The sequence below is a fragment of the Natronospirillum operosum genome (genome assembly GCF_004768465.1).
In the GTDB taxonomy this organism is placed as follows: Bacteria; Pseudomonadota; Gammaproteobacteria; order Pseudomonadales; family Natronospirillaceae; genus Natronospirillum; species Natronospirillum operosum.
The window spans coordinates 497,693-613,035 of the sequence record NZ_SRMF01000001.1; the positions used below are offsets into that span (position 1 = coordinate 497,693).

Sequence of the window (115,343 nt, forward strand, 5' to 3'; positions counted from 1 at the left end):
CGTAGGAGCTCGCCCAACCACCACATGCCGTAGGAGCTCGCCCCGCGAGCGATGATCAGCCAGAGGCTTATCGGCCAGGGGCTGGCCTCCTACGGCCTTGCGGGAATACCGTAGGAGCTCGCCCAACCACCACATGCCGTAGGAGCTCGCCCCGCGAGCGATGATCAGCCAGAGGCTTATCGGCCAGAGGCTGGCCTCCTACAGCCACCATACCGTGGGAGCTCGCCCAACCACCACATGCCGTAGGAGCTCGCCCCGCGAGCGATATCAAGCAAAAATGTGACTGAACTGCACTCAGGGTTATTTTTTCCTCCCCCTGATTGCCACACCCTTGGTGGTAAACCCGCAACTCGCCGCCCAAAATGCCCCACAGCAACCGACTAAGGCAATACAGAACTTCACTGCACGGCCACTTCTACCATGTGGTGACCTCCACGCGTAACCGAGAGCCGGTGTTCAGCAATCTGGCAGCGGCCCGCCAATGCATACAAACAATGCAGGACGAAGATCAGTCCGGCTCAACCAGAACCTACGCCTACTGTCTGATGCCCGACCATCTTCATTGGTTGTTTCAGTTGCAGGGAGAGTCGTTGTCCAAGGTGGTGCGTCGAGTGAAAGCCAAGACGTCTTTGAAGGTAGGACAACCCCTGTGGCAGTCGGGTTACTACGACCATGTCATACGGGCGGAGGAATCGATGATTGAGATAGCGCGTTACATCATTGCCAACCCCAAACGAGCAGGTTTGACTCGCAGTGTCAGAGATTTCTCCCACTGGGACTGTATCTGGATCTGAAGCAGCCTCCTACGGCCACCTCACCATACCGTAGGAGCTCGCCCCGCGAGCGATCAATCGGCCAGAGGCTTATCGGCCAGGGGCTGGCCTCCTACGGCCTGGTTTGGGGGCTGGTCTCCCACCGGCTTTCAGCCTCGATCAAAAAAACCGCTGCTGCCGCGGGCGAGGTTCAGGAACTCCGCGCGGGTGGCCTGGTTTTCCCGGAAGCTGCCCAGCATCACCGAGGTCATCATGCTGCTGTTCTGCTTCTGCACACCGCGCATCATCATGCACATGTGCTTGGCTTCCATGATCACCCCCACGCCTGTGGCCTGGGTGACTTCCTCCACGGCCAGGGCGACCTGACGGGTCAGGCTTTCCTGGATCTGCAGGCGACGGGCGAACATGTCCACGATGCGCGCGAACTTGGACAGCCCCAGAACCCGACCGGTAGGCAGGTAGGCAATATGAGCCTTGCCGATAAAGGGCAGCATGTGGTGCTCGCACAGGGAATAGAACTCGATGTTCTGCACCACCACCATCTCGTCATTGTCTGACTCGAAAACGGCCCCGTTGACGATGGTCTGCAAATCCTGCTGATAGCCCTCGGTCAGAAACTGCATCGCCTTGGCGGCGCGATCGGGTGTTCCCACCAGTCCACCACGTTCCGGGTCCTCACCCAGACCGCGCAGAATAGCCTCGTAATGCTCACTCAGGGGCTTTGTCATTTTTTGGGTCTCTGTCAGATTCCGTAGTGAAGGACGCAAGTCCCGATAATGTAGCGAGGGACGCAATAAAAGGCACCATACCCTGTAGTGAGGGACGCAAGTCCCGACAGGGGCCGACAGGCCCCTTTTATCATTTGGCGGCTGACGCCGCCATCGGCACTCGCGTGCCTCGCTACATTGCTATTTTCAGGACTCGCGTGCCTCGCTACAAATCGGGACTCGCGTCCCTCCATCCCTACAGGGCGTCGATGGCGGCCAGCACATCTTCGTGGTGTGTTTTTGTTTTTACTTTGCCCATCACGTGTCGGATCACACCTTGCTCATCAATAATATAGGTGACCCGGTGCACGCCGTCATATTCCCGCCCCATGAACTTCTTCAGACCCCAGACGCCATAGGCGTTGCAGAGGGTGAGGTCTTCGTCGCTGAGCAGATCGAAGTTGAGGTTTTCCTTGTCGATGAACTTGACCAGGCGCTTGGGTGCATCCGGGCTGACGCCGAGCACCACTGTGTTGCGCTGGTCGAAATCGGCTTTGGTATCACGAATGCTGCAGGCCTGGGTGGTGCAGCCCGGGGTCATGGCCTTGGGGTAGAAGTACAGCACGACCTTCTTGCCTTTCAGGTCGCTCAGCGACACCTTGTGCTCGTTCTGATTGAGAGCAGAGAAGTCCGGGGCCGGGGTGCCCGGTTCCAGCAGTTGTGTTCCCATTCTTGATCTCCTTCTGAGGCCTGTGTTCTGTAATGGCGCCTATTGTAGGCGTTGAATTCGGATGACGCACGTGTGGCGGTGTTGTAGCGAGGGACGCAAGTCCCGACAAACATGGCACAGCACCATACCCTGTAGCGAGGCACGCAAGTGCCGATGGCGGCGCACGCCGCCCCTTTCATGTTCATGGGGTCTGCCGGCCCAATCGGCACTTGCGTGCCTCGCTACATGTCCCTCGCTACATTATCCAATACGCAAAAGCTGCTGCGGAGGTTCAGTTCTGTTCAGAGCCCCTCGAGCCTGTGATAACATTGCCGGCTCGCTGAAGGAGTGCCCTTACCACCATGTTTTTTGACCACCACAGTCAGTTTTTCCGCCCCCTGGTGAGCAAGTACCGCGCGCAGGTGGTGGAGTGCCTGACGGCGCTGTATCAGCGGCTGTACGGGGCCGAGGCGGATTACGGCCAGGCGGTGACCCGGCAGCAGGTGATCGAGACTTTTCAGGAGGCCCTGGTGCGGGCGCCGGAGATGACCGACAGCCCGCAGGAAGACAGCGCCGAAGCCGACGCCGAGCGCAGCCGTTTTCGGGACACGCGCGAGCAGGCTGGCTGGTTGCTGAACCAGATGCTGGATGCCGGCTGGCTGGACCGCCAGGTAGACGACGCCACCCTGGAAGTGACGCTGAGCTTCACCCGTACCGGCCGCCGCTTCACCGAGGCCTTTGTGGATGACGAGCGCAAGGCCGGCAGCACCCACCGCTCGCGCCACCGCAATACGCGCAATGTGCGCAATGCGCTGGGCAGCTTTCTCAACCATGGCGAAGTCTATGACCTGCTGGATGCCTGGGACTATTCCGAGCGCATTCTGGCCGACTTCACCGATGTGATCGAAGAGCTGAACGAGCGCCGCCGTGCCCTGGTGCGCGAGATGGAAGGCGCCTTCAATGTCGACCGCGCCAGTGCCGAGTTCTTCGATTTCATGGAGCAGCGCTTCCAGCCGGATATTGCCATCCGCCTGTCGGCCGACAGTGTGGAAAAATACCGCGAGCAGATCAGCGATGTGATCGGCCGTATCCGCCGTCAGCCCAAGGCTTTCAAGGGCGACGCCGAACAGCGTCTGCGGGAACTGCTGCCGGACCAGGTCGAGCCCGGGCAGTCCCTGCTGTGGAGCTTTCTGGACGGCATCGACCGCCGGGTGCGCAATGCCGCCGAGGTCATGCTGCCGGCGCTGCGCCGCTCCCTGCAGCACTTCACCAAGCGGGCGGACATCATCATCCGGCAGATGAACTACCTGTCGAGCCGCAAGCATGCGGATGTGGCGGCCGTGGCGCGCCGGTTGTCCGGGCACCCGCAGGCCGAGCAGAGCCGCCGCCTGGAGCTGGCCGCCGGCGCCATGGCCGGGCTCAGCATGAGCCTGCCCGACCCGGAGCAGATTCGCCTGCATGAACGCCGGGTGGCGGAAGTCACCGACTACAGCCTGATGGATGACTTTGCCGATGACATGGAATCGCGCAAGGCGGTGCATATTGACCAGGCCGAGGCGCAGGCGTTCTATATCAGCCAGCAGAAGCTGCAGCAGTATATTGCCGACCGCCTGGCCGACCACCAGGAGCTGTCTTCGGCCGAGCTGCCGATTGAGACAGCTGAAGACTTCATGGCCGTGGCGCATCTGATCAGCGCCGGCCAACTGGAAGAGTGGACGGTGGAACCCACCGGCCGCGTGCTCAGTGATACCTATTTCAGTCAGCGCGACGAATTTGTGTTGTCCCGCCGCCGCGCTGATACCGCTTTAGCAGGAGACGTTTGATGTTGCACGAGCTTGAGCAGCAACTGGCCGACAAGGACCTGACGCTGGCCGAATTTTCCGAACTCTGTGTGCGCCTGCTGGACTACAGCGTGCTCAGCCGCGAAGACAGCCAGGTGGAACAACAACTGTACGACCGCTTTGTGCGCTGCGAGAACCTGGTGGCGGACTACCTCTCGGTGCTGCACATCCGCTTTCTGCATGACCGCCAGTTCCAGTTTGTGCGCGTCTACCCGCCCGGGGCCGAAGTGCCGGGGCTGGACAGCCAGCCGGATGTGGCCATCGGCGCCCCGCTGCGCCAGCGCCTGAGCCAGCAGGAGGTGGCCGTGGTGCTGGTGCTGCGCACCCTCTATGACCAGGGCGTGCGCGAAGCGCGGGTGGACGAACAGGGCGCCGTCAGCACCACGGTGGAGGATGTCGGCATCTCGCTGCGCAACCTGCTGGGCCGCAGCCTGCCCGAAAATCTGACCGAACGCCGCGCTCTGTGGCGGCGCCTGCGCCAGTGGCGGCTGGTGCGCTTCGCCGACAGCGAAGGCACGGACGGCAAGGGCGAAGACAGCGCCGCCGACCGCCTGCTGCAGATCCGCCCCAGCATTGTCAGCCTGGTCAGTGATCATGTGCTGCAGCAACTGGAGCAGCCCGACAGCCCGCCGGCTGCAACAGCTACGGACCCTGATACAGACACCGACACCGATGCCAGCACCGATACCAGTTCCGATACACAGGCCGCGACGGAGACGCACTGACGCATGTTTCTGAAAAAATTCATCTTCATCAACTGGGGCAATGTACCGCCCCAGGAATTCGAGTTCGGCCCCATCAACCTGTTCAGCGGTGGCAACGGCAGTGGCAAGACCACCGCCGCCGATGCCATCCAGACCATCATGACCGCCGCCCACGATACCCTGTTCCAGTTCAACCCGGGGCAGGAGGAAGCCACCCAGCGCGGCCGGGGCAAGCAGGTGCGTACCCTGGCGTCCTATGTGCTGGGCTGTGACGATGGCAGCTATGCGCGTCTGGAGCCCTCGGTGGGCTATCTGGCGGCGGTGTTTCATCCCACCGAAGGGGAGGGCGGCGAGCCTTTCACCGCCGTGATCGGCCTTTCGGCCCGTATTGACCGTAACGGCAATCAGCAGACTGCCCGCCTGCATGATCAGCAGTACTGGATTGTGCCCGGCCATACCCTGGCACTGAAGGACTTCCTGCAGGCCGGCAAGGGCGACAGTGCGGAAGAGATCATCCCGCTCAAGGCGCTGGCCAAGCAGTTCCAGAAGAACCTGGGCCACAACATTGCCGAGAAGTACGACACCAAGAAACAGTACCTGCGGCGCCTCTATGCCGCCCTGCGCGGGCGTGACGATGCCGTCTCCGAGCGCGAGGCACTGAACGCCGCGCGGGCTTTCTCGCGCTTCATGGCCTACAAGCCAGTGCGCAGCATTCATGACTTTGTGGCCGGCGAGATTCTGGAACCGCGGGACCTGGGCGAAGCCATCCGCAGCGTGTCCGATCTGATGAAGACCATCCACGCGATGGAAGGCGAAGCCAAGCGCCTGCAGGGCGGCATTCAGCGGCTGCGTCATGGCCAGACCCTGGCCGATGGCTATGTGCAGCAGTGGATCGAACGCCATGTGATCGCCTATACCCTGGCTCAGGCGCGTTATCAGCGTGATCAGCAGTCCTATCTCACCGCCAAGCAGGCCCAGACCGACCTGCGCGACCAACTGGATGAACGCACCCGCAGCCGTGAACTGGCCGAATCACAGCGCCAGCAGGTGCGCCAGGACCAGGTGCGGCTGGAAGCCAAGCGCATGGGTATCCATGAACTGAAGGACAAGGCCGAACTGGACCGCCAGCACGGGCTGGCCAGCGAACAGCTGCAGCAGCAGACCCAGACTCTGCTCACCACGGACCAGACCCGGGTGCGGCTGGAACAGGCCCTGCAGATGATCAGCGACCGCTGGACCGACGCCGAAGCTCTGCTGGTGGAAGATGATACCGATGCCCGTCGCCTGCATCAGGCCGTGGACGAACTGCCGGATGCCCGCGAGGCGCTGAGCGGCCTGGGTGATGAACTCGGCCGCCTGCTGAACCGGGACTGGGTCGATCTGGAAGCCATGGAAAACAGCGTGCAGCAGACGCTGGCACTGGAGAACCGCGTCAACCAGTGGGTGCGCCACTGGCAGGAACCGGGCCGCTATGTGCCCGAGCTGAGCCTGCGCGACTGGCTGGCCCGCGTGCTGGACCGCCGGCAGCAGAAAGCCCAGCAACTGGACCGCCAGATCAGCCAGCAACAGCAGGAAGTGCAGGCGCTGGCGCAGTCTCAGGTGTCCTACCCGGCCTTTGTGCGCAATGCGCTGGCGGCCATTGCCGAAGCCTTCCCCGAGTCCGACCCGCAGGTGCTGTGCGAACATGTCACGGTGGCCGAGCCGGAGTGGCAGAACGCCATCGAGGCCTATATGGGCATGACCCGCTTCGGCATCATCGTGGCACCGGAGTACGAGGCCGATGCGGCTCGCCTGGTGCGGCGTCTGCCCGGTGCGGATTCGCGGGCCAGAGTCATTCAGGGCGCGCGTGCGCGCGAAGATGCCGAGCGCCAGTCGCTCAAGAGCAGCTCCATTGCGCAGGTGCTTAAGTTCAGCCATGCCACCGCCGAGGCCTATGTGAAAGCCAGCTTCGGTGCCGTGGAGCGGGTGGACTCGGTAGACGAACTGCGCCGCACGCGCCGGGGCGTCTGCCTCGAGGGCGTCGGCAGCGGCGGCTATGCGCTGTTCCGCTGTGAGCTGAACGAGTCCGACCTGGTATTCGGCCAGGGCGCCCGCGAACGGGCAGCGACGGCGCGGCAGGCCGCATTGCAGGAGCAGAGGCAGTTGCTGGTGCAGCAGGAGCAGGCCTGCCAGACCCTGAGCCAGCTGTATCAGGCGGTCGACAGCCTGGCCAGTCTGCAGGTGACCGAGCCCTACCAGGCGCTGCTGCAGGCGCAGCGTACACTGCAGGAGGCCGAGCGGGCACTGGCCGATCTGGATATCGAGCAGTACCGCTCACTGGACGAAGAATACGAACGGCTGAAGGACAAGGCGACCGAGCTGGACAACCAGATCCGTCAACTGGACGCCGAACTGGGCCGCATCGAGGAACAGCTGACGCAGTGCGACGAGCTGTGCCAGCGCCTCAGCGATGCGCAGGAGAAAACCCAGGCCGCCGTGGAAGACCACGAAAACCGGCTGGAAGACCTGACCCATATCTGGCCCGAGTTCAATCTGGACGAACGGCTGAGCATGGCCGACGAGGAAGCGCGCGACGCCGACCCGGATGCGCTGGAACAGCGTCATGCCAGCGGCCTGAACGATCTGAACCGGCTGGCGCACGACCTCGAGCAGACGGTGCTGGAACACAATCAGCACAGCCAGCCGGGCGATGCCATGGTGTTCGCCGCCGACTTCGGTGATGCCCACAGCCTGGACTTCTTCAGCCAGATTGCCGGCCTGTCACACGAGATCGGCCGCATCCATAACCGTCTGAAGAACAACGTGCTGGTGGAAAAAACCGAACAGCTCGGGCGCCTGCGCGACAGCTTCAATGACACCTTTGTGACCAACCTCTGCCACGCCATCTACCATGCCATCAATGACGGCAAGCGGGTGCTGGAAGAGCTGAACCAGGAACTGGCGCATCACCGTTTCGGCGCCGACCGCGAACGCTACTGGTTCGACTGGGCCTGGGTGCCGGAATTCCAGGAATACTGGCACTTCTTCGAGGAAGTCACTCGGGCGCCGGGGCTGGGCGAGAAGCAGACCCTGTTCACGCTCGAGCTCAGTGCGCGCTCGGCCAGGGTGCGCGACCGCATTCTGTCCATGCTGCTGGATGAAGACGAACAGAAAGCCATGCGCGAGCTGGAGCGCATCTCGGACTACCGCAACTACCGCAGCTACGAGATCTACAAGCAGCCCGACGGCAAGGAACCCATTGCCCTGAGCCAGTACGGCACCGGTTCGGGCGGGCAGCTGGAAACCCCGGCCTACATCATCCGCTCGGCGGCGATCACCAGCGCCTTCCATTTCAACGAGGGCGATACCCACCTGCGCATGGTGTTGGTGGACGAAGCCTTCTCCAAGATGGACGAAGCGCGCTCACGCGAGGTGATCCAGTACCTGACCGAGAGCCTGGGCCTGCAGTTGCTGTTCATCATGCCAACCAGCAAGTCCGGGCCCTTCATGGACCTGATCTCGAACCAGTTCGTGTTCTCCAAGATCCCGCTTGGCAACGGCCAGCGTATCGGCGAACTGAACTCGCGCGTGCTCGTCGACCGCCAGGCCTGCAACCAGGAGCAGATACAGGCCCTGTGGGCCAACCACCGGCGCATCATCCGCCACCAGGCCGAACTCGACTTCATGGACGCCTTCGCCTGAGTCCGCAACTAGGAACGTGTAGCAAAGGACGTGTAGCGAGGGACGCAAGTCCCGACAAAAGAGGCACTCAAACCTGTAGCGAGGGACGCAAGTCCCGATGGGCCCGTAGGCCCCTTCACAACGGACGGCTGGCGCCGTCATCGCGACTCGCGTCGCTCGCTACAAATAAGGCGCAGGCTCCCTCCGGGGCTGAAAGAAAATTACACTTGAGCTAGACTCTGTACCTACCAAGCGTATCGCTTCACTGCCGAGGAGGGCACCATGACCACACTGACCTGTTTCAAGGCCTACGACATTCGCGGCAAGCTGGGTACCGAGCTCAATGAAGAGATTGTATACCGCATCGGCCGGGCCTATGCGCAGTTCCTGCAGCCGGCGAAAGTCTGTGTGGGCGGTGACGTGCGCGAAACCTCGGAAGAGCTCAAGCAGGCCCTGGCCAGAGGCCTGATGGATTCCGGTGTGGATGTGGTCGATCTGGGCCTGATCGGTACCGAGGAGATCTATTTCGCCACCAAGTTCCACAACCTCGACGGCGGCATCATGATCACCGCCAGCCACAACCCCATCGACTACAACGGCCTGAAAATGGTTCGTGAGCAGAGCCGGCCGATCAGCAACGACACCGGCCTGCAGGATATCCGCAAGCTGGCCGAACAGGCCGAGTTCCCGCAGCCTGTGGCGCAGGGTGTGATGACCCAGATGGACAACTCCCCGGCCTATATCGACCATCTGCTGAGCTATCTGGATACCGAAGACCTGCAGCCGATGAAGCTGGTGGTCAATGCCGGCAACGGTGCGGCCTGCGATACCGTCAACCGCATCGAGACCGCGATGCAGGAGCGGGGCATCCCCATCGAGTTTGTGAAAATGCACAACACGCCGGATGGCACCTTCCCCAATGGTATTCCCAACCCCATTCTGTCCGAACAGCAGCCGGTGACCGGCAATGCCGTGCGCGAGCACAAGGCGGACATGGGCATAGCCTGGGATGGCGACTTTGACCGCTGCTTTCTGTGGGATCACACCGGCCGCTTTATCGAAGGCTATTATGTGGTCGGCCTGCTGGCCGAGGCCTTCCTGGTCAAGAACCCGGGGTCGCGCATCATTCACGACCCGCGCCTGATCTGGAACACGCAGGATGTCTGCGCTCAGCATGATGGCACGGCCATCCAGTCGCGCACCGGCCATGCCTATATCAAGGAAGTGATGTACAACGAGGATGCGGTCTACGGCGGAGAGATGAGTGCTCACCACTATTTCCGTGATTTCGCCTACTGCGACAGCGGCATGATCCCCTGGTTGCTGGTGTGTGATCTGCTGTCGAAGAAGAAGCAGAGCCTGTCCGAACTGGTCAGCGAGCGCATGACCCGCTTCCCGTCACCGGGCGAGATCAACAGCAAGGTGGATGATGCCGATGTTGCCATTCAGCGCGTGTTCGACACCTTCCGGGCCGAGGCCATCAGCATTGACGAAACCGATGGAGTATCGCTGGAATTCCCGCAGTGGCGCTTCAATCTGCGCAAATCCAACACCGAACCCGTGGTGCGCCTGAACCTCGAAACCCGCGGCGACGAAGCCCTGATGAAAGAAAAAACAGACGCCATCCTGCAAGTGCTGCGCGGCTGACGCCGCCCCCTGTAGTGAGGGACGCGAGTCCCGATGAGGCCGCCAGGCCCCTTCCCCTGTAGCGAGGGACGCGAGTCCCGATGAGGCCGCCAGGCCCCTTCCCCTGTAGCGAGGGACGCGAGTCCCGACTCATCGCGACTCGCGTCGCTCGCTACAAATGAGGCACAACACGGCCCGAGGTACCTGTAGTGAGGGACGCAAGTCCCGATAGGGCCGCCAGGCCCCTTAAATATGGGGCGGCTAACGCCGCCATCGCGACTCGCGTCGCTCGCTACAAATGAGGCACAACACCGCCCGAGGTACCTGTAGTGAGGCCGGTCCGACGTTTCGGCGCAAGCCTCGACAGGGCCCAGCACAATTCACCGCAAGGCATCTGTCAGGTTGTCGGCCTCCAGAGCCTGGTCAACCCAACGCTCAAGCGTGCTTTCGTCAGCTTCTTTCAAGCGCGCAAGCGTGCTGTCATCCAGCTCGCCAAACCGACGAGTCAGCAACCGCTGCAGCAGCTTTTGTTCTCCTTCCAGTCGACCCTCCAGTCGGCCCTCCAAGCGACCCTCCAGTCGACCCTCCAGTCGGCCTTCGTTGAGCCCCTGTTGCTTCCACTCTTCCGTCCAGCGTTTAACCCTTTCTTCAAGCATGTTCCTGACCTCATCCAGGTCATTCATTTCTTTCAATTGTACGCCCGGCAATCGCGCTGGCAACAATACGTGCTGCATCCAGGTAGCAAAGGCCTGCTTCACCTCCCGCTGTTCCGGGTGGCTGACCCACTCCACGAGCGAATTCAGAACACCTCTGATATCAGATGCGGTGCGGCTGTGTTCAAGACCGAACAGTGCTGAAACCAGATTTCGGGTTTCCGGCAAAGGCGCTTCCCTGAAGTCGCTTTCATCAATCAGCAAGTAGCTCAGTTGTGGGATATATGGCTCGAGCTCTGGCGGTGCTTGACTGACGAGACTCTCCATATTGCGACTGGCACGCCATCTGCGCTCGCCGTTGTACAGCACAATGGGCAATACCGGTGGCAGTGATTGCTCAACGGATACAGCCCCGCTGCGGATCAACTTTTGATAAAGCAGACTGATGTAAGTCATCATCCGCAGCGCCATCCAGCGGTCTGGAGAAGACTGGAACTCCAACAGCAAATAGATGTACAGCCATTGATCTGATCGACCCAGCCAACGGACCCTCCAGATACAGTCACTGCGTTTTTCTGCCAGGTCGTGCGTAATGAAATCCGCTTTCACCGGTTCGAGCGACTGAAAGTCGAGGCTGCTGACCCAGGCCTGATCGACATACCCGCGCAGCAGGTCTGCGACCATTTCCGGTTGGCTGAACAGCAGGCGGTAGCTGTGATCGTGGCGGTTCCCTGCCATGGAGTCTTCCTGTATCAGACGGACGCCTGGTGAGGATACAGATAAAGGGCAGGGCTGAAACTGCCCCTGGGTTTAGAAATGAAGTAGCGGGGGTGGTCCGGCGTTTCGGCGCGAATCCCGAAAATTTCAGGCACCTTCCCTGTAGCGAGGGACGCAAGTCCCGATAGGGCCGCCAGGCCCCTCAACAAGGGCGGCTAACGCCGCCATCGCGACTCGCGTCGCTCGCTACAAATGAGGCACAACTCGGCCCGAGGTACCTGTAGCGAGGGACGCAAGTCCCGATAGGGCCGCCAGGCCCCTCAACAAGGGCGGCTAACGCCGCCATCGCGACTCGCGTCGCTCGCTACAAATGAGGCACAACTCGGCCCGAGGTACCTGTAGCGAGGGACGCAAGTCCCGATAGGGCCGCCAGGCCCCTCAACAAGGGCGGCTAACGCCGCCATCGCGACTCGCGTCGCTCGCTACAAATGAGGCACAACACCGCCCGAGGTACCTGTAGTGAGGGACGCAAGTCCCGATAGGGCCGCCAGGCCCCTCAACAAGGGCGGCTGGCGCCGCCATCGCGACTCGCGTCGCTCGCTACAAATGAGGCACAACTCGGCCCGAGGTACCTGTAGCGAGGGACGCAAGTCCCGATGGGGCCGCTAGGCCCCCTTAAATATGGGGCGGCTAACGCCGCCATCGCGACTCGCGTCGCTCGCTACAAATGAGGCACAACACGGCCCGAGGTACCTGTAGCGAGGGACGCAAGTCCCGATAGGGCCGCCAGGCCCCTTAAATATGGGGCGGCTAACGCCGCCATCGCGACTCGCGTCGCTCGCTACAAATGGCGCTCAGCCTTCCTTCTCAATCACATCCACCATCTGGCTGACGATGGTCTCGCGGTCGGGCCAGGCGCGCAGGCGTTCCTGCAGATGGGTGGCGGCCTTGCGGTAGCGGTCTTCCCAGTAGAGGTTGTCGATGGCCTGTTGCAGGCGTTCGGGTGGCCAGCGGGGGTCGATCAGTGCGCCGGCGCCGTGGTGCTCTATGCGTTTGGCCTGCATCAGATGCAGTTCCAGTGGCGGCATCATCAGCAGGGGTTTGCCGGCCCACATCATCTGCGCGACAAAGGCATTGCTGGCGTAGTTCAGGCCGAGGTCACATTCGAGCGAGCCGATGGCCAGGTCAAGTGGCTTGTCGCTGATGTGCAGGCGTTCGGTCTGCCAGCGGCGGCGCTGTTCAGCAGTGGCGCCGCCGCCGATGTAGAACACGGCTCGCACATTCAGTCGGCCCAGGGTGGTCAGCACTTCATTGACGCCCGGGTAGGAGGCCTGCAGGTAGCCGAGAATGCGCGGCCCGGTGCCTTTGGGCCAGCCGGGCCAGTGGCCATTGCCGCGCCCGAGCGGGAAACCGAAAAAGCGCTCGTCATTCGGGCGCTCGTTGTAATCGTCCAGCTCAGGAATGGTGCGCAGCAGCCGGGTCTGGCCACGCAACAGGGCCGATAGTTGTTCGAAGGGGGCGGCTCCGTGACGGGCGGCTACGGCATTGACGGAATCCAGCACGCAGCGTTCGGCCTCGCGCAGGCGCACCCGGGGCGGAGAGGGCATCCACCAGCGGAAAGCCGGCATGGGGCGGGTATCCGGCGGGTTGTGAAAACCGACACCCAGCGGAAAGGCGGGCAGCCCGGCAATGTGGCTGGCCAGCAGGGCAGTGGGCGCATGGTCGGCGACCACCCGGTCCGCCCCGGTTTCACGATACAGCTCCAGCCAGCGGCCGATCATGCGGCCCAGCAGATCGGTATTCTCATAGCCTCGATACTTCAGCATGCCACCGAAATTCAGCATGGGGGTGTCCATGACAGGCAGCTCAGACTGATCGGGCAACGGAGTCTGATATACCGGCCAGGGCAGGTTGGCCAGATCGTCCGGGCGCTCTTTCAGGCAGAGCGCCACTCGATGCCCGCGATCCGTCAGTTGACGGGCGAGTTCCAGCAACTGGTTGATATGGCCTCGGTTGAGGCCGAGTTCCCAGGCCAGTAATACATTAGCCATGAAGCTGCAAAGGCCTCTGATCAATCAAGGTACAGTGAGAGTCTCATCAGCCAATAATCCGGCTCCAATCAGCTCGTCTATGGTGTTGCCGTCGAGCAACTGCTCCATGGTAAATGAGAACAGCACGCCATCTGCTGTTTCACCGACAAACTGGCCATTGAAAGTTCCTTCCAATGCGCCGCTCGGCCCTTCGATGACCTGCCAATCCCCAGTGAAATCCATTTCCAACAGAAACAGAGAGTCGACTGATTGCATACCTGTATCAACAGAGTAGAAGGTCGATTCAAGGGTATCGTGGAAGCTCATGCTTAAGGCCGCCTCGATACTGGCAAAGTCGACTTCCAAGACCAATCCGTCTCCCATGTAAAAGAAGCTGTCGCCGCTTTGCAGGCTGAAAAAGTCATTAGGCCCAGCCAGTGAGCTATAAGTAATCCGCCCCAGAGAAGACATTTGGGTGACTGATGTCAGGTCATCAGAGAACCAATAGCGAAAATTGGGATCTGTGCCATCGCTATCTGGGAATGTGATTTCTTCACCATCCAGTATGTACGTCGCTTCTCTTGGGTTATTAGGGCCGCTACCTCCCCATTCCCCCCAATATACATTTGCATCGCCAGCCCAAGTAACCGCGTCACCATACTCTTTCCCATCGCTGACTGATGTACCGTCTCCAAACTGTGCTTCAATTATGTATTTCCCATCCTCGTTCAGAGTCAGGACACTGGAACCTTCTAGCTGACGGATCATGCCCCCGAAATAGGCTGAATCGAATTCCTTCCCGTAGCCCTCAAAGCCTCTATAGCTGAATATCCCAACCATCGTCCGAGTTATATTGATATCGGATTCATCCACCGACACCGTAGAACTTGCTGACACCGGATCAACCGACTGGCTGACCAGATCGGGCGCGTCGTCTTCATCCCCATCCTCGTCGTCATCCGGCTCATCAAGCCCGATTTCTTCGATATCATTGTCTTCGTCTTCATCATCATCGCCGTTTTCACCGCCTTCATTGCCATCCAGAATGCCGGCGGGTGGGCGGGGCACTGACGTGGGCAGGGTGTTCTGGTCGACCACGTTGAAGAACTGGCCGCTGTCGAAGTCCTGAGTACCGGCCAGGTTGCTGACGGTAATACCGCCGTCATTGATGCGGCCATAGAGGCCGCCGGCGCCACCGGCATCCACGCAGGCGGCATCACAGTATTGCAGGGCATAGTCGGTGCCGCGAATGCCGATGCTGGCGGGGGCGGTTTCCATGCGGTATTCGTCATCCGGGTTCTGGCCGACAAGGCCGGTGGCGGTGCGCAGGGCGCCGCGGGAGAACTCGAGCACGGCGCTGCCGCCTTCCTCTTCGGTGGGTTCGGCGTAGTTCTCGACCAGCAGTTCGGAGTTGGGCCGCAGGTCGACCAGGCCGTCATCGACAAAGCGGATCTGGGCGCGGCCGTTCTCACCGGTCACCAGGGTGTCACCGATATAGATCTCACTGCGTCGCTGCAGGGCGAGCTCGCCTTCATCCGGGCGTATGGCAATGACTTCGCCGACGGCGGATACCACGCGGCCCACCAGTTCATCGGCGGCAGCGGCTGTGGGCAGGGCAATCAGCAACCAGCAGACAAGCAGCCAGTGGCGCAGTGTTTTCAGGGTATTGGAGGTGGTCTGGGTGATCATCTGTGGCACCTCGGGTTAAAAGCGGTAGCGGGTTTGCAGCTCAGCCACAAACCGGTCATAGGAGTAGGGATCGATGTTGCTGCTGTTGTGCCGGTATTCCATGCGCGGCGTTACCTGCAGCGCAGCCAGTGGTTGCCAGTCGGCAGACAGTGCGACCTGACTGAAATGATCGCGGCGCCGGTCGTTGCCGAACACTATTTGCTGACCACTGTACTGGCTCAGCCGATACTGGCCACGCGTGGACAGCCGCCAGTCCGGTGCCAACTGGACCTGGGCCAGCAGGTTGAACCCGGTCTGAAAGCGCTGGGTGTTGTTCTTTGCCTGAGCCGAATCTTCACGGGCTATCACAGGCCCGGCGAAAGCAGAGACATTGGTCGTGGGGGTCAGCGGCAACTGCGGCCACATGCGAACCTCCCCCACGGAGACAATCATCAGATGGGCATTGCTGTCGTCGTTGTCGTCGTGGTCCAGCAGGGCATAATCGAAGCCGTATGTGGCCAGACGGGTCTCGGACAGGACCTCCTGGGTATTCAGGGAGGCGCCATACAGGGTCTGAAAGCCATCTCCATCAATAAAGAAGCGTTGTGTCCGCAAGGAGAGCGTGCGCGCCAGCGGACCATCGCGCCAGCGAGCTCCGGCTCTGACGCCGACCCGTAGGGTATTGAAGTCGGACTCGTCGAGGTGCAAACGGGCTTCGCCATCGGCCACGGCAAAAGCGGTCCATTGATCGTTGAGCGGGCGCTCCACCCGAGTATCACCAAAGATGCGGGTAAAGACGTCGTCCCTGGGCTTTGATTCGTCCGGTACGGGAGAAGTGCCGGTCAGGCCGAGGAAGTTGATACTGATTTCATCGGCCGAGGTGCCGCTGTTCACGTTGGTGTCGTAGCCCAGACTGGACCCGATCGAGCCACTGAACCGGAATTCCTGCTCTTCAGCGCGCTGATCAATGCGCTGCAGGTAGCGGTCGATGGTGGCGACCACGGTCGGCGGTGGGTCCTGGTTTCGGGCCCGCTCAAAATGATGGCGGGCGCGCTCGTCATCATCGGTCAGGTAATAGCCCCGGGCCAGCTCCAGTCGAGCCCGGGTGTGGCCGGGTCGCTGCATGATGACCCGTTCCAGCGCGAACAGGCCTTCGCTGAAATTGCCGGTTTCGAGTGCGGCCAGGCCATAGGGGAAGTCGAAGCTGACTTCGCCTTCCAGCTCGAAGCGGTGCTCTTGTGCGAGAGCCCAGGCTTCGTCGTACTGCTGCTGGCGTACCAGTTGGTCGAGGTCGCCGGTAACCGCTGTGGCGAAGTGGCTCAGCCCGACCACAAGGCCGACTGTGAGTATTATTCTTTGTAACATCAACATCGTTCTGCGGCCCCTTCCTGGGCTTACTGCCTGGTGATATGACTGTTTTTTGAACACGATTCAGTCTAGAACAATTATTCACCAACGACCTTACAGATCACTTACAAACAGCCTAATAGCAACAAAAAATTACAATATATGTAGCGTTTAGTGCAAGTGGATGTCCCGGGTCGGGCGTTGGACTCCAGGTTCTGCTAGGCTGGAGACATCTGTTCATTATTCCGAGAAGTTGATATGCAGGTCATTGAACATCTTAGCCGTGAACAACAGCACGAGATCCTTTCCAAGGTGGGGTTTTTCCGGCGCTTTTCTGATGACGAGAAGAAAATCATGCTGATGCATGGGCCTGAGCTGCTGGCGTTCAAGGAGGGCGAGTGGGTCATTCGCGAAGGGGATGACGAGGACAACTCACTCTATGTGGTGCTCAATGGCATGCTGAGTGTGTGGCACGGCGAAGACATGGTGGCAGACATCGGCCGGGGGCATTGCTTTGGCGAGGTGGCTTTCTTGCGCCCCATGCCGCGCACGGGCTCGGTGCGCTGCGAGTCCAAGAGTGTCATCTTCCGATTGAAGCGCGATCACATGAACCGGCTGCCGGTTACCGCCCGCGAGAAGATCAAGGACAACCTGATTGCCATCCTGCTCAATCGGGTGACGCAGAGCGTGCAGGCTGGCCGCCCGGCAGAAGTGCCGGACGGCGAGGATTTGTGGCAGTAGTCTAGTAGTCGCCGGAGAAATAGAGGTTGCCAGAGCAGGTACTGATGCCGCTCGAGCCCTCTCTCTGTTCCTCAATGGAGCCTTCGACATTGAAGCTGGTTCTGGAGCTGTTCAGGCCACCGCTGACGTCAGTGGTGCCTGTTATGACCGTGCCGGAACCGTCCAGCATGCGAATCTCGCGACCTGTCATCTGGGAATCGTCTATACGGAAATATGGGGTCCATTCCCAGTTATTATCGCCATAGTTTATGAAAAAGCCTTCGCCGACCGCACGGTAAGTGGTCTGGCTTGTCTGATCCATCGCACAGTCCGGATTGGATGAGGTCAGTCGCATGGTTGCATACCAGGTCTTGTCCCAGGGCGAGTCCCCGAATTCAGCCAGCGCTTTGGTTTCGATCAGCAGGTCATACTGGGCGGAGGTCTGCCCGTTGAAGTTTTCCGGAAATATTTCAATGCGGATGTCCTCGTCGTCGGTCAGCAGATTCCGCGAGAGGATGTGCCCCTTTCTGAATTCATCCGGCAACAGGGTCAGGGTGAAGGCTTCCTGATAGTCGGGCGACCCCTCGGTGCCTTCGTTGACTTCCACGACCACTTTCAGAGTGCTGTCGCTTTCCGGGTTGTCGAAGCTGACATCGACCAGATAGAAGGTGTATTTGCCTTCTGGTGCGTCGAGATAGTAGATGTCGTCTTCTTCGCCGAAGGCATGATACACCCGCCCGATTTCGAGTTGTTCATTGCTGGTTGGGTCTGTGGAGGTACCGAGCGTGTCCGTCGCATCGGGCAGGCTTTCGGCCTCCAGGTTACCCGAGCTGCTGCTCGATGAGTTGTTGCAGCCCGTCAGGGCCAGCAGGGAGATGGCCACGGGGGCCAGTACACGGAAATGAGTACGCATAGTTGTCTCCTTGTCCAATCACGCGTTGCGCAATGGCAAAGCGCTTTCTTGTCCGTAGTAAAGACAGGACTACTGGCCTTTCCGGGCCCTCTGTCTGGGTGGTCAGCCGTATTGACTGTTACAGCTTGTTGCAGAACTGCCGTGCCTGCGGGTGCCATGGAAGCACAGCCGGTCTTACAAATGGCTTACAGCTGATTTGCAGATGGAGGATTGGGGGAGGGAGGTGAGCTCAGGTGTAGGCTGTGAGCTTGCTCACGCATGCGTGGCCGAGGGCCACAGCCTACAGGTTTTGCGTGGCCGAGGGCCACAGCCTACAGCAAACCCTCGCTACGGGGTGTAGCGAGGGGCGCGGTGGGGATCAGGGGAGCCAGAGGGTGAAGCGGGCGCCGCCTTCGGGTTTGTTGACCAGCTCGATGCGGCCGTCCTTGCCGGTTTCCGGGTTGTGGTGCAGGTGCGCTATGCCGCTGGCGAAGTAGATGCCCAGGCCGGAGCTGCTGGTTTTCATGCGCAGGCTGGCTTCGGGGTCCATGCAGTTGATCAGGGCATCCGGGTAGCCGTCGCCGTTGTCGTCAATGGTGATGCGCAGTTCGTTGTCGATGACCTGTGAGGTCAAGCCAATCCAGTCCCGGGTATAGCGGATGGCGTTGGTCATGATATTGGCCAGCACGTGATCCACCAGGTTGGAGTCCATCACCCAGGTTTCGTCTTCGTCCTCGCATTTGATCTCGACGCGAATCTTCTGATGTTCCAGGGTACTGGCATAGCGCATGGCGGCGTCTTCGAGGACATCAAGCACCAGCACTTCATCCAGGGTGGGATGCAGCAGCTTGTTGTCGATCCGGTAGACCCCCAGCATATGGCTGAGGCCGACATTGATGCGGCTGCTCTCCATCTGGATGCGGCTGAGCTTGTCGGCCAGTTCCGGGTTGGTGTCCCGCAGATCAAGCGTGACCTCTTCGATCTGGGTGCTGATCATGCCAAGAGAATTCTTGACGTCATGCACGGTAGAGGCCAATACATCCTTCATATCAATGCCTTCGAGGGCTGACTTGAAGTCCGACATCTCAGATTTCCTCCTTTAGCATCAGCAGGCGCTGCAGCAGTGCCTGGAAACGACCATATTGATAGTGACTGGATGGCAGGTGTTTCAGGCGTTTCAGATAGAGTTCCATGCTGAACACATACTCCGATTTGGGTTCGGCCTGATACAACTTGAAATAGGACTGCACCATGTTGAGGATCAGCCCCGGGTGCCGCGGGGAGAATTCCAGGGCTCGCGAGAAGGCTTTCAGCGCGGCTTCATAGTCGCCATCACGGTAGGCGTCGTTGCCGGCCTTGTTGAATTCGGCCGCACGCAGGCGTGATTCTTCCGATACCGGCTCGCTCTGCACCATCATCAGCTTCTGCTGGAAGGTTTCGTCCTTGGCGTACACTTTGCGCAGGGCGTCGACCCATTGGTCGCCCTGCTGCTGCTTGTCAAAACGGTAGAGCCCGGTGGCGATGTCGGTAGCCAGTGTCTGCGGCACTGATTCGATATGCTGCATGGCCTGGTTGTAGACCTTGTCCAGTTCCTCGTCGCGCGAGGAACTCAGGCCCTGATAGTCCAGTGCATCTGACTGCAGCAGCCGACTTTTCATCTGCACGGACATGTCGTCGGGGAAGCGCACCATCATGCGCTGCGCCACTTCCATGGCCTGGCGGGAGGCCTTGCGATGCTGGCGCTCGGTACCCATGCGAGCACTCAGGTTGAGGGACTCGATCAGGTTGATGTAGTTGGCCGGCTGGTCATGGCGTGTGTTGACGGCCAGGGCCAGGGCCTCGCGGTAGGCCTTGGTGGCCTGCATATGGTCCTGCTGGCGGCGACTGAGCTCGGCCAGCATGCGCTGGCGCTCCAGCTTGCGCGGTGAAATGCGTACCGCCTGCTGCAGGGTCTGCTGCGCCAGATCATACTGTTTGTGGCTCAGATAGCATTTGGCCAGGCTGTCGTAGGCGGGAATATTGTTGGGGTTGGTGCTGATAACTTCTCGCAGCAGGGTGATGGCCGGGTCAATCTGCTTGTTCAGCATCTGGATGCGGGCCTTGTAGAACAGTGCCCAGTCCTGCTGGCGCTTGTTCAGCACCTCGTCCAGGTGCTTGTCGGCGCGCTCCAGGTCACCCATGTCGATCAGGGTGCTGATCATCACCTTGCGCGCCCAGCCGCGGTGCCGCGGTTTGTTGAGAATGGTCTCTTCACAGGCCTTGATGATGGCTTCATTGTCATCGGAATCCATGGCCTTGAGCAGGTCTTCCAGCTCGTAGCGACGCTTGACGAGCTTTTCCACGCGCAGTTTGAAGGCATCGTAGGCGAAGGGCTTGGCCAGATAGTCGTCCGGCTCGTTCTCTACGGCACCCATCACCATGTCGCGCGAGGTTTCAGCGGTGATGATGATCCATTGGGTCAGGCGCGTGGCATTACCGGAATTGCGCAGCTCTTCCAGCATCTGCTGGCCGTCCTGGCCGTCGCCCAGGTTGTAGTCACAGACAACGAGATCGAATTTCTGTTCCTGCAGCAGTTTCTTGGCCTGACCAGCATGGGCGGCTTCAAAGTAATTGGTAACGCCCATCTGTACCAGCATGCTGCGCACCTGCTTGCGGGCGCTGGGAAAGTCGTCCACCACCAGAAAGCTCATCTGGCTGAGCTGTTTATGGGCACCCGCGTTGGAGTTGGGTGATAGTAGTTGTTGAGTCAATGCAAGATTCCCGTAAGTCGAATACAACGCCTGCTTGACGTTCAGTTTACAGGGTCAGTGTAGTGGTTCCGAGTGCCCTGTGCTGTTATTTTTTTAAACCGATCTCCTGATCATGCGAGTTCAGCATGTCATCAAGAGTCAGCGTATAGGATTCCACAAAACGGCTCATGAAGAAATCCACTTCCGGTGCACCGGTGTTGCGAATGCGTCTTTCAATCTGTTCATGGGCGCTGCTGAATTCCCTGTTGCCGGCCCGCAGCTCGGATTCACACTTCAGGTAGGCGCTGATCATGTCGGCATACTTTACAATGCGCTGCTGGTCTTCAGGTATGCTTTCATGCAACAGCAGGCCGGAGAAGTCGGGCTGCAGTGATTCCGGCAGCATACCCAGAATTTCGCGTTCGGCTTCGTCTTCTATGGCCTTGTAGGCCTTGGTAATGGTGGGCGAGTGGTATTTGATCGGGGTCGGCATGTCACCGGTGATGACTTCGCTGACATCGTGGTAGAGCCCGAGCACGGCGATGCGTTCGGCATTCAGGTTGCCGCCAAAGTGCCGGTTGCTGATCAGCGCCAGTACATGGGCAATGGTGGCCACCTGCCAGCTGTGCTCCATGACATTTTCTTCCACGACGTTGCGCTTCAGACCCCAGCGTTTGATCCAGCGCAAGCGGCTGAGATAGGCAAAAAAGTGACTCAGTTTCATGACGTGTCAGCGTACCAGAGCAAGGCTGAACCAGGGAATATAGGTGACCAACAATACCACACCAAGCAGTACGATGAGGAATGGCCAGGTGGCCCGGTACAGTTCCATGATCGGTTTCTTGAAGCGGTAGCTGGCGATGAACAGGTTCATGCCCACCGGCGGTGTGAAGTAGCCGATCTGCATGTTGGCGACAAAGATGATGGCCAGATGGACCGGGTCGATGCCGAACTGCATGGCCAGTGGCAGTACCAGTGGCGCCATGATGACAATGGCGGCAAAGATATCCAGAAAGGCGCCGAGTATCAGCAACAGGATATTCAGCAGCAGCAGAAAGAGCAGCGGGTTCTCGATGCGGTCGCCGATCAGGTTAAACAGCAGGGTGGGGATACCGGCGTCGATCAGCAGGTTGGTGAACGCCAGGGCTGCGCCCAGAATCAGCAGGATGCCGCCGACCATGATCATGCTCTCGCGCATGGCCCGTACCAGGGCCTTGAAGCCCACCTCGCGGTAGACCAGTGTTTCGATGATCAGCACATAGAGGGCGGTTATGGCGGCGGCTTCCGAGATGACCAGCAGGCCGCTGAAGATGCCGCCCAGAATGATGACGGGGATCAGCAGTTCCCAGAACGACTCCTTCAGGGCACTCAGGGCTTCGCGCAGTTCAAACGGTGTCAGCTCAATGGGCTGGCGGCGGTTGGCCCAGAGACCATAGCCATAGAGAGCCAGAATCATCAGCAGGGCGGGCATCAGGCCGGCCAGGAAGAGGTCGATGATATCGATGGCGATGTCCATCTGCTGGGCCACGATACCGAACAGGATCAGTGGTATGGCCGGCGGCAGCAGTATGCCCAGGCTGCCCGAGGTGGTGACCAGACCGAGGCTGAACCGATCATCGTACTGGCTGCTGGTCAGGGCCGGGTAGAGCAGCGCGCCAAGCGCGATGATGGTGACCCCGGAACCGCCGGTGAGCATGGTAAAGAAGGCGCAGGCGAGCAGGGCGATCAGCATCATGCCGCCGGGCAACCAGCCCATGATGGCGCGCGAAACTCGGACCACGCGCTGTCCGGTGTTGGCTTCACTGAGCAGGTAGCCGGCAAAGGCAAACAGCGGCAGGGCGACCAGCACGGTGGAATCGGTCAGTCGATACAGCTCGATGCCGATGATGATGAGGTCCAGATCGGCCAGCGAGAACCCGACGCCGGCAATGGACAGCAGCACCAGAAACAGGGGCATGCCCAGCAGGGCCAGTACGGCAATGCCAAAATAGAGGGTGAGGTTCATGAAGCGGCGTCCTTGTCACGAGGTGCAGCGGTATTCCTGTCTGCACCGGGGCCGATCTCGCGGGCCAGATCCTCGGTGGGCAGGGCGGTCGGGGTCAGCACCGGGAAGAACACCATCCAGGCGTAGCGCAGGGCCATGATGCCAAACGCGATCGGCATGATCAGTTGCAGCTGCCAGACCGGAATGCCGGCTACGGACGCCATGCCCCAGGCCCGCTCATCCTCGACCAGGCGCCAGGTGTGCCAGCTCAGGAGGGCCAGTGCCAGCGCGGCTACCAGAGCCACCAGGCGCTTGATCCAGCGGCCGAGCCAGACCGGCAGCAGTTGGCTGGCCAGGTCGATCTTGATGTGGTTGTCGAGCCGGGTGCCCACCATGGCCCCCAGCAGGGCGATCCAGAGTACTCCGACCCGGTTGAGCGGGTCGATCCAGCTCAGTGAATAGCCGAAAAAATTGCGCAGCACGATCTGGTAGACGGCGAGCCCCAGCATGCCGAGCAATACCATTACGAGCGCTGTGTCTTCCAGGCGCTGAAAGCCCGTGCGCAGAGACTGAATGATGGTGCCGAGTGCCCCGAGAAAGCCGCCTGTGTGGGTGTCCTTGCCCGTTTTCATGATTACCGACCGTTCTGACGATAGTCTTCCAGCGTGCTCATCAGGCGTTCATGCCAGTCGCGGCTGAACTCGCCTTCCCGAATCAATACCTCGTGGGCCAGTCCGGCCTTGTCACGCACGGCTGCGATTTCGGTATCGGTCAGTTGCACGTGCTCCAGACCCTGGTTGAGCAGGGCTTCGAAAGCGGCCCGGTTGTTCTCGCGGGCGTTGGCGTCGATCTGCTCGGTGGTTTCACGCAGAATTCGATCTACCGCCGCGCGATCATCCTCACTGAGACGGGACATGTGCCGATCATGTACATACAGCGTGGCATAGGTATAGATCAGCGGCATGTCGGTGATGTAGTCGACCCGGGTGAACCATTGCAGGGTCAGGGCGGCTGTGGGCGGTGCCATGATGGTATCCACAATGCCGGTCTGCAGCGAGGTCAGCACCTCGGAAATGTTCAGCGTGATGGGAGAGACACCGAAAGCGCGGGCAACCTGCAGTGAAAAGGTGTCATTGGCCGGCAGCCAGACGCGGGCACGCTGCAGGTCTTCCACCGAGCGGGTCGGCTGATGGCCCATGACATAGGCAAAGCCGCCATCAATAAAGCCGAAGGTATGGATGCCGCGTTCGGCCAGTTCGCGGGCGATGTCATCGTCGAACTCGGCGCGCAGACGGTCCGTTTCATCATAGCTGTCGAAGATGAATGGCGCGTTGAGGATCTGTACATTGGGGTAGACTCTGGCCAGGGCACCGGATTGCACCAGAGAGCCGTGCAGCTGACCGGCTCGAATACGGCGTTCTACCGCCTGGTCGTCACCCATGACGCCACCGGGGAAAATGCGCAGGGTTACCCGACCGTCGGTTTCGGCGCTGAGGCGCTCGCTGGCCTGGCGCAGTGCCCTGACTTCGCCGGTGCCATCCGGTAGCAGGGTGGCGATGCGCAGCTCCATGGCCACCGTGCCGGCGGCAGCAAACAGGGTCAGGGACAGCAATAGCAGGGCCAGAGCAGGGCTTCGGGTTCTGTGCAGTCTCATGGTGGCCTCCTTTTGTCAGGCAACAGCATTCGTATCAGAAGAAATAGTCTTCACCGGATGCAAGCAGTTCCCGAGCCAGTTGTTGGGCCCAGGTATTCTGGAGCGTCAGTTGGCCTTCACGTGGATCGGCGGCCAGCACTTCTTGCAGCAGTTGATCATGCAGCTCACGATCAAAGGTTATACGGGCATACGCCTGCGCGTAGTATACTTTTACGATCAGGTTGCGGCCTTCGGATCGTTCTATGGCCTGCTCGAAGTACTGCCGGGCCACCTCCGGCTGGCCACCCAGAGAGGGCGGCAGAATGCTGGCGATTACCGCCAGATACAGCTCTCCCATGGCATGGTTGTAGCCGGGCTTGATGCGCACCTGCTGTTCCAGCAGGCGCTGGGCCTTGGGCAACTGGGCCACGATATTCCAGTCATCACTGTGGGCCTGAATATAGCCGGCCCAGATGGAGCCCAGCAAATAGAGCGTCGGGGCATGGCTGTCTCTGTCCAGGCCATCTATGGTTCGCTCGGCGGCGGTTACCCGCTGTTCGCGAATATCACAGAGCTCGCTGATGTCGCGGCAGGCGGCCTGGCTGGCCAGATCCATGGCCTTGCTGCTGTAGCGCTTCTGGCGCTCCTCGGTGTCCACGAAGACGCCGGCATAGGCGCTGTTCAGTTCGGCCGCAGTGCTGAGCACGCGGACATTGCGCGGATAGGTGCGAACCAGACCGTCCATGGTCAGCAGATAGGTTGGCAGGGCCTGCCCGACCAGTTCCAGATCGTCACTGCTGAGAATCTCTGCCGCCAGGTTGGACGGGATGCGAAAGGTGGCGCACCCCGTCAGCAGCAGGCTGACAGCGGTTATTAACAGGAGTTGTCTGACCATCCGGTGTCCTTGTGTTGTTATCGGGACTTGCGTCCCTCGCTACGGCTCTGTCGGGACTTGCGTCCCTCGCTACGGCTCTGTCGGGACTTGCGTCCCTCGCTACACGTCCCTTGCCTCATTTGTAGCGAGTGACGCGAGTCGCGATGGAGCCGGCAGGCTCCGCAAAAAGGGCGGTGCCCGCCGCCTTTTTACAGCTTTTTCTTCAGCATGTCGTTGACGACTCCGGGGTTGGCCTGCCCTTTGGAGGCTTTCATGACCTGACCCACGAAGAAGCCGAACAACTTGTCCTTGCCGCCCCGATACTGCTCTACCTGATCGGGATTGCTGGCAATGATGTCGTCGATCATGGCTTCGATGGCACCGGTGTCGCTGACCTGCTTGAGCCCCTTGGCCTCGATGATGCTGTCCGGGTCGCCCTGACCTTCCACCATGGCTTCGAACACTGTCTTGGCCATCTTGGATGAGATCGTATTGTCGGTAATACGTTCAATCAGTTGGGCCAGATTGGTCGCCGATACCGGACTTTCGGTAATCGGGGTGTTGGTCTTGTTCAGCACGGCGGCCAGTTCGACCATGACCCAGTTGGCAGAGAGCTTGGGCTCCCCGGTCTGACGGGCCACAACTTCGAAGAAGTGGGCCATGTCCTGGGAGCTGGACAGCACCGCTGCGTCATATTCACTGAGCCCGTATTCGGAATGGAAGCGCTCGCGCTTCGCATCTGGCAGCTCGGGCAGTTCGGAGCGCACCTGTTCGATATAGCTTTCGTCAATTTCCACCGGCAGCAGGTCCGGCTCCGGGAAGTAGCGGTAGTCATTGGCCACTTCCTTGGAGCGCATGCTGCGGGTTTCATCCAGCTCGGAGTCGTAGAGGCGGGTTTCCTGCACCACGGTGCCGCCGTCTTCGATCAGTGCGATCTGACGCTCGACTTCGTGGTTGATCGCCTTTTCGACAAAGCGGAACGAATTGACGTTCTTGATTTCACAGCGCATGCCGTATTCCTGCTGCCCCTTGGGACGCACGGACACATTGGCGTCACAGCGCATCGAGCCTTCAGCCATATTACCGTCTGAAACGCCAATGTAGGTGACAATACTGTGAATTTTTTTCAGGTACGCCACTGCCTCTTTGGCGCTGCGGATATCCGGCTCGGAGACGATCTCGAGCAGCGGCGTGCCGGCCCGGTTGAGGTCGATGCCGGTCATGCCGTGGAAATCTTCGTGCAGTGACTTGCCCGCGTCTTCTTCCAGGTGGGCCCGGGTGACGCCGACGGTCTTGGTGGTGCCGTCGTCCATCATGATTTCAACCTGGCCCTTGCCCACGATGGGGTGATCCATCTGGGTGATCTGGTAGCCCTTGGGCAGATCGGGGTAGAAGTAGTTCTTGCGGTCAAAGGCCGAGTGGCGGCCGATTTCCGCGTCAATGGCCAGGCCAAACGAGACAGCCTTGCGCAGCGCATTCTCGTTGAACACCGGCAGTGTGCCGGGCATGCCCAGATCAATGCCGCAGGCCTGTGTATTGGGTGCTGCCCCAAAGCGGGTGCTGGCACCAGAAAAAATCTTGGTGTTGGTCGAGAGCTGGACGTGTACCTCCAGCCCGATCACGGTTTCCCATTCCATGTTCGTTGCTACCTCTTAACCGAATGCCGGAGTCTGTTGATGCCAGTCAGTGACCTGCTGGTACTGATGGGCCACGTTGAGCAGTTGCGCTTCGGCAAAGTAGTTGCCGATCAACTGCAGGCCGACGGGGAGCCCGTCGACCTGACCACAGGGCACTGACATGCCCGGCAGGCCGGCCAGATTGACCGACAGGGTATAGATGTCTTCCAGATACATGGCGACCGGGTCGTTGCTCTTGGCGCCCAGTTTCCAGGCCGGTGAGGGCGTGGTGGGGCCGGCAATGACATCGACTTCGGCGAAGGCATTCTGGAAGTCGTCCTTGATCAGGCGCCGCAGTTGCTGCGCCTTGTTGTAGTAGGCGTCATAGTAGCCGGCGCTCAGCGCATAGGTGCCGACCATGATGCGGCGCTTGACCTCTTCACCGAAGCCTTCGGCGCGGGTGCGGGTGTACATGTCCAGCAGGTCCGTCGGGTTTTCGCAGCGGTAGCCGAAGCGCACGCCATCAAAGCGTGACAGGTTGGTGGAGGCCTCTGCCGGCGCAATGATGTAGTAGGCCGGAATGGACAGGCGGGTGCGCGGCAGGCTGATTTCCTTCACCGTGGCGCCCAGCTTTTCCAGTTCCTGCACGCCGGCCTGTACGCGGGCGGCGATGTCGCTGTTCAGGCCTTCGCCAAAGTACTCCTTCGGCAGGCCAATACGCAGGCCGTCCAGTGGTTTGTCGAGATCAGCCGTGTAGTCCGGTACGGCGATGTCCTTGCTGGTGGAGTCCTTGTGGTCGAAACCGGCCATGCTGTTGAGCAGCAGGGCTGCATCTTCGGCGGTGCGCGCAATGGGGCCGCCCTGGTCCAGCGACGAGCCGTAGGCAATCATGCCCCAGCGCGACACCCGGCCGTAGGTGGGCTTGAGCCCGGTCAGGTTGCACAGCGCTGCGGGTTGGCGAATGGAGCCGCCGGTATCGGTGCCGGTGGCCACAGGCGCCTGCCCGGAGGCAACCGCCGCCGCCGAACCGCCGGAGGAACCGCCGGGAATCACTTCGGTGTTCCAGGGGTTGCGGGTTGGCCCGTAGAAGGAGCTCTCGGTGGAGGAGCCCATGGCGAATTCGTCCAGGTTGGTCTTGCCCAGCATGACCATGCCGGCATCCTGCAGCTTGTGGGTAACCGTGGATTCATAGGGCGCTGTAAAGTTGTCCAGAATCTTCGAGCCGCAGGAGGTGCGTACACCCTGGGTGCAGAAAATATCCTTGTGGGCGATCGGCACCCCGGTCAGCGGGCCGGCCTGGCCGCTGGCCCGGCGCTCGTCGGCGGCTGCAGCCTGGGTGCGGGCCTGGTCGGCGGTAACGGTGATAAAGGCATTCAGGTCCCCATCGGTGGAATCGATGCGCTTGAGGTAGGCTTCGGTCAGCTCGACGCTGCTGTATTCGCCCCGGGCCAGTCCCTCGGAAAGCTGCTTCAGTGTACTGTTGTTCATCAGGGTGTCCGTGCTCATTCAATGACTTTGGGAACCAGATACAAACCGGCGTCGGTGGCCGGGGCAATGCTCTGAAAGTGTTCCCTCTGGTTGTCCTCGGTGACTTCGTCGGCACGCAGCCGCTGGACGGAATCCAGCGGGTTGGCCAGCGGCGTCACACCCTGGGTGTCGATGGCTTGCATTTCATCGACCAGGTCCAGAATACTGGACAGGGCATCTACGTAGTGGGGCACGTCCTGCTCTTCGATCTTCAGGCGTGCCAGCATGGCAATATTCTCCACTTCCGAGCGGTCAAGGCTCATGCTTATCTCCGATTGTGGCTGTTGGGTGGCCCATGTCCCGGATGGGCGGACACGGGCGGAGGTTCAAAGACCCGCTAAGGTACCATATTTGTGCCTTGCTCAAAATCCCCGCCGCTGATACATTGCAGCCTGATCAAGGCGCGTGGGCAGCGGCGTTCATGCCGCCTGGGGATTTTCAGAAACGGACGGAATACATGTTTAAGAAACTCAGAGGTCTCTTCTCCAGCGATCTTTCCATTGACCTGGGTACAGCCAATACCCTCATCTATGTGCGTGATCGCGATATTGTGTTGAATGAACCCTCGGTTGTGGCCGTGCGTGTCCGGGGCAACCAGAAGGAAGTGGCGGCGGTAGGTACCGAAGCCAAGCGCATGCTGGGCCGGACACCGGGCTCGATTACTGCCATTCGTCCGCTGAAGGATGGCGTCATTGCCGACTTCCAGGTGACGGAAAAGATGCTGCAGCACTTCATTGCCAAGGTGCATGAAGGCTCCTGGTTTACCCCGAGTCCGCGCGTGCTGATTTGTGTGCCCTGCAAATCCACTCAGGTGGAGCGCAAGGCCATTCGGGAATCGGCCTATGGCGCCGGCGCGCGCCAGGTCATCCTGATCGAGGAGCCCATGGCGGCCGCCATTGGCGCCGGCCTGCCGGTGGAAGAAGCCCGCGGCTCCATGGTGGTGGATATAGGTGGTGGTACCACTGAAATCGCCATCATTTCGCTGAATGGTGTGGTCTATTCCGAATCGGTACGGGTCGGTGGTGACCGCTTTGATGAAGCCATTGTATCCTATATCCGCCGCCACTACGGCAGCCTGATCGGTGAAGCCACGGCGGAGCGGATCAAGATGGAAATCGGCTGTGCCTTTCCCGGTGACGAGCGTCGTGAGTTCGAGGTGCGGGGCCGCAACCTGGCCGAGGGCATTCCGCGGACCTTCACTCTGAACAGTGATGAAGTCATCGATGCGCTGCAGGAATCACTGTCGGCCATCGTGCAGGCGGTCAAGAGCGCGCTCGAGCAGACGCCGCCGGAACTGGCCGCAGATATCGCCGAACGCGGCATGGTACTCACCGGTGGTGGGGCGCTGTTGCGTGATCTCGACAAGCTGCTGAGCGAAGAAACCGGCCTGCCGGTGCTGGTGGCCGAAGATCCGCTGACCTGTGTGGCCCGAGGCGGTGGTCGTGCACTCGAAATGATGGACGACAAGATTTTCGAACTGGCACACGACGGCTGATGTGAAAGTTCGCTGGTGCCTGCTCAACAGTATCGTCGACTGCTGCCGGGTTGACGCCGATTCCCGCGGTAGTCAGGTAGTGAACACTCATGAGTAGTTCCCTGTTTCAGGAACGCCGTGTGTACAGCAAACGCCTCGTGTGGGCTTTGCTGCTCGCCGGTTTGATACTGCTGGCAGACTGGCGCTTCACACAGTTGAGTTATGCCCGCCAGGCCGTATCGGCAACGCTGGCCCCGGTGCGCTGGGTGGCCAGTGTGCCGGGCTCTGTCAGCGACTGGGCCTCCCGTTCCATGGTCAGCCGTTCGGCGCTGATCGAGGAAAACGCTCAGCTGCGGGCGCAGCTGTTTGTGCTGGAGCGTCGCTCGCAGCAGATGATCTCGCTGGAAATCGAAAACCGCCGGCTGCGTCAGTTGCTCAATGCCACTGAGGTGCTGGACGACCGCTTTATTTCCGCCGAGCTCATCGGTGTTGATCCTGACCCCTTTACTCATCACGTCATCCTCAATCGGGGTACCCGGGACAATGTGTATGTCGGGCAGCCGGTGATTGATGCGCATGGTCTGATCGGGCAGGTTATCGAGGTGGACCCGTTCACCTCACGGGTATTGCTGATTGGCGATGCCAACCATGCGGTGCCGGTGCAGGTCAATCGCAACGGGGTGCGCACCACGGTCAGCGGTACCGGGGATCTCAGTGAGCTGAGCCTGATGTTCGTGCCGGAAACAGCCGATATTGAGGAAGGCGATCTGCTGGTCACCAGTGGTCTGGGCGGGCGCTTCCCCATGGGCTACCCGGTGGCCGAGGTGACCCGGGTGGAGCGGCAGCCGGGGGCGCAGTTCTCGGAAGTCAGGGCACGGCCGCTCGCCGAGCTCGATCGGACTCGGCATGTGCTGTTGGTAGATACCCAGAATAACGACAGGGGTCGGCGTGGAGATACCCAAGGCGAATAATCTCTGGGTGCCTTATGCAACCCTGATTTTTGCATTTCTGCTCGGTACCTTTGTGTTGCCGGGCTGGATGGTATATGTGGCCCCGGAGTGGGTGCTGCTGGTGCTGATTTACTGGGTGCTGGCCATTCCCTACCGCTTCGGTATCTTCTCTGCGTTATTCATCGGTCTGGTGGTGGACGTTCATCGGGGCCTGCCATTGGGTCTCAATGGTCTGGCCTTCGCCGTTGTAGCTTTCTCGGCGCTGGCGCTGCATCAGCGCATCCGCATCTATCCGCCGGTTCAGCAGGCGGGCATGGTGTTGCTGCTGGTCGGCATCTATCTGCTGCTCAAGCAGACCCTGCGCAGCATGATGGGCATCGGGGTGGGGCCGGGCGTGCTGTACCTGGCGCCGGCGCTGAGCAGCGCCCTGCTGTGGCCGGTCATTTACCTGACCTTGCGTAGTCTGCGTATCCGATACCGGGTAAGATAATCGGATGAAACTCATTCTCGCCTCTGCGTCACCTCGTCGCCAAGAGTTGCTGCACCTGCTGACCGTTCCTTTCGCCGTTGTTCCGGTCGATATCGACGAAACCCCCGAGGCGGATGAACCTGCCGTCGCCTATGTCGAGCGGCTGGCCATCGAGAAAGCCAGAGCGGCTCAGCAACAGGTGGGTGCGCCGCCGGCTACCTGGGTACTGGGTTCGGATACCACCGTGGTGGCGGACGCCGACATTCTGGGCAAGCCGACCGATCAGGCCGATGCCGCACGTATGCTGCGCCGGCTGTCGGGTCGAGCCCATGAGGTGATGACGGCGGTCGCATTGTGTGGCCCGGATGGCCTGGTGCAGCATTGCCGAGTCGATACCCGGGTCTGGTTTCGAACCCTCGCCGATCAGGACATCGCCGCCTACTGGGCCACCGGGGAACCGGCAGACAAGGCCGGGGCCTATGGCATCCAGGGTCTGGGCGGTCGATTCGTGGAAAGGCTGGATGGCAGCTATCATGCTGTTATGGGATTGCCGCTGGAGCAGACAGGGGAACTGCTGCGCCGGGCGGGTTTTGATCTCTGGTCCGGAGCAGTGCGGGTCTCCAGTGACAGCAAGACAGGAAACAGGACAGCATGAATTCCGAGATACTGGTCAACGTAACTCCCATGGAAACCCGGGTGGCGCTGGTTGAGAACGGCGTGGCGCAGGAAATGTTCATCGAGCGCAGCCAGGCGCGCGGCATTGTCGGCAATATCTATCAGGGCAAGGTGGTGCGCGTGTTGCCCGGCATGCAGGCGGCCTTCGTGAATATAGGCCTGGAGCGGGCGGCGTTCATCCATGCGTCGGATATTTCCGGCACCACAGAGAACGTGCCCGGCATTGCCGAGCTGGTTCGCGAGGGCCAGACCCTGCTGGTACAGGTGGTCAAGGACCCGATCGGCAACAAGGGGGCCCGTCTGACCACCCAGTTTTCCGTGCCGTCGCGCTACCTGGTCTATATGCCGGGTACCGAACATGTGGGGGTCAGTCAGCGCATTGATGGCGATGAAGAGCGTGAGCGGCTGAAAGAGACCGTGAGCCGATTGCATCAGGAGCTGGAAATCCCGCAGGGTGGCTTTATTCTGCGTACCGCAGCAGAGGGCATTGGCGAGGCCGAGCTGCGGTCGGACATGGCCTACCTCAAGCGGCTGTGGGCGGCTTTGCAGGAAAAGACCCGCGGGCAGAAACCGCCGTATATCGTCTATGAGGACCTGCCCCTGTTCCTGCGCGTGGCGCGCGACATGGTGCGGGCTGATGTCGACAAGATTCGGATTGATTCGCGTGAGACTCATGCACGCACGCTGGAGTTCGTTCGCAAGTACAATCCCGAAGTTGAACCTGTTTTCGAGTACTACCCCGGCGAGCGGCCAATTTTTGACCTGTTCGGGGTGGAAGAGGAACTGGAGCGCGCACTGTCGCGCAAGGTGGACCTGAAAAGCGGCGGTTATCTGATCTTTGATCAGACCGAGGCCATGTCCACCATCGATGTGAATACCGGCGGCTATGTCGGTCACCGCAATCTTGAAGAGACCATCTTCAAGACCAATCTGGAGGCGGTGGCGACCATAGTGCGGCAGCTCAGGCTGCGTAATCTCGGTGGTATCATCATCATTGATTTCATAGATATGGCAGATGCGGAACACAGACGTCAGGTGCTCCGCATGCTTGAGAAGACCCTCGAGCGGGATCATGCCAAGACCAAGGTCACCGGAGTCTCCGAGCTGGGGCTGGTGGAAATGACCCGCAAGCGCACCCGTGAGAGCCTGGAACAGGTGCTGACCGAGACCTGCCCGGCCTGTGGCGGGCGCGGCCGGATGAAAACGGCACAGACGGTCTGTTATGAGATTTTTCGCGAAATCATGCGTGAGGAGCGCGCATATGATAACCGCAGCTATATGGTACTGGCGTCTCAGGCTGTGGTGGATCGGCTGCTGGATGAGGAATCTGCCGCCGTGGCTGATCTGGAGGAGTTCATTGGGAAACCGCTTAAATTTCAGGTGGAATCCATGTATCAGACTGACCAGTTTGACGTCGTGCTGCTCTGAACGCAGACACTGGAGTTCGGTCTGCTCATGACCATCCACGTCAGCTTTTTCAATCTGCGGCGGGCGATATGGCGTTCCATTGCCCTGCTGGCACTGTTGCTGGTGGCCTACGTACTGGTGGGCCGTCAACTGACCCCTATGGTCGAGCGAACGGTGCCGACAGTGGAAAGCTATCTGTCGGATGTGCTGGAACAACCGGTCAGCATTGACCGCATCCAGGGTGACTGGCGCGGGTTCGGACCAGTGTTCACGGTGCGCGGACTGCGCATCGGCGACAGCTTCGGGCTCGACAACGTGCTGCTGGAACCGGCCCTGCTGATGTCGCTGGTGAACCAGAGCGCCATCTTCAACCGCTTCCAGATCAACGGTGGTCAGATCCGCGTCGAGCATGACGGGGAGCGCTGGCAGGTGCCCGCCTTTGCCATTCTGGAGCGTGATGTCCAACTGCGTGATGTCTTCGTGGGTCTCTACAACCAGTTGCTGGAGCAGGATGCCATTCAGCTGCATGACCTGTCGCTGACGCTGGAGAGCGAAGATCTGGCACTGGAACTGCTGCTGGCCGATGCGCTGATTATCGGCACGCACGAGTACCATGAACTGAGCGGTGAACTGGTGCTGGATCCGACCGGCCAGGCCGTGTCTGCCGGCCTGCAGATCGAAGCCCGCAATACCCGTGATGCCCCCGACATTCATGCCTATCTGCGCCATGATGTATTGGACTTTTCGCGACTTATCGGCGCGCTGCCGGACACGGTGGATGCCCGCCTGAGCAGTCTGGAAGTGGCCGCGCACTGGTGGCTGCAGTGGCGTGACGGCGGCATAGCCTCGCTGCAGGCCGATGTGCAGCGGGCCGACCTTGATTTCCAGGCTGGCCCCGACGCCACGCCGCAGGTACTGGAAGGCTTCTCCGGCGCCGTGCTTTGGGAGCCCGAGGACGATCGTCATCATCTGAAACTGCGTGATATCAGCTTCCGCTACAACGACCTCAACTGGATGCCCTCGAGTCATGATATCTGGTACGGCCCGGATGGCCTGACCGTGGACACCAGTCAGCTGTCCATCGCCACCCTGGGCGCCATGGCCGGCCCCTGGCTGCCGCGTGACATCTTCGCGCAGCATGACATCCGAGGCCAGGTGCACAATCTGTCACTGGATCTGCCGCGCGCCAATAACGGAGACTGGGATTTCGAGCGCGTGCAGCTGAGCGGTGAGATTCGTGACGGTGAATTCGGCACGCTGGGCTTTATCCCCGGGTTTGATCGGGCCGATCTGCGCTTCACCGCCGGCCTGCGCAAGGGCGTGTTGGAACTGGAACCGGGTCCATTGACGGTGGATCTGTCATCCCTGCTGCCCGAGCCCATTGAAATGGATGTGCACTCCGGGACTGTGGTGTGGAATCTGTCCACAGACATGAAGCTGCAGATCGCCAGTTCGGAGATCGATTTCGACTGGCGTGACAGCGGTCGCGCACAGGGGCGGTTTGCTTTCTCGGGCAGCATGGACGGCACCGGTGAGGCCGTGGCCGAACCCATCTTCTCGCTGGCGCTGGCCGGCGATGAACTGCATACCGACAGCCTGCTGGGTGCCCTGCCCATAGCGCTGGCCCCGGCGATTCTCGACTGGATGCAGACCCATCTGCATGATGTGGCAGCCCGTGACTGGGCCCTGATCTTGCCCAATGTGATGGCGCCGGATGTGCGCACCCGTATTGGCATGATGGGCGCGCGGGTCGACAACACCCGGATCACGCTGGACGGTGAATGGCCCGCTTTCGAACAGCTGGGTGGCGACTTCTATCTGGACCATGAGGGCATCTCGGCCAGTCTGGAATCCGGCCGTTATGCCGGGCTGTGGCTGGAAGAGGGGCAACTGAGCCTGCCTTTTGCAGGGCCCGGTCCGCCGGCGGTCAATGTGTCGGCGGCGGCCCGCGGCCTGGGCAGCGACGGCTGGCGCCTGGTGACCCAGACGCCGGTGCGCGACCTGGTGCCCGCAGAGGTGCTGAGCTGGCAGATGGCCGGATCCGTGTCCGGTGATCTCGACCTGCGCATCCCGCTGGCCGAAGAACCTGTGGACCTGGACCTGGCCATGCGTATACAGGACGGTCTGCTGCGCATGCCGGACCTGAACCTGACCTTCAGTGCCATCAACGGGCCGGTCTTTCTGTCGACCCGGAACGGGTTGCGGTCGCCCGGTCTTGAAGGTCAGCTTTTTGATGCCCCGCTGTCGACAGCCATTCAGACCTCGGTCGATCAGGACGACAACTGGCGCCTGGAGTTTCCGGCCCATGGTCGCATGCCACTGGGCCGCCTGGGTGACTGGCTGGATGAGCCCTGGCTGAGCACGCAGTCAACAGAGGTGGATTATTCCGGCCTGGTATCGGTCTCCGGTGGGCGCCTGCAGTTGCAGGCGCAGTCCGATCTGTACGGTCTGGCACTCGACCTGCCGCCGCCGTTCGCCAAGCAGACGGACCAGCGGGCGCCCCTGGCGCTGTCGATGCAACTGGAAGACGATGGGCGGTACTTTGATGTCACGCTGGATGACTGGCTGGATCTGCAACTGGTCACCGACCCCGCCGGCAGTCCGGAACGGGGGGTGTTGAGCCTGGGTGGCGCCACAGGCGCCCGCGCTGCCATGCCGGCGGATCATCTGCGTCTGGATCTGCAAATGGACGACGTGGATCTGACCGAATGGATGGATCTGGCCGCCGAGCTGATGCCGTTGTACCGCCGGGAAGAACAGCTTGATGAGCCCGACTGGGTCGCAGACATGGATCTGGCGGAGGTACCTGTTGCCGAGGATGGACTGGCCCTGCTGGATACGGTGGCGGAAGAAGCCGATTTCGATGCTCATGAGGATGGCGTGCGTCCGCTGCTGGCCGAGCTGCATGGGCTGCGGCTGCATGATATCCGGCTCCGTGCAGAATCCATACGCTTCAATGACACCGCCCTGGATGGGGGCCTGCTGCATTTGCGGCGCGCCGATGCTGGCTGGACAGCCGATGTGGACAGCCGTCGCCTGGCTGGCCGCCTGACACTGCCCGATGATGCCGACGACATAGGCCTGCTGGCGCTGAACTATCTGCATCTGGGTAACCCGGATGCGGTGGAGCTGCCGTCGGAGATAGATGATGCAGTACCGCTCGACGAGGCGGAGATCAGTGTGGCCGAAGCGCGCCGCCCCCGTGAGCCTTACACCTACAATCCGGATACAGACTGGCTGACCGGGTTCGACCCCAGCTGGTTGCCAGAACTCGAGCTGCGTATTGATGATCTGACCCATGATGCCGAGTCCTTTGGCAACTGGTCGTTTGTGCTGCTGCCCAGAGCCACCGGCCTGGCCTTTGAAGACCTGGAAGGCGAGCTGCGAGAGGTGGTACTGACCGGCTCCGTGGACTGGTCCATCCCGGAGGAGGGCTGGCACTCCACCCGCACGAGTCTGCAGGCCAATGCGGGCGATCTGGCCGATGTACTGGTCGCTTCGAGTCTGACTCCTGTCATTACCAGCAACCGGGCGCAGGGGTGGGCGGACCTCGAGTGGTGGGGGTCACCGCTGGCCTTTGATGGCCGGGGCCTGCGCGGGCAGGTAGGCTTCGATCTGCGCGACGGCAGTCTGGTGGAACTGGATGATTTCGATGCTGTACGCGTGATCGGACTGCTCAATGTCACCCGTATTCTGCGCCGCCTGTCACTGGACTTCCGGGATGTGTTTTCGGCCGGTATTTCCTACGATCGCATCCGGGGAGAGCTGGAGGTGGAAGAAGGCCTGATCACCGTGGGTGACCGGCTGTCTCTGGATGGCAGCGGGGCACGGATGTTCTTTGGCGGCGAATACGATATTCTGCGGGATGAACTGGATGCGGAAGGCGTGATTATCGCCCGTGTCAGCAATACTGCCGGCCTGCTGGCTCTCGGGGCCGGCTTTTCACCGCCGGTGGCCCTGATGGTCATCTTTGGCGAGCGTGCTCTGGAGCGCGAACTGGAACGGCTGTTCAGCGTGCGCACTCAGATATCCGGGCCGCTGGCCCGGCCGGACGTGCGTGCCAGTCGGCTGTTTGACAGTGACATCCGGGGTAATGAAGCGACCTTAGAGGAGAGAATGCGTGAGCTCTTCGGACCTGATGCCCGATAAGAATGCCAGTCCCACGGCTGATCAGAACCCGATACTGGGCGTGGCCGGGGTGCAGATGACCTCCGGTGGCACGGTAGAGGACAGCCTGACCCAGGCGGAACAGGCCATAGAACAGGCCGCCTCCGTGGGCGCACGGCTGGTCGTGCTGCCGGAAAATTTCGCCACCCTGGGCACCGGTCAGTCCGGCCCGGTGGCGGTAGAAGAGGCGGCAGACGGGCCCCGGACCCTGACGCGATGGGCCGCAGCGCAGGCCCGCGCCAACGGGGTCTGGCTGGTGGCCGGCACCATACCGGTTCGACAAGCGGGCAGCGGCAAGAGCCGGGCCCGGTCCATGGTGTTCGACCCCGAGGGTGAACTGGTCGCGCAGTATGACAAGATCCACCTCTTTGATGTGGATGTGGGCGATGCCTATGGCAGCTACCGGGAATCCGACTACTACGAACCCGGCACCGATGTGGTGACCTGGGATATTCAGGCCGATGACGGTGAGCCACTGCGGGTGGGGATGTCGGTCTGCTATGACCTGCGCTTCCCGGAACTGTACGCGGCGCTGCGTCGTCAGGGGGCGGATCTGATACTGGTCCCCTCGGCGTTTACTCACCGCACCGGGCAGGCGCACTGGGGCATGCTGCTGCGGGCGCGGGCGGTGGAGCAGGGCTGCTATGTGCTGGGCGTCAATCAGTGCGGCTGGCATGACAGCAAGCGTCGAACCTGGGGCCACAGCCAGTTGGTCGACCCCTGGGGTGATACCCGGGCGGCCCTGGCTTCGGAACCGGATATTCTGGTCGGTCAGATCAGCCGCGAATACCTCAAGCGCATCCGCACCCAGCTCCCCACCCACCAGCACCACCGTTTGTAGCGGGGGACGTGTAGCGAGGGACGCAAGTCCCGACAAACGAGGCACCACAACCTGTAGTGAGGGACGCAAGTCCCGACCGGGCCCGCAGGGCCCCAAACAAGGGGCGGCTGCGCCGCCATCGCGACTCGCGTCGCTCGCTACAACAGAGGTGCAGGGGCGTGTAGCGAGGGACGCAAGTCCCGACAAATGAGGCACAACCCCTGACCCAAAAAAAGGCCCGCATTGCTGCAGGCCCTTGATGTAGAACAGAATTTGGCGGAGGGACAGGGATTCGAACCCTGGGTAGGCTATTAACCTACGCCGGTTTTCAAGACCGGTGCTTTCAACCGCTCAGCCATCCCTCCATACGGGCGGCAGTTTACCGTGCAGTAGATGAAAGTCAATGATAAATGACTGATACTGAAGGTGTTTTCCCATACTTCAGGAGGACACAATATGACTGAAAGTCGACAGTACAAACTGATCTGGTTTGTGCCGGAAACGCACGCCACCGCCACCAGGGACGCCGTGTTCGAGGCCGGTGCGGGGCGTCAGGGCGATTACGAACACTGTGCCTGGCAGTGTCTGGGCCAGGGCCAGTTCAAGCCCAACGCCGATGCCAACCCCTATCTGGGCGAGGCGGACCGACTGGAAGAGGTGGTGGAGTATCGCATCGAAACCCTGGTGCCGGCAGCGGCTCTGAAAGCGGTCATAGCAGCGCTGCGTCGTTCGCACCCCTATGAGGAACCGGCGTTCGAGGTGATCGAGCTGGTCAGTCCCGCAGCCTGGGAATAATGGTGGTGTCCAACAGCGGCAACCGGGCAGGCGCGCGTCCATCCGGACCCAGGTGATCGACATAGTGCCTCAGGGTGGCCAGCACGGTGCGAAAGGCTATGTCGTCCCACGGTATGGCATCGGGTTCGAACAGTGCCACCTCGGAACTTTCTTCCGTGGTGGAAAAGTCCGGTGATACCATGTCGGCCAGATAGAAAATATGCACCTGGTCAAACTGCGGCAGGCTGATCACGGACAGCATCTGGCGCAGTTCGGGCGCATTGCGGGCTTCTTCCCAGGTTTCTCTGGCGGCGCCCTCGGCGACGGTTTCGCCGTTTTCCATAAAGCCCCCGGGCAGCGTCCAGTACCCCCAGCGTGGCTCGATGTTGCGCTTGCAGAGCAGTATGCGGCCATCCAATACTGGCAGGGTGCCGGTGATCACGCGTGGGTTTTGATAGTGAATGGTGCCGCAGGCGGGGCAATGGTAGCGCGGCAGATTATCGCCGGCTGGCACTGAATGCTCGACAGGGGTGGCACAAACACTGCAGTATTTCATGGAGGCTCTTGTCCGCTCTGGTCAGGGCTCCAGTGTAAGCGAAGGCAGGTCTGCCTCCAACCATGCTGCGCCGAACCGGGTCAGCCAGGCCTGTGTTTGCGGGCTGTAAACAGAGGATTGCATGGCCGAACAGCCGTGTATACTGACGCATCGGGAATTTGCAGGAGCACCAAATTGGACAGGGCAGGGGTGATTTCGGAGCAGTGGCAGGAGCGCCTGCAGCGTTATTCTCCGCGTCTGGTCCCGCAGGCGCCCCGGCGGGCATCGGTGATGGTGTTGCTGGCCGAAACAGAGCAGGGTCCGGAGCTGTTGCTGACGCAGCGATCGCTGCACCTGGAAACGCACCCGGGCGAGGTCTCCCTGCCGGGAGGCAGTGTGGAGCTGGCCGATGCCAGCCTGTATCACACGGCACTGCGGGAAACGCAGGAAGAAGCCGGGCTGCGACAGGAGCCCCGCTACCTGGGGCAACTCGACAGTCTCTACGCGCGTTCGGGCATCGAGGTGTCTGCCTTTGTGTCCCTGCTGCCCGAACGACCCGAGCTGGAAGCCTGCCCGGAAGAAGTGGCAGCACTGTTCTGGATGCCGGTGGCAGAATTGCTGGAAAAGCCACCTGAATACAAATGGTTCGAGCGCAATGGCCGCCAGTGGCGGGTGCCCTTCTTCTACTACCAGGGCTGGACAATATGGGGTATGACCGGAATGATTCTGGTCAATTTTGTCAATGTGATTCAGCACAGCCAGTGGCCGGGGTTTCACGAAGAGTGGACCGCGAACCCGATGGACGGCGACTGATCGTCGGGTCGGCGCCAGCGCTGCCGAAGACATGACAAGGAGCCTTTAGCGCCCATGACAAAGCCCTCAGCGTATATGACAAAGCCCCTTGTGGACAATCGACGTTATCTTGCCTGTGTCAGTTCCAATCAATCGGTCGGTGATGCTGTGCGGCGTGATGTGGCGGAGACGCTGGCTGCACTGCAGGTGATTGCAACCGGCTTCAGCTTCCCGGCCGTGACCGATGGCTACCAGTGGAAACTGCAGCAACTGGCGCTGAATGATGCCGACTTCTGTGTAGTGATACTGGGGCGCGACTATGGCCCGGTGTCAGAGTCAGGCGTTGGCCATCTGCACCGGGCTGCAGCCCATGCCATGGCCACCGGCAAGCCGGTGCTGGCCTTGGTCTGTGATGCCCTCAGTGAACCCGCCGACGATACCGACCTGCTGCGCCGCGAAAGCCTGCTGGCGGATCTGCACCGCCAGGCCCAGGTGCTGGTGGTGGATACGCCCGGAGCCATTCGTGATGTGCTCGAACAGGCCGTCGACGACCTGCTGGCGAGCGAGCGCCTGCGCGGCTGGTGCCCGGTTGGCCGCGGCTCTGCCGAGACCGACGTCAAGGCACTGCAGCAGGAAATCCAGCAGTTGCAGACCAGCCTGGACCAGGCCCGGCGCGGAGAGCCCGGCGCTGGGCACAGCCGCCGGGCGCCCCGCCTGAGCTATCGCGTGAAGGTGTTCCGTCACGGCAACCTGACCACGGTCGACCACGAACTGCGCACGGGCTGGAACGAGCTGTTTGCGTGGGCAGCCCCCCTGCTGACCGAGCCCCGGCGCGAAGCGGACTGGAAAAGTGCGCTGGAAGAGCGCCTGCTGGCCCAGGTGCAGCCGGAACTGGAGCAGGCGCATCCGGAGGCGCATGGCTTTGTGTCGCTGCGGCTGGACGGGGTGCACTTCGATGACATCAAGCGCTATTTCCGCAGTCTCGGCTGGCTGTCGCAGACCGAGGGCGTATGGCGCCTGACCACTCTGGGTGAACACGAGTGGCTGCGTTCGGAAGAGCCTTCAGCGCGCAGTTAGAGAAGAGCCTTCAGCGCGCAGTTCGAAAAAGCCATGACAGGGTATTGCGTCAGTTCCAGGAGCATTCACCGCGCGGCGTGACGGGGTCGGGGCCAGCCCGGCCCGAGGCGTTATCCGGGCCCAGTTGCACGCCGCCACTCGCATCGACCACAGCCCAGCAATGATCCGTTACCAGTGCCTGCATCCGCCGCTGCAGCTGCCTTCGGCCGGCGCAATGCGTCCGGCCCTGCGTCCAGCTCAGCTGCCACAGGCCGGGCAGACGACGTTGCCAGTGTCCGGTGCGTGGCGGGTGGCGCTGACTCTGGTCGATGCGGGCATCCAGCGGCAGGCCGGGCGCGGCTGGCCGGCACAGTTGACTGGCGAGCAGACAGGCGGCGCTCGGCGACTCCGCGCTCAGCGTGCGCAATCGGGGCACAGGTCCCGGGTGCCAGCGGTGCAGTTCGGCATGCAACTGGTCGAGTGCCGGCGAGTACCAGGCCGGCGGCCCGCCCTCGGTATGCAGGGTCACAAGGGCCGAGGCCCGGGCAGCCAGATGGGTGGCCATATCCAGCCAGTTGTCCGCTGTCGCCTCCGTGCGCAGCAGTGTCGGCTGCGGTTGATCCGTGTCCGGCCAGCACAGGTTGGGTCCGCTGGCGGCTGTCAGCACTATGACGGCCGGGCTCGGCTCAACTGATCTTGTCCCTGTATTCACACAGATCCTCTATGATGCAGCTGCCGCAGCGGGGCTTCCTGGCCACGCAGGTGTAGCGGCCGTGCAATATCAGCCAGTGGTGGGCATCGAGCAGAAACTCTTTCGGGGTCAGGCGCACCAGCCTGTCTTCCACCTGCCGCACGGTCTTGCCCGGTGCAATGCCGGTACGGTTGGAGACCCGGAAAATATGGGTATCGACAGCCATGGCCGGCTGCCGAAAGGCGGTGTTCAGGACCACATTGGCCGTCTTGCGGCCGACGCCGGGCAGGGCTTCCAGTGCCTCGCGGGTGGCGGGCACTTCGCCATTGTGCTGCTCGACCAGGGCGCGACAGGTTTTCATGATGTTCTCGGCCTTGCTGTTGTACAGGCCGATGGTCCTGATGTACTCCTTCAGCCCGTCCAGCCCCAGATCCAGTATGGCCTGCGGCGTGTTGGCGACCGGAAACAGTCGGCGTGTGGCCTTGTTGACGCCGACATCCGTGGCCTGAGCGGACAGAATCACGGCGATCAGCAGTTCGAAGGTGCTGCTGTACTCCAATTCCGTGGTCGGCTCCGGGTTGGCGGCTCGCAGCCGGGAAAAGATTTCAAAGCGCTTGGCCTTGTTCATGGCCTGTCGGGCCCCCTTGTCGGTCCAGGTCGGTGGTTCAGGTGATCTTGCCGGTGACTCGCACCCGCTTGCTGCCGCGCTCGATAGGCGCCCGGGCACGTCTGGCTTCGGCGCCGCTGTCGATGGCGTTTTTCAGGGCAATCAGCAGCCCGGTCACGACAAAGGCGCCGGGCGGCAGGACGGCAAACAGAAAATTCGGATAGTTGTCGATGGGTGTCCAGACCCAGCCCCGGGCCACATCGCCAAACAGCAGATGCATGTTGGCAAACAGGGTGCCCTGACCGATCAGCTCGCGGATGGCGCCCAGCAGCACCAGCACGGCCCCGAAACCCAGACCCATCATCAGGCCGTCGAGCAGGGCCGGCAGCGGCGGGTTCTTGCGTGCAAAGCCGTCGGCGCGGCCCAGGATGGCGCAGTTGGTGACAATCAGCGGAATGAAGATGCCCAGAATCTGATACAGCTCGTAGGTGAAGGCACGCATCAGCATTTCGGCGCAGGTGACCAGGGCAGCAATGATCATGACAAAGGCCGGCAGGCGCACGGCGTCGGAGACATAGTGGCGCAGCAGCGACACGGCCAGGTTGGAGCCCATCAGCACCGCCAGGGTGGCAACACTCAGCCCCAGTGCATTGACCACGGTGCCGGAAACCGCCAGCAGAGGACACAGGCCCAGCAACTGCACCAGCGCCGGGTTGTTGGTCCACAGCCCGTTGCGTGTGATCGTGCCCGCGTTGTCGGTCATTGTCTGTTCTCCTGACCTGTAGTGAGCGACGCGAGTCGCGATGGCGGCGAATGCCGCCCTGTCTTGCCGGGGCCGTTCGGCCCAATCGGGACTTGCGTCCCTCGCTACAGTGTATGGTGCTGTGCCACGTTTGTCGGGACTTGCGTCACTCGGCCAGCAACCACTCCCGATTGTCGGCAAAGAATTCTAAACCGATGCGCACGGCATTGACCACTGCCCTTGGGGTGATGGTGGCGCCGGTCAACTGGTCGAAGTCGCCGTCATCCTTGCGCACGGCCCATTGCTCGGGCGGCGGCACAGACAGTGAAGTTCCGTCGAACTGCAGTATCCAGTCGCTGCGGTCGGCTTCGATGGCGTCACCCAGGCCGGGCGTTTCCTGATGTGCCACTACCCTGACCCCGAGCAGGGTACCGTCGGGCTCGATGGCCATCAGCAGGTCGATATCACCGGTATAGCCCTGCGGGGCGGTCACCGGCAGCACCACGGCGGTCACGGCATCATTCCGTATGGCTCTGAACGCTGCCCGGTCACGGCGCAGCGACAGTCGCTCCGGCGCTATCGCGCGCGGCGCCTCCAGAATGGAAAAATGGCTGTCTTCAATGGGTGCGGAAAAATAGTCTGCCGGTACCAGTTCATACAGGGTGCGCGCGGCATAGGCCTCGGCATTGGCGGCGGCGCGGTCCCGGGTCTGGGTATGCACCACGGCAATCAGCCCGGCCGTGAACACCGCAAAGAGGCCGAGGCCGATGGCATGGCGCAGCATGGGGCTGGTGATCATGAGCGGCCCTCCCCGTAGACGCGCGGGCGCGTGTAGTGGTCGATCAGCGGGGCGGCGAAGTTCATCAGCAGCACGGCAAAGGCTACGGCATCCGGGTAATTGCCCCAGGTGCGGATGACATAGATCAGAATACCGATGCCGGCGCCGAACACCAGCTTGCCCCGGTTGCTGGTGGCCGCAGAGACCGGATCGGTGGCAATGAAGAAGGCGCCAAGCATGGTGGCCCCGCCCAGCAGGTGCAGATCCACCGGCACCCGCAGGTCCGGATTCCAGGAAAACAGCAGGGCCAGCAGGGTCAGGCTGCCCAGCACGGCCACCGGGATGTGCCAGGTGATGATGCGACGCCAGAGCAGATACAGACCGCCGAGCAGATAGAGGCCGCTGACCCACTCCCAGCCATACACCCGCCAGCCGGCACTGAACAGCGGCTCGGCCCGCAGTTCGGCCGCGTCGAGGGTGGCGATGTCGTTCTTGTACACATCCAGCGGAGTGGCCATGGTCATGCCGTCGACCAGGGCCGGGTCCACACGCAGGCCGGCGAAAATCACCCGGGCACTGTCCAGCAGGCTGTGGGCCTCGGTGGCTAGCGCCGCCGGTATGCCCCAGCGTGTGGTCATTTCCACTGGAAAGGAAATCAGCAGTACGGCATAGCCGACCATGGCCGGATTGAAGGGGTTGTTGCCCAGCCCGCCGTACAGATGCTTGGCAAAGACGATGGCGGCCAGGGTGCCGATGACGGGAATCCACCAGGGAGCCAGCGGAGGCAGGGCCAGGGCCAGCAGCCAGGCGGTCAGCAGGGCACTGCCATCACCCAGAAAGAACCACACCGGGCGTCGGCGCAGGCGCAGTATGATGGCTTCCGCCACCAGCGCCGTGGCCACCGCGAGCACGGCATTGATCAGATAGCCCCAGCCAAAGAACCAGATCAAGGCAGCAAAGCCGGGCAGGGTGGCGGCCCAGACCGAGAACATGACCTGTTGCACGGACTGGTTGCCGACGGCGTGTGGTGAGGACGGAGTCAGCATCTCAGGCCTCTCGCTCCGGTCGGTCAGCCAGTTGCTGTTCGGTCTTGTGAATCTGCTCGCGCAGCTTGCTCACCGTGGTTTCCATGGCCTTTTGATGTTCGGGCGCCGCTGCGGCCAGTTTGGCTTCGGCCTTTTCCAGGCGGCGGCGTTGGCTGTCCAGGCGGGCGCTGAGCTGCTCTCTGGTCAACTCCGGCGCCCCCGGGCTGACGGTTGCCGTGGCCCTGCCCGCAGCTGACTGACTGGCCTGCTTTCTGGCCTTGGAGCGGGCCACGGCGGCGGCTACCGGGTCTGCCGGCGAACTGTCGGCCGTGGGCGTTGTGGCCTGTTCGGCCTGCCGGGCCCGTGCCGCCTCGGCACGCTGGCGTCGCCGGGCTTCCTTCTCTGCTGCTTCGCGTTCCAGGCGCGCCTGGCGGGCTTCGAAGCGCAGGCGCGCCCGTTCCGACTGTCGGTGCTCCGCCTGCTCGCGCCGGATGCTGCCCTTGGCAAAGCGGTAATACTGCACGAGCGGAATATGGCTGGGGCAGACATAGGCGCAGGCACCGCATTCGATGCAGTCGAACAGGTGATGTGACTCGGCCTTGTCCCATTCATGTGACTGGGCAAACCACATCAGTTGCTGCGGCAGCAGACCGGCCGGGCAGACCTGTTCGCACTGGCCACAGCGGATGCAGGGTTTGGCCGGGGGCGGAGTGGGCAGTTCCTGTTCGGTGGGTACCAGCAGGCAGTTGGTGGCCTTGACCAGTGGCAACTGGCGCTGGTCCAGGGCAAAGCCCATCATGGGGCCGCCCATGATGATGCGCTCGGCGCGGTTCGGGTCTGGCTGATAGCCGGCCCAGTCGAGGATGGTGCGGATGTCGGTACCCAGGCGCACTTCGATATTGCCCTGCCAAGGGAGCTGATTGCCGGTCAGGGTGGTGATGCGGCTGATCAGGGGCCGGTCGTCGAATACGGCGTCGGCCAGCGCGGCCAGGGTGCCGACATTGTGGCACAGCATGCCCAGGTCGGTGGGCAGACCGCCGGCGGGCACTTCCTGCCCGGTAAGCAGATAGACCAGCTGCTTTTCACCGCCGGAGGGGTAGCGGGTCGGGAAGACGCGCAGCTCGATGCGTGCTTCGAGCTCGGCCGGTATGGCGGTCAGGGCGCGGCGCAGGGCGCTGACGGCATCCGGCTTGTTGTCTTCCACGCCGATCAGAATGCGCCTGAAATCGTACAGTTCGTGGGCGACTTCAATGCCGCGCAGTATCTGCTGCGGGCGCTCGCGCATCAGGGCATGGTCGGCGGTGATATAGGGCTCGCACTCGGTGCCGTTGACGATCAGGGTGTCGACATGATTGCGGTCCGCCGCCAGCTTGACGGCGGTGGGGAAACTGGCCCCGCCGAGGCCGGTGAGGCCGGCATTCTGGATGCGCGCCAGCAGGTCGGTGTGGTGATGGTCCTGCAGATGGGCCCAGGGGGTGCGGGGGCGCCAGGTATCATGGCCGTCGGCGCGGATGATGATGCAGCCTGTGGTCAGCCCGGAAGGGTGCGGCACCGGCCGGTCTTCAATGGCGGTAACGGTACCGCTGGTGGGCGCATGCGCCGGGGCGCTGATAAAGCCCGCTGCTTCTGCGATGACCTGGCCGGTCAGTACCGACTCACCCACCTCGACCACGGGTACCGAGACGGCGCCGATATGCTGGTTCAGTGGCACCACATATTCTTCCTGCAGCGGGAACTCCGCGATCGGGCCGCGCAGGCTCTGGGTCTTGTTCTCCGGCGGGTGGACACCGCCCGGAAAGTCGTACCATTCGGGGGCGTCGGTATCGCCGCGCAACAGCCGCATCAGGTTCATGCGGCCTCCCCGGAGCGGCCGGCATCGGTGGCGATCAGCTTGTAGTCGGGCTGCGGGGCCTGCCAGTGCCAGGTCTGGATGCTGGTCTCGACCGGCACCATGTCGATGCAGTCGACCGGGCAGGGGTCGACACAGAGGTCGCAGCCGGTGCATTCGCTGGCGATCACGGTGTGCATCTGCTTGGCCGCGCCCAGTATGGCATCCACCGGGCAGGCCTGAATGCACTTGGTGCAGCCGATGCACTCGTCTTCGCGGATGATGGCGACCTGCTTCGGTTTTTCTTCGCCGTGTTCGGCATCCAGCGGCAGCGGCTCGACGTCCAGCAGGTCGGCCAGTTCCTGGATGGTGCTTTCGCCGCCGGGCGGGCACTTGTTGATCGGGTCGCCATTGGCGATGGCTTCGGCATAGGGCCGGCAGCCCGGGTAGCCACACTGACCGCACTGGGTCTGTGGCAGGATGTCGTCGATCTGGTCGATGATGGGGTCGCCTTCCGGCTTGAAGCGCACCGAGGCATAGCCGAGCAGGGCACCGAACAGGGCGGCCAGAAAGAGCAGGGCGAGGATGGACCAGAGAATGATCATAACGTGACCAGCCCCGTGAAGCCCATGAAGCCCAGCGACATCAGCCCGGCGGTGACCATGCCAATGGCCGAACCCTTGAACGGGGCCGGTACGTCAGCCACGTTCAGCCGTTCGCGCATGGCGGCAAACAGCACCAGTACCAGCGAGAAGCCGACAGCGGCACCAAAGCCGTACAGCAGGGATTCGATAAAGGTGTTGCCCTGCTGGATATTGAGCAGCGCCACCCCGAGCACGGCGCAGTTGGTGGTAATCAGGGGCAGAAAGATGCCCAGTACCCGGTACAGCAGCGGGCTGGTCTTGCGCACCACCATCTCGGTGAACTGAACCACGGCGGCGATGACCAGAATAAAGCTGATGGTCTGCAGAAAGACGACGTCGAGCGGCACCAGAATCAGGGTGTAGACCAGGTAGCTGAATACGGAGGCCAGCGTCAGCACAAAGGTGGTGGCGAACGACATGCCCATGGCGGTTTCCAGCTTGTTGGACACGCCCATGAAGGGGCACAGCCCGAGAAACTGGACCAGCACGAAGTTGTTGACGAGCACGGTGCTCAGGAGCAGCAGGAAGTAGTCTGTCATGCTGTGACTGTAGTCGCTTTCCGTAGTGTTGTGCAGGCGCGCTATTATGCGGGTTCGGGCGGGCTCGAACAAGGCGGGTGCCCAACCTGTGTAGGCCGTGGCCCTTGGCCACGCACGGCGCCGTCAGGGGTCTTTGGTCTGCCTGTACCAATCGTACCGTCGCCAAGCTCGGGTACAGGCCCTGTGAGACACGCAAAAACGGCATCTATGCCAGCTCGGTTGCGGCCGTCCCTGGCCGCAAACGGTCTCACAGGGCCTGCACCCGGCAGGCGACTCCTGTCGTGCCTTCCGACCCCAGGGGCCTGCGGCCCCATCGCGCACGGGGTGCGCTCCCACGGTGCTTGTGTGGCCGATCGCGCACGGGGCCGAAACGTCGGACCGGCTCTCCCACGGTACGATTGGTGCCTGAATTTCGTGGGAGGCCAGCCCCTGGCCGATGGCAGCGTCAGCCGCCCATTGAAAGTAGCCTGCGATGGTGCGGCCGCCGGGCGGCGGTGCACTGAGCCGCAGACCGTCTCCGCACAGGGATGTGCGGAGTCGAGCTGTCAGGGATGACGTTTTTGCGTGTCTGCGGTCAGTGTACCCCGCCATCAGGCGGCAATGGCACTAAATATTACTCGGCGCCCATCTTACGCATGCGTGGCCAAGGGCCAAAACGTCGAGCTGCACCGCCTACAAGTGAGGCGCCGCCGTTTTCCGTCTGCCTCAACTGATCCGCGTGCCCGGCGGTATGGCGCTGTCGGGTTCGAGAACCCAGAGGTCCTGGCCTTCGCCGGCGGCGAGTACCATGCCCTCGCTCATGCCAAAGCGCATCTTGCGCGGTGCCAGGTTGTAGACCAGCACCACATTTTTACCCTGCAGATCGCTGGGCTGATAATGCGACTTGATGCCCGAGAACACCTGCCGGGTTTCACCATTGCCCACGTCGAGTTTCAGCTGCAGCAGCTTGTCGGCGCCCTCCACATGATTTGCCTCGATCACCTGCGCTACGCGCAGGTCCAGTTTGGCGAAGTCATCGAACTGGATAATACCGGGCGCGTCGTCCTTCTTGCTCGCGGCCGCTGCGTCCCTTTTCTTCTGCTGGTTGGCCGGCTGGGTCGGATCATTGGCCTTGGCCTTGGCAGCCGCCTTGGCTTCATCCGTGACCTTGCTGGCCTCGATCATGGCATCCACCTGATCGCGCTCGATGCGGGTCAGCAGCGGCTTGAACTTGTTGATCGGATGACCCAGCAGCGGCTGCTCGATGGCAGCCCAGGCGAAATCGTCCACATTCAGGAAGGCGGCGGCCTTGTGCGCCATGTCCGGCAGCACCGGCTGCAGCCAGGTCATCAGCACCCGGAACAGGTTGAGCGATTGGGTGCAGACGGCCAGTACCTCGGCGTCGCGGCCCTCTTCCTTCGCCATCACCCAGGGCGCATGCTCCTGAATATACTCGTTGGCCCGGTCCGCCAGATTCATGATATGGCGGATGGCCTTGCTGTATTCGCGCGCTTCGTAGAGCTCGGCAATGGTTTCGCTGGTCTGCAGAAACTCGTCATAGAGCTCCGGATGCGGCAGTTCATCGGCCAGCGAGCCGCCCAGTTTCTTGACGAAACCGGCACTGCGACTGGCGATATTGACCACCTTGCCCACCAGGTCCGAATTCACGCGCTGCACGAAATCGTCCAGGTTGAGGTCGATGTCCTCGACTGTGCTGCCCAGCTTGGCCGCGTAGTAATAGCGCAGGTACTCGGGTGCCAGGTGTTCGAGATAGGTGCGCGCCATGACAAAGGTGCCGCGCGACTTGGACATCTTCTCACCGTTGACGGTCACATAGCCGTGGGCATAAACGCCGCTCGGCTTGCGGAAGCCGGCGCTGTGCAGCATGGCAGGCCAGAACAGGGCGTGGAAGTTGATGATGTCCTTGCCGATGAAGTGGTACAGCTCCGCCTTGCTGTCTTTGGTCCAGAAGGCATCGAAATCCAGATCGTCGCGCCGGTCACAGAGGTTTCTGAAGCTGGCCATGTAGCCGATGGGGGCGTCGAGCCAGACATAGAAGTACTTGCCCGGCGCATCGGGGATCTCGAAGCCGAAATAGGGCGCATCACGGCTGATGTCCCATTCCTGCAGACCGCTGTCGAGCCATTCGGCCAGCTTGTTGGCCACGCTGGGCTGCAGGGCGCCGCTGCGGGTCCACTCCTGCAGCAGGTCGGTGAATTCCGGCAGGCGGAAGAAGTAGTGCTCGGACTCGCGCTCCACCGGCGTGACGCCGGACAGGGCCGACACCGGGTTGATCAGTTCGTTTGGCGTATAAGTGGCCCCGCAGACTTCGCAGTTGTCGCCGAACTGTTCTTCGGCGCCGCACTTGGGGCAGGTGCCCTTGATGAAGCGATCGGCAAGGAACATTTCCTTTTCCGGGTCGAACATCTGGCGGATGGTGCGCGTGGCGATATGGCCATTGTCGCGGCAGCGGGTATAGATCAGCTCGCTGAAATAGCGGTTCTCTTCCGAATGCGTGGTGTAGTAGTTGTCATAGCTGATCAGGAAGTCCTGAAAATCTTCCCAGTGTTCGGCTCGCATGCGGTCGATCAGGGCTTCGGGTGTGATGCCTTCGCGCTCGGCGCGCAGCATGACCGGGGTGCCGTGGGTGTCGTCAGCACAGACGGCGATGCACTGGTGGCCGCGGGCGCGCTGGAAGCGAACCCAGACGTCGGTCTGGATGTGTTCCAGCATGTGGCCCAGGTGGATCGGTCCGTTGGCGTAGGGCAGGGCACTGGTAACAAGAATCTTGCGCGGTTCGGAAGCGGTCATGATCACTCAAAGCCAGGATTTGGGTTGAAAGTCGTGGGACCGCGTATGTTAATGCCTGTGCCCGGGTTTTGCTACCGCCAGGGTGGCTCTGATCGAATGCGTGAGCAAGCTCACGGCCTACAAATGTGGCGCTGTCCTGTAGGCTGTGGCCCTTGGCCACGCATGGGTGCCTTGGCTCGAATGCCTGAGCAAGCTCACGGCCTACTGGATACGGTGGCAGGCTCAGGTGCAGCGGCGGACAGGTCGGCTCTGGGCGCCGATGCCCAGGCTGGCGTTGGGCGAGACCATGAAGGACACGCTGCCGGAGACCTGCACGCCGACACGGGCGGTGTCGAGGGTGAAGGTGAGGCTGTCCTGGGTTCTGACCCGCTGGTAGCGGAAGGGCGCGGGCGGGTCATCACGATACTGCCGGTACAGCGTGATCGTGACCGGGATTTCTCCGGTCAGGGTGGCGCCGGCCGCACGGTCGAGCTGCTGCTTGACGTTCTGCAGGTTGATCTCGATCAGGTCCTGATCGCGCTCGAGCGAGCGCCGCACTTCCCATTCATCGCTGCCGCAGCGAGCCGAGAATGACCACATCAGGGCTTCCTGATCCTCGTTCTCATAGGTCACGGTAATGCGATCACTGGTACTGCGTCGGCTGCCGGCCACCTGCTCCGGGTCTTCCAGAATAAGGGTTTCACCCAGCGGCAGGGTGTGTTCGCCGTGGCCTGCCAGCACCAGAGTATAGGGACCGTCGCCCACATTCAGTTGCAGGCTGTAGTCACCCCGCCGGTCGCCTTCTTCCAGCGGCGTCTCGCGGCCGGAAGCATCGCGCACATAGAACTGCTGACTGTCAGCCCGCACCCGGCGGGAGCCGGAGCCCTGACGCAGTTCTGTTTCCAGCAAGATCTGATCCGGCGCCTGCCGGTAGTCGATATTGGCGCGCAGCCGGTCAGGGTTGGCCCGCTCCAGCGGCACACTGGCGCACCCGATCAGCACAATGGATGCGCTCAGGACTGTCAACCAGCGAACTGGAGAGATGGGGTGCATGGGCGGTTCCTCTTCTTCTGACTTGCTTGAAAAGACGACGATGGTTGGCTGCTCGGGTCAGTCCCATTATAATAATGCCTGACTAAAACGCTTGGTTATTATCAGGCACATATTTACTCGTTCTTGTCAGCATGACTACGGAGTCCACCTTGTCCCAGACAGCCCCCAATCGCGACCAGATAGCCCGCTGCCTGCGCCAGGTCAGCGACCCGCATACCGGCAAGCCGCTGGACTCACCACAGTTGAAGGGGTTTGCGGTAGCGGATGGCACCCTCAGGGTGACACTGGAGCTGGGTTACCCGGCTCGTCAGTTCGGCCCCGGCCTGGCGACGCTGGTGCAGACACAACTGGAGTCGATCTTTACCGGCCCTATCGAGGTTCAAGTGGACTGGCTGGTCGCCCGCCAGCCGACCGCAGGGCAGGCTGCGGCCCTGCCCAATGTGAAAAATATCATTGCGGTGGCCTCGGGCAAGGGCGGGGTGGGCAAATCCACCACGGCGGTCAACCTGGCCCTGGCCATGGCGGGCGAGGGCGCTCGGGTGGGCGTACTGGATGCCGATATCTATGGCCCCAGCCAGGGCATGATGCTCGGCATTGCCGAAGGTACCCGGCCGGATACGCAAGAGGGCAAGTGGTTTGTCCCGCTCAAGGCGCATGGCGTGCAGGCCATGTCGATGGCTTTTGTGACCACGGACAAGACGCCCATGGTGTGGCGCGGCCCCATGGTCAGCGGGGCGCTGCTGCAACTGCTCAACCAGACACTGTGGGATGATCTGGACTATCTGATCGTTGATATGCCGCCCGGCACCGGCGATATCCAGCTCACCTTTGCGCAGAAGGTGCCGGCGACTGGCAGCGTGATCGTGACCACGCCGCAGGATATCGCCCTGCTGGATGCCAAGCGTGGTATCGAGATGTTCCGCAAGGTCAATATTCCGGTACTGGGGGTGGTGGAAAACATGGCCATGCACATCTGCAGCAACTGCGGGCATCAGGAAGCCATCTTCGGTCAGGGCGGCGGCGAGAAACTGGCCCAGGAGTATGACGTCGATATTCTGGCCAGCCTGCCGCTGGACCTGCAGATTCGGGAACAGGCCGATGGCGGTGCGCCGACCGTGATCAGTGACCCGGAGTCCGAGATCGCCCTGCAGTACCAGGTGCTGGCACGCCGGACCATGGCCAATGTGGCGGCGCTGAGCGGCGACGGGCCGGAGATACCGACGTTCAGCGTCACCGATGATTAGACTGGGGTTTAGGCGACGGTGGGGTTTAGTCGACAGAAGACGGTCGACAGATGACAGTGCACAGTCGACAGTGAGGGTTTGACAACCCTTGGAGGTCGTTTAACGATTCTACCGTCTACCGTCTACCGTCTACCGTCTACCGTCTACCGTCTACCGTCTACCGTCTACCGTCCCTACCATTGTGCCCCCGCCCCTGTCCGGCTACTATACGCGGCTATCCCAATAACGCGTCGGAGCACCCTGCATGACAATCAAGTCGGATCACTGGATTCGCCGCATGGCGGCAGCCCAAGGCATGATCGAGCCCTTTGAATATGGCCAGGTCAAGGCCAATGACGAGGGTGAACGGCTGATTTCCTATGGCACCTCCAGCTATGGCTATGATGTGCGCTGTTCCGATGAGTTCAAGGTGTTTACCAACATCCATTCGGCCATCGTCGACCCCAAGGCCTTCGACGAAAAAAGCTTTGTCGACGTCAAGAGTGATGTCTGCATCATCCCGCCCAATTCCTTTGCGCTGGCGCGTACGGTGGAGTACTTCCGCATTCCGCGTGATGTGCTGACAATCTGCCTGGGCAAGTCGACCTATGCGCGCTGTGGCATCATCGTCAATGTGACGCCGCTGGAGCCGGAATGGGAAGGCCATGTCACGCTGGAGTTCTCCAACACGACCAATCTGCCGGCCAAGATCTACGCCAACGAGGGTGTGGCGCAGATGCTGTTCTTCCAGTCCGATGAAGTCTGTGATGTGTCCTACAGGGACCGGCAGGGCAAGTACATGGGCCAGCGCGGCGTGACTCTGCCCAAGACCTGACCGTTACCAGGGCAGCTCTTCGCCGTTGCTGTGCCAGAAGGTGCCGCTGTTGTCGACCGTCAGCGCCTGCAGCCGCTGCAGTATGCCGCGGGCGGCTTCTTCCGGCGTGATCATGCCGCCAAAATTGACCATGCGCGTTTTCACGTAACCGGGGTGCAGCAGCGCCACGGCAATGCCGCGCGGCTGCAGGTCCACCGCCAGTGATTTGCCGAAGGCATTCAGTGCCGCCTTGGAAGCCCGGTAGCCGTACCGGCCCCCGGAGTCGTTGTCGGCTATGGAGCCCATGCGGCTGGTGATCAGGCCGACTTTTGCACCCTTGTTCAGGTGATCCAGCAGAGCTTCGGTGACGCGCAGCGGCGCATAGGCATTGATCTCCATCATGCGACGCAGGCTGTCATAGTCGATCTCCCCCAGTACGTTGTCCTCGAGCAGGCCGGCATTGTTGATCAGCAGGTCCAGCCTGGTTGCGCCCAGTTCGTCGATCAGACGCTGCACGTCTTCCGGGCGGGTGACATCAAGGGCCGTGATGACGCGCTCGGCGGTGGCATCCAGCTCGTCGCTGCTCTGGCGGCAGACACCGATGACCTGCCAGCCCTCGGTGGCCAGTTGGGTGGCCAGCGCCAGGCCGATGCCCCGGTTGGCGCCGGTGATCAGTGCGGTCTTGCTCATGGTGATGTCTCCTCTGGTGATTGTCTCAGCGGTCCGGCACCACCCGCAGTACCGAGCCGCTGGCCCGGTCTGTCAGCAGGTAAAGCGCACCGTCCGGGCCGGTGCGCACATCGCGGAAGCGGTCACCCCGGTCGGCGAACAGCACCTCCTCTTCGGTGGCGTCGCCGTTGTGCAGCCGCACCCGGCGCACACTCTGCCCGGCCAGGCCGCCGATAAAGTAGTCGCCCCGCCAGTCCGGAAACAGGAAGCCGTCATAGCGGGTAATGCCGGATGGGGCCAGGGCCGGTGTCCAGGTCAGAATGGGCGTGGTCAGGCCCGGCAGTTCGGTGAACGGCGTGATGCGAGCGCCGGTGTAGTCGACACCGGTGGTGATCAGCGGCCAGCCGTAGTTTTCACCGGCACGGATGATATTGAGCTCGTCGCCGCCCCGGGGACCGTGCTCATGGGCAATGATGCGGTCGGTGTCGGCATCGTAGAGAATGCCCTGCGGGTTGCGGTGGCCCAGGGTGAAGATTTCGTCCCGGGTGTCGGGGTCGTCCACAAAGGGGTTGTCTGCGGGTACGGAACCGTCCGGGTTCAGGCGTACTATCTTGCCGATATGATTCTGCCGGTTCTGCGCTTCGTTGCGATAGCTGAAGCCGTCACCGAGTGTCAGCAGCAGGGTATCGTCGGGCAGCCGGGCGAGGCGGCCGCCATAGTGTACCGAGCCTTCGCGCAGCGGGTCGGCCCGGAATATGACCTCGACATTATGCAACTGGCGGCCTTCCAGCGTGGCGCGCGCCAGGCAGGTGGTGTTGGCTTCGGCCGTGCCGCAGGCATAGCTGAAATGCAGTTCGCCGCTGTCCTCGAAGTCGGGTGCCAGCAACAGGTCTTTCAGCCCGGCCTGGGCATCCACGTAAATGTCCTCCGGCAGGCCGCTGACGGGCTCGGTGATCAGTACATCATCCTGATTGATCAGGCGCAGCCGGCCGGCACGTTCGGTGACCAGCATGCGATTATCGGGCAGGAAGGCCAGGGACCAGGGATGCTCCAGACCGGTGGTGACCGTTTCCACCGTATAGTCGGTGCTCACGGTCTGGGCGCCGACACTGGCCGCACAGAGCAGCAGCAACAGGCCGGTGAGCCGGGTCAGAGAACGCGGGGTGGACTGCTCAACGGAAACTGACATGGTCTATGCCTCCAGACATGAAGCCGCGACGGCGGCGCGGTGGATTCAGCAGGGCAAAAAAGAACCCTCCGACCAGACCGGCTGCGCTCATGGCCAGCAGCCCGGGGAGGGTCTGGGTGATCACGATGAGTGCCGGCATGGGGGCGAGCCAGTTGGCGGTGATGAGCGCTGTGGCAATGCCGGCGACGCCGGCCAGCGTATAGAACAGGTAGCGCAGTCCCAGCAGGGCGATGATGCCGCGCGCCACGATAAAGGCCGGAATGAAGGCCACGGCCGCCAGGCCTGCAAACACGGGGCCGAAGCCCTGAATGTCCGCCCAGGTGGTTTCCAGCCGCAGTTGCAGCGGTATGTCGACACCCCCGTTGACTGCTCCGATGGCAGTCAGCGCGGCCAGATTGAACTGGGTCTGGATCGCAGCGCCCACGACGCCGGTCAGGGCGGCGCTGAGCGCCAGGGCAAACAGGACTTTCAGGGCAGTGAACATGAAGGGCTCCTGATTCTATCTTGGCATGCGTGCACTTTATCCCGCCGTGACGTTTTTGACCATTGTTGCTATCCGGGGCAATGCTGCAGCGTTTCCTGCCGGTGTCTTGAACTCTCCGGCAAAGGTGGCTGCCCGCTGCAGTCACCAGCATGGGCAGCGGTGGCCAGCATGCTAGACTGCATATTCCTGTCAATTGCCCGAGGATGGAGCCTGTATACCATGTCCGAGACCCTGGCCGAGTTCAAGTCCACCTATCCCGTTATCCTGACTGTGGATCTGCAGTGGGGCGATATGGATGCCCTGTCCCATATCAACAATGTGGTTTATTTCCGCTATTTCGAGAATGTGCGCATTGCCTATATGGGCCGCACCTCGCTGATCGGCAATCCGGCCTGCGGACCGGTGCTGGGGACCACCCAGGCCAAATATCGCCGGCCGCTGACGTTTCCGGACCGCATTCATATCGGCGCCCGCGTGACGGCGCTGCACGAACATGGCTGCGAGCATGAGTATGCCATCTACAGTGAGACGCAGGATGCGCTGACCACCTTTGGCAACGCCCGGATCGTTATCGTGGATGCCAGGACCGGGCGCAAGGCGGCTCTCACCGAAGGCATGAAGGCCGAGATCGAGACGCTGGAAGGAAAGACTTTCGACTTCTGACGTTGGGCTTTAGACTGTAGTCATGGCAAGCCTGTTGTTCAGACTCAACAATGTGCCGGACGATGAGGCGGACGAGGTCCGCCAGTTGCTTTCCGAGCACAATTTCGACACCTACGAGACCACCGCTGGCCGGTGGCAGATCTCCGTGGCTGCAATCTGGCTCAGGGATGACAGCCGCCTGGCCGAGGCCAGGGCCGTGCTGGCTGATTATCAGGCGCAGCGCGCCGATCAGGCTCGGGCCCGTCATGCCGAGCAGGTCGCTCGAGGCGAACAGATGACATTCAGTCGCAAGCTGCGTGAAGAGCCACTGCGTGTGCTGTTCTACATCGCTGTCGGGCTGGTGGTTCTGGGTCTGTCCACGTTGCCGTTCCTGCAGTTTATCGACTAACAGCGCCTTCAGGTATGGGGCGGTGAGGAGTGAGCGTGAGCCGATTCATCTCAGACCGGGTAGCCGATCTCTCACAGTCACCCATTCGGGCCATGACGCAGCGCTGTCATGAGCTGGGTGGGGTCAATCTGGGCCAGGGTATCTGTGATACTCCGCCACCGCCGGAGGTGCTGGCCGGCATCGAGCCGGCGGTGAGAGCAGGTCACAATGCCTATACCCGCTATGATGGCATTGATCGTCTGCGCCAGGCGCTGGCCGGCAAGCTGCAGCGGGACAACGGCATCCAGGCTGATCCGGATACCGAGATCGTGGTCACCCAGGGCAGTACCGGCGCCTTTGTGGCCACCATCAATGCCCTGCTGAACCCGGGTGATCGCGTCATTCTGCTGGAACCCTACTACGGCTATCATCTCAATACGCTGAAAGTGGCTGGCCTGGAGCCGGTCTTTGTGCCGCTGGAACGGGACACCATGGCGCTGGATGTGGCCGCCATCGAGGCGCAGGCTGTCGGCGCCAGAGCCATTGTGCTGAACACGCCGGGGAATCCTTCCGGGCGGGTGTTTTCGCGCGCCGAAACGGCCGCGCTGGCTGACCTCTGCCAGCGCCATGATCTGCTCTGCATCACCGATGAAATCTACGAATACTTCCTGTTCGACGGGCATCGTCATATCAGCATGGCGACCCTGCCGGGCATGTGGGAGCGCACGGTGACCATGGGCGGCTACTCCAAGACCTTCAGCATTACCGGCTGGCGCATGGGCTATCTGGCCGCGCCGGCGCATCTTGCAGAGCCCATTGGCCTGGTCAATGATCTGTACTATGTGTGCACGCCATCGATCGTGCAGCACGCCGTGGCCGATGCCATCGAGCAGCTGAATGCTGACTTTTACCGCCAACTGGCAGCCGACCATCAGCTGCGGCGCGATCGCTTCTGTACGGCACTGGAGCGGTCCGGGCTGACCCCGCGTGTACCCGAGGGCGCCTATTATGTGCTGGCAGATTGCCGGGTGCTGGGGCAGAGCACAGCCCAGGCTGCGGCCATGGTGTTGCTTGAGCGTGCCGGCGTGGCGGGTGTTCCGGGCAGTGCCTTCTGGCACGATGACAGCGGGGAGCACTGGATACGTTTCTGTTTCGGCAAGGACGACGCCACGCTGGATCAGGCCATGCAGAATCTGGAGCAGGCGCAGCTTTAGACTCCGTGCTGTCTGCGGCAACTGGCTGCGGTTTACGATTCGCCGTCATGGTCGGCACTTCTGCTGATGCTGCCAAATCTGTTACATTCATGCTCCCTTGTATCTCAGTCAGGAAGAACGGATATGCGCAGGTTCTCTTTGCTGCTGGCACCCTTGCTGGCAGCTCTTGTTCTCGTCGGCTGTGCGGGCCGGGGTGAAATAGCACCCGAGGATACCCAGGGCACCATCGTCATGATGGGCTTTGCACTGGAAGGCCGACCGGTGCAGCAGTTGGGCTATTATTATGTGTTGAATTTTGTCGACGCCGACGACGAGCCACTGTCGGTGACCATCCGGCCGCGCCACAACAGTCATTTTGTCATCCTTGATGAACTGCCTCCGGGCGACTGGGAACTGGTCAGCTATGCGGCACGCGGGGCGCCTGGTGTCACCGGTTTTGCCAGCCAGTCATTGCGGCCACGCCCGGTGCATTTCAAGTTCCACGCCGAGGAAGGCGTTGTGCAGATGCTGTCGCAGCAACTGACGCTGGAGCATGGTCGAAATTTCCGTGACGAGACCACGACCCGGCCCCGCTTTGCGCCGCTGAGCAGTAATGTGGAAGGGCGCATGTCCAGGCGGGCTGAACGCATGGGCCCGGAATGGCAGTTCAATCCGGAGCCGATAGGCGAGCTGGACCCGCCCGAGCGGCCGGAGCGACGCAGCTTTCTTGATCGGCTTTTTGGCGACTGAACGTCCTTTCCGCCTCGGGTGAGCACAGCGCATTGCCATTGTTGCCGCAGGGGATCAAGTGACGCGGTCGGACGTACATTCTGCCCCGGGGGCTGCTACAGTAGTGGTCTTCCAGAGCTGGAGACAGACAGCAGACGATGTATCACGGAGAACGTCTTAACAGTATCAGCCATCTGGTCGGGGCCATTGCGGCCCTGGCCGGCATGGCTGCACTCATTACCGCCGCGGCCATCGTGGCCGATGCCCTGACCCTGGTCAGTGTGACGGTATACGGTGTCACCCTGGTGTTGCTCTATACGGCTTCCACGCTGTATCACAGCTTTGATGGCACAGTGAAAGAGATCTTCAAGAAGATCGACCATTACGCCATCTACTTCCTTATTGCCGGTACCTACACGCCCTTCACCCTGGTCACCATGGGCGGCGCCTGGGGCTGGAGTATCTTCGGCGTGGTCTGGGGGCTTGCGTTACTGGGCATAGTGATCGAGTTGCTGCCGTTCGACCGCCGGCGCATTCTGCCGGTCATCATCTATCTGCTGATGGGCTGGGTGGTCGTGGTCGCCCTGGGCCCCCTGGTGCAGTCATTGCCGCCATCCGGGCTGGCCTGGCTGGTAGCCGGCGGCGTCATCTATACCCTGGGTGTGATCTTCTACGCGCTGGACAAATGGATACCGCATGGTCATGGCATCTGGCACCTCTTTGTGCTGGGTGGCAGCGTCTGTCATTACGTGACCATCTTTGTCTATGTGGTGCTGGAACCCAGTGGCGTGCTTCAGGTGTGACGTGAACGCGGGCGAATTTCGGACTGGCTGTACAGAAAACATTACAACGATCGTGAGTTGAACATTCTCGTACAGCGTTGTTGACGCGGCCGGGATTTGACCTTGGCTTTCGGTCTGGATAGGGTGATTTGGGTCTCTGAAACCAAAAAAAACAGCAGGCCCCATCATGACAAAGCAATCCAGTAAGCCTCGACTAACTTCTCTGGCGGCCATGGCCGCAATTGCCGGCTTCTCTGCCACGCTGGCAACCGCTCAGGAGCGTGTAGCGCCCATTGAGCTGATCACCACCACCGAATCCTACGACCCCATCCGTTACGAAGCCGCTTTCATGATCGCCGAGCGCTGGCGTGAGCTGGGTTTCGAAGTCAGCGTTGCTCCTACCGAATTCAGCACCGCCCTGGAGCGGTTCTATGACCAGCAGGACTTCGATGCCACCATCCTCGGCTGGAGCGGTCGTGTTGACCGGCTGGACCCGCAGTTCTTCCTGTCCACGCTGGATTCGCGTCAGGCTGGCCTGAGTGGCAACAACCCGGGCGGATATGACAATCCCGACTATGACGCGCTGCTGGACGAACAGTCGCGCGAGTTTGATGTGGACCGTCGCCAGCAACTGGTGCGGGAGATGCAGGAACTCTACAAGCCGGACATGCCGCTGGTGGTCCTGTTCCACCGCGATGAAGTGGTGGCCTACAACCACACCACCTTCGACGGTTTCGAGCCCATGGCGGGTGAAGGCCTCTACAGCGAGTGGGGTCCGATGGAAGCCGTGCCGCAGGGAGATCGTCAGACGCTGCGCATTGGCGGGCCACAGGAGCCGGACAATCTGAACCCGCTGGATTCCACCTCGGTCTGGGGCTGGAAGTGGATGCGTCTGTACTATGATCGTCTGGTGCGTCTGAGTGCTGACGTCGAGCCGCTGCCCTGGGCCGCCGCAGAGGTCAACGCCATTGACGACACAACCGTTGAAGTGGTGCTGCGTGAAGGCATGACCTTCCATGATGGCGAACCGCTGACCGCCGAAGACGTCGCCTTCACCTTCAACTACTATCTGGATCAGGAATACAGTTACTTTGCCTCCTACACCTCGGTGCTGGACAATGCCGAAGTGGTGGACGAGCGCACCGTGCGTTTCAATCTGAACGAGCCTTCGGCGTCCTTTGCCAGCATTACGCTGTCTCAGTTGCCCATCCTGCCGCAACATCATTGGGAGGACATCGAAGACGCCTCCACACTGGCGCCGGAAGACATTCCGATGGTCGGTTCCGGGCCGTTCCAGTTCGAGCGTTTTGATCGTGGCGAGTTTATGGCCATCAGCAGGTTCGAAGATCATTTCCATGCCGATGAAATTGCCGTGGATGGCGTCGAGTTCATCATCTACGCCGATATGGAAGGTGTCTACACCGGCCTGCAGACCGGCGAGATCGACATGACTGCCTGGCGCATGGAGCCGGGTCAGATTGGTCTGGCGGAAGATCAGGACCACCTGACCGTGGTCAGTGTGCCTGACTTCGGCTACTTCCACATGACCTACAACCTGCGTCGTGAACCCTTTGATGACCGCGCCGTGCGCCGTGCCCTGGCCATGGCCAGCGACCGCGAGCGCATGGTCGATGTGTTACTGGAAGGTCGCGGCGAAGTCGGCAGCAGCGTGATTGCACCGGTCAATACCTTCTGGCATGAACCCTTCGTCGAGCGCCTTGATTTTGACATGGACGCTGCGCGCGAAGAGCTCGAGGAAGCCGGTTATTCCTGGGATGACGACGGCTACCTGGTGCACTGAAGCAGAGCGAGTGTCCTGTCTGGTTAATTCGGCGACTCTCTGCGTGCGGTCTGCGGTCTCTGGCCAAGGCGACATCCCGCCGGCGTGGTGGGCCCACTTCAAGGGATGTCAACACAGGCCAGGGGCCGCAGAGGCACGCCCTCCGGGAGCCCCTGAAGCGCTCTGATAGCGGCGTTGCGATGTTTCGATTTGGAGCCACCAGACCTTCAACATCGCGCCTTGCTCTCAGAGCGCTCAGTGGCTCAGAGCAGTGTCGAATTAACCAGACAGGACACTAGTGTCCTGTCGGGGTGAGTGGTCTGCGGACCACCTCACCCCTGTCTGAATCGGCCCCGCCAGCGGCGGGGCTTCTCTTGTACTACCCCGCCTGAACGCCGCCACCGGCGACGCGGGGCCGTATGGTTGACGAGAATCCAGCTATGTCAGCGCGCAGAAACTATATTATCCGCCGTGTCATGCACGGTTTTCTGGCCTTGTTCATCATCGCCACCCTGTTGTTTTTCCTGTTTCGCCTGGGTCTGCCAGACCCGACCGCGGCCCTGATCACCGAAGGCCTGACGCCGGCCGAGCGCGAGCAGATCCGCGCCCGTTTCGGGCTTGAGCGCCCCCTCTGGGAGCAGTACCTGATCTACCTGGGCAATATCGTGCAGGGTGATTTCGGCTTCTCGTTTCACTACCGGGCGCCGGTAGCCGACATCATCTGGGAACGCCTGGGCAACACCATGGTACTGATGCTGCCCGCCATTGCCCTGGCCTATGCCGTGGGTGTACCGCTGGGTGCATGGCTGTCCTGGCGGCGGGGTTCCGGCACCGATACCACGGGTATCTTTGTGGGTCTGATGTTCCGCTCCGCACCCATGTTCTGGACCGGCATGATCGCCATCCTGTTCTTCGGCATCTACCTGGGCTGGCTGCCGACCAGCGGCATGCGCACGCTGCCCTACGAGGCCAGCGGTTTCCTGGACAAGATCTTCACGCTGGATTTCCTGCATCACCTGATCCTGCCGGCTCTGGTGGTCGCTCTGTATTACCTGGGCTCGCCCATGCTGATCATGCGCAACACCATGCTGGAGGTGTACGGCGAGGATTTCATCGAGATGGCCCGCGCCAAGGGCCTGCCGGAGCGGCGCATTCTCTACAACCACGCCGCGCGCAACGCCCTGTTGCCGGTGGTGACGCAACTGGCTGTCACCATTGGTCTGGCTGCCGGCGGCCAGGTGGTGGTCGAGGTTGTGTTCTCCTGGCCCGGCCTGGGGCGTGAAATACTCAATGCCGTGCGCACCTCCGACTTTCCTCTGGCGCAGGCCAGCTTCCTGGTGATGGCTGCCTTTGTGATCACGCTGAACCTGCTGGTGGACATGCTGTATACATTGCTGGATCCGAGGGTGAGCTTCAAATGAGATCATCAATACTGAAAAGCGCCGCCGAGCCGGCGCGGGCCATAGTCAGTGATCGCATTGCACTGACCGGCTTTATCGTACTGGCCGCCATTGTGGCCATGGCCCTGTTTGCACCCCTGCTCGCCACCCATGATCCGCTGCACATCAATGAGCTGGAAGAGGGCACATTGATGCAGCGTACACAGGCAGAAGACGGATCGGTGCGCTGGGTGCTGTCCGAGCCTCTGGGTGATGTGACGGTCTATGACGCCGCCTGGCAGGATGGCGTTGGCATTGCCGTGGCCCGGGGTGGCAACGTATACCGCTACGATGGCCAGTGGGCGGCGCTGGATGCGCCCTTCACCGAGTCACTGCGCGCGGTGGCGGTGAGTGCCGCCGGGCGGGCGCTGATTGTGGGTGAGGGCGGCATCATGGCCCTCTATGACGATACCACCGGTGGTTGGCAGCAAGTCGATGCCCCCGAGTCCGTTGATCTGCATGCGGTGGCCTGGTCGGACGACGATACGGCCTGGGTTGTCGGTGAGGAGGAGACGATCTGGCGCCTGGACCTGAGCACCGACGCCGTCAGCATTGAAACCCTGCAGAGCCCGGTCAACCGCGGGCTGGACCTGAACGGGATCGCTTTTGATGCCGACGGCTCGGGACTGGTGATCGGTGAACGCGGCGTGGTGCTGCAGTTCGACCCTGATAACGACAGCTTCAGCCTGCTGCGGCTGCCCACCAACCGCACTCTGAACGATATCCATCTGACCGCAGACGGCACCGGCCTGATTGTCGGTGAACGGGGTACTCTGCTTGCCCGTGAAGGTGCTGATGCCGACTGGGTGGTAGAGGATGCGCCGGATTCGCGCGCCATCAGGGCAGGCTGGATCGGCAGCGAGGGCGAGGCCATCGCCGTGGCACGCAACGGCATCATCATGGAACGCCATGGTGATGGCTGGCATCTGGCCTCGACGCAGGGCGCGCGCCATCTGCGGACCCTGATGGTCACCGAAGATCACTTCTACGCGCTGGGCTCGGATCGTTTCGTGAACCGGCTGTCACCGCCGACGTCCGAGCACTGGTTTGGTACCGATCATCTGGGTCGGGATCTCTACAGCCAGAACGTCTACGGCTCGCGCATCGCACTGCTGGTCGGTTTTCTCGGCGCGGCGCTGGTCGTTCTGATCGGGGCCAATGTGGGTCTGATCGCCGGCTATTTCCGGGGCCGCACCGAAACCGTACTGATGCGCACCGTGGATGTGATGTACGGCATACCCTTCGAGCCGTTCGCGCTGATCCTGGTACTGCTGTTCGAGCCGAGTCTGCTGATTGTCATTCTGGCGGTATCACTGCTGACCTGGCGTACCGTGGCGCGCCTGATTCGTTCGCAGGTGCTGTCGCTGCGCGAGCGACCCTTCGTCAAGGCCGCCCGCGTGGCCGGCGCCTCGGATCTGCGGATCATGTATATCCACATATTTCCCAATGTCATGCCGCTGGTATTCCTCGAACTGGCCATCATTGTGGGGGTGTCCATCATTGCCGAGGCCACCCTGTCGTTCCTGGGTCTGGGGCCGCCGCAGTCCATATCCTGGGGTGGTATCCTGCACAACGCCCGCCTGTCCGGCGCCTGGCGTGATGCCTGGTGGTGGAACCTGCCGCCGGGGATTTTCATCATGATCACGGTGTTGTCGGTATTCTTCATTTCCAGATCACTCGAGCTGGTGGCCAATCCGAGACTGAGGGCACGTCGATGAGCACAGAAACCATGTTGTCGGTTGAAGATCTGGCTATTCACTATGCCACGGGCTCGGGGCCGGTGCAGGCAGTGGACGGGGTCAGTTTCGATATCAGGCCGGGCGAAGCGCTGGGTCTGGTAGGTGAATCAGGCTGTGGCAAGACCACCGCGGCCAAATCCATGCTGCGCCTGCTGCCGCCCAATGGCAAGACACCGCGCGGCCGCATCGATTTCCAGGGGCGCAATCTGCTCGACCTGGACGAAGAGGGCATGCGGCGGGTGCGCTGGAAGGACATCGCCTGGATTTCGCAGGCGGCCATGAATGCGCTGGACCCGGTCTACACGGTGGGCGACCAGATCGTGGAAGCCATGCAGGCGCATATCTCCATCAGCAAGGCGGATGCCTGGACGCATGGCGAAGACCTGTTCCGACAGGTGGGCATAGACCCGGATCGTCTGAGTGCCTACCCGCACGAAATGAGCGGCGGCATGAAGCAGCGCGCGGTCATTGCCATGGCCCTGGCGCTGGACCCCAAGTTGATCGTGGCCGATGAGCCGACCACGGCGCTGGATGTGGTGACGCAGGCGCAGATTCTGGCCCGTCTGACCCGCCTGCGGCGCGAGCGCGGCCTGGCGCTGATGTTCATCACGCATGACATTTCAGTGGTGGTGCAGACCTGTGACCGGGTGGCGGTCATGTATGGCGGTCATATCATGGAGACCGGGCCGGTGCGGGCCGTATTCGGCGAGCCGTTCCATCCCTATACCATGGGCCTGACCAACGCCTTTCCGACGCTGGAAGGCGCCCAGCGTGAGCTGATCTCCATCCCCGGGGCACCGCCCAACCTGCTCAATCCGCCGGCGGGCTGCCGCTTTGCCGAGCGGTGCCCCTTTGCCACCGACCGATGTCGCAGTGAGACGCCGGCCCTGCAGGATGTGGGCGAGGGCCGCCAGGCGGCCTGCCATTATCCGGAGCGGGCGGTGGAGTTTCGAGTGCAGGCCATGCGCAACGACACCTGGCAGGTGGTGGGTGAGCGCCTGGGGGAATATGTGCAGACCGGGGTGCCGCTGGAAAAGACACAGTCGCGGGACCGCCTGATGCAGGTGGACAGGCTGACCAGGGAATTTGATGTCGATGGCGGTCTGCTGGCGTCACTGCCATGGCGCAAGAACGTTGAGCGCAAGGTGCATGCGGTCGACAGTATCAGCTTTGATCTGTATCAGGGCGAGGTGCTGGGTCTGGCCGGCGAGTCCGGCTCGGGCAAGACCACCACCGGCGAAATGCTGGTGCGGCTGCAGGACCCCACCTCCGGCGACATCCTGTTTGACGGGCAGAATATCGCGGAGATGCGCAAGGACGACCTGAAGCAGTTCCGGCGCAGCGCGCAGATGATGTTCCAGGACCCCTATCAGACGCTGAATCCGCGCTTCACCATCTATGAGATCGTCTCTGAGCCGGTTTATATTCATAAACTGGAGCCGGACGAGGCGGCGGTGCACAAACGCGTACGGCTGGCGCTGGAACGGGCCGGGCTGAAGCCGGCGGAGACCTACTGGGAGCGTTATCCGCATGAACTGTCCGGCGGCCAGCGGCAGCGCGTGGCCATTGCCCGCGCCATTGTCACCGAACCGCGCTTTATCGTTGCTGATGAGCCGGTGTCGATGCTGGATGTGTCGATCCGGGCCGGTGTGCTCAATCTGATGCGGCGCTTCCGTGACGAGATGGGCATCTCTTTCGTCTATGTCAGTCATGACCTGCCGACCATCAGCTATGTGACGGACCGAACGGCCATCATGTATCTGGGCCAGATTGTTGAAATCGGGCCGACCGAGACCATTGTGCGGGAGCGCAAGCACCCCTATACGCAGCTGCTGATGGATGCCAGCCCAGAGCCGGACCCCTCCGTGGTCAAGCCACCGCTGGAAAGCGCCGGCGAGATTCCCAGTGCCGTGGAGCCGCCGAACGGCTGCCACTTCCATACCCGTTGTCCGCATGCGATGGCCCATTGCGGCTGGGAAGGTCGGGACGTGCTGACGGCAATATCCGAGTGGCGGATCGCCGGTGAAACCACCAGTACGCTGGGACCGGCCCGTATCGATGGGCTGGATGTGGTCTTCAGTCCTGCCGGGGGCGCCAGTGTCGAGGCCATGCAGGCAGAGGCCACGGCCATCATGCAGGCCCGGCATGACGCGCTGGTGCAGGCTGCCGAGTTTGTACCGGAAACGGGTGCGCTGCGTATCCGGTTCGGGCACGTGGATTCGCCCCAGCACCGACTGCTGGCAACGGATCATTCTGTGGCCTGCTATCTGTACGACTGACCGGAGCGCCCGGGCACGCAAGAGGGCACTCCGGTAACCGGGTTGCCCTCTTGCCTTGCCGCGCAATCTGCACGATAGTCAGCAGTATTTCCGTTGCTCGTGAGGATGCATGGCATGTGTCAAACCCCTGCTCGTCGCTTTGCTGATCCTGTTGCCGGCCGTGTGACGCGGCGTTCCCTGATTCAGGGCCTGACGCTGGCCTCGCTGGGCGTGGCGGCGCCAGTCTGGCTGGGAGGCTGTTCAGTGAATCCGGTTACCGGTCGCCGGCAGCTTATGCTGCTGAGCCGGCAGGATGAAATCCGTATTGATCAGCAACAGTCTCCCCATCAGCTGTCTGCCGATTATGGCGTTACGGCCGATGATCGCCTCAACCGGTATGTCGACGAACTGGGGCAGGGCATCGCCCGCATTTCACATCGGCCGGACATGCCGTACAGCTTTCAGGTCGTCAATGCCAACTACATCAACGCCTACGCCTTTCCCGGCGGCACCGTGGGTCTGACCCGCGGCATCATGCTGGAAATGGAGGATGAAGCCGAGCTGGCGGCGCTGCTGGGCCATGAAGTGACCCATGTTACGGCGCGTCATGCCGGTCAGCGGGCCTCCCAGGGCATGCTGGCTCAGGTGGCGGTCGGTACGGCGGTGGCCGGCGCCGGTGAAACGCAGATGGCCGGCGTTGTCGGCGCGGTGGGGCAGATCGGCGCCGGCGCCCTGCTGTCGCGCTACAGTCGTGACAATGAGCGGGAGGCTGACCGACTGGGCATGGATTACATGGCGGAAGCCGGGCACAACCCGGAAGGCATGATCGGCCTGACCGGCATGCTGACTTCCCTGTCTCGCCGCAAGCCGAGTGCGATTGAAGTCATGTTTGCCAGCCATCCGACCGGGCAGGAGCGGCTCGACAATGCCCGCAACCAGGTGCGTGACTTTACGCGCAGTCAGCGCGAGCGTAACCGGCAGAAAGAGCGCTATCAGGACATGATCGCGCCCATCGTGCGCATCCGCCCGGCCATTGAGGCCATGCAGGAAGGCGAGCGGCATCTGGCCCAGGGCGATGCGGCTGCAGCAGAGACAGCGCTGCAGCGGGCGCTCGAGCAGGCGCCGGAGGATTACACCGGGCTCATGCTGATGGGCAAGCTGCAGCTCAGTCAGGAGCGTTTCGATCGGGCGCTGTCGTGGTTCGAAGATGCTGCGGCGAGTCTGCCCGGAGAAGCACAGGCGGTGCAGTATCAGGGGCTGGCCCAGCTCGGCAGCCGTCGTTATGATCGTGCGCTGGATCGGTTCGAGCGCTATGAGGAACTGTTGCCGGGCAATCCGGGCACGGACTTCCTGCTCGGCTACAGCCATGAGAATCTGGCCAATCGGTCTCAGGCCGCAGAGCGGTATCAGCGTTTTCTGCAACAGGTACAGCAAGGCGCCCAGGCGGAACACGCCTATCGGCGTCTGGTGGAATGGGGGTATGTCTGATCGCGGTAACGAGTCTTTTTGCCTCCCTGCTGCTGGTGGCTCTGGGCGGCGGCGCGGGTGGCTGGCTGCGCCACAGTGTAGGGCAATGGGTTGCCGAGCATGCCGGCAGTGAGTTTCCCTGGGGCACCCTGGTGGTCAATGTCAGTGGTGCCCTGGTACTGGGTCTGCTGGCGGGGTTGTTGTGGGCCCCGGCTCTGCTGACCGGTGTCAATCTGACTCAGGTGCCGGTGTGGTCGCTGGTTGTGCTCGGTCTGCTGGGCAGCTATACGACAGTATCCTCTTTCAGCCTGCAGACCCTGGAACTGATGCAGCACGGGCGCTTTGATCGGGCGCTGCTGAATGTGGTGCTGTCGGTGTCACTGTCCGTTGCCGTGGCTGCCCTGGGCTGGGGACTGGGCAGTCTGCTGCGGGGGTTGGCATGACGCTGGCGCAGCGCCAGGGGCTGGCCGTGGCCGCCGGCAGTGCTCTGGGTGCGCTCGCCCGGCTGTGGGTGTCCGTGCTGCTCTACAGCGCCCCGGGGCTGACCTTTCCCTGGTCCACTCTGACCGTCAATGTTCTGGGTTCGCTGCTGATCGGTGCCTGTGCGGCCCTGACCGCGCCGGAGGGCCGCTGGCAGTTGGGTCTGGAAGCCCGCCTGTTTCTGATGGGCGGCTTCTGCGGCGGCTTTACCACCTTTTCCTTTTTCAGTCTCGAAACCCTGCTGCTGCTCGGACAGGGCAACTGGCCGCTGGCATTGCTCTATGTCGGCCTGACGCTGTTGCTGTGTCTGCTGGCTGTGGCTGCCGGATTCCACGGCGGGCAGTTGCTGCAGACACAAAAAAGCCGGTAGTCTCTCTACCGGCTTTCAGGTTTTTCCGATGCCTCCCGGCGGAGGCATCGGTTCTTTCTACAGCAGGGCTACAGCAGGATGCGTCGCAGGTCCTGCAGCGCCTGGCACAGATAGGTCGTGAAGCGGGCCGCATCGGCACCATTCACGGCTCTGTGGTCGTACGACAGCGACAGCGGCGTGAAGGTGCGCGGCTCGAAGCTCTGCCCGTTCCAGTGCGGTTTCACCTGATTCTTCGAGACCCCGAGAATCGCCACCTCGGGTGCATTGACGATCGGCGTGAATGCCGTGCCGCCGAGGCCACCCAGGCTGGAAATGGTGAAGCAGCCACCCTGCATCTCGTTGCTCTTCACCTTGCCCTGACGGCCCCGCTGCGCGAAATCGATGATCTCTTCGGCAATCTGCCAGATGGACTTCTTGTCCGCATCGCGGATCACCGGCACGATCAGGCCGTTCGGTGTATCCACGGCCAGACCGATATGCACATAATGTTTCTGGACCAGATGGGTGCCATCGGCCTTCAGCGATACATTGAACTGCGGGAACTCATGCAGTGCCGCTGCACAGGCCTTGACCAGGAACGCCAGCGGCGAAATTTTCACGCCGCGCTTTTCCATTTCCGGTTTCAGTGACTGGCGGAAGGCTTCCAGATCGGTCACATCGGCCTCGTCGAACTGGGTGACATGCGGAATGTTCAGCCAGTTGCGGGCCATGTTCGCAGCCGTGAGCTGCTGGATGCGGCTCATTTCCTTTTCTTCGACTTCACCGAACTTGCTGAAGTCCTGATCGGGCACGGCCGGTATGCCGGCACCGCCGGTGACTTTCTCCGGCTGGCGCATCTTCTTCTTCACGAAGGCGGCAACATCGTCCTTGACGATACGGCCACGCGGGCCGGTGCCGTTCACCAGCGCCAGATCGACGCCGAATTCACGGGCCAGCTTGCGTACTGCCGGACCGGCATGCACGGGCTTGGAGGGTCGCACGATCTCGTCATCGTCAGCGCCAACAATAGTCGGCGCCTGATAGCCCTCGGTGCCTTGCGGCGCCGAGGCCGTGCTGGCAGGGGCGGGCGTATCCGAGGACTTTTCGGTGGCCGGGGTGCTGGCGGGTTTGGCACTGCCGCCGGCTACCTTCAGCTCGATCAGCAGGTCGCCTTGCTTCACTTCGGTGCCGACCTCGACCTTGACCGAAACCACTTCACCGCCCTTCGGAGAGGGCACTTCCATGGAGGCCTTGTCGCTTTCCAGCGTCACTATGGGGTCGTCTTCGTTCAGCGTATCACCCGGCTTGACGTGGACTTCAATGATATCCACGGCGCCGTCGGTACCGATGTCAGGTACCTTGATCGACTCCACACTGCCTTCGGCTTCGGCGGTGTCACTGTCCGAGGTGCTTTCCGCAGCCGGCGCGGCGGCTTCATCACTGCTGTCAGCATCACCGGCGGCCTTGATTTCGATCAGCAGGTCGCCTTCCTTGACCTGATCGCCTTCCTTCACCTTGACCGCGACCACTTCGCCGGCTTCGGTGGCCGGTACTTCCATGGAAGCCTTGTCGCTTTCCAGCGTCACGATGGGGTCGTCGATATTCAGCATGTCGCCCGGCTTGACGTGTACTTCGATGATGTCCACCGGGTCGTCACTGCCGATGTCCGGCACCTTGACCGGTTTGACGGCGCTGCTGCCACTGCTCTTTTTGGGCGGTGCAGACTGCTTGCTGCTTTCTTTGGTCTCGGCCTTGGGAGCGTCGTCGCTGCTGTCGGCACTCTCCACCTCAAGATAGAGGATCTCGTCGCCTTCACCGATCTCGTCACCTTCGCTGACCTTGACGGTGCTGACCTTGCCGGCCATGGGTGCGGGCACATCCATGGAGGCCTTGTCACTTTCCAGGACGATCAGGGTGTCATCTTCTGCAATCGTATCGCCCGCTTTGACGCTGACCTCGATGACGGTCACCTTGTCGCTGGTGCCAATATCGGGCACTTTGATAATTTCAGTCGCCATAAAAGCTCCTTGTCCCGCCGCCCTGCGCGGGGCGGCCGGAGAGTTATACAGTCACAGGGTTCGGCTTGCCGGGATCAAGATCAAACTTCTTGAACGCCTTGGTCACTTCGCTGGGCTTGATCACGCCTTCATCGGCCAGAGCCTTGAGGGCGGTAACAGTGACCCAGTAGCGATCCACTTCAAAGAAGTGGCGCAGCTTCTGGCGACTGTCGCTGCGACCAAAGCCGTCGGTGCCCAACACGTGGTAGGACGCCGGGACCCAGCCCCGAATCTGATTTGCATAGTTCTTGATGTAGTCGGACGACGCAACGACCGGCCCGGTGCGACCCTTCAGTTGCCGGGTCACAAAGGCTTCCTGTGGCTCCTTCTCCGGATGCAGCAGGTTGTTGCGGTCCACATTCAGGCCATCCCGGGTCAGCTCGTTGTAGCTGGTCACGGCCCAGACATCGGCGCTGACACCAAAGTCATCTTTCAGAATCTTCGCGGCGGCGCGCACTTCATTCAGAATGGAGCCGCTGCCGAGCAGTTGAACGCCTTTCTTCGCCTTGCCGACATTGTCTTCCAGCAGGTACATGCCGCGCTTGATGCCTTCCTCGGCACCCTTGGGCATTTCCGGATGGTGGTAGTTTTCGTTCAGCGTCGTGATGTAGTAGTAGACGCTTTCCTGCTCCTGAACCATGCGGCGCAGGCCATCCTGCACAATGACCGCCACTTCATAGGAGTAGGTGGCATCATAGGTCACGCAGTTCGGGATGGTGCCAGCCAGGATATGGCTGTGCCCGTCCTGATGCTGCAGGCCCTCACCGTTCAGCGTGGTGCGCCCGGAGGTGCCGCCGATCAGGAAGCCGCGTGCCTGGCTGTCGCCGGCCGCCCAGGCCAGATCACCAATGCGCTGGAAACCGAACATGGAGTAGTAGATATAGAAGGGCACCAGCACATGGTTGTTGGTGCTGTAGGAGGTCGCGGCGGCAATCCAGGAACTGAAGGCGCCGGCCTCGTTGATGCCTTCCTGCAGGATCTGGCCGCCCTGGTCTTCCTTGTACCACATGACCTGGCCTTTATCCTGCGGCTCGTACTTCTGCCCTTCCGGGGCATAGATGCCGACCTGGCGGAACATGCCTTCCATACCGAAGGTACGTGCTTCATCAGGCACGATGGGCACGATGCGGTCGCCGATGTCCTTGTCCTTGGCCAGGGTGCTCATGATGCGCACCAAAGCCATGGTGGTGGAAATCTCGCGCTTGCCGGTGTCCTTCAGCAGGCCGCTGAAGGCATCCAGGGCCGGAACCTTGGGGATCTCGTCGGCATTGGTACGCCGCGCCGGCAGGTAGCCGCCCAGAGTCAGGCGACGCTTCTTCATGTACTGCAGTTCCGCAGTGTTTTCATCCGGACGATAGAACGGAATCTTGCCGTCTTCCAGATCCTTGTCACTGATCGGCACATTGCAGCGGTCACGGAAGGCTTTCAGGCTGTCCACATCCAGCTTCTTGAGCTGGTGGGTGGCGTTCTGGGCTTCGCCGGCAGCAACCCCGTAACCCTTGACCGAGTGGGCCAGAATAACCGTGGGCTGACCGGTGCGCTCGAACGCCTGCTTGTAGGCATTGTACACCTTGTAGGGGTCATGCGCGCCACGTGCCAGATGGTAGATCTCATCGTCGGTCATGTCCTTGACCAGCTCGGCCGTTTCCGGGTAGCGGCCAAAGAAGTGCTCACGGGTATAGGCGCCGCCGTGGGCCTTGTAGGCCTGCAGTTCACCGTCGACTACCTCGTCCATGCGCTTCTGCAGCAGGCCGCTCTTGTCGCGTGCAAACAGCTTGTCCCAGCCGCTGCCCCAGACCACCTTGATCACGTTCCAGCCGGCACCGCGGAAGACGCCTTCCAGTTCCTGGATGATCTTGCCGTTACCGCGCACCGGGCCATCCAGACGCTGCAGGTTGCAGTTGATGACGAAGTTCAGATTGTCCAGTTTTTCCCGTGCCGCCAGTGAGATGGCACCCAGGCTTTCCGGCTCGTCGCACTCACCGTCACCCAGGAAGGCCCAGATCTGACGGCCCGGCTTGACCTGTTCGCGGTGCTCGAGATAACGCAGCACATGCGCCTGATAGATGGCCTGAATCGGCCCCAGACCCATGGATACGGTCGGGAACTGCCAGTATTCGGGCATCAGCCAGGGGTGCGGGTAGGAGGAAATACCCTTGCCATCGACTTCGCGGCGGAAGTTGTCGATCTGGTCTTCGGACAGGCGGCCCTCGACAAAGGAGCGCGCATAGATACCGGGAGAAATGTGACCCTGGTAGTAGATCAGGTCGCCGCCGTGCTCTTCGCTCGGGGCGCGCCAGAAATGGTTGAAGCCGATATCGTAGAGCAGGGCGGAAGACTGGAAGGATGACATGTGTCCGCCCAGGTCATCGCCGCTCTTGTTGGCCCGTACCACCATGGCCACGGCATTCCAGTTGATATAGCCCTGGATCTTGCGCTCCATCTCCAGATCGCCGGGGTACTTGACCTGCTCGGTGACGGGGATGGTATTGCGGAAGGGTGTATTGATGGCGAAGGGCACATCGGATGTCGATGTATTCGACACCTCGTTGGAAAGCTGCTTGAGCAGGTACTGGGCCCGGTCGGCCCCTTCATGCCGGACGACTGATGCGAGGGCATCAAGCCATTCCTGCGTTTCAATTGGATCAATGTCTCGTTCCATAGTCCGCTTAACCTCGTCGTCTGCGGGGTTTCAGAAATCGCAACTGCATGGCCACTTTGGCCCTGCATTAATGAATCTGGTTCTTCAGTCGGGGGCGAAATGATGGCAGAGTTTACAAAATATTACCAACGCTGACGATCTTCAGACTGTTGGTGCCACCAAGAATGCCCATGTGATCTCCCTTCGAAATAATGACCAGGTCGCCGTCCCTGACCAGGTCTGCTTTTTTCAGTTCATCTACCGCTGCCTGGTTGATCTGGTTCGGTGCCAGTTGGGTGACGTCGAAGTGCAGCGCCTCGACTCCCCGGAACAGGCAGACCCGGCGTGCCGTTTTCTGGTGCCGGGTCATGGCAAAGATAGGCAACCCCGAGCTGATGCGCGACATCCAGAGCGGTGTGGCACCGGATTCGCTGACGCAGACAATCGCCTTGACCCCGCGCAGATGATTGGCGGCATACATCACCGACATGGCAATGGCCTCATCGGTGCGCCGGAATTCCTGATCGATGCGGTGTGTCGAGTGCATGGCCTGACGCTGTTTCTCCGCCCCGATACAGACTTCGGCCATGGTTCTGACCGTCTCTACAGGATAGGCACCAACCGCCGTCTCTGCCGAACACATGACCGCATCGGTGCCATCCAGTACCGCGTTGGCCACGTCAAATACCTCGGCCCGAGTCGGGTAGGGGTTGCTGATCATGGTTTCCATCATCTGCGTAGCCGTGATCACGACCCGGTCCAGATCACGGGCGCGCTGAATGACCTTCTTCTGCACGCCAATCAGTTCCGCGTCGCCGATTTCGACCCCCAGATCCCCGCGGGCCACCATGACCACATCGGAGGCCAGTACAATGGCATCCAGGGTCGCGGCGTCCTGTACGGCTTCGGCGCGTTCGATCTTGGCGACGATCCAGGCATCACCGCCGGCAGCCCGCACCAGCGCTCTGGCCTCTTCTATGTCCTCGGCACTGCGCGGAAAGGACACGGCGACAAAATCGACCTCGAGCTCGCAGGCCAGTCGAATGTCCTCGCGGTCACGATCGGTCAGGGCGTGGGCGCTCAGGCCACCACCCTTCTTGTTGATGCCCTTGTGGCTGGACAGGGTGCCGCCGCTCACGACCCGGGTCTGCACCTTGTTGCCGTCCACCCGGGTGACTTCGACCCGAATACGGCCATCGTCCAGCAGATAGAAGTCGCCCGGTCTGGAGTCCTGCGCCAGGGCCGGGTAGTCGACACCAACGGCCTCGGCGGTACCCGCCGTGCGGTCCAGGTCGAGATCCAGCGTGAAGGTCTGTCCGTTGCTCAGCATCACACTGCCATCGGCAAAACCGGCAATGCGTATCTTGGGTCCCTGCAGATCGGCCATGATGCCCACAAAGCGCCCGTGGCGGGCACTGAGTTCCCGCACCTGTGCCACGCGTTGCCGGTGGTCGTCAGGGCTGCCGTGCGAGAAGTTGAGTCGTACCACATTGGCCCCGGCCAGTATCAACTGTTCGAGGACACCGGGCGCATCGGTAGCGGGCCCGAGGGTGGTGACGATCTTGGTGCGACGGATGGGCATGAGGCTGTGCAGTGACTACTCCTGTTGCGGCTGGGCAAAGGGGGCGTGCCAGCCCCGCAAGACTGGCACGACCGGACTGACAGACCGCCGTGTTACTTGGCGTTCATCAGTGCAATGGTGGTATCGAGCATACGGTTGGAGAAGCCCCACTCGTTGTCGTACCAGGACATCACCTTGACCAGACGGCCCTGAACACGGGTCTGGGTCGCGTCAAAGGTGGAAGAGTAGGCACTGTGGTTGAAGTCGGAAGAGACCAGCGGTTCATGGTTGATGGCCAGTACTTCCGCCAGCGCCGGGTCAGCCTTGATGGCGTCTTCGATGATGCCGTTGACTTCTTCCGCAGTGGTGTCCTTGCCGGCGGTGAAGGTCAGGTCAACCAGCGACACGTTGATGGTCGGTACCCGGATGGCCATGCCGTCCACCTTGCCGTTCAGCTCGGGAATGATCTTGCCAACCATGGCGGCAGCGCCGGTCTTGGTGGGGATCATGTTCTGCGCCGCAGCACGGGCGCGGTACAGATCACTGTGGTACACATCGGACAGACGCTGGTCATTGGTGTAGGCATGAATGGTGGTCATCAGGCCTTCCTTGATGCCCAGCTTGTCATTCAGCGGCTTGGCGATGGGCGCCAGGCAGTTGGTGGTGCAGGATGCGTTGGAGATGATCTTCATGTCCGACGTCAGGATGTCGTGGTTGACGCCATAAACAACAGCCGCATCCACGTCCTTGCCGGGAGCAGAGATGATCACCTTCTTGGCGCCGGCTTCGATGTGCGCGCTGGCAGACGGGCCGGTGACGAAGAGGCCGGTGCATTCGTAAACCACGTCTACGTTCAGCTCGCCCCAGGGCAGGTCGGCCGGGTTGCGCTCGGAGAAGGTTCTGATGGTGTCGCCGTTGACATACAGCGCCTTGTCATCAAAGTCGACTTCGGCATTGAAACGACCATGTGCGGTGTCGTACTTGGTCAGGTGTGCATTGGTCTTGGAGTCACCCAGGTCGTTGATGGCAACGATCTCGATGGGATAATTCTTCCCGGCTGCCTTGGCTTCGTACAGTGCTTTCAGAACATTGCGGCCGATACGGCCATAGCCATTGATTGCAACACGAATGGTGGACATTGGATGGAGCTCCCTTGTATTGGTGTTTAGAGGCATCAGATTGCCTGTACATGGTATCCGGCTGCCCCAACCGGGGGCACCCTTTGCAAGCAGCCGACCCGGTCACATCAGGGGCCAGCCGTTCGATAGAACCTGTAAATTTGCTACGCAGTTATACACCTTTATGCGCTTTTCATCCAGTGCCGGCGGAAAAAAACGTCCACAAATGTAGTTTTATTACAGCTTCTGGCGGGCTGGAATCAGGTCAGCCGGCGGGTCGAGGCCAGGGCGCCCTTCACTTTCTTGAAATTTTCTTCCACTTCCGACCCCTTGGCCAGCGTCACACCGCTGAGCAGGATGTCGATCAGCGTCAGATGCAGCAGACGGCTCACCATGGGCGTGTACAGGTCGGTGTTCTCCCGCGCCGGAATGCCCACGGTGACGGTGGCCACATCGGACAGCGGCGAGCCGGGCGTGGTCAGGGCGATCACCCGGCCACCGTTGGCGGCGGCTTCGCCGGCCACTTCGATCAGGGGCTGGGTACGACCGGTATAGGAGATCACCACAAAGGCGCTTTCCGGGCGCGCCATGGCCGCCGTCATCTTCTGCATCAGGTAATCGGTAGTGGCTTCCACCGGAATGCCGAGGCGAAAAAACTTGTTCAGCGCATCCAGGGCCACCGGACCGGAAGCACCCAGGCCATAGAAGTGTATGCGCTCGGCGTCACACAGGATGTTGGTGGCCAGCTTGAGGGCGTGCAGGTCGATCTGGCGCTCCAGGTCCTGCAGGGAGGAGATGGTGGAATGGACCACTTTCTCGACCACTGTGCCCATGTCGTCACTGGGGGCGATCTCGCGGCGCACGAAGGAGCCGTTGGTGGCCAGACTCTGTGCCAGTTTCAGCTTGAAGTCGGGGAACCCCTTGCATTGAATGCTGCGGCAGAAGCGGTTGACCGTGGGTTCGCTCACATCGGCCAGATTGGCCATGCTGGCAATGCTGGTGTGGATGGCGGTTTCGGGCGAGGCCAGAATGGCGGCTGCCACCTTGCGTTCCGACTTGGAAAGCTGGTCCAGATGCTGTTGAATCATTTCTAGCACGTCTGTCATGGGTATTCCGTCGCCATCGCTCAATGCTATATTGTAATTTAATTTCAGGTGTCGGCATAGGCTGACCGCAGTTGTCGTTGGTGCTGATCGATCAGGGTGCACAGGGATGGTGCGTTCATCCGGGTTGCCTGTTGCTAAATTACCATTGAGCCTGTATTTATCGACCCCGGAAAACGGGTGATCAGGCCCCAGAACGAAGTGCTTTGAGGAACATAATGACCACTGAATACGGATTGATTGCGGACATCGGCGGCACCAATGCGCGCTTTGCGCTGGCGCCACGGGTAACCATGAATGGGCGGGTGCTGGCGTTGTCCGAGCAGGACCTGGTCGCCCAGCGGACTCTGAACGGACGCGACCACGAGACCATTGGTGCTGCCATCGAGGCCTACCTGGACGAAGTGAGTGGCGAGTGGGGCCGGCCGGATCAGGGTTGTCTGGCCATTGCCTGCCCGACCGATCAGGACCTGATCCGCATGACCAACCATACCTGGGCCTTCTCGGTCAGCGAATTGCAGGCGGCACTGGGTTTTCGCCAGCTGCGCTTTATCAACGACTATCATGCCCTGGCCAACAGCATCCCCTATCTGGGTGCTGCCGGCGCCGTGCAGGTGGGTGGCGGAGAGCCCGCCGTCGGGGCGCCGATGGCGGTGACCGGGCCCGGCACCGGTCTGGGCCTGGCCTGCCTGGCCTTCAGTGACATCGGGCCGGTCACGGTGCAGACCGAGGGCGGGCATGCGCATTTTGCGCCGACGGACGACATCGAGATCCAGGTCCTGAGTTATCTGCTGCAATCGCATGAGCGCGTGTCCTGGGAACGGCTGCTGTCCGGCATGGGTCTGGAGAACCTGTACCGGGCCCTGTGCCATGTTCACGGTGAGACCGCGCAGGACCTGAAAGCGCCGGATATCAGCCAGGCTGGCCTGAGCGGGCAGGACCCGCGCTGCGAGGAAACCCTGCAGCGCTTCTGCGCCCTGCTGGGCAGCTATGCCGGGGATGTCGCGCTGTCTCTGGGTGCCCGGGGCGGGGTCTTTATTGCCGGCGGCATTATTCCGCGCTTCATGGATTTCTTCCAGGCCAGCCAGTTCCGCCAGCGCTTCGAGGCCAAGGGGCGCATGAGTGGTTTCAATCAGCCCATACCGACTGCGGTCATAGTGTCGCAGCAGCCGGGCCTGCTCGGTTCGGCGGCCGTGCTCAATTACGACTGGGCCCGGGGTTGAGACAGGGCGGAGTCGGTGCGGGCCATGATTCCATCCTGAAGAGCGCCGATTCCGCCTTGTGACAGATCCGCCGTTCACGGTATACAGTCCTGCCAAGTGCTATTGTTCCAGAGTGAAGCCGGGCACGACCCTGATCTGATCGTGCCTGCACACTCGGCTAAACAGAGGTATAGGATGGCAAACCCCGACCTGATATCACGCCTGGCCTGGCAGCGTTGTATTGGCGACCGTTTCATCAATTATCTGGGTGAAGAAGAAATTATCCCCGTGGCGCGCAAGGAGCGCATGCTGCGCACCATGGGTTATGACCTGGACGATGATGCCGCCATTGAAGAGGCCATTTTCCAACTGGATGGAGCCCCCTGGACACGGTTGCTGCGGCCGGTTTACGTGCTGACGGCAGACACCAGCGGCAGCGTCGGGCCCGGCGTGGAGTGCCATGTGCCGGATGCGCTGCTGGATACCACCGGCGAGTGGCGGCTGGCGCTGGAAGAGGGGCTCTCCGAACTGGAAGGCGACTGGCTGCCGGCAGAATTGGAGGAAACCGGCGAATACTGGATCGGGGATCAGCGCTATTCCCGTCGCCTGTTACCGGTGCCGGCGGCGCTGCCGCTGGGTTATCACCAACTGACCCTGGCGCTGGGCGCCAAGAGTGCCACCGCCAGCCTGATACTGGCGCCGGCCCAGGCCTACCAGAGCAAGACCATGGCGGCCGGTGAACGCATCTGGGGTACGGCCATCCAGCTCTATACCCTGCGTTCGGAGACCAACTGGGGCCTGGGGGACTTCTCCGATCTGAATACCCTGATTCAGGAAATGAGCGCGCGCGGCGCCGGTTTTATCGGCCTGAATCCCATCCATGCGCTGTATCCGATCAATCCCGAGCATGCCAGCCCCTACAGCCCGTCCAACCGCAGTTTCATCAATCCGCTGTATGTGGACGTGACCCGGGTGCCGGAATTCGAGTTCGCCAAAGCGCTGCAGAAACGCTATCGGTCACCCGAGTTTCAGGCTGAACTGGAAAGCCTGCGCGCAGATACCCATGTCGACTATGCCCGTGTCGGGCCGCTGAAATACGAGTTTTTCGAAGGTCTGTACACCGTGTTCCGCGCACGCCATCTGGAGCGGGATACAGACCGGGGACGTCAGTTCAGGGCTTTTGTGGAGCAGGGCGGTGAAGCCCTGTTCGAACATGCGACGTTCGAAGCACTGCTGGCGCACTTCAAGGCGCAGGACATCAATGCCTGGGGCTGGCCGGCCTGGCCCGAGTCCTATCAGGACCACCATTCGCCTGCGGTGCAGCAGTTTGTCGACACGCACCAGGATGCCATCCAGTATCGGCTCTATCTGCAGTTTATCGCCGATGAGCAGTTGCGCGCGGTCAATGCAGCCGCGGAACGCTCCGGCATGGCCCTGGGCCTGTATCGCGATCTGGCGGTGGGCGCCGATCGGGGCGGGGCTGAAGTCTGGTCCAACCGGGAGATTTTCTGTGGTGAGGCCAGTGTGGGCGCACCGCCGGACGCGCTGGGCCCGACCGGGCAGAACTGGGGCCTGCCGCCGCTGGACCCGATTCGGCTGGAGGCGGAAGCCTACGCCACCTTCATTACCCTGGTGCGCAACAATATGCGCGGCTGTGGCGCCCTGCGCATCGACCATGCGATGGCGCTGTTCCGGCTCTGGTGGTGCCCGCCCGGGGCCGATGCCGCGCAGGGTGTGTATGTACACTACAATCTGGACCACCTGCTGGGCATTCTGAACCTGGAGAGTCAGCGCAACCAGTGCATGGTGATTGCCGAGGATCTGGGTACAGTGCCGGAGGAGGTCATGCACCGCTTCCCGGCGGCGCAGCTCTATTCCAACAAGGTGTTCTATTTCGAAACCTCGCCTGCGGGCACCACCCCGCCCGAACAGTATCCGGCGCGGTCGCTGGCCATTGTGGCCAACCATGACATGCCGACGCTCAGCGCCTACTGGAACCGCTCGGATCTGGAGCTGCGGCGGACCCTGAACATGTTCCCCACGCCCGACAGCTACCATGAAGAGCGCGCGCGCCGCGAAGGCTGCAAGCAGTCCATTCTGGATGCCCTGCAGGCGACCGGACGCTTGCCGGCCGGGGTACCGGAACGGGCAGAGGAGCTGCCGGAAATGACGCCGGAGCTCAGCTTTGCGATCCACTGTTTCCTGGCCTCGGGCAGTGCCCAGTTGGTCGCCGTGCAACTGGAGGATCTGTTGCTGATCAATGATCCGGTCAATGTGCCCGGCACCAGTGACGAGTACCGCAACTGGCGCCGCAAGCTGACGCAGGACACGCGGGGCCTGTTTCGGGCCGAGGGTACCGATGGCTTTGCGCATCAGATGACGCGGGAGCGGAGCTGAGTTGGGTGTTGTTCGCGTGCCTTGGGGTGGAGACGGGTCGTCAAAAGGGTGGAATTAGGCTGGGGGTGGAAGTGTTTTGAGGGCATTTTGCTTGAATCGCTGTGGTCGATTCCGCATAGTCTGATGCGCAAGGCCGGAGGCAGCATTTCCCGGCCCGACTGAATACCGACAACAAGCAACGAGTGGATAGTCCAATGGCTGATATCGAATTCAAGAAAGTCGTCAAGAGCTATGGTGACGTCAAAGTCATCAAGTCGCTCGACCTGAGCATCAAGGACAAGGAGTTCATGGTACTGGTGGGGCCTTCCGGCTGTGGCAAGTCGACCACGCTGCGCATGATCGCCGGTCTGGAAGAAATCACCGAAGGTGATCTCTTTATCGGTGAGCGCCGGGTCAACAATGTACACCCGAAAGATCGGGATGTGGCCATGGTATTCCAGAGCTACGCTCTGTACCCGCATATGTCGGTGCGGGAAAATATCGCCTTTGGTCTGCGTTTGCGCAAGATGCCGAAAGACGAAATCGATACGCTGGTGGACGAAGCGGCCAAGACTCTGGGTCTGACGCCGCTGCTGGATCGCAAGCCCAAGGCGCTGTCCGGTGGTCAGCGTCAACGGGTGGCGCTGGGTCGTGCCATCGTGCGCAAGCCTTCCGTGTTCCTGTTCGATGAGCCGCTGTCCAACCTGGATGCGGAACTGCGGGTACAGATGCGGGCCGAGATCGCCAAGCTGCAGAAGCGTCTCGCCATTACCTCTGTCTACGTGACGCACGACCAGGTTGAAGCCATGACCATGGGTGACCGCATCGCGGTACTGCATGACGGCGACCTGCGTCAGGTCGGCACGCCGCTGGAGCTGTACGATACACCGGCCAACCTGTTTGTGGCCCAGTTTATCGGTACGCCGAACATGAACGTGGCCAAGGGCAATATCAGCGAAGATGGCAGCAAGATCAGCATCGGTTCGATCGAGTTCGCTGTGCCGGCCAAGTGGAAGGATGCCTGCAAGGCCAATGCCGGCAAGCCGATTCACGTCGGTTTCCGCCCCGAACACACGCTGCCCGATGACGAGCATGACTGGAAAAACACTGCCCGCCTGTCCGGCCATGTCGACATCGTCGAAACTCTGGGGCACGAGGTGGTGGTCTATGTCACCATCGAGGGTCTGGACAAGCGCGTGATTGCCAAGGCTGACGTGCACAAGACACCGACTCCGGGCGATGCGATGTCGGTAGACGTCAATCTGGATGAACTGCATCTGTTTGACGGCGAGACCGACGAGCGTCTGAGCAGCTGATTCGACAGCCCTCCCGCAACTGAAAAGCCGGCTTCGAGCCGGCTTTTTTGTTGGGGGCCGCACCAATCCTGCCTCCCAACTCCAGCGAGGCACGCAAGTGCCGATATGGACCGCCGGGCCCTGCCAGCCCCCGACAGACCGCCACCACGTTAAGAGTGAGTGCCAATGCCGCCTGATGGCGGGGTGTGCTGACCGCAGACACGCAAAAAACATCATCCCTGACAGCTCGAGCACGGCCGTCCCTGGCCGTGCACGGTCTGCGGCTCAGCACACCACCGCTCGGCGGCCGCGCCATTGCAGGCTACTTTCAATGGGCGGCTGACGCCGCCATCGGCCAGGGGGCTGGCCTCCTACGGAACATAACCACCATAGGAGCGCCCCCCGGGAACATAACCAACGTAGGAGCGCACCCCGTGCGCGATAGGGCCGCAGGCCCCCGAGTTGGGGAAGGCACTACTGGAGTCGCCTGCCGGGTGCATGCCCTGTGAGACCGTTTGCGGCCAGGGATGGCCGCAACCGAGCTGTCAGGGACGACGTTTTTTGCGTGTCTCACAGGGCATGAGCCCGAGCGTGGCGACGGGACCGGAGGCACCAAGCCATCAGGCGGCCTTGGCAACCAGCTCGGACTCACAGGGCCTGTACCCGAGCGTGGCGACGGGACCGGAGGCACCAAGCCATCAGGCGGCACTGGCACTCACTCTGAGCGTGGCGACGGTACCGGAGGCACCCCGCCATCAGCCGGCATGGACTCGTGCCGCTCAGGTGTCGTGCTTGACCTTCTCCGGCATCAGCCCCTGCGGCGCAAAGCGCAGAATCAGAGTGATCAGCAGCCCGATGATGAACACGCGGGACTGCAGCGCCCGGCTGGCAATATTGCCCGGCGGCTCCCAGGCGAACCACATGTCACCCAGATAGATGACCACCTGCATCACATAGAGCGCCACCGGTTCCGACATCACCCAGATCACATAGACCAGGAAGGCCCCCAGAATGGTACCCAGATTGTTGCCGGGCCCGCCCAGTATGGCCATGACCAGAATCAGGAAGGTATGGTTCAGCGGCAGGTAGCCCTGAGCGTTGAAGATACTGGTGAAGTTGGTCAGGGCAGCACCGCCGATACCCATCAGGATACAGCCGAACACGAATATCTCGAGGCGCCGCTTGTTGATGTCCTTGCCCATGGCCGCAGCCGAGATCTCGTTGTCGCGGATGGACCGGATCATGCGACCCCAGGGCGCCTTGTAGGCCCGCTGCAGCAGCAGGAAGATGGCCAGCACCACCAGCGCCGTCAAGGTCAGATAGAGCGAACGGGCGGCCAGAAAACCGATATCACCCGGGCCGGGTACCGGCCAGGGAATGGGCGATACGGTCAGCGTACCCCGTGTCAGCCATTCCTCGTTGACCATGACGGCCTTGATGATTTCGGCAATACCCAGGGTTGCGATGACCAGATAGTCACTGCGCAGTCCCAGACAGATCCTGCCGATGAAGTAGCCGGCCACGCCCGCCAGCAGACCACCCACCAGCCAGCCGACCAGCGGATGCATGCCCAGACCGCCGATAAACTGCGCTTCGCGCTCGATGGCAGAGGCAATGGGCACAAAGTGGGACTTCATCATCATGTAGAGAATGAACGCCACAATGATGGTGGCCCAGGTGCGCACCTTCTTCGGTACGCCCAAACGATGGATTTGCGATACCCCGATAATGATCAGGATATAGAACACCGCCCTTACAATGGCCCAGCCCAGTTGTTGCGGCAGGTCGGTATTCCAGAAAGCCGCATTCATCGGTACGCTGAAGGCCATGGCGGCATAGCCACCCAGGGCCAGGAAGCCCAGTACGCCGGCATTGAGCTGGCCGGCATAACCCCACTGAATGGTGAAGCCCAGGGCCAGGATGGCGTAACAGGTGGCTTCCACCATCATGCGCACACCGAAGGTCATGCCCTGTGCCATGATGACGCCAATGATGGCGACGACGACAATGCCGGCAACAATGGTTTCGCGGACCGGCAATCGGTTGAGAATGGGTGCATTTGCCAACATCAGATCACCTTCCCTTTAAAGATACCGGTGGGGCGCCAGATCAGCACCACAACGAGAATGAAGAAGGGCACCACAATCTTGTATTCGGTACCCACCAGCGCCAGGTTGCGCGGCACTTCCAGAGCTTCCGGCAGCATGGGTTGCAGCGGGCGCAGCAGGATGGACCAGTTGAATACAGACAGGGTCTCCACAAACCCGACCAGATAACCGCCGGCAATGGCGCCATAGGGCTGGCCGACCCCGCCCACTATGGTGGCGGCAAATATGGGCAGCAGAATAAAGAAACTGAGCTGCGGTTGCAGCGCCACATCCATGGCCAGCATGGTACCGGCCACGGCCGCCAGGGCGCCGGCGATGACCCAGGTCACCATGACCACGGCTCGGGTGTTGATACCCGATACCTCGGCCAGATCCGGGTTGTCGGACATGGCGCGCATGGCCTTGCCGAGACGGCTTCGGGTCAGGAAGAAATGCAGCGCCACCACGGCGACAATGGCGAAGATGATCAGCCAGATCTGGGGGTCGGTGATCACGATGGGGCGGGTAATCCCCTCCATCGGCACCTCCAGACGATAGATTTCCTTGCGCTCGCCAATGTACAGGCTGCGGCTGCTGGTGCCGGCAAACATGCGGATGATGCCCTGCAGCATCAGCGTTACACCCAGCGAGGCGATAACCAGCACAATGGGCTTCACACCCTTGTCGCGCAGTGGCTTGTAGAAGGCATTGTCGAGACCGATGGCCAGCACGGCTGTAATCGCCATGGCAATGGGCAGCATCAGAATCGGCGTCGGAATACCCAGTGCCGCCCCGGAACCCGGGAACATGGCGGTGAATATGAACACCATGAAGGCGCCGAAGGTCATCATGTCCGCATGCGCGAAATGCGCAAACCGCATGATGCTGAAGATCAACGTAATGCCGATCGCGCCCAGAGCATAGATGGAACCGGCCACCGCCCCGGAGATCACGACATTGTTGATAAAGAAAATGAACTCGTTCACAACATCTCTCCTTAAACTGTTAGCCGCCGAGGAAGCTTTTGGCCACTTCCGGATCGTTCAGCAGCGCTTCACCGGTGTCGGTGTATCGGTTCTGGCCTGCGGCCAGTACAAAGCCCTTGTCGGCAATGGCCAGAGCCTGCTTTGCATTCTGCTCCACCATCAGCACGCCCACACCGGCCTTGTTGATTTCCTTCACGCGGTTGAATATCTCGTTCATGTAGAGCGGTGACAGGCCTGCCGTCGGCTCGTCCAGCAGCAACAGAGAGGGTTCCACCATCAGGGCGCGGCCCATGGCCACCATCTGGCGCTGGCCGCCGGACAGTTCGCCGGCCTGCTGGCGACGCTTTTCCTTCAGCGGCGGAAAGAACTCGTAGACCTGTTCCAGCATGGCTGGCACGCGCGCCGGGTGGATGTAGGCGCCCATTTCGAGGTTTTCCTGCACCGTCAGGCTGGGAAAGATGTTCTTCTCCTGCGGTACAAAGCCCATGCCCTGCTGAACCAGTTTGCTGGGCAGGGTGTTCTTGATCGATTGACCGCGCAGGACGATGTCACCCTGGGTGACGTTCAGCATGCCGAAAATGGCTTTCAGCATGGTCGATTTCCCGGCCCCGTTGGGCCCGATGATGACGCCAATCTCATCCTTTTCGATACTTATGTTGACGCCGTTCAGTATGTTCATGCCGCCGTAGCCGCCATGAACATCAGTCGCTTCCAGTAAAGGCATTGTGGTCTCCGGAATTGTTCAGGGTCAGTCGGCGGTTTCAGCGCTGCCGAAGTAGGCTTCAATGACTTGCTGGTTGTTGCGGATTTCGTCGATGTGACCTTCCACCATGACCTGCCCCTGGGCCAGAACGATGACGGGGTCGCACAGGCGGCCAATCATGTCCATGTCATGCTCGATAACGAGAAAGGTGTAGCCCATTTCCCGGTTCAGGCGCTCGATATTGCCCATCAGGTCACCCAGCAGGGTGCGGTTCACGCCGGCGGCGATCTCATCCAGCAGCACCACGCGGGCATCCGTCATCATGGTGCGGCCAAGTTCCAGCAGCTTCTTCTGGCCCCCGGAGAGGTTGCCGGCCAGTTCATTCTTGACGTGCGACAGGTTGATGAAAGCAAGTACTTCAAGGGCCCGCTGGCGCACTTCGGTTTCGCGGTCGCGCACCAGTGAAGGCTTGAGCCAGGCATTGAACAGTGACTCGCCCGGCTGATGCGGTGGTACCATCATCAGGTTTTCCATGGCCGTCATGTGCGAAAACTCATGCGCGATCTGGAAGGTTCGCAACAGACCCTTGTGGAACAGCTGATCCGGGGTGTCGTGGGTGATGTCTTCGCCATCCAGCAGCACCGTCCCTGAATCTTCCGGCAGGTTGCCGGCAATGATATTGAACAGCGTCGACTTGCCGGCGCCGTTGGGGCCGATCATGCCGGTGACGGAGCCTTCCTCAACCTTGATGGAGCAGTCGTTGATCACCTTGAGGCCACCGAAGGCCTTGTGGATGTTCCTGACTTCAATGATAGAACTCATTGGCCCTCCCGACGGATCGGAACATCTTACCCGATCCGCAGTTTTTATTATGGGCCGACCGCGGAGCCCAGAATGCAGGCGTTGTCCGTGGTCGGGGCGAAAAATGGGGTCAATTCTAACGACCCGTTAAGTAAAAGCAAAAGAATTGTGTGGGTGACAAGTCGGTTTTACGAGGCCCTGAAATGTCACGATTTATGTACAGGTCTCTGCTCCACCAGCCGCTCCAGACCTTCACTGTTGCGCAGCCGAATATCCACCTGCTGGAAGGAAATCTCGATGCCGGCCTCCTTGAAGGCCTGGTCGACATAGCGGTTGATTTCATCGATGGCCGGGTTGCGGTCACCCAGTTCCCGCACATGGATGCGCAGCTCGTGATCCAGTGCACTGTCGCCAAAGTTCAGGAACAGGACCTGAGGCTTGGGGTCCTTCAGCACCCGGTCGTTCTCGTCGGCGGCGGCCAGCAGGATATCCCGCGTGCGCTCCAGATCGGAACCATAGGCCACGCCCAGGCGTATGGTGACCCGGGTCACGGTGTCGGTCAGCGACCAGTTGATCAACTGACCGGTGACAAAGGTCTTGTTGGGTACAATGATGTCCTTGCGGTCGAAGTCGGTAATGGTAGTCGCGCGAATGCGGATCTGGCGCACGCGCCCGGACAGGTTGCCCAGGGTCACCACATCACCGATGCGAATCGGCCGTTCGAACAGGATGATCAGACCGGAGACAAAGTTGGCGAATATTTCCTGCAGGCCAAACCCCAGGCCCACACTGAGGGCTGCTACCAGCCATTGCAGGCGGTCCCAACTGACCCCCAGTGCGGACAGCGCCATGATCAGGCCAACGCCGAGAATCAGATAATTGAGCAGCGTGGTGGTGGCATAGGCACTGCCCTGACGCAGATGCAGCCGGGACAGGATCACCATTTCCAGCAAGCCCGGCAGGTTGGCGGCAAAGAACAGGGTCAGGGCCGCGATGGCCAGGGCGGTCAGCAGATCCAGCAGGTTGAACGGAATGCCGGCCGGCAGGTCGCCGGACACACTGACCACACCGAATTCCAGATTGCCCAGGGCCAGCAGCATGTCCTGCCAGATCCAGAACAGCAGGCCACCCAGGATCAGCAGGATCAGGAAGCGCGACAGGCGTCCTGATTGCTGGGTGACCTTGTCGATATCCAGCTGCGGCAAGGGCTTGACGCCCTCACCAGCCTTCTCGTCGGGGCCGACGGCGGCCATCTGGCGCGCATGCTCGGCTTCCTCGATGGCCCGATGCCGACGCAGGGTCTCGGTGGCCAGGGCCAGGCCCTGATGCGCGGCGACGCCGGCAATGGTCCACACGGTCAGAATATAGAAGGTGGCCAGCAACGCATTGGTCAGCTGCAGCACCGTATAGACATAACCCAGTGCGGTCAGGATGACCATGCCCAGTGGCAGCACCACCAGGGCCAGGTGCAGCGCCCAGTAGACAAAGGGGCGTGAATGCAGTGGGTCGGCCTGCCGCAGCAGGCGTCGGGACAGCCAGGCGATGGCGACGCCGGAGGCCATCAGTACCAGCGCACTGAGGCGATCCTGACTGAGGCCGACGGTCTGCTGCTGGGCCAGTGACACCACCACGGTGGTGGGCAACAGGACCCAGGCGAAACCGCTGACAAACTGGTGCACGCCCTGACGCAGGCTGGCCGACCAGCCGAAGTGAGTAAAGCTGATATCCGGGTGGCGCAGGGTTTCCAGCAGCAGCCTGACCACAAACAGGCTGAACCCGAAAGCGATCAGCACCGGGCCCAGGCTGAGGCTGTCGGTGGTGGTCTCGGTCGGCATCAGCAGGCCGGCGGCGATCAGCAGCAGGCTGATGGGTGACTGGCGCAGCGCCATCGAGATCAGCAGCAGTGGCGTCTGCCAGGGGCTGGGTACCGCAGCCGGGTCCGGCAGCGGGGTGTCCGGGGTGTTGTCGGCCGTCTGCGGGTCGGCGTCGGGTGCGATCCTGGTATCAGGCGGGGCGGTCCCGGTGTCGGTCGACTGATAGTAGTCGACCACCTGCTGGTTCAGCCGCTGCTCCTGGGCCAGCAGCCTGGGTCGCTGCCAGCGGGTGACCAGGGCCGCCAGAAACAGCAGGGCCGACAGGCTGAACAGACCCAGTTGTCCGGCGCCGCCGGTGGGCCAGAGCTGCACGTCGGGGCGGGCCGTGGTCAGGCGCTGCCACAGCATCTCGGGCAGCGTGCGCCACCATTGCAGATCAAGCGGCGGGTTGCTGGGCACCCAGAACAACTGCTCCTGCAGTGACTGCAGCAGGACCCGGGTGCGGGTCAGCAATTCGGCATGGGTGCTCTGCAGCGTGATCCCGGTTTCCAGGGTGGTCTGCAGCTGCTGCTGCAGGGCCGCGAAGCCAGCGGGCAGGGCGCTGGCATCTTCCTGATGCTGGCGCCGCTGCTGAATCAGTTCGAACTGACGCAGGCGCAGTTCGGCGATGGCCTCGGACAGGCCTGCCAGCGGTTCCACTCTGGGCAGGGCGGCCTTTTGCTCCTGCAGTACCCGATAGGTGCTGACACTGCCTGCGAGCGCCATGATATGGGCTTCGAGGTCCTCCATGCCCAGTTGCACCTGGGACAGATCGGCACGGCTGCGCTCCAGCTGGCTGCGCCACTGGGTTTCCACCTGCTGCCAGTGCAGGGCCTCGGCCTGCAGGGATGGGGTGTCGTCTTCGGGCTGCTGGGCAGACAGGGTGATCGACAGACACAGCAGCAGCGGGCCCAGAACTCTGGCCAGCAGCGCCGCAGTGGACCCTGAACGGTTCATATACGGCATGCCTTGATAGCCTTCTCCAGTGCATCGATGGCACGTGGGCGCGGAAAGCTGGCGCGCCAGGCAATGGCGACGGTACGCTCCGGCGCCGCGCGGGTAAACGGGCGGGTCACCAGCCAGTCGGCAGAATAGGGGGCGTGCAGATTGGCGCTGCGCGGCAGAATGGTGAGCCCCAGGCCGGACGCGACCATATGGCGAATGGTCTCCAGCGAGCTGCCGTCGGCCAGGGTCCTGACCCGTCCTTCCGGGTCTCGGCTGGAACGGGCGACCGAGGGGCAGGCATCCAGGATCTGATCGCGGAAGCAATGGCCTTCGCCCAGCAGCAGCAGGTCATTGTCTGCCAGTTCCTCGGCCGTGATCGACGCCTTGCGGGCCAGCGGGTGGTCGGTCGGCAACAGCACCTCGAACGGTTCCGAGAACAGGGGTTTGGTCAGCACGTCGGCTTCGGTAAATGGCAGCGCCACAATGGCGATATCGATCTGACCGTTGCGCAGACGCTCGCGCAGCACTGCGGTATAGTTTTCTTCGATATCCAGCGTCATGTCCGGTGCTATCTTGCGCAGTTGCGGAATCATGTGCGGGAACAGATAGGGCGCCACGGTGAATATGGCACCGATCTTCAGTGGTCCGGCCAGTTCGTCACCGGTATTGCGGGCCAGCATTTCCAGCCGGTCGGCCTGTTCGATCACGTTCTTGGCCTGCGCCACCAGCTTGTCGCCAATGGGGGTCACCATGACTCTATTCCGGCCCCGCTCGAAAATCTGCACCTTCAGGCGCTGTTCCAGTTTGCGGATGGCCACGCTCAGGGTGGGCTGGCTGACATGGCAGCGTTCGGCGGCGCGTCCGAAGTGTTTCTCTTCGGCCAGAGAGAGGAGATAACGCAGTTCGGTCAGGGTCATGATAGACTCGTTCTATGCCTTTGGTCATTATCATAGCTCAGAGTGGGAGAGGGCGTCACTGATGGATACTGAATCAATGCCGGCGCTGATGGTGGGCCTGGGTGATCTGGGCAGCCGCATTGCCCGCCAACTGGCTGCCGCCAGCATACCCACGACCGGCGTCCGGCGCCGGACGGAACCTGTGGCGGGGGTGACAGTAGTCAGCCATGATGTCTGCACGCCCTGGCCGCGCGACCTGATGGCCCGGCCCCCGGCGGATGTGGTGTTCTGCCTGGCGCCACCGGAGCGCACCGATGCCGGCTATGAAAAAGCCTATCTGGAGCCCGCTCGAGCCGGGCTGCACTGGTTGCAGCAGCAGGCGCCGCAGGCGCATGTTTGGCTGATTGCATCGACCAGCGTCTATGCCCAGCAGGCTGGCGAATGGGTCGATGAGACGGCCATTGCCGCTCCCTCGCGGTCCGGCGCGGCGCTGATTCGGGCTGCCGAACAGCTTTGGCTGGACAGCCCGCAGCCCGCCACCACCCTGCGCCCGGCCGGCCTGTACGGTCCTGGGCGGGAGTATCTGCTGCGGCAGGCAGAGCAGGGTTATCGGGTCGCGGACGCGCAGCCGATCTACACCAATCGCATTCATGTGGATGATGTTGCCCGTGCCGTGGCGCATCTGGTGCAGCGTCGTCGTCGTGATGGCGTGGCAGAAGCTGTATTCAACCTGGCTGATCGTAAGCCGGTGGCCCTGCAGACCCTGCTGCCCCATCTGCAGCAACAACTGGGTGTGCAGATGACCGGTGAAGCGCGCCACCTCAGGCGCGGCAGCAAGCGCATCTCGTCCGCGCGCCTGGCAGCCACGGGCTTTCAATGGCTCTACCCGGACTGGACTCTGGGTTATGCCGATCTGATTGCGCAACGCCGGGCCCGGCAGCCCGATTGAGCGCGGGTCATCCCACGCTCAGGCCGCACTGATCCAGCAACTCACCCCATAGTTCGGCATGCTCGCGTGTGGTCTGTTGCAGGGTGTCGAGTTCACCACGCAGCTCAGCCATGAAATCTTCCCAGGCTTCATGTTCGACTGTGGTCGCTGTGGTCAGGGCGCTGAAATCGCCCAGCAGTTGCTCGCCGCGCCGATTGAGAGCAGCGAGATACGGCTGCACCTCACCGATAAAGACCAGCATCAGCACATTCTGCGCGTGTTCGCCGCTGCGGGTCAGTGTGCCTGCAGGGCACAGTCGATTGGCCTCGACAGCGCTCGCCAGCATCTGGTTGGCGGCATCCAGGCCGGCCTGACTGATCTGCACCGAGCGGCGCCACTGGCCGCCGCTGCTGTGCTGGCCGAGGCGCTGATAGAGGTTGCTGAAGGTGGTCTCGTCGGCAATATCAGCGTGCGGCCAGGTGTCGGCCCAGGCCGCCAGCGTCTGCAGGTCATTGTGCAGGGTGGACAGTGACGGCAGGTTGTCGGGACCCCAGCCACTGTAGGCCGCCGACCAGATCTGGCGCACCTCCGGGCTGGCAATGGTGCCGTTCCAGGTGGCTCTGGGCCAGGCTTTCTCCTTTTCTTCCGCCCAGTCCGCCAGTTGCTGTTGCTGATCTTCCCGGGTGTCCTCGTGCTCGCTGCACTCCTGTATGGCGTGCAGCACTCTGGCCTCGTAGCGCCACACCGAGCTGGGTGCGGCCACCCGTCCGAGAATGCTGTTGCGCTCACTGATCAGCCGGAACAGCTCGCAGTGGCGCAGGTTCCAGTACGACAGCGGGGTGACGCGGATATCCGGGATGTCCAGTTGCAGCTCCCGGGAGCGCGGGGCACTCTGGGGTGAAACGGGTTCCGGTGCCACCGTTGCGACGTCCAGCACATTGCTCAGACGGCTCAGGTAGTCGTCATGCAGATCGCTGGCAGACTGGCTGCATCCGACCAATGCCAGCAGACAGAGAAACAGAACGAGCAGCATGAATAGTCGAGACATATGAACCAGCGACATCCGTGGGGCGTATTAACGAAACTTCAGATCAACGCCATACCGAAGTGCACCGAGCGTTGGTCCGTCCCTAGTATAGAAAGGAGTCACTGTGCTGCGACGTATTTTACTGTTGGCCCTGCCGCTGCTGATTCTGGCTGTCGGTATTCTGCTGGCCCGCTACATGCTGGAGAACCGCCGCGAAGCTGACCCTGACGATTCCATGGTGGTCGAGGCCGGGCAGGTCGGTGATGTGGCAACGGTGGAGGTGTTGACCTGGACGCCGGTCGAGGCTCGCCCCGAGATCATTCTCTATGGCCAGTTGCAGCCGGCACGGCGCCTGGAGGCGCGGGCCGCATTTGCGGGCCGGGTGGGCACCCTCAACGTGGCGTCGGGTGATCCTGTTCAGGCCGGCGCCATGCTGGTGCGGCTGGATACGGCTGAACTGGAGCGGCGGCTGGCGCGTGTCGAAAACAGGCTGCGTGAGGTCGAGGCCAGTGAGCGGCAGGAGCACAGAGAGCAGGCCGCCGCCGAGGAAGCGCTGGCTGCCGAACGGGAACTGGAGCGCATTGCGGCGCGTGCCGTGGACCGAATTCGTGATCTCCAGCAGCGCAACCTGGCCGCCACCAGTGATGTCGAAGAAGCCGAACGCGCTCTGCAGCAACAGCGCCTGGCACGCAATCAGCAGCAGTTGCGCGTGGAGGGCCATGCCGACCGCCTGACGCAACTGTCAGTGCAGCGCCGCGAAATGGACTTGGACCTGGAGCAACTGCGCGCCGACCTGGGCGACGCAGAGTTCACGGCACCCTTTGCCGGTGAAGTGGTCGGGGTGGAAGTTGAAGATGGTGACCGTGTCAGCGCCAACGCCCCCTTGCTGACGGTGATTGACCGCAGCCAGATGCGCCTGGAAGCACGCCTGCCAATGCGCATGGCGCCGCTGTTGCAACCGCAGATGCCGGCAAGGCTGGAAACGGAGGCCGGTGAGTACAACCTTACCCTGCAAGGCTGGGAAACCCTGGCCCGCGGCGGCACCCTGCTGCTGCGCTTCGGGCTCGACGATCCGGCGCCGCGGACTGCAGCCGACAGCTATCACCGGGTGCGTCTGCAACTGGCGACTGAACCCTCCGTGGTGGCGTTGCCGGTGACGGCCCTGTATGAGCAGGGTTATGTCTATCGGGTGCAGGACGATCGCCTGCAGCGGGTCGATGTCACGCTGGTCGGTTATCGCGGCAGCGGTGCTGATACCCAGGCACTGGTGCGCAGTGACGCCCTGCCCGCAGGCGCCGAGGTGCTGCTTACCCGGCTGGCCAATGCGGTGAGCGGCCTGCCGGTGCTGGTCAGGGAGAACTGAGCCATGACTTCCGTGCTGGCCGCATTCGCCCGCCACCGGGTGGCGCCCAATGTGTTGATGTTTGTGGTGATCCTGCTCGGCCTGTGGGCGCTGGAGCGCCTCAACACCCAGTTTCTGCCCGACTTCGAACTCAGCATCATCCAGGTCAGCACTGACTGGCCGGGGGTCAGCGCCGAAGAGGTTCAGGACAGCCTGACCATACCGCTGGAGAATGCGCTGGCGGGCAATGCCGATATCGACACTCTGGAGAGCAGCAGTTTCGAAGGCGGTATGACGATGGACATCGCGCTGCGCGAGGGCGTGGCTGACCCGGATCGAACCCTGCGTGATATAGAGCGTGCCTTTGCCGGAGTGGACCTGCCCGCCGGTGCCGACGATCCGCAGGTCACCCCCTTTGTGTTTTTCGAGCGCGTGGCCGATGTACTGCTCCATGGTGACCTCACCTTCGAGGAAATGCGCTACTGGGCCAGGTCGGCCGAGCGGTCGCTGAGCAATGCAGGTATTGCCCAGATAGAAGTGGCCGGCGTGCCGGAACGGGAGTGGCAGATCGGTGTGCCGCCACAGCAGTGGCTGGCTACCGGCCTGTCGCTGCGCGATCTGGCCGACCGCCTGGCCGATGCCAATGTCAATGCGCCGGCCGGCCTGTCCGGTGAGCGGGTGCTGGCCAGTCAGTGGCAACTGCGCAACCGGGAGGTCGACGCGCTGGGGCTCGGTCAGCAGACGCTGCCCATTGCCGGCGAACCCGGTTTCATGGCGCTGGGTGACCTGGGTGACATCACCCGGGTCTATGTCGATGATGACGTGCGGCTGTTCTACCAGGAGCAGCCTGCGGTAAGGCTGACCCTGAGCCGGGCCCGGGGCGAAAACACGCTGGATGTGGCAGCAACACTGCAGGACTGGCGACAGGACTTTGAGCCCGGACTGCCTGCGGGCATTGCGCTGCATCTGTTCAATGAGGACTGGCGCTTTGTGCAGTCCCGCATCAGCATCATTCTGGAGAGCGGGCTTGGTGGCATGGTGCTGGTGCTGCTGGTGCTGTTCATCTTTCTCAATCACCGGGTGGCGTTCTGGGTGGCGCTGGGTATTCCGGTGTCATTCCTGGCTACCCTGGTGCTGATGGAACTGACGGGCAACTCCATCAACCTGATCTCGCTGTTCGGGTTTCTGGTGGCGCTGGGCATCATTGTCGATGACGCCATCGTGGTGGGGGAGCAGACCTATGCCGAGGTGGAACGGGGTGAAGATCCCCAGGATGCCGCAGTGGCGGCTGCCCGCAAGATGCTGCCCGCCGTGCTGGCGTCCAGTGTGACCACCATTGCCGCCTTTCTGCCCCTGTTGCTGGTCACCGGCCAGGCCGGCACCTTCACCATCAGCGTGCCGCTGGTGGTCATCTTTGCCATTCTGGCCTCACTGATCGAGTGTTTCCTGATCCTGCCCGGCCACCTGGCTCACAGCCTGCGTTCACGGGCCGGGGGCGCGCAGCGGGTGCGGGCCCTGCGGCGCGGTTTCGAACGTGGCTTCGACTGGGTGCGGCAGGTACCGTTTCGGACCCTGGTGCGGTTTGCGGTCGACAATCGCCTGACCACCTACAGCGTGGCCCTGGTATCCCTGCTGCTGGCTGTGGTGCTGGTGATCAGCGGCCGGGTGGCCTTTGTGTTCTTCCCTGATATTCAGCAGGAACAGGTGACCCTGAAGGTCGACTTTGCGCCCGGCACATCCGTGGAGCGCGTGGATGGCTTTCTGCGTGACATGGAATCGGCGCTGCTGGAGATTGACCGTCAGTATCCCTTCCCGGTGGTGGATACCCTGGTGCGCGAGCTGAATCGGGGCGCCCGGGAGCAAGGGGCACTGTTCGTCACCTTTGACGGGGCCACCGATCGGCCGGTCAGCAATGCGCAGATTCTGCGCGCCTGGCGGGAGGCGGTCACTGCGCCGCCGGGCATCATTGCACTGCGCTTCGAGCAACCGTCCCAGGGGCCCAGTACCAACGAGGTCAGTGTGCGCCTGCGGGGCGACGACACCAACGAGCTCAAGGCGGCTTCTGAATGGCTGCAGAGCGAACTGAGGGGCTTTGGCGGTCTGCGCGATATTCGGGACAACCTGCCGCTGGGCAGTGAGCAACTGGCGCTGCGGCTGAACCCCGAAGCACTGGCACTGGGCCTGAGCACGCGGCAACTGGGTGACCAGCTGGCGGATCTGACGCGCGGGCGCACGGCCCAGATTATTCCGCAGGACGACGAGGATCTGCGCCTGCGCGTTGTGTTGCCGGGGCGTGATACGGCCACCTGGGCCGATCTGCAGAACATTCCGGTGCTGTTGCCGGACGGCGACTGGCAGCCGCTGTCGGCGTTGGTAACGGTGGAGTTCACCCGCGCCACGGACCGCTTCAACAGAATCAACCGGGAATTGGCAGCAGAGGTCCATGCCGAGCTGGGTGCAGACGGACTGACGCTCAATGACGTCAACAGCTGGCTGCGCACCGACATCCTGGAGCAACTGGAAGACCGGTTTGCGGTCTTTGCCTCGCTGGAAGGCGATCAGGCCGGACAGGCGCAGTTCCTGCAGGATGTGCAGTTCGGGGCCGTGCTGGCCCTGATCCTGATTTTCGGTGCTCTGGCCTGGGTGTTCGAAAGCTGGGTCTGGCCCTTTGCCGTGCTGGCGGCCATACCCTTTGCCCTGACCGGCGCCATCGGTGGCCACTGGCTGATGGGCCTGGAGCTGTCGGCGCTCAGCATCTATGGCCTGTTCGGGCTGTCCGGTATCGTGATCAACAACGGCATAGTGCTGGTGATCTTCTATCGGGATCTGCGCGCTACCGGACTGGCGGTGCGAGAGGCCGTGGTGGAAGCTGCCGTGCAGCGTTTCCGGGCAGTGTTGCTGACGTCCCTGACCACCATCGCCGGTTTGAGCTTCCTGCTCACCGAGACCTCGTTCGATGCCCAGTTCCTGATTCCGCTGGCTGCCGGCATCGTGTTCGGTCTGGCATTCGGGACCCTCATCATGCTGGTGCTGGTGCCGGCGCTGCTGACCAGTATCGAGCTCGGGCGGCAGCGCATGGACCGTTGGAGAGGGCGCCCGCTGGAGGGGACCATGCAGGGGTGACATTAGTCACCTTTACAGTTTGCTCACAGACCAGCATCACGTTATGGTGGAAACCTTAAGTATAGAAACAAGGTTGAACACAAGCGCCATGATTAACGGTTTCAGACGCTGGGGTTATCGGCTGCGTTTTCTCGCCCCCCTCTTTCTGCTGGGCGTTATCGGCACCGGTGTGGTGCTTGGTCTCGGCACTCTCAACAACTGGACCGAGTGGATGTACCCGTCCCTGATCGGGTTCATGTGGAGTCTGCTCGGGCTCTGTTTTGTCTGGTGGTTTCAGCCCCCCGGGCCCAATGCGGTACTGCTGACGACGGCATGGGGGCGCTTCAAGGCCAAGCTTGGCAAGCTCTTTGTAGTGCTCAAATGCTGGGTGTTCATCGTCATGCTGTTTGGCACCATCGGCCTGACGGTACGGTTTGTCATGCTCTGGCAGCAGGGCGTGCCGCTCTAGCGAATCAACCAGACAGCTTACTGGTCGCGCTGCCGGGGCACCGGCGCTTTCACCAGTTGCCACAGGTCGGCTCCCATCAGCAGGTGAGTACCCTCGGGCGCACTGGCCGCGCTGTTGCAGATGGCCTGTGCCAGTTCATCCGCTTCTATGGGCCGGGCGGTGGCCGGCAGCCAGCGCCGAAACGGGGTCAGTGCCAACTGACTCAATTGTTCCATCGCCCGCCCGGGGTGTTCGCCGAGCAGCAGCGAGGGGCGGAAGATCACCAGACTGGGGAAGCGCAGCTTCTCAAGTTCGCGTTCCAGCTCGCCCTTGACCCGATTGTAGAAAATCCAGGATTCCGGGTCCGCGCCCACTGCCGAAACCAGAAACAGCCGCTCGGTGCCGGCCGCGCGTGCCGCATTGGCGAAGCCATAGGGCATGTCGAGATCGACCGCCCGAAAGTCGGCCCGTGAGCCTGCCGTCGCCATGGTGGTGCCAAAGGTGATGAAGGCCTGATCGACTCCGCTCAGGTCCAGGGCTCCGGGGTCGGTAAAGTCGGTTCTGATCCAACTGGCATTGAGGGGCATGCGGGCCGGTTCGCGGCGTCCGAATACGGTCACACGCTCAAACTGCCGCGCCAGTCGGGGCAGCAGGTGGCGGCCGACCAGTCCGGTGGCACCCATGAGTGCGGCATGCCGAAAATGGGGCAGGGCGGTGGTGGGCTGAGGCATGGCGGGCTCCGGTTGGACATCAGCAGGGCATTCGGCCACCATGGGCCGCATTCGTTTTCCGGGGCTGCCCGGTAACAGTCTGCTGCAAGGTTAGCAACTTGATGTCCAGGGTCAAACGACATATTCCTGCCATGCTGTATACATTGCTGTCCCTGCTGGGCCTGGCGCTGCTGCTGGATGGCGCGCTGGGCAGTGACTGGGTGTTCTGCCGGCTGACCTCGGTGCTGTGTGTCAGTGGTCCGGGTCTGGTCGGCACCCTGTTGCTGGCGCTGTACGGTGCCCTGGGCCTGCTGACCTGCGTGGCCTTTGCGGCCATGCTGTACCGGGTGCTGCGCCAGGGCGGCGCCAGGATGGAGGTCAATCATGCTGATCGGCTGCTGGTAGGCCGGGCGATTACCGATATACGCGCGCTCTGCAAGCAGGGCGAATTTGGCAAGGCGCTGCTGCTGGTGGAAACGCTGCGGCGCAAGTATCCGCAGAATCGACAGTTGCGTGAGCTGGAGCAGCGTCTGCACCGGGCGCTGGATGATCAGGGCGTGTCCTGAACCGACTATTTACGTGCTGGCGTTTGACATGGGCGCCGGGGGCCTTTAGAATACGGCACCCGCAACCACCAGCCGTGGAGTGTTGTCTTGCCCAATACCGCTCAACCCGCGCCGACCGAACCGGTACTTGCTGCCCGGCGTTTGAGCTGTGAGCGCGATGAGCGGCTGCTGTTCAGTGATCTGGCGCTGCAACTGGCGCCCGGCGAGGCGCTGCGCATTGCCGGCCGCAACGGCAGCGGCAAGACCACCCTGATGCGGGGCCTGGTGGGGCTCAATATTGAAGTGACCGGGGCCGTGGATTGGGCCGAAACGCCGTCCGGTGCTGTACCCTGGCTCTATGTCGGCCATCGGCCGGGTATCTCGGCGCATCTGACGGTGGTGGAGAATCTGCGTTTTCTGGCTCATCTGCGTGATCTTGACCCTGACCCGGCAGCGCTGGCCGCAGCTCTGGAGGCCGTGGACCTGAGTGCCTTCGATGACAGTCTGGGTCATCAGTTGTCGGCCGGTCAGCAGCGGCGTGTGCTGCTGGCCCTGCTGTATCTGCCCGGCCTGCCGCGCTGCTGGGTGCTGGATGAACCCTTCACAGCGCTGGACCGCCAGGGCGTGGCGGCACTTGAAGCCCATCTGCGCGCGCACTGTGAACAGGGCGGCAGCCTGCTGTTTTCGACCCATCATGAACCCGCAGGTTTTGTGTATCGTACGCTTCAGTTGGACACCCAGGCGGCTGCCGCAGCGGAGGCAGGCTGATGCTGTTTCTGCTGCGCCGGGAATGGCTGCTGAGCTGGCGGCGGCGCGCCGAGCTGGTCAACCCGCTGGTGTTCAACCTGATGGTGATCACGCTGTTTCCGCTCGGCATCACGCCCGAGGCCGAAAAGCTGGCAGTGCTGGCACCCGGTATTCTGTGGGTGGCGGCGCTGCTGGCCACCCTGTTGTCGCTGGATCTGATGTTTCGCTACGACCACCAGGACGGTTCGCTGGAACAGGTGGCGGCCAGCGGTACCCCGCTGGCCGCGCTCATTCTGGCCAAGATCATCAATCACTGGCTGTTCACCGGCCTGGCGCTGACGCTGATGGCACCGCTGCTGGGCCTGATGCTGCACCTGTCGGGCGATCTGATGTTGCTGATGATGCTGGTGCTGGCGCTGGGTACCCTGGTGTTCAGCGCTATCGGTTCCATTGGTGCGGCACTGGTGGCCGGGTTGCGACGCGGCGGACTGCTGCTGTCATTACTGGTCATTCCTTTATATATTCCGGTGTTGATATTCGGCACCGGTACCATCAGCGCCGCCATTGCGGGGTTGCCCTTTGTGGCACCGCTGGCGACGCTGGCTGCGATGGCCTCCATGGCGCTGGCTGCCGCCCCCTGGGTGGCGGGCGCCGCACTGAGGTTGTCGATCAATGACTGAACCCGGAGACGCTGAGGAAGTCGTTATGCAATTGCCCTGGGGAGATGAAAGCTGACTATGGCACTGTCCTTGACTCCGGTCTGGCGCTGGTTTCACCGCTGGACGTCACCACCCAATTTCTATCGCATCAGTCGTCCCTGGGCCCATGGTCTGATGGCGGTGGGAGGCACGGCCCTGTTCGTTGCCTGGATCTGGGGCCTGGTCTTTGCCCCGGAGGATTATCTGCAGGGCAACAGCTACCGCATCATCTTTGTGCATGTGCCGTCGGCCAGTGCCTCGCTGGCGCTGTATCTGACCATGGCCATCACCGCTGTGATCAGCCTGGTGTGGAAGATCAAGCTGGCGGACATGGTGATCCGGCAGTGCATCCCGGTGGGGCTGACGCTGACGGCGCTGGCGCTCATTTCCGGTGCCATCTGGGGGCGGCCGACCTGGGGCGTCTACTGGATATGGGATGCACGGCTGACCTCCATGCTGCTGCAGCTGTTCCTGTTTATCGGCATGTGGGCCATTCATACGGCCATCGATCAGCAGAAGCTGGCGGATCGGGCCACGGCCATACTGGTGCTGGTCGGGTTCGTCAATCTGCCCATCATCAAATGGTCGGTGGACTGGTGGAATACCATGCATCAGCCTGCCACCATCCGTATCACCGGCGAAACCACCATGGTCTGGGAGATGCTGGCGCCGCTGCTGCTGAGCATGGCAGCCACCTATTGTGTGGTCGCAGCGCTGGTGCTGTATCGTACCCGCTGGGAAATTCTGTATAGGGAGCGCAAAACACGCTGGGTGCAGGATGAGCTTGGTATCAGGGGGAAGGCATAATATGGGCTACTTCGACAGCTTTGCCGATTTCGTCCGCATGGGGAACCATGGGATCTTTGTCTGGTCTGTTTACGCAATCACGGTGCTGACCATCCTGGGGCATTGGCTTGGCCTGCGGTTACAGCGGCGCCGGGTCATCAATGAATTACAGCGACTGAAGAAAAGAGGGCACCTATGAACCCGGCGCGCAAACAGCGTCTTATCCTCATCCTGCTGGCAGTGGGCCTGTTCACCGTCTCCGTCATTCTGCTGCTGATTGCCAACCGCAATCAGGTCAACCTGTTCTACAGCCCGACCGACATCGTGGAAGGGGAAGCGCCGCTGGATCGCAGTTTCCGCGCCGGCGGCGTGGTGGTCCACGACAGTGTCTGGCGTGATACCGATACCCTGGCGGTGACCTTTACCGTGTCCGACAACCTGTCCGAGGTAACCATGACCTATACCGGCATCCTGCCGGATCTGTTCAAGGAAGGGCAGGGTGTGGTGGCTACCGGTACGCTGAACGAGAACGGTATCTTCCAGGCCAGCGAGGTGCTGGCCCGGCACGACGAGAACTATATGCCGCCCGAAGTGGCCCGGGCGCTGGAAGAAGCCCGCCGCCGCGGGCAGACCCCGGACTACAACAACGCCGGGGGGTACTGATTCATGCTGCCGGAGTTCGGTTTCCTGGCGCTTATCTTCGCCTTCCTGTTCAGCCTGGCCCTGGGTGTGCTGCCGCTGCTGGGCTATTACCGGCAGCATGCCGGTCTGATGCGCCTGGCCCGGCCGCTCGGGCTGGGTGCCATGGCCTTTCTGATACTGTCGTTCGGGGTGCTGACCTGGAATTTTCTCAATGATGATTTCACCGTGCGCTATGTGGTGAATCATTCGAATTCCATGCTGCCCTGGTACTACAAGGTCAGTGCTGTCTGGGGCGGCCACGAAGGGTCCATGCTGCTGTGGGTGATGATCCTGAGTTTCTGGATTGTGGCTGTGGCCGCCTTCAGCAAAAAGCTGCCGCTGGACATGCTGGCCGTGGTCATGAGCATGATGGGCCTGGTACTGGCGGCCTTCAACGCCTTTCTGATTTTCACCTCCAACCCCTTCGACCGGGTGCTGCCGTTTCCGCCCGCCGACGGGCGGGACCTGAACCCGCTGTTGCAGGACCCGGGCCTGATTCTGCATCCGCCCATGCTGTACATGGGCTATGTCGGCTTCTCGGTGGCCTTTGCCTTTGCCATCTCGGCGCTGCTGATCGGTCGTCTCGACAGTGCCTGGGCCCGCTGGTCGCGCCCCTGGACCAATGTGGCCTGGGTGTTCATGACGCTGGGTATCGCCCTGGGCTCCTGGTGGGCCTACTACGAGCTGGGCTGGGGCGGCTGGTGGTTCTGGGACCCGGTGGAGAATGCCTCCCTGATTCCCTGGCTGCTGGGCACGGCGCTGATTCATTCGCTGGCGGCGACCGACAAACGGGGTGTGTACAAGGGCTGGACGGTGCTGCTGGCCATCTCGACCTTCTCCATGACGCTGCTGGGCACCTTCCTGGTGCGCTCCGGGGTGCTCAACAGTGTGCATGCCTTTGCCAATGATCCGTCGCGCGGCTTCTTCATTCTGCTGATCTTTGCCGTGTTTACCGGCGGTTCGCTGCTGCTCTATGCACTGCGTCTGCCGGCGCTGCAGGCCGGGGCCCGCTTCCAGTGGGTGTCACGCGAGATGTTCCTGCTCGGCAACAACCTGATGCTGACGCTCTATACCGTCATCATCATCCTGCTCACCTTTGCGCCGGTGGTGAATGACTTGCTGGGCCTGCGCACCATCTCCATCGGCCCGCCCTGGTTCAATGACATCACCACGGTGCTGGCGCCGCTGCTGGTGCTGCTGCTGGGGGTCGGCCAGTGGGTACGCTGGAAGAAACACGACCTCAAGCCGGTCATGCGCTGGTCGGCCTGGGCCCTGATCGCCTCGGTGGCGCTGGCGGTGTTGTGCAACTGGCTCTATGCGCAGCACATCAACTGGCGCGTGGTGCTGGGGCTGTCGCTGGCCTGGTGGCTGGCTCTGAGCACGCTGAAAACCCTGTACGACAGCACGCACAAGGCAGCCAACCCGCTGCTGGGTCTGCGCAAGCTGAGTCGTTCCTATTACGGTATGATTCTGGGTCATGTGGGCCTGTTGGTCATGATTGTCGGGGTGACCATGGCCACCCAGTACGAAGCTCACCAGGATGTGCGTATGGCACCGGGTGATCGTTATGCGCTGGGCAACTGGACCTTCGAGTTCCGCGAGTATGACGAACGGGCAGTGGCCAACTACGAGACCCAGATGGCCTTCTTCAATCTGTATCGCAACGGCCGTCCGGCCGGCGAACTGCTGGCCGAAAAGCGCTTCTACCCGGTGGCGGGTCAACTGATGACCCAGGCGGGTATTCTCGGGCAGCTGAATCGGGACCTTTATGTGTCCATGGGTGAACCACTGACAGCGGATCGCGAAACCTGGTCGGTGCGTCTGCATGTCAAACCCTTTGTGCGCTGGATCTGGCTGGGTTCCATCATTATGGCGCTGGGTGCCGGACTGGCGATTCTGGATAAACGCTATCGTCGAATCAAACTGGGAGAAACCTGATGCGTTGGGTGGTGTTTGTACCCTTTTTCGTGGTGATGGTCGCGGCCACCGTGTTCGGCTACATGCTGTCGAACAACGAGCAGGAAGGCAGCGCGCCCTCCACCCGCATCGGCCAGCCACTGCCGGCCTTCGCGCTGGAAGACCTGGTCGACCCGGAACTGCAGCGGGTCAATGAAGACATGCTGGGCGAGCCCTTTCTGCTCAATGTCTGGGGCTCCTGGTGCCCGAGCTGTCGTATCGAGCACCCGGTACTCAACGGCCTGGCCGCTGACGGTGTGCGCATTATCGGGCTGAATTATCGTGATACGCGGGATGGCGGCATCGAATGGCTGGAAGAACGCGGCGACCCCTATGTGTTCAATGTTTTTGATCCGATTGGCGAGTTCGGCTTTGATCTGGGTGTGGTCGGTGCTCCCGAAACCTATTTTGTCGATGCCGAGGGCATAGTGCGCCACCGCCATGTGGGCATTCTCAATGAACGACACTGGGAGAATACGTTGCGCGACGTCTGGGAGTCCCTGTGATGCGCTACTGGGCAATACTGCTGGCGCTGGGGCTGCTGTCGACCCAGGCGCCGGCACAGACCATCGGCGAGGGCACCGGCCTGCTGATTCAGGAAGATCAGTCGCTGGTGGAACCGTTGCGCGAGTTCTCCTCTGCCGAACTGGAAGAGCGTTTCTATCGCCTCAACTGGCAGTTGCGCTGCATGCAGTGTGACAACCAGGCCATCGGGGATTCCAATGCGCCGGTCTCGGCGCAGATGCGCGACCGCGTGGCGCGCCTGCTGGAGCAGGGTTACAGCGACCGCGAAGTCGTGGACTACATGATCGAGCGATATGGCGAGGGTGTGACCTACCGGCCGCGTCTGGGCGGCCACACGATCTGGATCTGGATCGTCGGCTTTGCCCTTACTGCCTTTCTGATTGCGGTGATCGTGGGCATCCGCAACCGCCATGGTGGCGCTGATGATATGACCACCGCGACGCTGAGTGCCGAAGAGCAGGCCCGTTTGCAGGCCTTGCGAGATCAAAACCGGGGAGAGACGTCCTGATGCTGTTGGCGGTAGTATTATCCATGCTGGTCGTGCTGTGCGCACTGGCAGCGCTGTTTCTGCTGTACCCGGCACTGTACGGCAGCCGCAAGCCCATTCGGCTGGCCCGCAATCGTGATCGTCTGGCTGTTTACGAAGCCCGCAGTGCCGAGTTGGCCGAAGAGCGCGCCAGCGGGCTGCTGGAAGAGGCTGACTATCAGGCCCTGCAGGCCGAACTGGACCGGCAGATCCTGCAGGAGACAGCCACTGCCGAGAAAACCATTGATGCGGCCGGGCGGCTGGACTGGCGCTGGTCGGTCCTGACGCTGGGCGTCATGGCGCTGCTGGCGCTGCTGATCTATCAGCCGTTCGGGGCGCGTCAGGAAATGGCACTGTATGAACTGGCCCAGGTGCGCGAACGCAGCCCGGAAGACAAGGTGCGCTTTGTGACCGCGCTGGAAGAGCATCTGCAGCACCAGCGCCGGCCCGATATCGAAGACCTCTACATGCTGGCGCTGGGCTATGAAGAACTGGACCAGCCGCGTGACGCCATTGCCACCTATGATCGGGTCGAGGCCGCCTACCGGGCGCTGGATGAATATGACCCGGAAGACCTCTCCATCGTGATCAGCAACCGGGCCCAGACGCGTTTCATGGCCGATGGACGCCGGATGACGGCCGCAACCGAAGCCGATTTCGAGGAAGCGCTGCGCCTTGATCCGCTCAACCGCCAGGCCCTGGCCACCCTGGGCATGGCGCATATGGATGCCGGCAACCCGGCCCGGGCCATCGAGGTGTGGGAGCGTTTTCTCGAGGTGGCCGAACCGGGTCGCATGCGCGATGCCGTGGCGGGCGCCCTGACGCACGCCCGGCAGCTGACCGGTGAAGCGGCCGACGCCGAACTGGATGGCGTGCAGGTACTGCTGTCGGCGGTGCCGGATGAACTGGACCCGGAAGCCTTCATCTATATAGTGGCGCGCAACACCGAGGACGGCTCCCTGGTGGCCCTGCAGCGCTACACCGCTGCCGAGATGCCGCTGGCGCTGCGCCTGACCGATCAGGACCGTTCCGAGGACATGGCGGCCCTGTCTTCCCGCGACGAAGTCGAGATAGTGGCCTTCGCCACGCCGCCGGGCGCGAGCCTGAACGAAGCCTCGCACGCCTCGCAGGTGGTGCGGGTGCCGACCTCGGGTGAAGATGCGGTGGCCTCACTCAGTCTCGAGGCACGCCGAACCGAGCCCTAATGGCCGTTTGTGTGGCTGTCAAAACCCGATACAATGGCCTCTTTGTTCAGGAAAGGAACCCCGACGCGGCATGCGCCTGAAGAGCATCAAACTCGCCGGCTTCAAATCCTTCGTGGACCCCACGCAGATCCCGTTTCCGTCCAATCTGACGGCGATTGTCGGGCCCAATGGCTGTGGCAAGTCCAATGTCATCGATGCCGTGCGCTGGGTGATGGGGGAGTCGTCTGCCAAGCACCTGCGCGGCGAAGCCATGACCGACGTCATCTTCAATGGGTCCACGCGCCGCAAGCCGGTTGCCCAGTGTTCCGTCGAGCTGATGTTCGACAACAGCGATCACACCCTCAGTGGTCCCTATGCCGAGTACAACGAAATCTCGGTGCGGCGCAAGGTCACTCGTGACGGTCAGTCGACCTATTATCTGAACGGCACCAAGTGCCGCCGGCGTGATATTACCGATATCTTCTCCGGTACCGGGCTGGGTCCGCGCAGCTATGCCATTATCGAGCAGGGCATGATCTCGCGTCTGATCGAGGCCAAGCCCGAGGAACTGCGCGTCTATATCGAAGAGGCGGCCGGCATCTCCAAGTACAAGGATCGCCGGCGCGAGACCGAAAACCGCATGCGCCGCACCTACGAAAATCTGGAACGGCTGACCGATATCCGGGAGGAGCTGGAACGCCAGCTGGCGCATCTGGAGCGCCAGGCGCGGGCCGCAGAGAAGTACCGCGAATACAAGGCGGACGAAAAGCAACTGCGCGCGCAGCTGATCACCCTGCGCTGGCGTGATCTGGATACGGAAAGCCAGCAGATCCGGCAGCGCATTCTGGAAGTCGAACGCGACCGCGAAGAGCAGGTGGCCCAGCTGCGTGACTGTGAAGCGCAGATGGAAGAGTTGCGGCTGACCAATGAAGAGGCCGCCGATCGTTTTCAGCAGGTACAGAAGGATTATTACGAGGTGGGCAACGAGATCACCCGCCTCGAGCAGCAGTCCGCGCATCAGCGTGACCAGGTGCAGCGACTGCAGGAAAGTCAGCAGCGCCTGGAACGCGAGCGGCACGAACTGCAGCGGCACGAAGAAACCGACCGTGGTCGGCTGGAGGAAGTGCGCGACCAGTTGGCGCATCTGATGCCGGAACTGGAGATCTGGCGGGAGCGGGCCGAAGAGGCCGCGCTGGCGCTGGAGGACCGCGAGCAGCAGTTCCGCGCACAGGAAGAACGCTGGCTGGAGCACAGTCTGGGTTCGGCCGAAGCCGCGCGCCAGAGCGAGCGCTGGCGCACGCGCATAGAACAGGCTGACCAGCAACTGCAGACACTGCAGCGGCGGCGCGAAAAACTGCAGCAGGAGCTGCAGGCGCTGGAAGACGACCCGGCCTCGGAAGAGCTGCTGCGCTTCAATGAAGATCTGGAGGCCGCCCAGGCCCGGCTGGAAGAAGCCGAAGCCCAGGCCATGGCCTCCGAGGACGCCCTGCAGCAGCGCCGTGAAGAGCAGCAGCAGCGGCAACAGACGGTACAGACCCTGCGCGAGCGCCTGACTCGCCAGCAGCAGGAAATTACCCGTCTGCAGGCGACCCTGCAGGCGCAGGCCGGTGACAGCAGCGAGGTGCAGGACTGGCTGAGCCGCTGGCAGTTGCAGCGCAGCCCGCAGGCGCTGAATCAGCTGGAAGTCGAGAGCCCCTGGGAACAGGCCGTTGAATGGGTGCTCGGCCACTGGCTGCAGAGCCATATTCTGCCGGCCAGCGGGCTGCCCGACTCGGCCTGGTCGCACCTGCCGGAGGCGCGCATGAGCTGGCTGTCGGAGCAGGCGCCGGGCGCCGCGCCGACGGCCGGTACCCTGGCCAGCGTGGCGCGGGCGCCAGCAGCGCTGCAGCCCATGCTGAACCAGGTGCACCTGGCCGATTCACTGGACGATGCGCGGCGCAAACTGGCCGACCTGCCTGCCGGCCACAGCGTGATCACTACCGATGGCGCCTGGCTGGGCGCCGGCTGGACCCGGCTGTTCCGCAGTGAATCGGACCGCGAAGGTCTGCTGGCGCAACAGGCCCGGCTGGAAGAGTTGCTGGCCGGAGTCGATGAAACCGAATTTGAACTGGAAGATGCGGAGCTGAATCTGGAAGCGGCCCAGCTCGGGCTGGACAGCCTGGAACAGCAGTGGCAGCAGCAGCGGCAGCAGGTTGATGAATGCCGCCGGCGTGTGCACGAGATCGATACCCGCATTTCCGCGCTCAGCGCCACCAGCCAGCAGATGAATCAGAACCTGCAGCGCTATCGCAGCGAACTGCAGGAAGCCGAAGCGGCCTACGAACAGGAGTTCGAAGCCCGGCAGCAGGCTCAGGAAGCCCTGGCCGAAGCGCAGGCGGCGCATCAGGACAAGTCGGAAGACAAGGCCGTACTCAATGATGCCCGTGACGAAGCGCGGCAGGTGCTGGAAGACACGCGGGCCCGGCAGCGTGAAGCCAGCCAGAAATCACATGAGCTGGAGTTGTCGGTCCGCGGTCTGGAAAGCCAGCTGCAGTCGCTGCAGGATGCCGTCAACCGCAACGACAGCCTGCACCAGCAACTGGCGCAGCGGGAGAAAGATCTGCATGCGGAAATGCAGTCGCTGATGGACCCGGACGACGAGCTGAAGGCCGAGCTGGAAGAGAAGGTGGCGCGCCAGTTGGCGCTGGAAAACGACCTGGCCGAAGCGCGGCAGGCGGCGGAGACCTTCCACCAGGGCATGCGGGATCTGGACCAGCAGAAGGTCCGCCTGGAGCAGGCGCTGCGTGATCGCGAACAGACCCTGCAGCAGCACCAGATGGACCGCGAACGGGTGGATACCCGCAAGGCCACGCATGAAGAGCAGTTGCAGGAGCAGAACTATCACCTGCAGACCCTGCTCGAAGCCCTGCCGGAAGACCTGACCGTCGACAGCTGCGAACAGATGATCGAACAGCTGACGCAGCGTATTCAGCGCCTGGGACCCATCAACCTGGCCGCCATTGACGAGTTTCGAGTGCAAAGTGAGCGCAAAGACTATCTGGACCAGCAGAACGAGGATCTGGAGCGCGCACTGGATACTCTGGCGCAGGCCATTCGCCGTATCGATCAGGAAACCCGCAACCGTTTCAAGACCACCTTCGACAAGGTGAATGCGGGTCTGCAGGAGCTGTTTCCACGCGTTTTCGGGGGCGGGCACGCCTATCTGGAGATGACCGGCGAAGATCTGCTGGACACCGGCGTGGCCATCATGGCGCGCCCGCCGGGCAAGAAGAACGCCACCATCCACCTGTTGTCAGGGGGTGAAAAGGCCCTCACCGCGATCGCCATGGTGTTTTCCATCTTCCGTCTCAATCCGGCGCCGTTCTGCATGCTGGATGAGGTGGATGCCCCCCTGGATGATGCCAACGTGACCCGGTTTTCGCGCCTGGTGGAGGCCATGTCGGAGCAGGTAGAATTCATCTATATCACCCACAACAAGGTCGCCATGGAAATTGCACATCAACTGATGGGTGTTACTATGAACGAGCCGGGTGTATCGCGCCTGGTCTCCGTGAACGTAGATGAAGCCGTGGAGATGGCGACAACCTGACCCCGGCGACTGTGCAGCACAACAGGATAGGGTATCGTTCCAATGGGTTTGCGTGAGTGGGTCATCGTACTGGCCATCATTTTCATGGTGGGTCTGGCGCTGGATGCCTGGCGGCGCGTGCGCAAGCAGAAACGTTATCAGGGAGGCTATACCCGGGCCAGGTCGCCGCTGGCGGCCGGACAGACACGGCGGCCGCCTGATCGTCCCGCTGCGCGCACTGAGCCCGCTTTCGACGCCGATACCCCGGAGACTGGCAGCAGTTCGGTCCGGGTGTCGCGGGTGCATGCCGATGACCCGTCATCTGCGGAAACGAAAGACGATGCCTGGTCCGAGTCCGAAGCAGAGGAAGAGCTGGATGACGTCCTGCTGACGTCACAGCGGGCCGAGCCCGAGCCGCCGGCCGCAGAGCCCAAGCCGAAGAGCCGGTCCCGGCCCCGGCGTGCGGCGCGCGCGCAACAGAAAGCGAAACCGGAAACGGCGGCAGAACAGACTGCACCCGAGCCGCAACCGCGACCCGGCGAAAAGGTGCCCATGCTGGTCGATTCGGTGGAGTCGCCCGACGAGTCGCCGGAGTCCGACACCGACGCCCGGGCCAGCCAGTATGCCTTTGACCTGCCGGACCCCGAACCGAAAGCGCCGGCAGCGAGTGCCGACTGGCAGGACCCGCTGTTTATCGGTACTCGCCCCGAAGCAGGCGCCCCGGCGCAGGACGACGAGCCGGCTGCGGAGACGACGGCAGCCGGTGACGACTTTGATGAGCTTGATGACGAGGACTTCGATCGGGCCATCAGCGCCGAAACCGAGGCCGAACCCGCCCGGCGCGACTACACCGACCCCAAGGCCAGCCCGTTTGCCGACCTCTACGAGGAACTGGCGCACGAGCCCACGGAATTCGAGACAGTCAGCCGCAACGCGGGCTACAATCCGCCTTCCTCAGTGGACGAAGACGACGTCTGGGATGAACCCGACGAGATTGATGATCCGGTGCTGGCGGCGGCCGAGGCACGCCAGATGAACGATACCGAGGCCAGTGAACAACTGCTGGCGGAACCGGAGGCGGTGCTGGTGATGACGGTCATGGCGGCCGAAGATGACGAATTTGATGGCACCTCGCTGCTGCAGATCATGCTGGCCTGCGGCATGCGCTTCGGGCGCATGAACATCTTTCACGCCACCGATGATGAAGGCCGGCTGCAATACAGTGCCGCCAATGCCTTCAATCCGGGCACCTTCGATCTGGATGACATCGAACACTTTGCCACCCGCGGCATCACCTTCTTTCTGCAGTTGCCCTGTCAGTCCGACCCCATGGAAGCCTTTGATGCCATGTATCAGACCGCCACCGTGGTCGCGACCAACCTGCGGGGTGACCTGCATGATGACAACCGCAGCGTGATGACTGCCCAGACCCTGACTCATTACCGGGAACGCATCCGCGATTTCCAGCGCAGCCAATTGGTGAAACGAGCCTGAACCCTTCATGAACCCGAGTGAACGCATCGATGCGCTGCGGGCCGAAATCGAGGCCCACAACTACGCCTATTATGTCCTGGACGAGCCTTCGGTCCCCGACGCCGAATATGACCGGCTGTTCCGTGAACTGGAGCAACTGGAGGCAGACCATCCGCATCTGGTGACGCCGGAGTCTCCTACCCAGCGTGTCGGCGCACCCACGCGCGATGGATTCCCGACCGTGACGCACGAGGTCCCGATGCTGTCGCTGGGCAACGCGTTCTCGGCCGATGAACTGGCCCAGTTTGTGCGCCGGGTGCAGGAGCGGCTGGACAAGGCGGGCAATAGCACGACCCTGCAGTTCTGCTGTGAACCCAAGCTCGACGGCATAGCGGTGACACTGCACTACGAACAGGGACGCCTGGTACGGGCCGCCACGCGCGGTGACGGCGCCGCCGGGGAAGACATCACGGCCAATGTGCGTACCATTCAGTCGGTACCGCTGAAACTGCGCGCTGAGGGCTGGCCCGAATGGCTGGAGGTGCGCGGCGAGATCTACATGCCCCGCGCCGGCTTTGAGCACATGAACGAACGCGCCCTGGCGCAGGGCGAGAAAACCTACATGAACCCGCGCAATGCCGCGTCCGGCAGTCTGCGTCAGCTCGATCCGTCGGTGACCCGGCAGCGACCGCTCGAATTCTGTGCCTATGGCTGGGGGGTTATTCGCCAGCCGCAGACCACTCTGCCCGACAGCCAGTACGAGCGGCTGCATCTGTTCCACCAGTGGGGTTTTCGCATCAATCCGGACATGCAGCGCCTGCAGGACCTGTCGCAGTTGCAGGACTACTATGACCGGCTGGCCGCGAAGCGGGATCAACTGCCCTACGAGATCGACGGCATCGTCTACAAGGTGGATGCCATCAGCCAGCAGGATGAACTGGGCTTTGTGTCCCGGGCGCCGCGCTGGGCCGTGGCACACAAGTTCCCGGCGCAGGAAGCCCTGACCGTACTGGACAAGATCGACTTTCAGATTGGCCGCACCGGTGCCGTGACGCCGGTGGCGCGCCTGCAGCCGGTACAGGTCGGTGGCGTGACGGTGAGCAATGCCACGCTGCACAACATGGACGAGATCGCCCGCCTGGATCTGCACGAGGGCGATACCGTCATTGTGCACCGGGCCGGTGATGTCATCCCCAAGGTACTGGGGGCCGTGGTGGAAAAACGACCACCGGGCGCGCGCAAGGTGCCGCTGCCGGAGCGCTGTCCCATCTGCGACTCGACCATTACCCGCCAGGAGGGTGAGGTGGTGGCGCGCTGCACCGGCGGTATCACCTGCGGGGCGCAGCGTCTGGAAGCACTGAAGCACTTTGTCTCGCGGCGCGCCATGGATATCGACGGCGTCGGCGAGAAGCTGCTGCAGACGCTGATCGACAGCGGTCGGGTACTGTATTTCTCCGACCTGTATCGCCTGCAGCGCGACGATCTGCTGCAGCTCGACCGCATGGCCGAGAAGTCGGCCGACAACGTGCTGGCGGCGCTGGCAGCCAGCAAGAACACCACCCTGCCGCGCTTCCTGTTTGCCCTGGGCATTCGCGAAGTGGGGGAGACCACGGCGCGCAATCTGGCGCAGTATTTCGGTGATCTGGACCGACTGCAGGCCGCAGGCGTCGAGGACCTAGAGGCGGTGCCCGACGTGGGGCCCATCGTGGCCCGTCATATCAAGGCGTTTTTCGAGCAGGAGCACAACCGGGAAGAGATTCGGGCTCTGATTGGCCAGGGCGTGCACTGGCCGGCGGAAGCCGCACCGACAATTGACGACCAGCCGCTGGCCGGACAGACCTGGGTCGTGACCGGGCGCCTTGAAGGCGCAACCCGCGACGAGGTGAAGGCGGACCTGCAGACGCTCGGCGCCCGTGTTGCCGGCAGTGTCAGCAGCCAGACCACCTGCCTGATTGCGGGGCCGGGCGCCGGCAGCAAGCTGACCCGCGCCGAGGAACTGGGGGTTGAAGTCATTGATGAGGCTGAATGGCTGCGTCGGCGCAGCCAGTGGCTGGAGGACGATCAATGAGCCTGGACCAGGAATCGGTGGTACATGGCCTGATCCGCACGGTGACGTCGACCGACCGGCTGGAAAGCATGAACTTCCGGCAGGTCAATCGCAATGCCATTCTGTCGCTGGGTACCGAGGACGATTTCCCCTATCTGACGGTGGATATGTTCAATCTGCCCGGTACGCAGGAGATGCAGGGCACCTATCTGACGCCGGTCATTCAGCTCGCCGGGTCCTACCGGGCCGTGGAGTATGAATGGGGGCGCTGGCTGGCCAAGTTCGAGTCTCTGCTGAGTTGCATGTACTGGCGCTCGGCCACGGTCTGGCTGGAGACCGAGCTGAGCGGCCAGCATGTATTCTCCTGGCAGTGCCAGGGCGATTATCATCAGCCAGGCCAGAGAATTCTGCAGGTCTGCTGTGAATGGGAGCATGAAGTTGGATTCGTTCGACCCTGATCCGGATCAGAGCCCTGTGCTCATACCCTGGCAGCACCTGTCGACGGAAGCTTTGGCGGGTGTGGTGGAAGCCTGCCTGGTGGCGCAGGTGGCTGATCAGAATGTCGAAGGCTTTGATCTGAAGCGTGAAGTGACTAAAGTCCTGGCCGGGCTGGACGCCGGTGACTGGGCGCTGGTCTATGACCCGGTCACCGAATCGCCCGCTCTGCTGCCGGCCGACGAGCTGCCGGCACAACCCTGACCGAGGTTTGTCGCCTCTACATCCTGTTGACCTATGGAATGGTTCTATGCTGACGCTGTTGACTGTGCTTGCGCTGTTTATCGTACTGGGCCTGGGCGCCTATGCCGGCTGGCTGCACTGGCGGCTGTGGCAGCACCGACGGCAGATTGCGCAGCAGGAGGCCGGCTATCAGCGCCAGAGACAGGTGCATGAGGACTACCTGATCGACAGCATTCGCATTATTGCCCAGAACATGGTGGAAGAAGATCTGAATATTTCGGAAGGCTCGATCCGCATCCGCTTTCTGCTCGAGGGCATGGAATTGCCGGCTGAGGAAAGAGCTCGCTTTCAGGCCTTTGATGACCTCTATGAACAGGTCAGAGAGCTGGATACGCACCAGGCACGGCAGGCTCTGACACCGCAGGAGCGCCTGCGGCAGGACCAGGTGCGAGAGGCCCATGAACGGGAACATCGCACCCGGGTGCTGGAAGCGGCGCGGCTGATTCGGCGTTATGAATTCGAGGGTTTTGGTTCGGGCGCCGGGTCGGACTGACACCACTCCAGCCAGGCATTGCTGAAGGTGCGCAGAGCCGCCGTCATCAGGTGGAGCCCGGCTTCCCATTCTGCCAGTGCGTCGTCACCGCCGTCGTTGGCTGCCTGTTCGATCAGCTCATCGGCGAACTTGAGGCGCTTCAGTGCACTCTTGTCGTTGATCTGCAGTGTCAGTTGGTCCTGCCAGTGCAGCAGCAACTGACTGGGTCTGTAGCCGCTGGTCAGCAGTTGCTGTACCTCGGCGCTGTCCCACGGCAGTTGCTTGGTGCGTACCGTGGACTCTTCGGCCGGATGCACCAGGGTCAGTTCGTCGGCCACCTCGACATCCGCTGGCAGATCGCCACTGCTGAGCCAGGCCGCCCACAC

General features: G+C 61.9%; 98 protein-coding genes and 1 tRNA gene (1 of these 99 cut by a window edge). 53 read left to right on the top strand and 46 right to left on the bottom strand.

Features of this window, described 5'->3' with window-relative positions:
* The first annotated feature begins 362 nt into the window (after positions 1-362).
* Positions 363-794: an REP-associated tyrosine transposase gene (locus E4656_RS02355; RefSeq protein WP_135480826.1), complete on the top strand. Its 432-nt coding sequence runs from the start codon at positions 363-365 to the stop codon at positions 792-794.
* A 128-nt stretch (positions 795-922) separates the two neighbouring features.
* Here the strand turns inward: E4656_RS02355 and folE are convergent, their stop codons facing one another.
* Together folE and bcp are read right to left on the bottom strand one after the other, a co-directional pair.
* Positions 923-1,501 (bottom strand): GTP cyclohydrolase I FolE, encoded by a 579-nt coding sequence (gene folE, locus E4656_RS02360; RefSeq protein WP_135480828.1) that lies wholly within the window; start codon positions 1,499-1,501, stop codon positions 923-925.
* Between the two features lie 235 nt (positions 1,502-1,736).
* Positions 1,737-2,210, bottom strand: a complete 474-nt coding sequence (bcp, locus tag E4656_RS02365; RefSeq protein WP_135480830.1) for a thioredoxin-dependent thiol peroxidase — start codon at positions 2,208-2,210, stop codon at positions 1,737-1,739.
* Between the two features lie 341 nt (positions 2,211-2,551).
* On the opposite strand from bcp, the gene E4656_RS02370 reads away from it, so the two are divergent.
* From E4656_RS02370 to E4656_RS02385, 4 genes are all read left to right on the top strand, one after another.
* Positions 2,552-4,012: a Wadjet anti-phage system protein JetA family protein gene (locus E4656_RS02370; protein WP_135480832.1), complete on the top strand. Its 1,461-nt coding sequence runs from the start codon at positions 2,552-2,554 to the stop codon at positions 4,010-4,012.
* Positions 4,012-4,755, top strand: coding sequence for a DUF4194 domain-containing protein (locus E4656_RS02375; RefSeq protein WP_135480834.1), 744 nt, complete (start codon positions 4,012-4,014; stop codon positions 4,753-4,755). The genes E4656_RS02370 and E4656_RS02375 overlap by 1 nt, the downstream gene beginning before the upstream one ends.
* 3 nt (positions 4,756-4,758) lie before the next feature.
* Positions 4,759-8,415 (top strand): ATP-binding protein, encoded by a 3,657-nt coding sequence (locus E4656_RS02380; protein WP_135480836.1) that lies wholly within the window; start codon positions 4,759-4,761, stop codon positions 8,413-8,415.
* Positions 8,416-8,676: 261 nt separating this feature from the next.
* A complete protein-coding gene (locus E4656_RS02385) occupies positions 8,677-10,041 on the top strand; it encodes a phosphohexomutase domain-containing protein (protein WP_135480838.1) in 1,365 nt (454 codons plus the stop codon).
* A gap of 359 nt (positions 10,042-10,400) precedes the next feature.
* On the opposite strand, the gene E4656_RS02390 is transcribed toward E4656_RS02385, so the two are convergent.
* From E4656_RS02390 to E4656_RS02405, 4 genes are all read right to left on the bottom strand, one after another.
* Positions 10,401-11,411, bottom strand: coding sequence for an Rpn family recombination-promoting nuclease/putative transposase (locus tag E4656_RS02390; protein WP_135480839.1), 1,011 nt, complete (start codon positions 11,409-11,411; stop codon positions 10,401-10,403).
* Positions 11,412-12,244: 833 nt separating this feature from the next.
* Positions 12,245-13,441 (bottom strand): glycosyltransferase, encoded by a 1,197-nt coding sequence (locus tag E4656_RS02395; protein ID WP_135480841.1) that lies wholly within the window; start codon positions 13,439-13,441, stop codon positions 12,245-12,247.
* 24 nt (positions 13,442-13,465) lie between these two features.
* Entirely contained in the window at positions 13,466-15,046 is a 1,581-nt protein-coding gene (locus E4656_RS20335; RefSeq protein ID WP_205849075.1) for a FecR family protein, read from the bottom strand.
* A 78-nt stretch (positions 15,047-15,124) separates the two neighbouring features.
* A complete protein-coding gene (locus E4656_RS02405) occupies positions 15,125-16,453 on the bottom strand; it encodes a porin family protein (protein ID WP_167855896.1) in 1,329 nt (442 codons plus the stop codon).
* Positions 16,454-16,693: 240 nt separating this feature from the next.
* On the opposite strand from E4656_RS02405, the gene E4656_RS02410 reads away from it, so the two are divergent.
* Positions 16,694-17,176 (top strand): cyclic nucleotide-binding domain-containing protein, encoded by a 483-nt coding sequence (locus E4656_RS02410; protein WP_135480846.1) that lies wholly within the window; start codon positions 16,694-16,696, stop codon positions 17,174-17,176.
* A gap of 1 nt (position 17,177) precedes the next feature.
* Here the strand turns inward: E4656_RS02410 and E4656_RS02415 are convergent, their stop codons facing one another.
* The 11 genes from E4656_RS02415 to gatC form a co-directional block, all read right to left on the bottom strand.
* Positions 17,178-18,068, bottom strand: a complete 891-nt coding sequence (locus E4656_RS02415; RefSeq protein WP_135480848.1) for a hypothetical protein — start codon at positions 18,066-18,068, stop codon at positions 17,178-17,180.
* A gap of 358 nt (positions 18,069-18,426) precedes the next feature.
* Positions 18,427-19,131 (bottom strand): sensor histidine kinase, encoded by a 705-nt coding sequence (locus tag E4656_RS02420; RefSeq protein ID WP_135480849.1) that lies wholly within the window; start codon positions 19,129-19,131, stop codon positions 18,427-18,429.
* A gap of 1 nt (position 19,132) precedes the next feature.
* Positions 19,133-20,797: a response regulator gene (locus tag E4656_RS02425; protein ID WP_135480851.1), complete on the bottom strand. Its 1,665-nt coding sequence runs from the start codon at positions 20,795-20,797 to the stop codon at positions 19,133-19,135.
* 85 nt (positions 20,798-20,882) lie between these two features.
* Positions 20,883-21,500, bottom strand: coding sequence for a 5'-deoxynucleotidase (gene yfbR, locus E4656_RS02430; protein WP_135480852.1), 618 nt, complete (start codon positions 21,498-21,500; stop codon positions 20,883-20,885).
* Between the two features lie 6 nt (positions 21,501-21,506).
* Positions 21,507-22,781 (bottom strand): TRAP transporter large permease, encoded by a 1,275-nt coding sequence (locus E4656_RS02435; protein ID WP_135480854.1) that lies wholly within the window; start codon positions 22,779-22,781, stop codon positions 21,507-21,509.
* Positions 22,778-23,392: a TRAP transporter small permease gene (locus tag E4656_RS02440; RefSeq protein WP_135480856.1), complete on the bottom strand. Its 615-nt coding sequence runs from the start codon at positions 23,390-23,392 to the stop codon at positions 22,778-22,780. The genes E4656_RS02435 and E4656_RS02440 overlap by 4 nt, the downstream gene beginning before the upstream one ends.
* 2 nt (positions 23,393-23,394) lie before the next feature.
* The gene (gene dctP / locus E4656_RS02445; RefSeq protein ID WP_135480858.1) at positions 23,395-24,414 is read right to left on the bottom strand and encodes a TRAP transporter substrate-binding protein DctP; all 1,020 of its coding nucleotides are present in this window, start codon (positions 24,412-24,414) and stop codon (positions 23,395-23,397) included.
* Positions 24,415-24,448: 34 nt separating this feature from the next.
* Positions 24,449-25,288 carry a TRAP transporter TatT component family protein gene (locus tag E4656_RS02450; RefSeq protein ID WP_135480860.1) on the bottom strand — a complete coding sequence of 280 codons (840 nt, stop codon included), beginning with the start codon at positions 25,286-25,288 and terminating at the stop codon, positions 24,449-24,451.
* A gap of 188 nt (positions 25,289-25,476) precedes the next feature.
* Positions 25,477-26,904, bottom strand: coding sequence for an Asp-tRNA(Asn)/Glu-tRNA(Gln) amidotransferase subunit GatB (gene gatB / locus E4656_RS02455; RefSeq protein ID WP_135480862.1), 1,428 nt, complete (start codon positions 26,902-26,904; stop codon positions 25,477-25,479).
* A 15-nt stretch (positions 26,905-26,919) separates the two neighbouring features.
* Positions 26,920-28,371 (bottom strand): Asp-tRNA(Asn)/Glu-tRNA(Gln) amidotransferase subunit GatA, encoded by a 1,452-nt coding sequence (gatA, locus tag E4656_RS02460; RefSeq protein ID WP_135480864.1) that lies wholly within the window; start codon positions 28,369-28,371, stop codon positions 26,920-26,922.
* A gap of 14 nt (positions 28,372-28,385) precedes the next feature.
* Entirely contained in the window at positions 28,386-28,673 is a 288-nt protein-coding gene (gene gatC, locus E4656_RS02465; RefSeq protein ID WP_135480866.1) for an Asp-tRNA(Asn)/Glu-tRNA(Gln) amidotransferase subunit GatC, read from the bottom strand.
* Between the two features lie 194 nt (positions 28,674-28,867).
* Between gatC and E4656_RS02470 the strand changes: the two genes are divergently transcribed.
* The 7 genes from E4656_RS02470 (at position 28,868) to E4656_RS02500 (ending at position 38,393) form a co-directional block, all read left to right on the top strand.
* Positions 28,868-29,905, top strand: a complete 1,038-nt coding sequence (locus E4656_RS02470) for a rod shape-determining protein (RefSeq protein ID WP_135480868.1) — start codon at positions 28,868-28,870, stop codon at positions 29,903-29,905.
* A gap of 89 nt (positions 29,906-29,994) precedes the next feature.
* A complete protein-coding gene (mreC, locus tag E4656_RS02475; protein WP_135480870.1) occupies positions 29,995-30,855 on the top strand; it encodes a rod shape-determining protein MreC in 861 nt (286 codons plus the stop codon).
* On the top strand, positions 30,833-31,324 hold the full coding sequence (gene mreD, locus E4656_RS02480) for a rod shape-determining protein MreD (protein WP_167855897.1): 492 nt from the start codon (positions 30,833-30,835) through the stop codon (positions 31,322-31,324). The genes mreC and mreD overlap by 23 nt, the downstream gene beginning before the upstream one ends.
* Positions 31,325-31,328: 4 nt before the next feature.
* Positions 31,329-31,958 carry a Maf family protein gene (locus E4656_RS02485; RefSeq protein ID WP_135480873.1) on the top strand — a complete coding sequence of 210 codons (630 nt, stop codon included), beginning with the start codon at positions 31,329-31,331 and terminating at the stop codon, positions 31,956-31,958.
* Positions 31,955-33,406, top strand: coding sequence for a ribonuclease G (gene rng, locus E4656_RS02490; RefSeq protein WP_135480875.1), 1,452 nt, complete (start codon positions 31,955-31,957; stop codon positions 33,404-33,406). Before E4656_RS02485 ends, rng begins: the two co-directional genes overlap by 4 nt.
* 27 nt (positions 33,407-33,433) lie before the next feature.
* Positions 33,434-37,534, top strand: coding sequence for a YhdP family phospholipid transporter (locus E4656_RS02495; protein WP_135480877.1), 4,101 nt, complete (start codon positions 33,434-33,436; stop codon positions 37,532-37,534).
* A complete protein-coding gene (locus E4656_RS02500; protein ID WP_240753882.1) occupies positions 37,506-38,393 on the top strand; it encodes a carbon-nitrogen hydrolase family protein in 888 nt (295 codons plus the stop codon). Before E4656_RS02495 ends, E4656_RS02500 begins: the two co-directional genes overlap by 29 nt.
* 253 nt (positions 38,394-38,646) lie before the next feature.
* On the opposite strand, the gene E4656_RS02505 is transcribed toward E4656_RS02500, so the two are convergent.
* Positions 38,647-38,737 (bottom strand) — tRNA-Ser (locus tag E4656_RS02505).
* Between the two features lie 91 nt (positions 38,738-38,828).
* Here E4656_RS02505 and E4656_RS02510 point away from each other — a divergent pair.
* Complete coding sequence (locus E4656_RS02510) at positions 38,829-39,167, top strand: YqfO family protein (protein WP_135480879.1); 339 nt, start codon at positions 38,829-38,831, stop codon at positions 39,165-39,167.
* On the opposite strand, the gene E4656_RS02515 is transcribed toward E4656_RS02510, so the two are convergent.
* The gene (locus E4656_RS02515) at positions 39,145-39,702 is read right to left on the bottom strand and encodes an NUDIX hydrolase (protein WP_135480881.1); all 558 of its coding nucleotides are present in this window, start codon (positions 39,700-39,702) and stop codon (positions 39,145-39,147) included. The two genes, E4656_RS02510 and E4656_RS02515, sit on opposite strands and share 23 nt — an antisense overlap.
* Before the next feature lie 174 nt (positions 39,703-39,876).
* Here E4656_RS02515 and E4656_RS02520 point away from each other — a divergent pair, with 174 nt between their 5' ends.
* Together E4656_RS02520 and E4656_RS02525 are read left to right on the top strand one after the other, a co-directional pair.
* Positions 39,877-40,494 carry an NUDIX hydrolase gene (locus tag E4656_RS02520; RefSeq protein ID WP_167855898.1) on the top strand — a complete coding sequence of 206 codons (618 nt, stop codon included), beginning with the start codon at positions 39,877-39,879 and terminating at the stop codon, positions 40,492-40,494.
* A gap of 75 nt (positions 40,495-40,569) precedes the next feature.
* On the top strand, positions 40,570-41,550 hold the full coding sequence (locus E4656_RS02525) for a DUF4062 domain-containing protein (protein WP_167855899.1): 981 nt from the start codon (positions 40,570-40,572) through the stop codon (positions 41,548-41,550).
* A gap of 49 nt (positions 41,551-41,599) precedes the next feature.
* Here E4656_RS02525 and E4656_RS02530 read toward each other — a convergent pair whose 3' ends face one another.
* From E4656_RS02530 to E4656_RS02575, 10 genes are all read right to left on the bottom strand, one after another.
* Positions 41,600-42,241 (bottom strand): hypothetical protein, encoded by a 642-nt coding sequence (locus E4656_RS02530; protein WP_135480886.1) that lies wholly within the window; start codon positions 42,239-42,241, stop codon positions 41,600-41,602.
* Entirely contained in the window at positions 42,216-42,848 is a 633-nt protein-coding gene (gene nth / locus E4656_RS02535; RefSeq protein WP_135480888.1) for an endonuclease III, read from the bottom strand. The genes E4656_RS02530 and nth overlap by 26 nt, the downstream gene beginning before the upstream one ends.
* A gap of 37 nt (positions 42,849-42,885) precedes the next feature.
* Positions 42,886-43,590 carry an electron transport complex subunit E gene (locus E4656_RS02540; protein ID WP_135480890.1) on the bottom strand — a complete coding sequence of 235 codons (705 nt, stop codon included), beginning with the start codon at positions 43,588-43,590 and terminating at the stop codon, positions 42,886-42,888.
* Positions 43,591-43,735: 145 nt separating this feature from the next.
* Positions 43,736-44,368: an electron transport complex subunit RsxG gene (gene rsxG / locus E4656_RS02545; protein ID WP_135480892.1), complete on the bottom strand. Its 633-nt coding sequence runs from the start codon at positions 44,366-44,368 to the stop codon at positions 43,736-43,738.
* On the bottom strand, positions 44,365-45,393 hold the full coding sequence (gene rsxD / locus E4656_RS02550) for an electron transport complex subunit RsxD (RefSeq protein WP_135480894.1): 1,029 nt from the start codon (positions 45,391-45,393) through the stop codon (positions 44,365-44,367). Before rsxD ends, rsxG begins: the two co-directional genes overlap by 4 nt.
* Before the next feature lies 1 nt (position 45,394).
* Positions 45,395-47,224, bottom strand: a complete 1,830-nt coding sequence (gene rsxC, locus E4656_RS02555; protein WP_135480896.1) for an electron transport complex subunit RsxC — start codon at positions 47,222-47,224, stop codon at positions 45,395-45,397.
* Positions 47,221-47,805 carry an electron transport complex subunit RsxB gene (gene rsxB, locus E4656_RS02560; RefSeq protein ID WP_135480897.1) on the bottom strand — a complete coding sequence of 195 codons (585 nt, stop codon included), beginning with the start codon at positions 47,803-47,805 and terminating at the stop codon, positions 47,221-47,223. The genes rsxC and rsxB overlap by 4 nt, the downstream gene beginning before the upstream one ends.
* A complete protein-coding gene (gene rsxA / locus E4656_RS02565; RefSeq protein WP_135480899.1) occupies positions 47,802-48,383 on the bottom strand; it encodes an electron transport complex subunit RsxA in 582 nt (193 codons plus the stop codon). The genes rsxB and rsxA overlap by 4 nt, the downstream gene beginning before the upstream one ends.
* Before the next feature lie 705 nt (positions 48,384-49,088).
* On the bottom strand, positions 49,089-51,173 hold the full coding sequence (gene metG, locus E4656_RS02570) for a methionine--tRNA ligase (protein WP_135480901.1): 2,085 nt from the start codon (positions 51,171-51,173) through the stop codon (positions 49,089-49,091).
* Positions 51,174-51,395: 222 nt separating this feature from the next.
* Positions 51,396-52,205 (bottom strand): hypothetical protein, encoded by an 810-nt coding sequence (locus E4656_RS02575; RefSeq protein ID WP_135480902.1) that lies wholly within the window; start codon positions 52,203-52,205, stop codon positions 51,396-51,398.
* Positions 52,206-52,354: 149 nt separating this feature from the next.
* On the opposite strand from E4656_RS02575, the gene apbC reads away from it, so the two are divergent.
* Positions 52,355-53,449 carry an iron-sulfur cluster carrier protein ApbC gene (gene apbC, locus E4656_RS02580; protein WP_205849076.1) on the top strand — a complete coding sequence of 365 codons (1,095 nt, stop codon included), beginning with the start codon at positions 52,355-52,357 and terminating at the stop codon, positions 53,447-53,449.
* 244 nt (positions 53,450-53,693) lie between these two features.
* On the top strand, positions 53,694-54,263 hold the full coding sequence (gene dcd, locus E4656_RS02585) for a dCTP deaminase (protein WP_135480906.1): 570 nt from the start codon (positions 53,694-53,696) through the stop codon (positions 54,261-54,263).
* A 3-nt stretch (positions 54,264-54,266) separates the two neighbouring features.
* Here the strand turns inward: dcd and E4656_RS02590 are convergent, their stop codons facing one another.
* From E4656_RS02590 to E4656_RS02600, 3 genes are read right to left on the bottom strand one after another with little or no spacing between them, the layout of a single operon-like run.
* Positions 54,267-54,932 (bottom strand): SDR family oxidoreductase, encoded by a 666-nt coding sequence (locus tag E4656_RS02590; RefSeq protein ID WP_135480907.1) that lies wholly within the window; start codon positions 54,930-54,932, stop codon positions 54,267-54,269.
* Between the two features lie 25 nt (positions 54,933-54,957).
* Positions 54,958-56,100 carry a PQQ-dependent sugar dehydrogenase gene (locus E4656_RS02595; RefSeq protein ID WP_135480909.1) on the bottom strand — a complete coding sequence of 381 codons (1,143 nt, stop codon included), beginning with the start codon at positions 56,098-56,100 and terminating at the stop codon, positions 54,958-54,960.
* The gene (locus E4656_RS02600; protein WP_135480911.1) at positions 56,084-56,584 is read right to left on the bottom strand and encodes a hypothetical protein; all 501 of its coding nucleotides are present in this window, start codon (positions 56,582-56,584) and stop codon (positions 56,084-56,086) included. The genes E4656_RS02595 and E4656_RS02600 overlap by 17 nt, the downstream gene beginning before the upstream one ends.
* 219 nt (positions 56,585-56,803) lie before the next feature.
* On the opposite strand from E4656_RS02600, the gene E4656_RS02605 reads away from it, so the two are divergent.
* From E4656_RS02605 to crcB (E4656_RS02660), 12 genes are all read left to right on the top strand, one after another.
* On the top strand, positions 56,804-57,247 hold the full coding sequence (locus E4656_RS02605) for an acyl-CoA thioesterase (protein ID WP_167855900.1): 444 nt from the start codon (positions 56,804-56,806) through the stop codon (positions 57,245-57,247).
* Between the two features lie 22 nt (positions 57,248-57,269).
* A complete protein-coding gene (locus tag E4656_RS02610) occupies positions 57,270-57,635 on the top strand; it encodes a DUF6164 family protein (protein WP_135480914.1) in 366 nt (121 codons plus the stop codon).
* Between the two features lie 35 nt (positions 57,636-57,670).
* Entirely contained in the window at positions 57,671-58,828 is a 1,158-nt protein-coding gene (locus E4656_RS02615; RefSeq protein WP_240753883.1) for a pyridoxal phosphate-dependent aminotransferase, read from the top strand.
* A 123-nt stretch (positions 58,829-58,951) separates the two neighbouring features.
* Complete coding sequence (locus tag E4656_RS02620; RefSeq protein WP_135480916.1) at positions 58,952-59,557, top strand: hypothetical protein; 606 nt, start codon at positions 58,952-58,954, stop codon at positions 59,555-59,557.
* 137 nt (positions 59,558-59,694) lie between these two features.
* Complete coding sequence (gene trhA / locus E4656_RS02625) at positions 59,695-60,339, top strand: PAQR family membrane homeostasis protein TrhA (RefSeq protein ID WP_135480918.1); 645 nt, start codon at positions 59,695-59,697, stop codon at positions 60,337-60,339.
* A gap of 166 nt (positions 60,340-60,505) precedes the next feature.
* Positions 60,506-62,119, top strand: coding sequence for an ABC transporter substrate-binding protein (locus tag E4656_RS02630; RefSeq protein ID WP_135480920.1), 1,614 nt, complete (start codon positions 60,506-60,508; stop codon positions 62,117-62,119).
* A 419-nt stretch (positions 62,120-62,538) separates the two neighbouring features.
* Entirely contained in the window at positions 62,539-63,519 is a 981-nt protein-coding gene (locus E4656_RS02635; RefSeq protein WP_135480922.1) for an ABC transporter permease, read from the top strand.
* Positions 63,516-65,255 (top strand): ABC transporter permease subunit, encoded by a 1,740-nt coding sequence (locus tag E4656_RS02640; RefSeq protein WP_135480924.1) that lies wholly within the window; start codon positions 63,516-63,518, stop codon positions 65,253-65,255. Before E4656_RS02635 ends, E4656_RS02640 begins: the two co-directional genes overlap by 4 nt.
* Complete coding sequence (locus E4656_RS02645; protein WP_135480926.1) at positions 65,252-67,555, top strand: dipeptide ABC transporter ATP-binding protein; 2,304 nt, start codon at positions 65,252-65,254, stop codon at positions 67,553-67,555. Before E4656_RS02640 ends, E4656_RS02645 begins: the two co-directional genes overlap by 4 nt.
* A gap of 114 nt (positions 67,556-67,669) precedes the next feature.
* Entirely contained in the window at positions 67,670-69,022 is a 1,353-nt protein-coding gene (locus tag E4656_RS02650) for a M48 family metalloprotease (RefSeq protein ID WP_135480927.1), read from the top strand.
* Positions 69,007-69,444, top strand: a complete 438-nt coding sequence (crcB, locus tag E4656_RS02655; protein WP_135480929.1) for a fluoride efflux transporter CrcB — start codon at positions 69,007-69,009, stop codon at positions 69,442-69,444. The genes E4656_RS02650 and crcB (E4656_RS02655) overlap by 16 nt, the downstream gene beginning before the upstream one ends.
* A complete protein-coding gene (crcB, locus tag E4656_RS02660; protein WP_135480931.1) occupies positions 69,441-69,851 on the top strand; it encodes a fluoride efflux transporter CrcB in 411 nt (136 codons plus the stop codon). Before crcB (E4656_RS02655) ends, crcB (E4656_RS02660) begins: the two co-directional genes overlap by 4 nt.
* A gap of 68 nt (positions 69,852-69,919) precedes the next feature.
* On the opposite strand, the gene aceF is transcribed toward crcB (E4656_RS02660), so the two are convergent.
* The 5 genes from aceF to hexR form a co-directional block, all read right to left on the bottom strand.
* The gene (gene aceF / locus E4656_RS02665; RefSeq protein ID WP_135480933.1) at positions 69,920-71,848 is read right to left on the bottom strand and encodes a dihydrolipoyllysine-residue acetyltransferase; all 1,929 of its coding nucleotides are present in this window, start codon (positions 71,846-71,848) and stop codon (positions 69,920-69,922) included.
* Between the two features lie 43 nt (positions 71,849-71,891).
* The gene (aceE, locus tag E4656_RS02670) at positions 71,892-74,549 is read right to left on the bottom strand and encodes a pyruvate dehydrogenase (acetyl-transferring), homodimeric type (protein WP_135480935.1); all 2,658 of its coding nucleotides are present in this window, start codon (positions 74,547-74,549) and stop codon (positions 71,892-71,894) included.
* A 112-nt stretch (positions 74,550-74,661) separates the two neighbouring features.
* Positions 74,662-76,110: a pyruvate kinase gene (gene pyk / locus E4656_RS02675; protein WP_135480937.1), complete on the bottom strand. Its 1,449-nt coding sequence runs from the start codon at positions 76,108-76,110 to the stop codon at positions 74,662-74,664.
* 92 nt (positions 76,111-76,202) lie between these two features.
* Positions 76,203-77,228, bottom strand: a complete 1,026-nt coding sequence (gene gap / locus E4656_RS02680; RefSeq protein WP_135480939.1) for a type I glyceraldehyde-3-phosphate dehydrogenase — start codon at positions 77,226-77,228, stop codon at positions 76,203-76,205.
* A gap of 239 nt (positions 77,229-77,467) precedes the next feature.
* Positions 77,468-78,313, bottom strand: a complete 846-nt coding sequence (gene hexR, locus E4656_RS02685) for a transcriptional regulator HexR (protein ID WP_135480941.1) — start codon at positions 78,311-78,313, stop codon at positions 77,468-77,470.
* Between the two features lie 215 nt (positions 78,314-78,528).
* On the opposite strand from hexR, the gene glk reads away from it, so the two are divergent.
* From glk to E4656_RS02700, 3 genes are all read left to right on the top strand, one after another.
* Positions 78,529-79,533 carry a glucokinase gene (gene glk, locus E4656_RS02690; protein WP_135480943.1) on the top strand — a complete coding sequence of 335 codons (1,005 nt, stop codon included), beginning with the start codon at positions 78,529-78,531 and terminating at the stop codon, positions 79,531-79,533.
* 174 nt (positions 79,534-79,707) lie between these two features.
* Positions 79,708-81,909, top strand: coding sequence for a 4-alpha-glucanotransferase (gene malQ / locus E4656_RS02695; protein WP_135480945.1), 2,202 nt, complete (start codon positions 79,708-79,710; stop codon positions 81,907-81,909).
* A gap of 194 nt (positions 81,910-82,103) precedes the next feature.
* Entirely contained in the window at positions 82,104-83,204 is a 1,101-nt protein-coding gene (locus tag E4656_RS02700) for an ABC transporter ATP-binding protein (RefSeq protein WP_135480946.1), read from the top strand.
* Positions 83,205-83,962: 758 nt separating this feature from the next.
* On the opposite strand, the gene E4656_RS02705 is transcribed toward E4656_RS02700, so the two are convergent.
* The 6 genes from E4656_RS02705 to E4656_RS02730 all read right to left on the bottom strand — a co-directional run bounded on the left by E4656_RS02705 (position 83,963) and on the right by E4656_RS02730 (position 91,475).
* Positions 83,963-85,252 (bottom strand): branched-chain amino acid ABC transporter permease, encoded by a 1,290-nt coding sequence (locus E4656_RS02705; RefSeq protein ID WP_135480948.1) that lies wholly within the window; start codon positions 85,250-85,252, stop codon positions 83,963-83,965.
* Positions 85,252-86,256: a branched-chain amino acid ABC transporter permease gene (locus E4656_RS02710; protein WP_135480950.1), complete on the bottom strand. Its 1,005-nt coding sequence runs from the start codon at positions 86,254-86,256 to the stop codon at positions 85,252-85,254. Before E4656_RS02710 ends, E4656_RS02705 begins: the two co-directional genes overlap by 1 nt.
* 19 nt (positions 86,257-86,275) lie before the next feature.
* On the bottom strand, positions 86,276-86,980 hold the full coding sequence (locus E4656_RS02715) for an ABC transporter ATP-binding protein (protein ID WP_135480952.1): 705 nt from the start codon (positions 86,978-86,980) through the stop codon (positions 86,276-86,278).
* A 24-nt stretch (positions 86,981-87,004) separates the two neighbouring features.
* The gene (locus E4656_RS02720) at positions 87,005-87,781 is read right to left on the bottom strand and encodes an ABC transporter ATP-binding protein (protein WP_135480954.1); all 777 of its coding nucleotides are present in this window, start codon (positions 87,779-87,781) and stop codon (positions 87,005-87,007) included.
* 185 nt (positions 87,782-87,966) lie between these two features.
* Positions 87,967-90,570 carry a mechanosensitive ion channel domain-containing protein gene (locus tag E4656_RS02725; RefSeq protein ID WP_167855901.1) on the bottom strand — a complete coding sequence of 868 codons (2,604 nt, stop codon included), beginning with the start codon at positions 90,568-90,570 and terminating at the stop codon, positions 87,967-87,969.
* Positions 90,567-91,475 (bottom strand): hydrogen peroxide-inducible genes activator, encoded by a 909-nt coding sequence (locus E4656_RS02730; protein WP_135480957.1) that lies wholly within the window; start codon positions 91,473-91,475, stop codon positions 90,567-90,569. Before E4656_RS02730 ends, E4656_RS02725 begins: the two co-directional genes overlap by 4 nt.
* 61 nt (positions 91,476-91,536) lie before the next feature.
* Here E4656_RS02730 and E4656_RS02735 point away from each other — a divergent pair, with 61 nt between their 5' ends.
* Positions 91,537-92,403 (top strand): Rossmann-fold NAD(P)-binding domain-containing protein, encoded by an 867-nt coding sequence (locus E4656_RS02735; protein ID WP_167855902.1) that lies wholly within the window; start codon positions 91,537-91,539, stop codon positions 92,401-92,403.
* Positions 92,404-92,410: 7 nt separating this feature from the next.
* On the opposite strand, the gene E4656_RS02740 is transcribed toward E4656_RS02735, so the two are convergent.
* Positions 92,411-93,430 carry a DUF3080 family protein gene (locus tag E4656_RS02740; protein ID WP_167855903.1) on the bottom strand — a complete coding sequence of 340 codons (1,020 nt, stop codon included), beginning with the start codon at positions 93,428-93,430 and terminating at the stop codon, positions 92,411-92,413.
* Between the two features lie 103 nt (positions 93,431-93,533).
* Here E4656_RS02740 and E4656_RS02745 point away from each other — a divergent pair, with 103 nt between their 5' ends.
* The 3 genes from E4656_RS02745 (at position 93,534) to E4656_RS02755 (ending at position 98,322) form a co-directional block, all read left to right on the top strand.
* Positions 93,534-94,772: an efflux RND transporter periplasmic adaptor subunit gene (locus E4656_RS02745; protein WP_135480963.1), complete on the top strand. Its 1,239-nt coding sequence runs from the start codon at positions 93,534-93,536 to the stop codon at positions 94,770-94,772.
* 3 nt (positions 94,773-94,775) lie between these two features.
* The gene (locus tag E4656_RS02750) at positions 94,776-97,874 is read left to right on the top strand and encodes an efflux RND transporter permease subunit (protein ID WP_135480965.1); all 3,099 of its coding nucleotides are present in this window, start codon (positions 94,776-94,778) and stop codon (positions 97,872-97,874) included.
* A gap of 88 nt (positions 97,875-97,962) precedes the next feature.
* Entirely contained in the window at positions 97,963-98,322 is a 360-nt protein-coding gene (locus tag E4656_RS02755; protein ID WP_135480967.1) for a hypothetical protein, read from the top strand.
* A 17-nt stretch (positions 98,323-98,339) separates the two neighbouring features.
* Here E4656_RS02755 and E4656_RS02760 read toward each other — a convergent pair whose 3' ends face one another.
* Complete coding sequence (locus E4656_RS02760) at positions 98,340-99,032, bottom strand: NAD(P)H-binding protein (RefSeq protein ID WP_167855904.1); 693 nt, start codon at positions 99,030-99,032, stop codon at positions 98,340-98,342.
* A 101-nt stretch (positions 99,033-99,133) separates the two neighbouring features.
* Here E4656_RS02760 and E4656_RS02765 point away from each other — a divergent pair, with 101 nt between their 5' ends.
* From E4656_RS02765 to E4656_RS02840, 16 genes are all read left to right on the top strand, one after another.
* Positions 99,134-99,577: a hypothetical protein gene (locus E4656_RS02765; RefSeq protein WP_135480971.1), complete on the top strand. Its 444-nt coding sequence runs from the start codon at positions 99,134-99,136 to the stop codon at positions 99,575-99,577.
* A gap of 87 nt (positions 99,578-99,664) precedes the next feature.
* A complete protein-coding gene (gene ccmA / locus E4656_RS02770) occupies positions 99,665-100,324 on the top strand; it encodes a cytochrome c biogenesis heme-transporting ATPase CcmA (RefSeq protein ID WP_135480973.1) in 660 nt (219 codons plus the stop codon).
* Complete coding sequence (gene ccmB, locus E4656_RS02775) at positions 100,324-100,983, top strand: heme exporter protein CcmB (RefSeq protein WP_135480975.1); 660 nt, start codon at positions 100,324-100,326, stop codon at positions 100,981-100,983. The genes ccmA and ccmB overlap by 1 nt, the downstream gene beginning before the upstream one ends.
* Before the next feature lie 57 nt (positions 100,984-101,040).
* Positions 101,041-101,808 carry a heme ABC transporter permease CcmC gene (gene ccmC, locus E4656_RS02780; RefSeq protein ID WP_135480977.1) on the top strand — a complete coding sequence of 256 codons (768 nt, stop codon included), beginning with the start codon at positions 101,041-101,043 and terminating at the stop codon, positions 101,806-101,808.
* Between the two features lies 1 nt (position 101,809).
* Positions 101,810-101,986: a heme exporter protein CcmD gene (gene ccmD, locus E4656_RS02785; RefSeq protein WP_135480979.1), complete on the top strand. Its 177-nt coding sequence runs from the start codon at positions 101,810-101,812 to the stop codon at positions 101,984-101,986.
* Positions 101,983-102,450, top strand: a complete 468-nt coding sequence (gene ccmE / locus E4656_RS02790) for a cytochrome c maturation protein CcmE (protein WP_135480981.1) — start codon at positions 101,983-101,985, stop codon at positions 102,448-102,450. The genes ccmD and ccmE overlap by 4 nt, the downstream gene beginning before the upstream one ends.
* A 3-nt stretch (positions 102,451-102,453) precedes the next feature.
* A complete protein-coding gene (locus tag E4656_RS02795; RefSeq protein WP_135480983.1) occupies positions 102,454-104,406 on the top strand; it encodes a heme lyase CcmF/NrfE family subunit in 1,953 nt (650 codons plus the stop codon).
* Complete coding sequence (locus E4656_RS02800) at positions 104,406-104,930, top strand: DsbE family thiol:disulfide interchange protein (protein WP_135480984.1); 525 nt, start codon at positions 104,406-104,408, stop codon at positions 104,928-104,930. Before E4656_RS02795 ends, E4656_RS02800 begins: the two co-directional genes overlap by 1 nt.
* The gene (locus tag E4656_RS02805; protein WP_135480986.1) at positions 104,930-105,457 is read left to right on the top strand and encodes a cytochrome c-type biogenesis protein; all 528 of its coding nucleotides are present in this window, start codon (positions 104,930-104,932) and stop codon (positions 105,455-105,457) included. Before E4656_RS02800 ends, E4656_RS02805 begins: the two co-directional genes overlap by 1 nt.
* The gene (gene ccmI, locus E4656_RS02810) at positions 105,457-106,680 is read left to right on the top strand and encodes a c-type cytochrome biogenesis protein CcmI (RefSeq protein WP_135480988.1); all 1,224 of its coding nucleotides are present in this window, start codon (positions 105,457-105,459) and stop codon (positions 106,678-106,680) included. Before E4656_RS02805 ends, ccmI begins: the two co-directional genes overlap by 1 nt.
* A gap of 70 nt (positions 106,681-106,750) precedes the next feature.
* Positions 106,751-110,248, top strand: a complete 3,498-nt coding sequence (smc, locus tag E4656_RS02815) for a chromosome segregation protein SMC (protein ID WP_135480990.1) — start codon at positions 106,751-106,753, stop codon at positions 110,246-110,248.
* Positions 110,249-110,290: 42 nt separating this feature from the next.
* Entirely contained in the window at positions 110,291-111,721 is a 1,431-nt protein-coding gene (gene zipA / locus E4656_RS02820; RefSeq protein WP_135480992.1) for a cell division protein ZipA, read from the top strand.
* Between the two features lie 7 nt (positions 111,722-111,728).
* Entirely contained in the window at positions 111,729-113,768 is a 2,040-nt protein-coding gene (ligA, locus tag E4656_RS02825) for an NAD-dependent DNA ligase LigA (RefSeq protein ID WP_135480993.1), read from the top strand.
* Complete coding sequence (locus E4656_RS02830; RefSeq protein WP_135480995.1) at positions 113,765-114,205, top strand: hypothetical protein; 441 nt, start codon at positions 113,765-113,767, stop codon at positions 114,203-114,205. The genes ligA and E4656_RS02830 overlap by 4 nt, the downstream gene beginning before the upstream one ends.
* A complete protein-coding gene (locus tag E4656_RS02835) occupies positions 114,180-114,446 on the top strand; it encodes a YheU family protein (protein ID WP_167855905.1) in 267 nt (88 codons plus the stop codon). The genes E4656_RS02830 and E4656_RS02835 overlap by 26 nt, the downstream gene beginning before the upstream one ends.
* Before the next feature lie 46 nt (positions 114,447-114,492).
* Entirely contained in the window at positions 114,493-114,978 is a 486-nt protein-coding gene (locus tag E4656_RS02840; RefSeq protein WP_167855906.1) for a DUF2489 domain-containing protein, read from the top strand.
* Here E4656_RS02840 and E4656_RS02845 read toward each other — a convergent pair.
* Positions 114,936-115,343 carry the final stretch of a recombination-associated protein RdgC gene (locus tag E4656_RS02845; RefSeq protein ID WP_167855907.1) on the bottom strand. It continues 516 nt past the right edge of the window, so the window shows 408 of its 924 coding nt (coding positions 517-924); its start codon lies beyond the right edge, outside the window; the stop codon is at positions 114,936-114,938. The two genes, E4656_RS02840 and E4656_RS02845, sit on opposite strands and share 43 nt — an antisense overlap.

Coding starts and splice junctions, on each gene's coding strand:
- E4656_RS02645 (WP_135480926.1), top strand. CDS start 65,252: ATGAGCACAGAAACCATGTTGTCGGTTGAAGATCTGGCTATTCACTAT.
- smc (WP_135480990.1), top strand. CDS start 106,751: ATGCGCCTGAAGAGCATCAAACTCGCCGGCTTCAAATCCTTCGTGGAC.
- E4656_RS02420 (WP_135480849.1), bottom strand. CDS start 19,131: ATGTCGGACTTCAAGTCAGCCCTCGAAGGCATTGATATGAAGGATGTA.
- glk (WP_135480943.1), top strand. CDS start 78,529: ATGACCACTGAATACGGATTGATTGCGGACATCGGCGGCACCAATGCG.
- ccmC (WP_135480977.1), top strand. CDS start 101,041: ATGGCACTGTCCTTGACTCCGGTCTGGCGCTGGTTTCACCGCTGGACG.
- trhA (WP_135480918.1), top strand. CDS start 59,695: ATGTATCACGGAGAACGTCTTAACAGTATCAGCCATCTGGTCGGGGCC.
- E4656_RS02515 (WP_135480881.1), bottom strand. CDS start 39,702: ATGAAATACTGCAGTGTTTGTGCCACCCCTGTCGAGCATTCAGTGCCA.
- rsxA (WP_135480899.1), bottom strand. CDS start 48,383: ATGACAGACTACTTCCTGCTGCTCCTGAGCACCGTGCTCGTCAACAAC.
- rsxB (WP_135480897.1), bottom strand. CDS start 47,805: ATGATCATTCTCTGGTCCATCCTCGCCCTGCTCTTTCTGGCCGCCCTG.
- E4656_RS02485 (WP_135480873.1), top strand. CDS start 31,329: ATGAAACTCATTCTCGCCTCTGCGTCACCTCGTCGCCAAGAGTTGCTG.
- gatA (WP_135480864.1), bottom strand. CDS start 28,371: ATGAACAACAGTACACTGAAGCAGCTTTCCGAGGGACTGGCCCGGGGC.
- metG (WP_135480901.1), bottom strand. CDS start 51,173: ATGACCGCTTCCGAACCGCGCAAGATTCTTGTTACCAGTGCCCTGCCC.
- rsxD (WP_135480894.1), bottom strand. CDS start 45,393: ATGCTGACTCCGTCCTCACCACACGCCGTCGGCAACCAGTCCGTGCAA.
- E4656_RS02835 (WP_167855905.1), top strand. CDS start 114,180: ATGAAGTTGGATTCGTTCGACCCTGATCCGGATCAGAGCCCTGTGCTC.
- E4656_RS02705 (WP_135480948.1), bottom strand. CDS start 85,252: ATGTTGGCAAATGCACCCATTCTCAACCGATTGCCGGTCCGCGAAACC.
- E4656_RS02590 (WP_135480907.1), bottom strand. CDS start 54,932: ATGAGCAAGACCGCACTGATCACCGGCGCCAACCGGGGCATCGGCCTG.
- E4656_RS02540 (WP_135480890.1), bottom strand. CDS start 43,590: ATGACCGACAACGCGGGCACGATCACACGCAACGGGCTGTGGACCAAC.
- E4656_RS02840 (WP_167855906.1), top strand. CDS start 114,493: ATGCTGACGCTGTTGACTGTGCTTGCGCTGTTTATCGTACTGGGCCTG.
- E4656_RS02395 (WP_135480841.1), bottom strand. CDS start 13,441: ATGGCTAATGTATTACTGGCCTGGGAACTCGGCCTCAACCGAGGCCAT.
- ligA (WP_135480993.1), top strand. CDS start 111,729: ATGAACCCGAGTGAACGCATCGATGCGCTGCGGGCCGAAATCGAGGCC.
- E4656_RS02805 (WP_135480986.1), top strand. CDS start 104,930: ATGCGCTACTGGGCAATACTGCTGGCGCTGGGGCTGCTGTCGACCCAG.
- E4656_RS02830 (WP_135480995.1), top strand. CDS start 113,765: ATGAGCCTGGACCAGGAATCGGTGGTACATGGCCTGATCCGCACGGTG.
- E4656_RS02755 (WP_135480967.1), top strand. CDS start 97,963: ATGATTAACGGTTTCAGACGCTGGGGTTATCGGCTGCGTTTTCTCGCC.
- ccmD (WP_135480979.1), top strand. CDS start 101,810: ATGGGCTACTTCGACAGCTTTGCCGATTTCGTCCGCATGGGGAACCAT.
- mreC (WP_135480870.1), top strand. CDS start 29,995: ATGAGTAGTTCCCTGTTTCAGGAACGCCGTGTGTACAGCAAACGCCTC.
- E4656_RS02470 (WP_135480868.1), top strand. CDS start 28,868: ATGTTTAAGAAACTCAGAGGTCTCTTCTCCAGCGATCTTTCCATTGAC.
- rsxC (WP_135480896.1), bottom strand. CDS start 47,224: ATGAACCTGATGCGGCTGTTGCGCGGCGATACCGACGCCCCCGAATGG.
- E4656_RS02765 (WP_135480971.1), top strand. CDS start 99,134: ATGTCCAGGGTCAAACGACATATTCCTGCCATGCTGTATACATTGCTG.
- aceE (WP_135480935.1), bottom strand. CDS start 74,549: ATGGAACGAGACATTGATCCAATTGAAACGCAGGAATGGCTTGATGCC.
- E4656_RS02410 (WP_135480846.1), top strand. CDS start 16,694: ATGCAGGTCATTGAACATCTTAGCCGTGAACAACAGCACGAGATCCTT.
- yfbR (WP_135480852.1), bottom strand. CDS start 21,500: ATGAAACTGAGTCACTTTTTTGCCTATCTCAGCCGCTTGCGCTGGATC.
- E4656_RS02635 (WP_135480922.1), top strand. CDS start 62,539: ATGTCAGCGCGCAGAAACTATATTATCCGCCGTGTCATGCACGGTTTT.
- E4656_RS02375 (WP_135480834.1), top strand. CDS start 4,012: ATGTTGCACGAGCTTGAGCAGCAACTGGCCGACAAGGACCTGACGCTG.
- E4656_RS02600 (WP_135480911.1), bottom strand. CDS start 56,584: ATGTTCACTGCCCTGAAAGTCCTGTTTGCCCTGGCGCTCAGCGCCGCC.
- ccmE (WP_135480981.1), top strand. CDS start 101,983: ATGAACCCGGCGCGCAAACAGCGTCTTATCCTCATCCTGCTGGCAGTG.
- E4656_RS02740 (WP_167855903.1), bottom strand. CDS start 93,430: ATGTCTCGACTATTCATGCTGCTCGTTCTGTTTCTCTGTCTGCTGGCA.
- E4656_RS02620 (WP_135480916.1), top strand. CDS start 58,952: ATGCGCAGGTTCTCTTTGCTGCTGGCACCCTTGCTGGCAGCTCTTGTT.
- gatB (WP_135480862.1), bottom strand. CDS start 26,904: ATGGAATGGGAAACCGTGATCGGGCTGGAGGTACACGTCCAGCTCTCG.
- E4656_RS02435 (WP_135480854.1), bottom strand. CDS start 22,781: ATGAACCTCACCCTCTATTTTGGCATTGCCGTACTGGCCCTGCTGGGC.
- E4656_RS02730 (WP_135480957.1), bottom strand. CDS start 91,475: ATGACCCTGACCGAACTGCGTTATCTCCTCTCTCTGGCCGAAGAGAAA.
- E4656_RS02715 (WP_135480952.1), bottom strand. CDS start 86,980: ATGCCTTTACTGGAAGCGACTGATGTTCATGGCGGCTACGGCGGCATG.
- rsxG (WP_135480892.1), bottom strand. CDS start 44,368: ATGATCACCAGCCCCATGCTGCGCCATGCCATCGGCCTCGGCCTCTTT.
- pyk (WP_135480937.1), bottom strand. CDS start 76,110: ATGCCCATCCGTCGCACCAAGATCGTCACCACCCTCGGGCCCGCTACC.
- hexR (WP_135480941.1), bottom strand. CDS start 78,313: ATGACAGACGTGCTAGAAATGATTCAACAGCATCTGGACCAGCTTTCC.
- E4656_RS02750 (WP_135480965.1), top strand. CDS start 94,776: ATGACTTCCGTGCTGGCCGCATTCGCCCGCCACCGGGTGGCGCCCAAT.
- E4656_RS02640 (WP_135480924.1), top strand. CDS start 63,516: ATGAGATCATCAATACTGAAAAGCGCCGCCGAGCCGGCGCGGGCCATA.
- E4656_RS02800 (WP_135480984.1), top strand. CDS start 104,406: ATGCGTTGGGTGGTGTTTGTACCCTTTTTCGTGGTGATGGTCGCGGCC.
- E4656_RS02525 (WP_167855899.1), top strand. CDS start 40,570: ATGACAAAGCCCCTTGTGGACAATCGACGTTATCTTGCCTGTGTCAGT.
- E4656_RS02385 (WP_135480838.1), top strand. CDS start 8,677: ATGACCACACTGACCTGTTTCAAGGCCTACGACATTCGCGGCAAGCTG.
- E4656_RS02605 (WP_167855900.1), top strand. CDS start 56,804: ATGTCCGAGACCCTGGCCGAGTTCAAGTCCACCTATCCCGTTATCCTG.
- dcd (WP_135480906.1), top strand. CDS start 53,694: ATGACAATCAAGTCGGATCACTGGATTCGCCGCATGGCGGCAGCCCAA.
- rng (WP_135480875.1), top strand. CDS start 31,955: ATGAATTCCGAGATACTGGTCAACGTAACTCCCATGGAAACCCGGGTG.
- gatC (WP_135480866.1), bottom strand. CDS start 28,673: ATGAGCCTTGACCGCTCGGAAGTGGAGAATATTGCCATGCTGGCACGC.
- E4656_RS02720 (WP_135480954.1), bottom strand. CDS start 87,781: ATGAGTTCTATCATTGAAGTCAGGAACATCCACAAGGCCTTCGGTGGC.
- gap (WP_135480939.1), bottom strand. CDS start 77,228: ATGTCCACCATTCGTGTTGCAATCAATGGCTATGGCCGTATCGGCCGC.
- E4656_RS02795 (WP_135480983.1), top strand. CDS start 102,454: ATGCTGCCGGAGTTCGGTTTCCTGGCGCTTATCTTCGCCTTCCTGTTC.
- dctP (WP_135480858.1), bottom strand. CDS start 24,414: ATGAGACTGCACAGAACCCGAAGCCCTGCTCTGGCCCTGCTATTGCTG.
- E4656_RS02355 (WP_135480826.1), top strand. CDS start 363: ATGCCCCACAGCAACCGACTAAGGCAATACAGAACTTCACTGCACGGC.
- zipA (WP_135480992.1), top strand. CDS start 110,291: ATGGGTTTGCGTGAGTGGGTCATCGTACTGGCCATCATTTTCATGGTG.
- nth (WP_135480888.1), bottom strand. CDS start 42,848: ATGAACAAGGCCAAGCGCTTTGAAATCTTTTCCCGGCTGCGAGCCGCC.
- E4656_RS02390 (WP_135480839.1), bottom strand. CDS start 11,411: ATGGCAGGGAACCGCCACGATCACAGCTACCGCCTGCTGTTCAGCCAA.
- aceF (WP_135480933.1), bottom strand. CDS start 71,848: ATGGCGACTGAAATTATCAAAGTGCCCGATATTGGCACCAGCGACAAG.
- E4656_RS02700 (WP_135480946.1), top strand. CDS start 82,104: ATGGCTGATATCGAATTCAAGAAAGTCGTCAAGAGCTATGGTGACGTC.
- E4656_RS02610 (WP_135480914.1), top strand. CDS start 57,270: ATGGCAAGCCTGTTGTTCAGACTCAACAATGTGCCGGACGATGAGGCG.
- E4656_RS02725 (WP_167855901.1), bottom strand. CDS start 90,570: ATGAACCGTTCAGGGTCCACTGCGGCGCTGCTGGCCAGAGTTCTGGGC.
- ccmB (WP_135480975.1), top strand. CDS start 100,324: ATGCTGTTTCTGCTGCGCCGGGAATGGCTGCTGAGCTGGCGGCGGCGC.
- crcB (WP_135480931.1), top strand. CDS start 69,441: ATGACGCTGGCGCAGCGCCAGGGGCTGGCCGTGGCCGCCGGCAGTGCT.
- E4656_RS02440 (WP_135480856.1), bottom strand. CDS start 23,392: ATGAAAACGGGCAAGGACACCCACACAGGCGGCTTTCTCGGGGCACTC.
- E4656_RS02630 (WP_135480920.1), top strand. CDS start 60,506: ATGACAAAGCAATCCAGTAAGCCTCGACTAACTTCTCTGGCGGCCATG.
- bcp (WP_135480830.1), bottom strand. CDS start 2,210: ATGGGAACACAACTGCTGGAACCGGGCACCCCGGCCCCGGACTTCTCT.
- malQ (WP_135480945.1), top strand. CDS start 79,708: ATGGCAAACCCCGACCTGATATCACGCCTGGCCTGGCAGCGTTGTATT.
- E4656_RS02405 (WP_167855896.1), bottom strand. CDS start 16,453: ATGTTACAAAGAATAATACTCACAGTCGGCCTTGTGGTCGGGCTGAGC.
- ccmI (WP_135480988.1), top strand. CDS start 105,457: ATGCTGTTGGCGGTAGTATTATCCATGCTGGTCGTGCTGTGCGCACTG.
- E4656_RS02370 (WP_135480832.1), top strand. CDS start 2,552: ATGTTTTTTGACCACCACAGTCAGTTTTTCCGCCCCCTGGTGAGCAAG.
- E4656_RS02510 (WP_135480879.1), top strand. CDS start 38,829: ATGACTGAAAGTCGACAGTACAAACTGATCTGGTTTGTGCCGGAAACG.
- E4656_RS02380 (WP_135480836.1), top strand. CDS start 4,759: ATGTTTCTGAAAAAATTCATCTTCATCAACTGGGGCAATGTACCGCCC.
- folE (WP_135480828.1), bottom strand. CDS start 1,501: ATGACAAAGCCCCTGAGTGAGCATTACGAGGCTATTCTGCGCGGTCTG.
- E4656_RS02415 (WP_135480848.1), bottom strand. CDS start 18,068: ATGCGTACTCATTTCCGTGTACTGGCCCCCGTGGCCATCTCCCTGCTG.
- E4656_RS02575 (WP_135480902.1), bottom strand. CDS start 52,205: ATGCACCCCATCTCTCCAGTTCGCTGGTTGACAGTCCTGAGCGCATCC.
- E4656_RS02735 (WP_167855902.1), top strand. CDS start 91,537: ATGGATACTGAATCAATGCCGGCGCTGATGGTGGGCCTGGGTGATCTG.
- E4656_RS02595 (WP_135480909.1), bottom strand. CDS start 56,100: ATGTCAGTTTCCGTTGAGCAGTCCACCCCGCGTTCTCTGACCCGGCTC.
- E4656_RS02760 (WP_167855904.1), bottom strand. CDS start 99,032: ATGCCTCAGCCCACCACCGCCCTGCCCCATTTTCGGCATGCCGCACTC.
- E4656_RS02450 (WP_135480860.1), bottom strand. CDS start 25,288: ATGGTCAGACAACTCCTGTTAATAACCGCTGTCAGCCTGCTGCTGACG.
- E4656_RS02650 (WP_135480927.1), top strand. CDS start 67,670: ATGTGTCAAACCCCTGCTCGTCGCTTTGCTGATCCTGTTGCCGGCCGT.
- crcB (WP_135480929.1), top strand. CDS start 69,007: ATGGGGGTATGTCTGATCGCGGTAACGAGTCTTTTTGCCTCCCTGCTG.
- E4656_RS02495 (WP_135480877.1), top strand. CDS start 33,434: ATGACCATCCACGTCAGCTTTTTCAATCTGCGGCGGGCGATATGGCGT.